This is a genomic window from Curvibacter sp. Hmag1.1 (assembly GCF_059769165.1).
In genome coordinates this window covers 3,087,010-3,202,352 of sequence record NZ_JBMBGX010000002.1, presented here as the reverse complement: position 1 = coordinate 3,202,352, position 115,343 = coordinate 3,087,010, and the positions used below count along the sequence as shown (strand labels likewise).

At 55.6% G+C, this 115,343-nt stretch carries 54 protein-coding genes and 9 pseudogenes (2 of these 63 only partly in view); 38 read left to right on the top strand and 25 right to left on the bottom strand.

The features are described from left to right. From ACOAP0_RS15570 to ACOAP0_RS15560, 3 genes are all read left to right on the top strand, one after another. On the top strand, positions 1-371 hold the final stretch of the coding sequence (locus ACOAP0_RS15570; protein WP_498377107.1) for an IS3 family transposase. 1,177 nt of this gene lie to the left of the window's left edge; the window shows 371 of its 1,548 coding nt (coding positions 1,178-1,548); its start codon lies off the left edge, out of view; the stop codon is at positions 369-371. Positions 372-705: 334 nt separating this feature from the next. Next, on the top strand, positions 706-1,848 hold the full coding sequence (locus tag ACOAP0_RS15565) for an ImmA/IrrE family metallo-endopeptidase (protein WP_498377143.1): 1,143 nt from the start codon (positions 706-708) through the stop codon (positions 1,846-1,848). Continuing rightward, positions 1,838-2,413 (top strand): hypothetical protein, encoded by a 576-nt coding sequence (locus ACOAP0_RS15560; RefSeq protein ID WP_498377142.1) that lies wholly within the window; start codon positions 1,838-1,840, stop codon positions 2,411-2,413. The genes ACOAP0_RS15565 and ACOAP0_RS15560 overlap by 11 nt, the downstream gene beginning before the upstream one ends. A 769-nt stretch (positions 2,414-3,182) precedes the next feature. On the opposite strand, the pseudogene ACOAP0_RS15555 reads toward ACOAP0_RS15560, so the two are convergent. Beyond that, positions 3,183-4,275: pseudogene (locus ACOAP0_RS15555) on the bottom strand (IS3 family transposase). A gap of 153 nt (positions 4,276-4,428) precedes the next feature. Between ACOAP0_RS15555 and ACOAP0_RS15550 the strand changes: the two are divergent. After that, positions 4,429-4,827 (top strand): hypothetical protein, encoded by a 399-nt coding sequence (locus ACOAP0_RS15550; protein ID WP_498377141.1) that lies wholly within the window; start codon positions 4,429-4,431, stop codon positions 4,825-4,827. Between the two features lie 564 nt (positions 4,828-5,391). Here ACOAP0_RS15550 and ACOAP0_RS15545 read toward each other — a convergent pair. Continuing rightward, complete coding sequence (locus ACOAP0_RS15545; protein WP_498391464.1) at positions 5,392-5,661, bottom strand: hypothetical protein; 270 nt, start codon at positions 5,659-5,661, stop codon at positions 5,392-5,394. Between the two features lie 455 nt (positions 5,662-6,116). On the opposite strand from ACOAP0_RS15545, the gene ACOAP0_RS15540 reads away from it, so the two are divergent. Beyond that, positions 6,117-6,608 carry a PH domain-containing protein gene (locus tag ACOAP0_RS15540; protein WP_498377140.1) on the top strand — a complete coding sequence of 164 codons (492 nt, stop codon included), beginning with the start codon at positions 6,117-6,119 and terminating at the stop codon, positions 6,606-6,608. 71 nt (positions 6,609-6,679) lie between these two features. Then, positions 6,680-7,009, top strand: coding sequence for a J domain-containing protein (locus ACOAP0_RS15535; protein ID WP_498377139.1), 330 nt, complete (start codon positions 6,680-6,682; stop codon positions 7,007-7,009). A gap of 1,214 nt (positions 7,010-8,223) precedes the next feature. Here ACOAP0_RS15535 and ACOAP0_RS15530 read toward each other — a convergent pair. From ACOAP0_RS15530 to ACOAP0_RS15520, 3 genes and pseudogenes are all read right to left on the bottom strand, one after another. Then, positions 8,224-8,529, bottom strand: coding sequence for a hypothetical protein (locus tag ACOAP0_RS15530; protein WP_498377138.1), 306 nt, complete (start codon positions 8,527-8,529; stop codon positions 8,224-8,226). Positions 8,530-9,059: 530 nt separating this feature from the next. Then, complete coding sequence (locus ACOAP0_RS15525) at positions 9,060-9,305, bottom strand: hypothetical protein (RefSeq protein ID WP_498377137.1); 246 nt, start codon at positions 9,303-9,305, stop codon at positions 9,060-9,062. 319 nt (positions 9,306-9,624) lie between these two features. Next, a pseudogene (locus ACOAP0_RS15520) lies at positions 9,625-10,703 on the bottom strand (IS3 family transposase); the annotation flags it as partial. 225 nt (positions 10,704-10,928) lie between these two features. Between ACOAP0_RS15520 and ACOAP0_RS15515 the strand changes: the two are divergent. The 8 genes from ACOAP0_RS15515 to ACOAP0_RS15480 all read left to right on the top strand — a co-directional run bounded on the left by ACOAP0_RS15515 (position 10,929) and on the right by ACOAP0_RS15480 (position 16,378). Then, positions 10,929-11,303: a hypothetical protein gene (locus tag ACOAP0_RS15515; RefSeq protein WP_498377136.1), complete on the top strand. Its 375-nt coding sequence runs from the start codon at positions 10,929-10,931 to the stop codon at positions 11,301-11,303. Positions 11,304-11,407: 104 nt separating this feature from the next. Then, positions 11,408-12,061 carry a hypothetical protein gene (locus ACOAP0_RS15510; protein WP_498377135.1) on the top strand — a complete coding sequence of 218 codons (654 nt, stop codon included), beginning with the start codon at positions 11,408-11,410 and terminating at the stop codon, positions 12,059-12,061. Positions 12,062-12,719: 658 nt separating this feature from the next. Continuing rightward, positions 12,720-13,151, top strand: a complete 432-nt coding sequence (locus ACOAP0_RS15505; RefSeq protein ID WP_498377134.1) for an HAD domain-containing protein — start codon at positions 12,720-12,722, stop codon at positions 13,149-13,151. A gap of 315 nt (positions 13,152-13,466) precedes the next feature. Further along, the gene (locus tag ACOAP0_RS15500; protein ID WP_498391463.1) at positions 13,467-13,646 is read left to right on the top strand and encodes a hypothetical protein; all 180 of its coding nucleotides are present in this window, start codon (positions 13,467-13,469) and stop codon (positions 13,644-13,646) included. Continuing rightward, entirely contained in the window at positions 13,647-14,267 is a 621-nt protein-coding gene (locus ACOAP0_RS15495; RefSeq protein ID WP_498377132.1) for a metallophosphoesterase, read from the top strand. 1 nt (position 14,268) lies between these two features. After that, positions 14,269-14,427 carry a hypothetical protein gene (locus ACOAP0_RS15490; protein ID WP_498391462.1) on the top strand — a complete coding sequence of 53 codons (159 nt, stop codon included), beginning with the start codon at positions 14,269-14,271 and terminating at the stop codon, positions 14,425-14,427. 482 nt (positions 14,428-14,909) lie between these two features. Continuing rightward, positions 14,910-15,227, top strand: coding sequence for a hypothetical protein (locus tag ACOAP0_RS15485; protein WP_498377131.1), 318 nt, complete (start codon positions 14,910-14,912; stop codon positions 15,225-15,227). A 95-nt stretch (positions 15,228-15,322) separates the two neighbouring features. Then, positions 15,323-16,378 (top strand): agmatine deiminase family protein, encoded by a 1,056-nt coding sequence (locus tag ACOAP0_RS15480; protein WP_498377130.1) that lies wholly within the window; start codon positions 15,323-15,325, stop codon positions 16,376-16,378. 319 nt (positions 16,379-16,697) lie between these two features. Here ACOAP0_RS15480 and ACOAP0_RS15475 read toward each other — a convergent pair. Continuing rightward, positions 16,698-16,955, bottom strand: a pseudogene (locus ACOAP0_RS15475) (IS3 family transposase); the annotation flags it as partial. 499 nt (positions 16,956-17,454) lie between these two features. Here ACOAP0_RS15475 and ACOAP0_RS15470 point away from each other — a divergent pair. Then, a complete protein-coding gene (locus tag ACOAP0_RS15470; RefSeq protein ID WP_498377129.1) occupies positions 17,455-32,412 on the top strand; it encodes a VCBS domain-containing protein in 14,958 nt (4,985 codons plus the stop codon). Positions 32,413-32,906: 494 nt separating this feature from the next. Continuing rightward, a pseudogene (locus ACOAP0_RS15465) lies at positions 32,907-32,999 on the top strand (transposase); the annotation flags it as partial. A gap of 145 nt (positions 33,000-33,144) precedes the next feature. Here ACOAP0_RS15465 and ACOAP0_RS15460 read toward each other — a convergent pair. Continuing rightward, a pseudogene (locus ACOAP0_RS15460) lies at positions 33,145-33,450 on the bottom strand (ATP-binding protein); the annotation flags it as partial. 966 nt (positions 33,451-34,416) lie between these two features. After that, positions 34,417-34,683, bottom strand: a complete 267-nt coding sequence (locus ACOAP0_RS15455; protein ID WP_498377128.1) for a hypothetical protein — start codon at positions 34,681-34,683, stop codon at positions 34,417-34,419. Between ACOAP0_RS15455 and ACOAP0_RS15450 the strand changes: the two genes are divergently transcribed. From ACOAP0_RS15450 to istB, 16 genes and pseudogenes are all read left to right on the top strand, one after another. Next, a complete protein-coding gene (locus ACOAP0_RS15450) occupies positions 34,682-36,850 on the top strand; it encodes a type I secretion system permease/ATPase (RefSeq protein WP_498377127.1) in 2,169 nt (722 codons plus the stop codon). The two genes, ACOAP0_RS15455 and ACOAP0_RS15450, sit on opposite strands and share 2 nt — an antisense overlap. Before the next feature lie 23 nt (positions 36,851-36,873). Then, positions 36,874-38,367 (top strand): HlyD family type I secretion periplasmic adaptor subunit, encoded by a 1,494-nt coding sequence (locus ACOAP0_RS15445; RefSeq protein ID WP_498377126.1) that lies wholly within the window; start codon positions 36,874-36,876, stop codon positions 38,365-38,367. A gap of 520 nt (positions 38,368-38,887) precedes the next feature. Then, complete coding sequence (locus ACOAP0_RS15440; protein WP_498377125.1) at positions 38,888-39,370, top strand: hypothetical protein; 483 nt, start codon at positions 38,888-38,890, stop codon at positions 39,368-39,370. A gap of 826 nt (positions 39,371-40,196) precedes the next feature. After that, a complete protein-coding gene (locus tag ACOAP0_RS15435) occupies positions 40,197-44,687 on the top strand; it encodes a calcium-binding protein (RefSeq protein ID WP_498377124.1) in 4,491 nt (1,496 codons plus the stop codon). Positions 44,688-44,695: 8 nt separating this feature from the next. Next, positions 44,696-45,268, top strand: a complete 573-nt coding sequence (locus ACOAP0_RS15430) for a toxin-activating lysine-acyltransferase (protein ID WP_498377123.1) — start codon at positions 44,696-44,698, stop codon at positions 45,266-45,268. A gap of 112 nt (positions 45,269-45,380) precedes the next feature. Continuing rightward, positions 45,381-46,508: a beta-ketoacyl-[acyl-carrier-protein] synthase family protein gene (locus ACOAP0_RS15425; protein ID WP_498391460.1), complete on the top strand. Its 1,128-nt coding sequence runs from the start codon at positions 45,381-45,383 to the stop codon at positions 46,506-46,508. Further along, positions 46,501-46,803, top strand: coding sequence for a phosphopantetheine-binding protein (locus ACOAP0_RS15420; RefSeq protein WP_498377121.1), 303 nt, complete (start codon positions 46,501-46,503; stop codon positions 46,801-46,803). The genes ACOAP0_RS15425 and ACOAP0_RS15420 overlap by 8 nt, the downstream gene beginning before the upstream one ends. 198 nt (positions 46,804-47,001) lie before the next feature. After that, positions 47,002-47,604 (top strand): hypothetical protein, encoded by a 603-nt coding sequence (locus ACOAP0_RS15415; RefSeq protein WP_498377120.1) that lies wholly within the window; start codon positions 47,002-47,004, stop codon positions 47,602-47,604. Positions 47,605-47,609: 5 nt separating this feature from the next. Beyond that, positions 47,610-49,430: an alpha/beta hydrolase family protein gene (locus ACOAP0_RS15410; protein WP_498377119.1), complete on the top strand. Its 1,821-nt coding sequence runs from the start codon at positions 47,610-47,612 to the stop codon at positions 49,428-49,430. 94 nt (positions 49,431-49,524) lie between these two features. Beyond that, positions 49,525-49,812: an HU family DNA-binding protein gene (locus ACOAP0_RS15405; protein ID WP_498377794.1), complete on the top strand. Its 288-nt coding sequence runs from the start codon at positions 49,525-49,527 to the stop codon at positions 49,810-49,812. Positions 49,813-49,976: 164 nt separating this feature from the next. Next, a complete protein-coding gene (locus tag ACOAP0_RS15400) occupies positions 49,977-50,897 on the top strand; it encodes a zinc dependent phospholipase C family protein (protein WP_498377118.1) in 921 nt (306 codons plus the stop codon). Between the two features lie 2 nt (positions 50,898-50,899). Further along, positions 50,900-51,304 carry a hypothetical protein gene (locus ACOAP0_RS15395; protein WP_498377117.1) on the top strand — a complete coding sequence of 135 codons (405 nt, stop codon included), beginning with the start codon at positions 50,900-50,902 and terminating at the stop codon, positions 51,302-51,304. A 927-nt stretch (positions 51,305-52,231) separates the two neighbouring features. Continuing rightward, the gene (gene cas1f, locus ACOAP0_RS15390) at positions 52,232-52,990 is read left to right on the top strand and encodes a type I-F CRISPR-associated endonuclease Cas1f (RefSeq protein WP_498377116.1); all 759 of its coding nucleotides are present in this window, start codon (positions 52,232-52,234) and stop codon (positions 52,988-52,990) included. Further along, positions 52,983-54,776, top strand: coding sequence for an ATP-binding protein (locus ACOAP0_RS15385; RefSeq protein ID WP_498377115.1), 1,794 nt, complete (start codon positions 52,983-52,985; stop codon positions 54,774-54,776). The genes cas1f and ACOAP0_RS15385 overlap by 8 nt, the downstream gene beginning before the upstream one ends. 1,404 nt (positions 54,777-56,180) lie before the next feature. Further along, entirely contained in the window at positions 56,181-56,990 is an 810-nt protein-coding gene (locus ACOAP0_RS15380; RefSeq protein WP_498391459.1) for a Crp/Fnr family transcriptional regulator, read from the top strand. A gap of 485 nt (positions 56,991-57,475) precedes the next feature. Further along, positions 57,476-58,084, top strand: a pseudogene (gene istB / locus ACOAP0_RS15375) (IS21-like element helper ATPase IstB); the annotation flags it as partial. A gap of 470 nt (positions 58,085-58,554) precedes the next feature. On the opposite strand, the pseudogene ACOAP0_RS15370 reads toward istB, so the two are convergent. Next, positions 58,555-58,749, bottom strand: a pseudogene (locus ACOAP0_RS15370) (transposase); the annotation flags it as partial. A gap of 311 nt (positions 58,750-59,060) precedes the next feature. Between ACOAP0_RS15370 and ACOAP0_RS15365 the strand changes: the two are divergent. After that, complete coding sequence (locus tag ACOAP0_RS15365) at positions 59,061-60,671, top strand: SDR family NAD(P)-dependent oxidoreductase (protein ID WP_498377113.1); 1,611 nt, start codon at positions 59,061-59,063, stop codon at positions 60,669-60,671. 426 nt (positions 60,672-61,097) lie between these two features. On the opposite strand, the gene ACOAP0_RS15360 is transcribed toward ACOAP0_RS15365, so the two are convergent. Continuing rightward, positions 61,098-61,298, bottom strand: coding sequence for a hypothetical protein (locus ACOAP0_RS15360; RefSeq protein WP_498377112.1), 201 nt, complete (start codon positions 61,296-61,298; stop codon positions 61,098-61,100). Between the two features lie 124 nt (positions 61,299-61,422). On the opposite strand from ACOAP0_RS15360, the gene ACOAP0_RS15355 reads away from it, so the two are divergent. Both ACOAP0_RS15355 and ACOAP0_RS15350 read left to right on the top strand, forming a co-directional pair. Then, positions 61,423-62,457, top strand: coding sequence for an IS110 family RNA-guided transposase (locus ACOAP0_RS15355; RefSeq protein WP_498374862.1), 1,035 nt, complete (start codon positions 61,423-61,425; stop codon positions 62,455-62,457). A 282-nt stretch (positions 62,458-62,739) separates the two neighbouring features. Continuing rightward, on the top strand, positions 62,740-63,099 hold the full coding sequence (locus ACOAP0_RS15350) for a transposase (RefSeq protein WP_498377111.1): 360 nt from the start codon (positions 62,740-62,742) through the stop codon (positions 63,097-63,099). Positions 63,100-63,142: 43 nt separating this feature from the next. On the opposite strand, the gene ACOAP0_RS15345 is transcribed toward ACOAP0_RS15350, so the two are convergent. From ACOAP0_RS15345 to ACOAP0_RS15335, 3 genes are all read right to left on the bottom strand, one after another. Next, a protein-coding gene (locus ACOAP0_RS15345; protein WP_498377110.1) for an IS3 family transposase occupies positions 63,143-64,212 on the bottom strand; the annotation gives its coding sequence in 2 pieces (ribosomal slippage) (positions 63,143-63,963 and positions 63,963-64,212; 1,071 coding nt in all). Positions 64,213-64,440: 228 nt separating this feature from the next. Beyond that, positions 64,441-64,857: a hypothetical protein gene (locus tag ACOAP0_RS15340; protein ID WP_498377109.1), complete on the bottom strand. Its 417-nt coding sequence runs from the start codon at positions 64,855-64,857 to the stop codon at positions 64,441-64,443. 1,220 nt (positions 64,858-66,077) lie between these two features. Next, on the bottom strand, positions 66,078-67,811 hold the full coding sequence (locus ACOAP0_RS15335) for a methyl-accepting chemotaxis protein (RefSeq protein ID WP_498377108.1): 1,734 nt from the start codon (positions 67,809-67,811) through the stop codon (positions 66,078-66,080). Positions 67,812-68,175: 364 nt separating this feature from the next. Between ACOAP0_RS15335 and ACOAP0_RS15330 the strand changes: the two genes are divergently transcribed. After that, positions 68,176-69,723 (top strand): IS3 family transposase, encoded by a 1,548-nt coding sequence (locus ACOAP0_RS15330; RefSeq protein ID WP_498377107.1) that lies wholly within the window; start codon positions 68,176-68,178, stop codon positions 69,721-69,723. Positions 69,724-70,484: 761 nt separating this feature from the next. Next, positions 70,485-71,660, top strand: a complete 1,176-nt coding sequence (locus tag ACOAP0_RS15325) for an acyltransferase family protein (protein WP_498377106.1) — start codon at positions 70,485-70,487, stop codon at positions 71,658-71,660. A gap of 446 nt (positions 71,661-72,106) precedes the next feature. Here ACOAP0_RS15325 and ACOAP0_RS15320 read toward each other — a convergent pair whose 3' ends face one another. From ACOAP0_RS15320 to ACOAP0_RS15300, 5 genes and pseudogenes are all read right to left on the bottom strand, one after another. Then, positions 72,107-72,358 (bottom strand): DUF6904 family protein, encoded by a 252-nt coding sequence (locus tag ACOAP0_RS15320; protein ID WP_498377793.1) that lies wholly within the window; start codon positions 72,356-72,358, stop codon positions 72,107-72,109. 182 nt (positions 72,359-72,540) lie between these two features. Next, positions 72,541-73,688 (bottom strand): annotated as a pseudogene (locus tag ACOAP0_RS15315) (IS3 family transposase). A 201-nt stretch (positions 73,689-73,889) separates the two neighbouring features. Further along, positions 73,890-74,156: an HU family DNA-binding protein gene (locus ACOAP0_RS15310; protein ID WP_498377792.1), complete on the bottom strand. Its 267-nt coding sequence runs from the start codon at positions 74,154-74,156 to the stop codon at positions 73,890-73,892. 2,491 nt (positions 74,157-76,647) lie between these two features. Further along, the gene (locus ACOAP0_RS15305) at positions 76,648-77,253 is read right to left on the bottom strand and encodes a hypothetical protein (RefSeq protein ID WP_498377105.1); all 606 of its coding nucleotides are present in this window, start codon (positions 77,251-77,253) and stop codon (positions 76,648-76,650) included. A gap of 221 nt (positions 77,254-77,474) precedes the next feature. Further along, entirely contained in the window at positions 77,475-77,846 is a 372-nt protein-coding gene (locus ACOAP0_RS15300) for a hypothetical protein (protein ID WP_498377104.1), read from the bottom strand. A 465-nt stretch (positions 77,847-78,311) separates the two neighbouring features. On the opposite strand from ACOAP0_RS15300, the pseudogene ACOAP0_RS15295 reads away from it, so the two are divergent. After that, positions 78,312-78,431 (top strand): annotated as a pseudogene (locus tag ACOAP0_RS15295) (IS3 family transposase); the annotation flags it as partial. A gap of 395 nt (positions 78,432-78,826) precedes the next feature. On the opposite strand, the gene cysC reads toward ACOAP0_RS15295, so the two are convergent. The 7 genes from cysC to ACOAP0_RS15260 all read right to left on the bottom strand — a co-directional run. Beyond that, on the bottom strand, positions 78,827-79,351 hold the full coding sequence (gene cysC, locus ACOAP0_RS15290; protein WP_498377103.1) for an adenylyl-sulfate kinase: 525 nt from the start codon (positions 79,349-79,351) through the stop codon (positions 78,827-78,829). Continuing rightward, on the bottom strand, positions 79,348-80,154 hold the full coding sequence (locus ACOAP0_RS15285; protein ID WP_498377102.1) for a sulfotransferase family protein: 807 nt from the start codon (positions 80,152-80,154) through the stop codon (positions 79,348-79,350). Before ACOAP0_RS15285 ends, cysC begins: the two co-directional genes overlap by 4 nt. A 94-nt stretch (positions 80,155-80,248) precedes the next feature. Next, positions 80,249-81,283, bottom strand: coding sequence for a nucleotidyl transferase AbiEii/AbiGii toxin family protein (locus ACOAP0_RS15280; RefSeq protein WP_498377101.1), 1,035 nt, complete (start codon positions 81,281-81,283; stop codon positions 80,249-80,251). After that, positions 81,276-81,869: a DUF6088 family protein gene (locus ACOAP0_RS15275; protein WP_498377100.1), complete on the bottom strand. Its 594-nt coding sequence runs from the start codon at positions 81,867-81,869 to the stop codon at positions 81,276-81,278. The genes ACOAP0_RS15280 and ACOAP0_RS15275 overlap by 8 nt, the downstream gene beginning before the upstream one ends. Positions 81,870-81,893: 24 nt before the next feature. Then, on the bottom strand, positions 81,894-90,398 hold the full coding sequence (locus ACOAP0_RS15270; protein ID WP_498391519.1) for an Ig-like domain-containing protein: 8,505 nt from the start codon (positions 90,396-90,398) through the stop codon (positions 81,894-81,896). 21 nt (positions 90,399-90,419) lie between these two features. Then, on the bottom strand, positions 90,420-108,881 hold the full coding sequence (locus tag ACOAP0_RS15265; RefSeq protein WP_498377099.1) for an Ig-like domain-containing protein: 18,462 nt from the start codon (positions 108,879-108,881) through the stop codon (positions 90,420-90,422). Positions 108,882-108,918: 37 nt separating this feature from the next. Further along, positions 108,919-115,343: the 3' portion of a beta strand repeat-containing protein gene (locus ACOAP0_RS15260; RefSeq protein ID WP_498391458.1), read on the bottom strand. It continues 3,724 nt past the right edge of the window; the window shows 6,425 of its 10,149 coding nt (coding positions 3,725-10,149); its start codon lies off the right edge, out of view; the stop codon is at positions 108,919-108,921.

Genomic DNA, 115,343 nt, shown 5'->3' with positions numbered 1-115,343 from the left:
CAGACTTGGTAAACACGATGCTCGACGCTGCTATTGAGAGAGTCGCCTGCAGCGCAAACAGGCCAGTCATCCATTCCGATCGAGGTGCCCATTACCGTTGGCCAGGCTGGCTTACGCGGGTGGACAATGCAAAGCTGATTCGCTCAATGTCGCGCAAGGGTTGTTCACCGGACAATGCCGCCTGTGAAGGATTCTTTGGTCGATTGAAGACGGAGATGTTTTATCCGCGGAACTGGCAAGATGTTTCTGTTGACCAATTCATGCAGACGGTGGACGCCTATATCCGCTGGTACAACGAGAAGAGGATCAAGATATCCTTAGGATCACTTAGCCCAGTTGAGTACCGGGCGAGCCTTGGAATTAACGTTTAACCGGTCCAAGATTTTGTCCGCACCCCCTTTGGCCCAGTCTTCAATTGGAATCAACACTGAAGGTTACGGTAGACGGATTCGTCAAGGCAGTCCTCTTTGGCGATACCACCTTTGCGCCGGCCCCCAAGTTTGCAGAAGCGTTGGTCCACTTTGGACTTGATGCGTCGCACATCGTTGCCCGTTACACCGTAGCGCCGACCTGATCTGCCTGTCACGTGGGAAAAATGACTTTTACTGCGTTTGGCGGTTTCAGGCTGGTTGCTGCCGGTCAACTTCGGCGAGCAAGTGACCGCTGAGGCCGACATCGGCACCAGTCCGCCTATGATGGAGAGCCATGGCCATCGACCTGAAAACCCTAGGCTCCAAACTCGCCAAATACCGAGGGCAGCTCAAAGAGTCCGTCATTGAGGTTGCGTCTGCGACCGGCATTGACGCCGCGCGTCTGACAGCCATCGAGGCAGGCCAAGTCGAGCCAACGGGCGACGATGTGCTGATCTTGGCCGACCACTATCGCTGCGACTTCAAGTTCTTCATATCGAACGAACTAGTGGCGCCGTTCGAGCAAACCGAGACGCTCTACCGCGCCCATGGTAACGACTTCACGAAGGAAGACCGCCGGGCCGTCCAAGAATTCCTCTACCTGTGCGAGACTGAAGACTTCTTGATGCGGGAGCTGGGGCGTCCACCCAAGGACTTTTCTTTTTCCCCCAGCGGCGACTTCTTCAAAGGCCACGGAGAGGCAGCAGCCGCGCGACTGCGCGAAGCACTGGGACATGACGACCGCGCGGTTCCGCGCGATGTCTACGCGGAATTTCGCAGTGTCGGCGTCCACGTCTTCCGCCGCAAGCTGGGCAACTCGAACATCTCCGGCCTCTTCATCACGCATCCGGTCGCCGGCAAATGCACCCTGGTCAATCACAGCGAGGACATCTACCGCCAGCGTTTCAGCGCTACTCACGAAGTGGCTCACGCCATCTTCGACTCCGCGCAAGGCGCCAGCGTCAGCTTTGATGGCCCCAGTTGGTCGGACTATTTGGAGCTTCGCGCCAATCGCTTCGCATCGTGCTTTCTGATGCCACCGGCCTTCTTGAAGAAGCTGCCGCCGCCAAACCAATGGAGCGACGCGGATGCCCTGCGATGGGCCAACGATTTGCGAGTGAGCTGCGTCGCGCTCGCCATCGCTCTCAAAGAGGCCAAGCTCATCGACCAAGCCAACTACGACCGCATCCGCCGATTGCGCGTGCCGCGTGAAGCGAAGCGCGACCCGGAGCTGCCCGATAGCCTCAATGCCACGCAGCGCCAGCGCAAGGCCCACCTCCTGGAACTCGGCCTCTCCGACTTCTACGTCGGCCTGTGCTTCGAAGGTTTCAGCGCTGGTGTGATCAGCATCGGTCGTTTGGCCGAGGCCCTGCTGTGCAGCCACGGCGAGCTCGCCGACCTGGCGAACCTCTATGGCCGGACGCTCCATGGCCATTGACCCGTCGAAGTTTCACCTGATCAATGTCGCCGACACCTGTTCGGTGTGGAACGTGTTGTCGTCGGCTCGGCTGCACTCCGCAGCCAAAGAGGCTCATTGCGAGTTCTGCGTCACCAGCTTCGTGCGCTACGAGTGCCTGACCAAGCCGCGAAAGACCTCGACCCAAGCGGAGACAGAGCTCATGCGGCGCTTGACCCAAGAGCAGGCCCGAGGCGGCTTCGCCGCCCACTCATGCTACATCGGCGACCTACAGGCCATCAAACTCCTTGAAAGCAGGAAAAAGCTGGGCAAGGGTGAGCTGTCCTCCATCGCCTTCGCCATGAAGATTGGCCAAGCCGTCATCACCGACGACATGAAGGCGCGCAAGCTGGCTGAAGATTCAGGCCATGCCCTCGCGCAAACCACTTCGCATCTGTTTTCATGGCTGATCTTCAAAGGCCGCCTTGGTGACTCGGACAAGGCGACCGTCATTGCACAACACCAGTCGATGGAGCGCCCGCTCGCTCCGCATTTCGAGAAAGCCTACGAAATGGCGCTGCAATGCAGGCTCAATTCGATGCCGTGACCCATTACCCCCACACTGCGCAAGAAGGGGGAGAAATTGGCGCTTACAGTTCTCGCATGCTTGTCAGGTTCGACACCGTTGCCCCTGCGTACTTGCTCTTCCGAGGCGAAATACCTCTGCGCGCCGATACCCAATTTGTGGAATACCTCAACGATCGGCATGCCGGTCTAGACTTCCCTCGGTATTTCCACTATCTGCCTCACCGAATATTTTCTCTTTCTCATCGGCCCATTCTTTTTGGGATGGGGGACTCTCTAATATCTGCTGCTTACTTGGTAGGGGAACTTACGAATGATGGAGCAATAGCATCACTCTATAGCAATCGAGAAAAGTATTCAGGATTTTTTGGCTAAATATACACACATTCGCAGGCCTGCGACTTTCATCAACAAAACATTGGTCTGTTGGAAAAAGAAGAATTAAATTCGCTTAATTTTTTAGTCAAAAAAGCAGTTCACAACTGAAACTCTCGACGAATTAACAAGATACATGAATTAATAATTGCCAAGTCGAAATTTTTATCATTTTTTCGCGCCATCTCAACTTCCTCGCTGAGCACTCGAAGAAATAGAACAGCGAATTCTGCATCTTGTTTTAGATTAATTAATGCACCCATATAAACCTCTACCTCTAATATTAAAAAGATAGTATTGATTTTTCACAGAGGAAGTTATGGCAAGAGTGTATACTGGGAGACAATTTAAGCCAAAGAGTCCTGAATAGCCCGGTAACCCCTTCCCTTATTCCACTGGACCTAAGAGTAGAACGGTTATGCGGCCATGACCAGACGCTGCTTTAAGGTGAAAGCGCCCACGGCCATTTTCGGGCGGTCATGATTGTAGGACCATATACATTGCGTGGCGAAGTCCTGAACCTCTTCAATGCTGGACCAGTAATGCTGGGATAACCATTCGTAGAGAGCTGTCCGATTGAACCGTTCTACATAGGCGATCTGCTGTGGTTTGCCTAGCTTGATGTATTCGATCCTAACGCCCCATTCTTTGGCCCAGTTCTGGATGGTGCCGCTGATGTTCTCCGGCCCATTGTCGCAGCGAATCACCTGCGGTTTGCCGCACCAGGAGATGATCTGCTTCAATGCCCAGATCACCTGCTCCGAGGGCAGCGAGAATTCAACCTCAATGCCCAGCGCCTCACAGTTGAAGTCGTCGATGACATTGAACAAGCACAGGTTACGGCCGTCCTCCAACTTGTCGTGCATGAAGTCCATCGACCAGACCAGATTGATGACCTCTGGCACCTTCAGCGGCTCAGGTTTCTCACTCACCAGGCGCTTCCTAGGCGTGATGCGCAGGTTCAGCTCCAGCGCACAGTTGATGCGGTACACGCGCAAATGGTTCCACCCAAAGCTCTCCACGTTGCGCAGGTACAAGTAGCACAGGCCACATCCCCAGTTGCGGTGGTTGTCCGTCAGAAGGACCAACCAATCGGCGATCAGCGCGTTCTCAGCGTTCTGCTTGGGTTCATAGCGGTAGCAGGACTCGCTGATCGAAAACACCGCGCGGCCCAGGCCACCCGTATGGTCAGGCGACGCTGCTCAACAACTTCCTTGGCCATCTCGCGCCGGCGAGACGGCCGGGTTATTTTTATGCGAAGTACTCGTTGGCGATCTCAGCCTTGAGCTTCTCTTCGAGGTACATCTTGCGCAGGCTCCGGTTCTCGTCGTCGAGCTCCTTCATGCGAGACATCATAGAGGTGTCCATGCCGCCGAACTTGGCGTGCCACTTGTAGAACGTGGCGGTACTGCTGCCCAGTTCCCGACAAATCTCCGGCACCGGCAGACCGGTTTCAACACGTTTGATGGCAGCAATGATCTGGCTGTCGGTAAATTTCGACTTCTTCACCTAGAACTTCTTGGGAAATCCCACTTCTCGGTCCTTTGGTTTATCGGGGGATTGCCCAATACAGAATTCCAACCATTGTTTCCCGGAGAACAGTCTTTAAAGACAATAATTACCACTTCGTTATAGTGAATGTAATTTAAATAAATTGCATTCATGCGAGTCCATATAGTTTATTTTTTAATGACTTTTGCCTGTTGTCCAGCTTTTGCAGGAATCACCATCGGCACCCATTTGCAAACTGTGCATTCGACTCCAGGCTATAACGACAACAACCCTGGGTTGTACATTCAACTCGAAGGCGGTTTTACTGCGGGTAGTTACTTCAACAGCGCGCGTAGGCAGTCAAACTATGTTGGTTTAACTATGCCAGTTTTTGGTGGTATGTTTGATGTGTCGACGGTGGTACTAACGGGCTACCGTATTGACCCCCTGCCCGCAATTATTCCCTCCATAAGAGTAAATCTTCCGAACGGATTTGGAGCACGCATTTCTTTGCTGCTACCACCAAACTCTGCATCGGCAATTCATCTCTCGCTTGAGCACACTTTTTGATAGGAATACAGGCTCTGTATTTCAGTTTGCAGGGACAACTACGGCAAGATTTTCCTTCCCCTCCAATAAATCATAGAAAATACAGCATTTCAACAGATGCCCCTACCCAGTTCAATAGCACTGGGTTGTAGTAACTGGTGTAATTATTTACTGCACTTTGAATCAATTTTTCGCATGGGCATATGGTGTAAGGCCACCTAGTGATCTCCTGAATCTTTATTCGTTGTATTCCCCCCCCCGAATTACACTGACCTGTTGCAAGATGGTAAATCGATATTCTTTCAGGTTTTCGTCCCAAAACTGACCGGCGAACTATTCGATTTATGCTTTCTAATTGGGCTGGCCTGGCCCAAACAGGTACGATTCACAACGCGTGCATGGGCCCAAGTAAATATTGCACAACTGCAGAACTCTTTGCAGTTGCCTATCCGGATAGCTTTGGTCAGCACCTATGGTGCAGGCAAGTTGTCTCAGGATCCAAACCAGTTGATTTCGGCCAAATGCACGCTCCGGCACAAACGCGTATCAATTGGCATGAATAGCCTTCAACTACCGTCAGGCTATTCATGCTGCGACCTTCATCCTTGCAATCAGACATGAAGTCCATAAATCAACCAGATTGGCAAATGTTAGACGCTCCAAGTGATGCCTGTCGCTCAGGCAAATCTTCTTGCGTCTACGCTTCTTGACTTGCAGGCCCGGCCCTGCATACAACTGGTCTAGTCGCTTTTGATTGAAGATCACGCCTTGTTGGCGCACCTTCAATAAATCGCGCCTGCGCCTTAGTGTCAATGTCACCGAACCAGGGCAAAGATCGTGACTTTGAGTGCGCATTTACTATCTTAAGTTGGCCCTTACGGTTTGCACTTGCGCAAGGCAATAGCAGGCCTATGGGTTGCCGTACCTGCAACACAGCCCAGCACCTCGCCCAGCGCACCACAACTGCACGCTGGGAACAAACGATTTATGCCTCATTAAATCTCCTTCCGAAGCCCGATCCAATCTTTCAGTCGGATTGGACTCCTAGCCTTGGCGCCGCACAAATCCAGAGAAACTTGGCACTAGCTTAGCAAAACAAATAAAAACGTCACCGATACACATTCCTCCCAACCGAATCGCTTTCAGTTGGAATTTCAAGCACTAGACATGTCTTTAATTGTCTCTCAGTAGTCAATTGCCAATGATTCACAGGGGGCAAAGACGCGAAAATATCAAAGATATTAGTACTCTATCAGCTTCAGTGGAGATTTAACTCATCTTTTTGACTTCGAACGAATACAAATTGCCTTATGAATTACGTTCAGTCCAGTTTAATGCCGGGCGAAAAAATAATTTCAATTGCCAAAATTCACTGGATAGATTTCTTTTCCCTAACAATTTCAGTATTTGGAATGCTATTGTCTCTCTTGATTAGCGTTAGTCTTTGGCCTGTGTTCATTACTGGAATATTCCTGCTGATTCAAAATTGGTTAAATACTAGCTCAACAGAGTTAGCAATAACCAACAAGAGAATTATTGCGAAAATCGGCTGCCTTCACCGAAAAACCGCCGAGGTAACATTAAATAGAGTTGAATGCATTCATATATTTCAGAGCAGACTCGGAAGAGTTTTTAATTTTGGAACAGTCCTAATTGAGGGGAGAGAGTCTGAAAATATTGTAATTTCAAAAGTATGTACACCATTTCAGTTTAAGAATTTTGTCTCTGAAGCGATCACATTGCACAGCACTATTTCTAAACTCCAAATGGGTAATGCTCTCAATCCCCCACATGAAAATTAAATATATTCTTGCTCTGCAATTAAAATTAAATCGGAATTTCCATTTTTTCCGTCGCATGTGATGTTAGATATATGCAGACACTTTACGAAATACTTGAAGTCAACACTAACGCTAGTGGGGAAGTCATCCGAGCTGCTTATCGCTGTCTTGCCCAAAAACACCATCCCGACAAATCACTGCCTACCGAATCTGGCGACAGAGAAGGAAAAATGTCCGAACTAAATTATGCATATTCAGTATTATCTGACCCTGAAAAAAGAAACAGATATGATTTACAAATCGGATTAGAAAAAACTATAGGCGACCGACGTAAAGTGGATGGAGCATTTTGGAGTAAGAGACCGTCTAGTCGTGATGAAAAAACATCAGTAAGGCCCTTTGGCTTTAGGCCCCTAGCATAACTACAAATTAGACCTATTGCGAAACTTGAGTAGAATTCAATTCAATTACGTAAAGCATTTATCTCCGCCATAGAAGCAGAGCAAATAGTTTAATAACCCAGAAACTCAAATTCAGCATTAGACAAATAATTAACTTCAGCTCGGAAACGAGAACGCAACAAGTACTCTTAATCTATAACAAAAATCAATTTATTAAAGGAGAATAACTTGCCAGGATTTTTTATTGCTGCACTTTCAGCTGCATGCATGATTTCTTTTTTTCTTTTAGGTTTCCCAAAAATCTATTGCGCCATCTATGGAATATTTGCCGGAAACTTTATCTATCTATTTAAAGCAGCCTATAACTACTACTCAGAGCGAGAATAAATATTTACCTTTCGAAAGTCATTAAATCATGTCGAAGAGAATGAAGTATGAGTTGCTTTCTTAACAGTTGCTTGACCTCAGGGATGAGTTAAATCAGTTATTACGCTCACTTCGCGACTTGAGTTTTAATTTATCCAGATCAGAAAACGGCGATGAGAAAACAGTCTTGATAGAAATTTTTGAACGTCGGAACTAAGTAGCCCTTAAATGAGCTGCAACCGATTTTGGCGATTAATTTGTCTGGAATAAATAAACCCAACGTCACAGTGCACTTCTTATGTCTGAACGAGCGATTTTGTATAAAGCGTAAAGTGGTTAAGGAAAAAATCCTGTTCTTGGTCTACATTAAATTCAATCCGTCCGTCTACTAGGTCTTCGGGCATACACTACTTCCCCCCTAGGTTGAACAGTTGATCAATGAAGGTAAGCCAAACTAAACATCGAGAATGCACCGCGGCTTCAACCAGTTAAGGTGAGTAGCTATGCAAACGCCAGATCGATGATCTGCAGTGGGTCTTCGACGGAGCGATTTTGAATCTAAATTCCAGAATTGAGGCCCCCATTGCTGGTATACCCGAACGAATAGTGATCCTCAGGCCTTTGCGGGGATTGGTCAAAGAAGACATAGAGGTGAGCCTAGTCAAGCCGTAACCCTGGTTCCATATTTCCAAGTGCATATCGAGTGACTTTGGCACAAAATTAACTCCCCGTGTTTATAAACAGTTTGTCCAACTCATCAAGGGCATAAACGTTGAGAGTCAGGTATTGAGTTCCTCCTAAGCAACTGACTCTCCTGACAGCCAAGACGGGCGAATGGCGAGAGTCACTGGCCGAACAGCCTATCAAATCTATAGACATGACACGAAATTAAGCAGCGAAGAAAGCCTCAGGAGGCTTATCAGCATGCGGATGTTGTGCCCGGAGTCGAACAGCACTGCAATCAGGACATCACCCAGAGAGCCCCTGAATGGATTGCAATAGAGCTCGCCGTCGCTCTTTATGCGTCTGATGATCGAATCATTGGCGCGGCGCAGTTTAATCATCGCTTTCTTCGTGCGAGTCACACTTTGCCGGTGGTTCGACCGGAGGATATGCAGGTCCTCGACATTTTTGACCTTGACCACCAACATCATGTGCGGATGCTGGTTGGCCAAGATGCCCACCTGCTAGACGTTTTCCTCAAGTGTATGTCCGTCGATCGGATTGCAAGGCATCAAGTACATACCCACTACCAAGCCTAGCTTGGTCACTGGAACCATATCTGGGCCGCTTCTGTCCACATTACTTCCATTGGTGGCCAGAACACAAATGCTTCCATGCAAAGTTTTCAATTGCTTCCAATTTCTGGTGTGAAATTGGTAGGTGTTTGACGAAACATGCGTAGCTTACACAGATTCATCAAAAAGTGTCTTTTTAAAACGGAATTATTATTGTTCAGTGTGGAACAGATATGACTCAATCGCCTGTTACCAAAGTTATCTGCATTTAACCAAGCGATCATTTGTTGGTCCAAGCTACTTCTGTGTTGAGGCCCTGCTGGGTTCTTTAGGGCTTAGAGGATGCAAAGTTCGGTCAGAACCTTCTCATACGCCTGAAGCCCCAAAACATATCGAAGTGCCGCGTCAGATTCAACGATTGACCCCTGTGCATTTGAGCTAAGACGGGATGAAGTTTGGGATGCAATCTAACAGTTGACGAGTCTTGGAGCCAGCTCGCCAGAGAGATCTGACGCAGTGACTTTTTTGGCCTCATAACTTAAGTTTTTAGGATGAAACATCCTTGTCGCGAGCTTGGGGTTGCTCAAAGTGAACAGTTCAGTATTTCCTTTCGGAGTGCCTATATCGCTGAACTGATATGGAAATTCACTGACCAGCAGTTGGCCGACAACTTGAATCAGCCTTTGACAGCCAAAGGTCGGGAAACGCTGCATTCCGACCTTTCATCGTGCCCGCCAGTCAATTGTTGCTCGAACGTCAGTTTCTTGAACATGAATTCAGATTGATCGGGGACCGCTTTGGGTCGACAGCGTTGATTGTTTCTACGCCATCTGATGGCGTTTCACCGAGGGTCCACTGTTCTAATTCCCGAAGAATAGCGGCTCAATAGGACCTTGAAGAAACACACATCACAGGTGGAAATCGTGCATTGAATCCGTCTGAGATTCGAAATGTCGTACCGATCCGAACAAAAGCGACGTCCCCCCATTTTCAGTAGCACTTGGGTTTGGAGTCCGGGGTTAATTTAACTGGTTTCTGAATCAGTGTTTTTGCATAGTCGGCCGGTGTCAGTCCGCCCAGTGATCTCTTCGGTCTTTCCTCGTTGTATTCCTTCCTCCATGCTTCAACGATCACGCGGGCATGCGGCAGACTGGTGAACCAGTGCTCATTCAGGCATTCATCGCGGAATCGCCCGTTGAATGATTCGATACAGGCGTTCTGGTTGGGCTTGCCGGGTTCGATCAGAAATAACTGAACACCCCGTGCATGGGCCCATGTCAGCATGGCCCGGCTGCAGAACTCTTTCCCGTTGTCGGTCCTGATCGCTCTGGGTAAGCCTCGCGTGGTGCTCAGTTGTTCCAGGATGCGTACGAGCTGATTCCCGCCCAATGCACGCTCCGGCACGATCGCCACGGCCTCATGGGTTGCGTCATCCACCACCGTCAGGTTCTTGATGCTGCGTCCCTCGGCCGTGCGGTCGAATACGAAGTCCATAGTCCATACCTGGTTGGCTGCGTTTGGCCGTTCCAAGGGATGCCGGTCGGCAATCGGGATCTTCTTGCGCCTGCGCTTCTTCACCTGCAGGCCTGCTTCGGCATACAGACGGTCTACGCGCTTGTGGTTGACGAGTTCACCGGCTTGGCGAAGCTTCAGATAGATCATGCCAGCGCCGTAGCGGCGATGGCGCTGTGCCAAGGCGATGATCTTTTCCTTGAGTGCGCAATTGCGGTCCTGGGCAGGTTCATAGCGGTAGGCGCTGGCACTCATGCCGACAACACGTAAGCAACGGCGTTCGCTCAACCCATGACTGACCATATGGCGCACCAGTTCGCGTCTGGCCGGTGCGCTCACCACTTTTTTCTCAAGGCTTCTTTCGTCACCTCGTTCTTTAACCTCGCCTAGGCCAGCAATCGCTTGAGTCGCCCGTTCTCCGTTTCCAGCTCCTTCAAGCGCTTGGCGTCAGACACGTTCATGCCGCCAAACTTGCCGCGCCAAAGGTAATAGCTGGCCTCTGAGAAGCCGTGTCTGCGGCACAGCTCGGCGACCGCCAGGCCCGCTTCCGCTTCCCGCAGGAAGCCAATGATTTGTTCTTCGGTAAATCTCTTCTTCACGTCCAATCTCCTGTCATATGGGATTGGACTCCAACATCATTTGCTACTCAAATCCGGGGGGACGTCGAAAGGTACCCATTTATGGTACCGATGCGATTTGCTCAGGTTCTATTGGTATCCGTTTGTGGGATGTGCGCCTTGGGAAGGATTATTGGGATCCGCGAAACGCAATTCCGCGTTTGGTGATCCGATGGATTTTTTCATCGCAAATTTTGGGATACCAACATGCCTGAACCCTTCAAGTCCGACATCTCCCCGTCACATGAGCTCTCATCAAGGGCGGCAGTACCAGGCGACTTTCCCCGCTATCCCCTTCCCACTGCGCCTGCAGGCACTCAGACCAAGCTTCCCGCTCGCCTGATCAACGGCAAGTATGTCGTCAGGCTTACCCCCCTGGAACAGTTTGAACACCACTATGTATACCTGGATTTCATGAACCAACTCATTGCATACGCACATGCAAAGCGAGACCAGAGGCCCAAAGTGCCACTTGTGGAGATCGTGGATGAGATCGTCAATCACATGTCCTTGCATGGCTGGAATCTCAGCAAAGAGGGACAGGCGTGGGTAGCAAAGCAACTCATACAGAGTTTTGAATGAAGATACTCGTCTGCAGGAAACGAAGTTGTATCCGTCTTCCTGTTGCAACAACATTGGTCCGTTTTTCCTGTCGGGTTCAGTCTTAGCGTTTTATGGAGTCCTCAATGAAGATTGAAGCCGTTCGTTCACAACCCTATACCCAAAAGTTCATTTGTGATCGCTGTGGTCGTCAAGCCGAACGAGATGACATGGACTGTGAATTCCATGAGTTCATGTCTATTCAAAATCGAGCCGGATACGGTTCCATCTTCGGTGACGGAAATCGGGTTGATGTTGACCTTTGCCAACATTGCGTCAAAGATACCTTAGGTGCTTGGATTCGAATCACTGACCCTCTCGATGGCTACAGCCAAGATGAACATGGGGGGGATTTCCCGGACGAGTCTGAACGGTCTTTTAGGGCACGTGCAAAAGCAAACATCGCCAAGTCAATCGTAAATGATGATGGTGTACCTGCAGACCACGTCATCGCAAATTTGGCAGAACGCCTCGACCAAGTAAGGAGTGAGAAGCGCCAACGCCAACTTATCGAACAATCCGGTCGACCCTCGTCATCCAATTTCTTCGGAATTGGAACTCCGGTATTCACCAATAAGTCAATTCCGGACTTGGACTTAGAGGCTGGTGCTTACGGCTCGGTCATCCACGTTCATGACACCACCGACCTGGTTGACGTCGAGTTTTTCAATGACGCTGACGAGTCAACAAGTGTCAGAACAGTTGAGGTCCAGTACCTGAACGCATGGAAGTTGAAATGAGAATCCCCAGTCTTGAGGCCATGCGCCGATTACAACGGGAGTACCAGCGCTCCCACCCAAGGCGACTGTCTGCAGGCGGACTTTATTTTCCCCACAGCTATGCTGACATGACACCAGAGAGCCTAAGCAGCTGGGATGACGTAGGCTTAATTTGGAATAAACGCCGAGTGATAGTTTGGTGGCAGCATCCCAGACATGTCTATTACGAGGCTCTGTGGGATGAAGTCTACAAAGTGGTGGGTGACGGCCCCTCCGACAGTTGGTTAACAGAGGGTGGTACCAAGAACTACAAGCGGGTTGGTCGTTCCAGAAAGAAACTGGTATCCACCACACTGCGGGAGCCATCGCCTGATAAGCGGGCCTACTATGACCTTCTCAAGACGACGTTCGAAAGTATCAGTAGCGTAGGCATCGAGCACACCGTACCTGTCAATTGGAAACCACGGCGACTTAGGTGGGCCATGGGTGTCAACATCATTGCGCCTTTGGAAGTCCGCAACGAAACGGACTTGGCTGAGCTTGCAAGCTTGGCCAAGAGGCTGATCAAGGGACAGACTGACCTGAGCTGTCTATCGCTACTCCAGCCAAGACTGGCTCCGAGAGCGCGCTCTGCAATCAGGAAAAACGACCTAGGTGCTTGACCAAGGATTGCACACCCATGACATCCCCATTCATCTTGTTCCTCGACTTCGATGGAGTGCTGCACCCGGATCCGCCAACTGGCGAAGCTTCGTTTTTCTGTCGAGCGTTCTTGCTACAGGAATGGTTAGAAGCGCATCCGCATGTGGATGTTGTGATCTCCTCCACCTGGAGACTCAAGCGTTCTCACCCAGAACTTCAAGCCCTGTTTCCCCAATGGGGTGATCGGATCGTTGGCGTCACGCCTGACGTCCCTCAGGAAAGCTATCAAAGACAGCACGAGTGCGAAACCTGGATGCGAGATCACTCGGATCCCTGGATTCCATGGCTTGCTCTGGACGACCGTTCATGGAATTTCCGGCCTTTTGAAAAGCGGCTCGTACTAACCGACCGAAAAATCGGACTGACTGAAACAGATCTCGTTTGCTTGACGAAGGCCATGGGCACTTAAATGACTTCTTTACTACCTATCGTTTGCATTGATCCGGACTTCAAAAGACTACCGGCCCTAAGCAGCGCACGAATAGAAGCTTTGCAGCGAAACGGATATCCGCTCTCTGTAGCACGCTTGGATTTGGCTTACACTCCGACCCGAAGCGCCGAACGGCATTACCCATTTGGGCGCCCCGGTGTAGAGAGTGAAGGCCTCCCTTGTGGAGGCTTTTCGCTTTGTCGGCCTGGAACAGTGGCTTCTGGAAATGCCTCAAGATACTCGAGCAAAGTACCTTGAAGGTTTTGCAACAGCCCAGTTCAACGGACCTCGCTTATGAAAATCCAGATCGCTTCTGATCTTCATCTTGATCTCCTACCGAGACCAGATGGAACTCCCCCAACCATCATTGAACGCACAGACGCTGATGTGGTGATTCTTGCTGGTGACATTCACGATGGATCTGAAGGCATTGAGCGCTTCCAACCGTGGACTTCAAATGCCGATGTCATCTAAGTGGCGGGTAACCATGAGTACTACGGTCATGGCTATCGAAGCAAACAGGCTCAGATTCGGGCGCGAGCGAAGGACTTGGGCATTCATTTCCTGGAATGCAGTTCTGATGTACTCAAAGGTGTGAGATTCCTGGGTGCAACACTTTGGACGGATTACAGGCTGTTTGAACCACACTACTCGCAACCTCTAGCCATGCATGAGGCCAAAGAGAAGCTGAACGATCATCGGTTGATCCGGATGGAAAGAGGCGCCTTCTCTCCTGCTGATGCGTTGGCCATTCATGCGCAATCGCGTCAATGGCTCAAGGATGAACTTGCGAAACCTTTTGATGGTAAGACCGTAGTCGTGACGCATCACGGTTCACATCCAAATTCAGTCCATGAGAAATACACAGACGACCTTTTGAGTGCAGCCTTTGTCAGTGACTTAGGTGACCTTCTGCAGGGTGCAGACCTCTGGATTCACGGCCATGTCCACGACAGTTTTGATTACCAGATTGGCCGATGCAGAGTCATAGCAAATCCGGCTGGATACGTGTTAAACCGGCGCTCAATAAACAGCATAAATGAAGCGCAGTTTGAAAATTCTGAATTCAATCCGCGACTCATTGTAGAGATATGAAATGACGAATACAAAATGCATAAGGTCTTGGAGCACCGAGCTCGAAACTGATCCGGAAACTGGTGAAATGATCCTGAAGTTCAGTGAAATTTTTCTTCAGCAAGAAGACTGGCGTATGGGTGATCACATCGACTTCAAAAAAGTAAAAAGGGGGGTATGAAACTTGTGAATGTCTCCAATCTGGACCGCGATAAGCCAATTTAGGATGCAGGATGAAGTTTGCTTCCTTCAGCCGAAGCTTGACAGTTACGCGCAGGCCGCAGCGTAAGCGCCTTGAGAATTTTGGAGTGAGGAAAGACCGCTACATTGCATATGTTGATTACCGTAGCCCGGTCCCTGCATATTCCGGCTGAACTGACCGCCTGTGCCGGGTAGGTTTGAAAAGCCTACTTGCACCGAATGTCAGCGTTGGGCTAGTAACGGACTCCAATGATTGACTGCTTTGTAGCGGTGTTACTGGACCGGTAGCTTCGCTATGCCAATCCAGTGTCAGAGTTGGGCAGGTAGAGGTGTCAGCTCCAGCAAACGTAACTTCCTTGAACTCCTCCAACTCACCCGTCCTACCCATTCCGCCGAATCGGGGACCTGTCGCGAGAATCAGAAGGCACAATGAAAAGACCAACATTCTGTTCAGCACGACTCATGAGCTCACCCGCCTTCGAACTAAAAGACTACCGCCAGCCTGTGGTGACTTCGCTTGGTGTGATCCTCGGTTTTCTCATCGGATTTCTGGGGCAGTGGGTGACAGAGGACAACTTCGCGCTGCGCTCGCTGTCGGACGGCGTGGTACTGCTGGCCTGTTGTATTGGGGCACTGCTGTTGTTTAGCGCCTTGTTTCGCATGCTTCAGCCGTGCGTAGCGTCCGAGGAGGCTCTCGCCCATTACCGGGTCACGCTCAAGCTGTATATGGCTGGGCTCAGCGCTGCGTTCGGCGGCATCCTTGTGTCGGCCTTTATTTGATGCCTCGGGCCAAGGCCGTTTGGCCTTCAAAAAAAGCAAATGACAAATTTATGATGAATCGTCGCCACTCACTTCTTTCTCTCGCCGCAATTCCTATGACCCTGACCCAGGCGAAGCCAAGCCTCGCCGCCACACCGTCGCCAGCAGCATGGCGAATGCCAGATGAGGCCGAGCCGCATGCGCGCACTTGGATGGCGTTTGGGGCGCACCTAGACATTTGGGGCAGGAAGCTGCTGCCGGCGGTGCAGCAAGGCCTGGCAAATATAGCCATGTCGATTGCCCGCTTCGAGCCCGTGTCGATGCTTGTGCGTCCGAACGACATGGCCCGGGCTTCCGAGCTGCTTAAGGGGTCAAGGGTAGAGCTAATCGATCAGATGGTGGACGACTTCTGGGTACGTGACTCAGGCCCGGTTTTCGTGACCAATCACCAAGGACAGAAGGCAGCAGTTGACTTCAATTTCAATGGCTGGGGCAAGAAGCAGAAGCATCCGCATGATGCCAAAGTGGCAGCCTTCGTCGCTGATCGTGCTGGCGTGGCGAGGCTGAAAACGTCGTTAGTACTGGAGGGAGGCGGTATAGAAGTGGACGGCCACGGCACGGCCATCATCACCGAGAGCTGCGTGCTCAATGCCAACCGAAACCCGGGCGTATCGAAGACCGACTGTGAAGCAGAACTCAAGCGCCTTCTGGGGTTGGAAAAGATCCTCTGGCTGCCAGGCATCAAGGGCAAGGACATCACTGATGGCCATACCGATTTCTACGCACGCTTCGCTGCCCCAGGGGTGGTGGTGGCGGGCTACGACACGGATCCCGCTTCGTATGACCACGCCGTTACCAAGCGGCACTTGAACCTTTTGCGCGAGATGACCGACACCCGCGGCAACAAGCTGGATGTGGTGGTGATAGAGGGGCCCGAAACAGTGCGAGAACGCTACGCGGGCAAGGACTTCGCCGCCGGATATATCAATTTCTATGTGTGCAACGGCGCAGTGATTGCGCCTGAGTTCGGTGACAAAAAAGCTGACGCCAATGCTCGCGACACGCTTAAGGACCTGTTTCCGAAACGTGAGACTGTGCAGCTCAACATCGATGGCGTGGCCGCCGGCGGTGGCGGGATTCACTGCACCACACAGCAGGAACCTGCGGTTTGAGGCAAGCCGTGATCGAGCACTTTTGGCGGCAGAGTTGACGGCATGCAAACCCTAGCTTGGTTATCTCGATTTCCGTGCAAATACTAACGCTAGTAGGCACGGGTTTTCCCCTAATTCTTTGAGCTTACAGGCAGTTGTGCTGGAGAGTTGTCACGCGCAGTCTGGAAATGAGGCCCGGGGAGGGGCGGAAATTACGAGCGGCATTGACACGAGTTCCCGGTAGAGCTCCGCCTGGGCGAAAAAAGCGCTGGCCAGTTCCAGGATTTCATAGGTGTCAATGCCGCTCCCCCATTGACCCATTATTCAAGCGGCAGCCATAATTGGCACGGCGCAGTTCCTTGACCTCGCGTTTAAGGGCCTTTATGCGCTCACGCTCATCGCTGGTGTCGCCTTCGCGCGCACCTGAATCACTAGCACTTTTCTTAACCAATTCATTCAAGGTCTGGGGCACTCAACCTATCTTGTCTGATATGGACTCAATCGCGGCCCATAGGTAAGGATATTCGCCACGATGTTGCTGCGCCATGCGCACTGTGCGTTCGCGAACTTCGGGGCAAAACTTCCTTGACCTTCTCATGGCTCCAACTTCTGCGGGTCAGTTCAAACCCGGGGCGATTCACTACCTGATTGCGGGCGAACCTAAGAGTACGAACGCGCCCGACAAGCCATTTTCATAAACATTGTTTATTTAGGGTCATTTGCGATGACTATTTTTGCTCCTAATTGATAAAACCTGTCGAAGCCTGCATGGTTGGAATCAGTTTTTTAATAAAAGAGCTTGTGTAACAAAAGCCCGCGCATTTACCAAGGGGGAATACATGAAGTCACTGGAACGGATGGATAGTTAGCCCAATGCACCTTCTGGAGCGATTTCGCCCTCAGATGGAGTGGGGTTGATGTCATTGATAACCGATCTGAAAACATCCTTCCATGAACTCAATATCTAGTTGATTTCCAAGTGCAAATGGACCATGGCTACCTCCCCCAATGAGCGAGCGTGAGTCATTTCAATCCCCGTTTAACTATTCACTAGCCCGTGCTGAGAGCACATTGCGTCCTATTCAATTGGAGTAAGCATGACCTTTTTTTCCGCATCTAAAGCAAGTACATCCAGCCAAATTACCCAAACCATTGAACTGCTCAGTCGCGGAAACGGAGTCCGAAAAATTGCAGTCCAGCCGGGCCAAGCCTTCAAAATCATAGTGGATGGACAGGTGTATGCGGGTCAAAAGCAGATTAAGGGCATAGCTCTCAGTCTCAAGCGTAAAGGTGATGCCCTCTTGTTGTTAGCAGATGACCATTTGGAGCCCCTGCTCGAAGTTAGAGGTTTTTACCACCCCAATGTGGCGGATGGAGATGCAATAGTCAACACCGAGGCCACTCCGATTGATACTTATGCACTGCTTCAAGATGGCGCAAGCGCCCAATTGGCTGCAGCTGATCTGAGTGATGCCCCCTTGGGCGCCAACACTCCGTCGTGGGGTACGCTTATCGCACAAGCCAGTAGTACTGCTGCAACTACGGTCACTGAGGCTACAACAGCCGCAACCGCTGCAACAGGCACGGCCATTGGTGTGACAACTGCATCTGCTGGTGCTGTTGCCGCCGCCATAGCGGTTAGTGCTATTGTTGTCAGTGCTGCTAGTGGTAGTGGTTCCGGCAACAGCGGAAGTACGAATGGCGGAGGCGGGAACGGAGAAATTGGTTTAATGGAATTCGGTGGCAGCCTCAGTGCGGGTAAGGCCATGGCAGGCATAACCATCATTGCTTACAACAAAGCAGGGGAAGAGGTCAGCAGAACCGTCACGGATTTAGAAGGCAAATACGCATTCAAAATTGACGCCAAATACGCTGGACAAGTCCTGTTGCTCAAAGCCACAGACGTGACGGCCGACGGTAAGGGCTATACCGACGAAGCCACGGGCGAAAGCAAAGACTTTTCAATCAACTTACGCGCCATGGTGCAAGTGGGAACCGACACCACCCAAACACAAAAAGCTCAAATTTCAACGGCTACTGAATTAGCTACCCGTGTACTTGGTATCGGTAGTGATAGCAATAGCTTGGCTAATACCTCGGCCACAAACATTCAAGCAGCCAATAAGGCGATCGCTGACTTTTTGGGCGTTTCAGATATCGTCAACACAGATGCGCCCGATATCGTTGGAAAAGGCGACAGCAACAACACCAACGATAAATATGGAAAAGGACTGGCCTTACTCTCGGGCATGGATGCCGTGGCCGAACGTGGCGGTGCCTTGAACGCCACAGGTTCTTCTTTGGATAAACTGGCCAACGCTTTCACGCTTGTCTCAGGTAAAGTCGAGACCGACTTCAACGACCCTGAGCTGCTGGACTTGTTGTCGCAAGCAGTGACCGAAGTGGCGCAAACCCAGGGAAGTGACCTGTCCAAAGACCTTGCGGGCATTGCCCTCAAAGCGGTGACATCACAAACATCCAACGCGGGCAACACCACGCTGGCCTTCTTCATGACCAGCAGCCGCAACCTGATTGGCGACGACAAAACAGCCGAGGTGCAATTTCGCTTTGACAAAGTGCCGACAACAGACCAATTGATCAAGCTGACCACCGCCCTGAGCGTTACAGGTGGCAGCTTGGGTGGGTTGACTGTAGACACCTCTGACACCACGGGCCTGACCTACAAAGCCAGCTTCACCCAAGCGGGCACCGACGCGCCGCAAATCAGCGTCACTGGCACAGACTATTTTGCCAACGACGTGAGCATGGTGCTCGATAACACACATCCCAGCCTGAGCGTGAGCCGCATCGAGGGCCTGGACAGTGCAGGCGCAGCCAAAACCATCCTCAAAGCGGGCGACACGCTGAGCGTGACCTTGAGCGCCAGCGAAGCCGTGCGCGTGACCGAGGGCGGCACTTTGCAACTGAATATTGGCGGCCAGACCGTCAACGCCAACTACAACGCCGACAAGAGCGGCACCCGCAGTCTGGTGTTTGAATACACCGTGGGCAACAACCTCAACGACACGCAAGGCGTGAGCGTGGTGGGACTGACAGGCGCCACCATCAAAGACATGGCCGACAACGCCGCCGACCAGAGCCTGAACGGCTACAACGGCCTGCCCGTCTTTGTAGACACTACCGCCCCCGTGGTGTTGGCCCAAGTGCCCATTGACAACAGCATCGTGGGCAATGCGGGCGTGCGTAGCGTCAGCCTGAGCTTTGGCGAAGCCATCAACAAAGGCAGCACAGGCGGATTGACACTCAAAGACGCCAATGGGAACACCATCGCCAGCTGGGCAGCCGCCGACGGCACCGTGTCCAGCGACGAACTCTCCATGAGCTACGCTCTGCCCACCAGCTTAACCACCTTGACCGCCGGCAACTATACCATCGTGGCCACAGGAAGCCCCGTGATCGACAAAGCGGGCAACGCCATCAGCACCAGCGCACTCGCCAGTGACGGCATCTGGTCGTTCACCGTGGGCGCTGTGTCCATCGGCATCGACAAAGTGGGCGGCGACAACCTGCTCAATGGCGAAGACATCAAGTCAGACATCACCCTCTCGGGCAGCTTGAGTGGTGAGGGCAGCACCAGCGTCACAGCGGCGGATATGCAGGTCTGGCTCAGGCACATCAATGGCAGTACAGCGGTGCAGGCCAAAGTGACCAGCTTGAACAACGGCAGCTGGAATGCCACGCTAGCCGCCGCTGACGCTGCTAACCTCAAAGGCGGTTATGTGGTTAAGGTCAACATCGATGCTGCTGACGTACAAGCCAGCGCTACCAGCGCCTTGTTGGTAGACACCCAAGCCCAAGTCACCTTGGGCGCTGTGGCAGGCGACAACAAAATCAGCCTGACCGAGCAATCCATCATCAACAGCGGCAAGAGCTTGAGCTACAGCTTTGTCGCAGAAAAAGGTAGCAGCGGCAGCATCACGTTCACGAACGGCTCGGATGCCGCCAAGACCGTCACCAAAACCTTCACCAGCGCAGCAGGCAACAGCCCCGACAGCGTCACCCTGAGTAAAGCCGACCTGATCAAACTGGGCACAGGCAACTTCACCGTCACAGCCACAGTCACCGACGTGGCGGGCAACACCAACGACAAAGTCACCCAAGCCTTCAGCATCGAAGCGCCACCTGCCGCAGCCAAAATCGACAGCATCACGCTTCAAGGCAACCGCAGCGGCACCTTGATCCAAGGCGACACACTCACCGCCGTCGTCAACTTTGACAAAGCAGTGACGGTGAACAACACCACCTCTTTGAAACTCGCCATTGATGTAGACGGTACAACGCGTCAAGCCGACTTTGCAAGCATTTCAGCCGACCGCAAGCAACTGATCTTCAGCTACAAAGTGGTGGCTGAGGATCAGGACGGCGATGGCGTGGCTTTGAATGCCAACGCCTTGCAATTGGGCACAGGCACCAACAAAGCCGTTATCAAAGATGTCGCTTTAGGCACCGCTGCCATCGTCACTTCGCCCCAAGTGGCTGCCGTCTCCACCCTCAAGTTAGACGGCAGCATCAAAGACACCCCTGCCGACCTGGCGCTCAATGTGATCGAAGCGGGCTTGACCAGTGCGAACACACCCTCAGCAGGCAAAGCCTCCGCCAGCGGTAAGCTGCTCAAGGGAGGCGAGATCACCGACAGCAAAACCATCAGCAAAGTGCAGTTTGGCACGAATGCCGAAGTCACCCTGAGCGGCAACACAGACACCGAAGTCGTGGGCAGCTACGGCAAATGGACGATCAACTCCGACGGCAGCTACACCTACACACTCAACAACGAGGCCGCCAACAGTCTCAAGGCGGATGACAAGCCCACCGAATCCTTGAAGTTCTGGGTTTCTGGTGCTACAGACCCCGTCTCAGCTACCATCACCATCAAGGGTAGCAACGACGCGCCTACGGTCAGCACCACAGCCATTACCCAAGTCGTCACCGAATCCAACACCAGGACTGACCCCGTCAGCGTCAATCTGCTGCAAGGCGCCAGTGACGTGGACATGGGTGAGACTGCCACCCTGAGCGTGACGAACCTCACCTACAAAGTAGGCACAGGCGCCGCCAGCACAACGCTGCCCGCTGGTTTGACCCTGAGCGTTGACGGCAAAACCCTGAGCATTGACCCCGCTCACGCCGCCTTCAACAGTCTGGCCCAAGGTGCCAAGCTCGACATTGTGGTCAGCTACCTCGTCAAAGACGCCCAAGGCGCCACCGTCAAACAAAGCGCCACCCTTACCATCACGGGTACCAACGACGCGCCCACACTCACCGTCAACACCGCCACCAACAGCACAGCCCTCGCACAAAACGCCAGCGAAAGTACGGGCCTGTCCAGTATCAACCTACTGCAAGGCGCCAAAGATGCAGACCCAGGCGACACCCTCAGCGTGTCTAACGTCACTTACACCGTCGCTGGCTCAGTCACAGGCAACAACGGCGCAGACCTGCCCGCAGGCATCAGCCTGGGGTTAGACGGTCTCTTGCGCTTAGACACGCGCCACCCCGACTACAACAACATGAAATCGGGCGATACCAAAGCCATCGTGGCTAGCTATACCATCAGCGACGGCAAGGGCGGCAGCGTGGCGCAAACCGCCACCTTCAACCTCACAGGCAGCAACGATGCGCCGCAAGTCAACACCACCAAAGCCCTGCTCGGTGCCACCGCCACTGCGGGCGGCAGTTTCAACTACAGCTTCGATGCCAACGCCTTCACCGACCCCGAAGGCGATACCCTCAGCTATAGCGCCACCTTGGTCGACGGCGAGGCACTTCCCACTTGGTTGAGCTTTACCCCAAGCACCCGCAGCTTCAGCGGCACAGCCCCTGCCTCTAGCACCGCCAGCCAGTTGAGCATCAAAGTCACGGCCAGCGACGGCACGGCATCCACGTCTTTGTCCACCTCACAAACATTCACCCTAGCCATCAACCCCACAGGCGCAACCGTGGCAGTTGTTGACCAATCCAGCGTCACAGAAAGCGGCATCGACTCATCTGGGAACGTCTTCGCAGGTACAGCGATTGCCTCTGGCAATGTTACGAACAACGACGAGACCGACACCGACAAAGCTATGTTGAGCGTCACTGCGCTCGACGGGGGGACGGCCATGCTTGTCTTTCCCATCAAAGCTCAAAGTGGTAGCAGTTCATCCAGAAGTAACGTCACCACGCTGAAAGGCATCTATGGCAGCCTCCAACTCGGTGCCGACGGCTCATATACATACACTCTAGACAACGCTGCCACCGCCACTCAGCGTCTCAAATCAGACCAGGTGGTGAGCGATGTGTTCACCTATCAGCTCAAAGACAGCACGGGTCAAACGGCTCAAAGCCAGTTGGTCGTGCAAGTCACCGGCAGCAACGACGCGCCGGTGCTCAGCACCAGCGTCACAGTGCCCACCAGTTTCACCTTGGCAACGGGCAAGGCGTTTACCTGGACCGTGCCCACGGGCCTGTTCACCGACCCAGATGCCGACACCTTCAGCTTGAGCGCCCTGCAAGTCACAGGCAACGACAGCAGCTCCACCACAGACACCTTGCCCACTTGGCTCAAGTTTGACCCTGTCAACCGCACCGTCAGCGGAACCCCACCCGAGGGGATCACGGGCACCACCACCGTGCGCATCAGCGCCAGCGATGGCAAAGGCGGCACTGTCAGTCAAGACATCACGCTCAATTTGTCACTGCCCGCCGCCCCAGTCTCAACCGCAGATACCAACCAGGTGGTGGAAGCAGGCATCAGCCCCACAGGGATAGCCGTGGGCCAAGCCATTGCCTCGGGAAATGTGCTGGGCAACGACAGCCGCAGCGCCAGCAGCTTCAGCGTCACATCGGCTGACGTGGGCACAGTGACAGGTACCAGCACACTCAAAGCTGTCAGCACCAGCAGCACAGCCAGTAGCGGCGCGGCCACACTCACAAGCACCTTTGGCAGCCTCAAGCTCGGCGCTGATGGCAGCTACATCTACACGCTAAAAAACGATGCCAGCGCCGTGCAAGCCCTCAAGGCCAATGAAAAAGCGACCGACACTTTCACCTACGAGCTGACCGACAGCACGGGCCAAAAAGCCCGCACACAGTTGACCATCAACTTGACAGGCAGCAACGACGCGCCCGTCCTCACCGCCAGCAACGACAGCACGGCCATCACCCAAACCGCGACCGAATCCAACACCTCCACCGCGCCCATTAGCATCAATTTGCTACAAGGCGCCAGAGATATCGATGGCGTTGGCACAGCCTCAGAAACCGCCACCTTGAAGGTGACGGACATAACCTACAAAGTGGGCACAGGCAACGTGAGCACCATACTGCCCGCTGGTTTGACTCTCGGCACCGACGGCAAAACACTCAACATTGACCCTGCCAGCGCCGCATTCAACAGCTTGGCCCAAGGCGTCAAGCGCGACATCCTGGTCAGCTACCTCATCCAAGACGACCAAAAAGCCACTGTGGCCCAAAAAGCCACCATCATCGTCACTGGCACCAACGACGCGCCCACTGTCAGCGCAGCCATTACCCAGGCCGTGACTGAATCCAACACTAACAACACGCCCGTCAGCATCAACCTGCTGCATGGCGCCAGCGACGTGGACACAGGCGATATCCTGAGCGTGACAGGCATCACGTACAAAGTAAGCAATGCAGCCACAGGCAACAACGGCGCAGACCTGCCCTCAGGCGTCACCTTGAGCGCCGATGGCAAAACCCTCAGCGTTGACACCGCCCATGCAGCCTTCGACAGCCTCAAATCGGGGGCCACACAAACCATCACTGCCAGTTACAGCGTGAACGATGGCAAAGGCGGCAGCGTGCCACAAATCACGACCCTCACAGTCACAGGCACCAACGACGCGCCCACGGTAGTGGGCACATTGAATGCGCAAACTGCCGTCAAAAATGTGAATTTCAGGCTTGACGTGTCCAGCGCCTTCAACGATGCCGATGCAGGTGACACGGCCACCTACAACCTGAGTGGCACAGGCGCTATGGGCCTGAGCATTGATGCCAATGGAGTCATCACGGGCACTTACACCAACACCCGAGACGCCCAAGACGTCACCGTCACCCGCACCGATGGCAGCAACGCCAAAGCCACACAAACCTTCAGCTTGCGCGTGGTGGACAAACCCGTGATTGCTTTGATAGCGCCATTCAATGTGGCGTCCAAATCTGTTGGCAAATCAGGCGATGTTCTTGACTTGGAAGTTCAGTTCACCGAGCCCGTCACCATCACAGGCAATCCCACGCTCACCCTGAACATCAACGGCGCAGATGTGACCGCCACATTCAAGAACATGGTCCAAGGCAACAATGCTGTGGCGATTTTCACAGCCATTGTGCCTGCCAACAACAATGGCAATGCCATCAGCATTAAATCCATTGTTTTACCCACCGATGCCAGCATCAAAGGCAACACCAGCGGCTTGGACTTGTTGCAAACAGCCGTAGGCCAAAGCACCAGCGACTACTTGGTGGACAACGCCAATCCCGAGATTTCCTCTAGCCCCCTCAGCCTCGCAGAACTCTCCACCAAAGGTGTTCAACTGACTGCCACCGACGCCAGCCGCCTCACATGGAGTTTGGTGGACGGCGGCACCGACAACCCACTGTTCACTCCAAGCACAACGGAGGACGACTTGGCACTGGCATGGCAGGGACTACTCAAACCCAAACGTACCTTGGATTACGAAACAGACAAGAAAACCTACACAGTCAAAGTCAAAGCCACCGATGCAGTGGGCAACTTTACTACGAAAGAAGTCACCATCAACCTGACTGACGTGAATGAAGCGCCCACATCATTGGATCTGAACAACACCGTGACCTCTTTGCAGGAAAACACAAGCACCACGTCACGCGTCAAAGTGGCCGACATCGCCATCACGGACGATGCACAGGGCGGCAACACCCTCACGCTTGATGGTGCTGACAAAGCTTCCTTTGAAATCGATGCAAACGCCCTCTACCTCAAAGCAGGCACCGTGCTGAACTATGAGTCAGGCAAAACCCAATACGCCGTCACCGTCAAAGCACAGGACAACACGCTCACCTTCAGTACGGCATTGAGTCAAGACTTCAGCCTGAGTGTCACCAATGTGAACGAAGCGCCCGTTGCCAGCGCTTTGAGCACGCAAACCATCGGCATTGGCCAAAACTGGAGCGGTTACATCGTGCCCGCCTTCTCCGATGCAGAAAACGACACGCTCAGCTACACCGCTACGCTGGCCGATGGGTCAACTCTGCCAAGTTGGCTGAGTTTTGACAGCAATACCCGCAGTTTCAGCATCAAAGACGGCAGCAGCACCAGCAGCCTGAGCGCCACCAATTTGATCGTCAGGGTATCAGCCTATGACGGCAACCTCAGCACTTCGACCACTTTCAACCTGAATGTGACGGCAGACACCACACCGCCGACAGCAAGTTCATTGCAAGCCGAGGCGCCCAAGAGCTACGACCGAGGTGTGCTGCATGGCACACTGGCAGACACGGTGATGTTGCGTTTCAGCGAATCGGTCAAGGTGGACGATATCAAAACCGCCATGACCCAAGGCCAAATCAAGATGCAAGACAGTACTGGTACCTTGCACAGCCTGGGCAATGGGGCCGTACTCGATGCCTACACCCCCAACAGCCTATTGGTCAGCGGTTTAAGTTCAGGCGCTGACGGCACTTACACCAGCACCTACAACACTGCCACGGGCACCAGCCCGGCGGTCAACTTTGCGAACGGTTTTGGCCTGAGCAGCCCCAACAACTTCACCGTCAACACCAGCAGCACCATCTACACCCGCACCGCCAGCGATGGCACGCAGTGGTACATCTGGCAACAAAACGGCTGGGCAAGCTGGATCGTCTCGCAAAGCAGCCCCGTGGATGGCAATGGCAACGCCTTGCCTTGGTTCTTGGCGGGTACCAGCAGCAGCACAGACCCGTCCAGCCGCAATGCGGTGCTGGGTGTGAGCGCTTGGTACAGCAAAGCTGGTGCATTGACCGATGGCACTGATCCATGGGCCAATGCCCCGAAATTGAGCAATGCCAACATCGAGACGCAAGGCTATGGCCGCACCTTCTTACTGGCCTTGGGTACTGGCAGCACCGCCCAAGCAGGCGATGTACTGGTCATTGACAAAGGCTCGGTCAAAGACGTGGCCGGTAATGCTGCCAGCACCGATGTGCAGTTCACTTTGCCTGCCGACATAACGCGCCCCACAGTGTCTGCCAACACACCTGCCACCTTGGTGGGCATGGACGCACAAGGCAATGCCAAATCCGGTGCATTGGTGATCGGCGACAAGATTCGCGTAACCCTGGCCATGGCCGAGGCGGTGAGTGTGTCTGCCAACACCGATCCAAGTGTGAGTCTATTGCTCGACACTTTGATTCGCCAAGCCACCATCAACCGTGCTGAAAGCTTCAAAAATAGCGCTACCACCAGCAGCACCTTGGTGTTCGACTACATCGTCAAAGATGGCGATGTGGACGTTAGCGGCGGCATTCAACTGGGAGCCTACAACCGCAACAACAGCAATCTGACTGACGCAGCCGGAAACAGGTTCACCCCACCCATTGATTTGGCAGAAGTCACCAACAGCATCATCATCGCCGCAGACCAAACACCACCCACCATCGCCAAAATCTACAGCGATGACCGTGGTGTTCTGGCCACATCGCTCATCGCCGACACCATCAGCTTCAAGTTCAACGAAGCCATACGAGTCGATCAACTGGAGCAAGCCTTTACTCATGGCTTGGTCAAAGTCACCAGTGCAGACGGCACCGTCACTCGCAACCTGGGCGCCGGGGCTACCGTCGAGGCCACTTATCCCAGCGAAATTGCGGTCACTGGTTTCAGCGCACAAGCCAATGGCACATACAAAACCTTATGGAGCAGCAGCCAGGGTCAGAACGTAGGACTGCCCATGTTCAGCGGGTTTTCATATGTCAGCGGCGTGAGCTTGACGCCAGATGCCAATTACGCCGCTTACAAACATACCGACAGCGCCACTGGGCAGGAGTTTTATTTCTGGCGACCCAGCGGCTATGCCAGCTATGTGTTGACCCCGGTCAACAGCGTGACGGGCTCTGACCCTCAAACTTGGTGGAGTGCAAGCACCAACCAAACCACAGTGAGTCAAGCCGTGCCCCGCGAAGGCGTGTTGTTGGCCGCAGATTGGTACAGCCGTTCAGGCACCTCCATCAGTGGGACCCAGGTCAGCACACTGCCCACATTCGAAGCTAGTGGCGGCGCTTTCACATTCAGCCTGTCATTGGGCACGGGCAGCAATGTGCAGCAAGGTGACAAGCTGGTGTTTGACAAATCGGGCGTGGCCGACCTAGCGGGCAACAGCCCGAGTGCCGATCTGAGCATTGATCTGCCTGCCGACATCACCCGGCCCACATTTGGCACAGCCACGGTCACAGGATTCAAAAAAACTTGGAGCAGCAGCACAAATACCAGCACCTACACCGAAACCAGCCATCCTTTGGTGGAGCATGACCGTATTCGGGTTGAAATACCGATGACTGACACGATCAAGGTCTATCAATCTGGTGTTTCCAACGGTTATGTGACTTTGGATATCGGCGGTAAAACCCGTTACGCTTACCTCAATCTCCAGGCCAGCTCTAGCAATGGCTCGACGACATCGGGCTTCAGCAGCAACAAACTGGTGTATGACTACTACATCCAGGCTGACGATTCCGACACCCAAGGTGGCATCACCGTGGGGACCATGAACCGTGGCTCAGTGGGAATGTTTGATGCCGCAAACAACCGTCCCGTTGTCATTAGCGATGTGATAGAAAACTCCAACACCATCACCGTGGGGGATACTTTACCGCCTTCGCTCGGGACGAGTTATGCCAGTGGCAACACCGTGGTTTTGCAGGCCAGCGAAGCACTGGATGCCGCCAATTTGCCGTCGACAGAGGCTTTCAAAGTGATGGTGAACGGCAGTAGCTCGGTGGTCCAAGGCGTGGCCGTCTCCACCACCAACGCCAGTGCCTTGGTACTCACTTTGGGCACTGCTGCCAAACAAGGTCAAAGTGTTCAAGTCACTTACACCGACCCCAGCAGCAATGACGATGCCAAGGCCGTACAAGATTTGGCAGGCAATGACTTGAATGGCGTGGGGACTTACGCCATAAATGCCATCGATGCGCCCACCATCGACTACACCGCCACCAGCTTTGACAAAATAGAGTTGGCGGGTAATACCGATATGCGTTTCACTATCAAATACACAGACAACGTTCGCATTACCGGCACGCCCCGCTTGACGCTGACTCTGGGCGATGGCAGCGCGACCAGCACGGTGTACGCCAACTACGAGGCCATCAGTAACCAAATAGGTGGTCAACAGGTTTTGGAGTTTGTTTACCGTCCATCAGCGGGTGTCAAAGGTCAAATCAGCGTCACGGCACTCGACCTCAATGGTGGCACCATCACCGCCTATGACAGCGCCGGTGTAGTGGCCGCCAACACCACCCTTAGCAACTCAAGCTTCTTCACGCCATTCACTTGGATTTATCCAGAAGGCCTGATCGCGAGCACGGGCGACGCAGGGAACAACCTGTTGACCCCTTGGTTCAAAACGCCTGAAAACACCCCACACCAGTTGACCGGCATCTCGGCCACTGGTGGCGAAGGCGATCGCGACATCTTGGCAATGACCGTGTTACTGCCCAGCAGCGTCACCAGCAGCAGCGCAGCGCAGGCCTATAGCCTGAGCTACAACGTCACCGAAGCGGGGGTGCGCCAGGTCTTGCTCAAAAACGGCAGCGCCACGGTGGACACCTACACCGTACCTGCCGACAACAATTGGCCGACAGGTGTCGAGCAGTTGCTCTTCCATGCGGTTTATAAAGACAGCGCAGGTCAAGTGCAGTTTGCTGATCGCGATATGGTTCTTCTCACTCTTGGCGCGCACGAATACATTGAACCAGGCAACCTCAACCAACGTTGGCTTCAGGGTAGCCTAGGAGACGACACCCTCAATGTGTCCGGCCGCGATGTGGCGCAACGCATCTTCATTGAAGGCGAACAGGGCAACGACATCATCGTCGGCCATGATGGCATTGACCTGATTCGCGGTGGTGGGGGCGACAACCTCATCAGCGCAGGTAAAGGCGATGACCAAGTGGTCATCCGTGGCGGTAACGACGCCATTGACGGTGGCGAGGGCACCGACACCCTGCGCTTTGACCTGCCCGGGCAAGAGAAAAAAATTACAGTCGATGCATCAGGCGTCATCCACGTCTACTCTGCCAGTGGCAGCTGGAACACGGGAAGCTTTGTGCCCGATACCAACGGCTGGGTGGAGCGCTATCGTCTTGCCAGCGATTACGGCACAGATGGCAGCAACCGCATCGCCGTGTTCGATCTGGCGCTGGGGCGCAACGTCGCCATGGCCAAAAACATGGAACGCTTGCAGTGGCGTCTGGACGACAACAGCAGCGGGCGTAACACCAACACCTTCAAGGTCGGCACAGCAGGCGACGATGCCCTGAGTGCCGCCGATGTTGTGTTGGCGGGCACTGGCAACGACACCATCACTCTGAGCAGTGGCTGGTTGCACACCAATGACTGGCGCTATGAAAACAGAGCGCTTCTGATTGACGGTGGATCAGGCCGCGATGTGTTGGAGCTGAGCACCTATGTGAGCGGTCAACTCAGTCAGGCCTTCGAGTCGAACAGCAACAGCATCAACCCCTCGCGTGTGCTCCAAAACATCGAAGGCCTGAATTTGAGCCAGGGTGGCTACGTGCAACTGGCCGCATCCGATATCTCCAAGCTGGTGGGCAGCAACACCAACGCTTGGGGCAGCGCTATCAGCAGCCTGGATGCCAGCAAGCAACAATTCTTGTTGACCGCCACGTCAGGCAACACGACTGTGAACCTGACCGATACTAGTGGCTGGACACAAAAAACCAGCACCGTCAGCTACAACAACCAGACCTACAAGCTGCTGGAACACACCAACGGTGTGCAGTTGTTGCTCGATTCGCGCGCCAGCGCTGTGGGCAATATCACCTACGAAGGAGGATCTGGCGGTGGAATCATCGAACAACCCATCAATCTCCCCGCCCCTGTGGTTATGCGGGTTCGTTCTCAGAACAACCAGTTCATCATCCCAGGCGATGGTGGTGCTCGCTTCACTGTCGAGATGTCCGATGCGGTGCGCATCACCGGCACACCGCAGTTGCAGCTCACGCTCATCAGCCCTGACGGCACTCAGAGCCGCACGGTCATGGCAAGTTTCCAACGTTCTGGCAGCACAGTTGATATGGTGCAAACCACTTTGGAATTTGTTTTTGATTACACCGCTCAAGATGCTTCAGACGCCGGTTGGCGTATCCACGTCGACAGCCTGCAGCTGAATAATGGTGCCATTACCCACAACGCCAGCAGTTCTGTCAACGCCAACCTGCAACTCCATCGGGTGGACATCACTGCAGGCGACTGGCTGCTGGGCAAGAACGCGGTGGTCAAAAACAGCGCCACTGGCACCTCCTACAACGACGTCATTTTGCCTTGGGCGAGCGATCCAGCCTCAGCGCCCACTAGCCTTTCGGCCAACTCTACCTTCAATAACGTGACCATCCACGGCGGTACAGGTGACCGAGATGTCCTCGGCATTCCCTTCATGCTGCCCACAGATGTGACCACGCAAGAGCAGGCGAACCAGTATTTCCTGTCGTATGCGTCAAACACGGATGGCACTGTGCGCACGATCAGCCTTTACAAAGCGGGCGTGAGCGAAGCGGTCAAAGTGTTCACGGTGCCCAATTTCAGCAACAGTCAAAACATCAATGACTGGCCCGCCGAAATCGAGGCAATGGCGTTTTACATTCAGTATCGCAATGTCGCGAACGAATACCAAGGTGTGAAAAGTCCCGGCAGTTTCATTGAACTTTGGAAAAACGGTTACACAAGCACCGACGCGGTCAATGGCGATGTGTACAAACAAGGCTCCTTCCGCAGCGATACCTTTGACGTATCTAACGTCGCGGTGGACAAGCGAGTGCTCGTCAAGGCGGGTTATGGCAGTGACACCATCACAGGCCATGCCGGTTCTGATGAGATTTTTGGCGAAGGTGGCAGCGACAGCATCAACGCCGGCGCTGGTGACGACCTGATTTGGCTCAGCGGCGGTAACGACATCCTCAACGGTGGTGACGGCACCGATGCCCTTGGCGCGCACCTGCATGGCGCAGATGCCCGAGGCTGGGTGGACGCCAGCCATCGCCTGCACATCCAAAGTGCCAATGGCAGCTGGACCAATGGCCGATTTGTAGCCGATGCTGACGGTTATGCGAGCGACTGGGTTTTCAGTTTTGACCAAAGCACGGGCGACATTACCGCCAAGCGCTTTGCCGGTGGTATGGAGACTAGTGAAACCAGCACCGCCACTGGCATCGAATCCATGTACTTCACCTTCCAAAACAACAACCAAACCAGCGGTGAGCGCCTACTGCGCGGAACAGTCGGTGCCGACACGCTGTACGCGAGCCAATCACAAGAAGCTTGGCTGCTGGGTCTGGGCGGCAATGACACCTTTGTGCTGGACAGCAGTCTGCGCCCCTTCATGATGGGCGGCGCAGGCGATGACACATTCCGCTTGATGAAAACTGGCATGACCGGCAGTGAGGGCCTGCAAATCCATGGTGGTTCTGGCACTGACACGCTGGCACTGGGTGCGGATGTCGATGGCGTTACTCTTTACAAACCCAGCAACGTCGACGCTCAGTTCAGCAGCCTTGAGGTGGTCGATCTGACCGGCAGCACCACCAATGGGGCACTTGGCAACACCCTGCAAATGACCGCCGCCTGGCTGCGTGAAGTCACAGACATGGCCAGCACCCGCACCTTTACCGTCAATGGCGATGCCAATGACCGCGTGAATCTGCTTTCAACTGACAACTGGGCTTTGCAGCAAAGCAGTGATCAGGCGGGTTATGCCTTGTACCAAATCATCAGCAATAACGAAACCCTGAAGCTGTATGTGGCGAACGGCATGGCGAGTGCTGTGCTCGCATAAGCCTTGCCAATGTGCCGGCATTCAAGCTTGAGCCGTCTTGCGTCGCAGGCTTGAAGGCCGGCACATTTGGTGAAACGTTTATCACGCGATCAGTCTAAATTCCACCGTTGCTTTCCTTTAGTCCGAACCGGTCCTCAATGGCCTGCACCTTGCCTTGTCAATGCAGGTCTCTTTAACCAACTCGATAGTGATTCCCGTTGGGGCTTCGTCCGTCTCGGCCACAGCCGTCTTAGCGCCATACCTGTAAGTCACCTTGTACCCTGTAATGTTCTCGGTCCTGATAACTGACGAAACGCCCCCCAAGCATTGACCGCTTGAACAGTCCTGGGGAGTCTAGATAGACGGTGCCTGCTGCTTGGTGATTGGCTCCAGCTTCACAAATTTCCCCATATACGGTCTGTCGCTTGCAAACTTCCTCTGCGTAGAATCTATGTCCCCCGTATTTGAGTAGCAAATGATGTTGGAGTCCAATACCATACGACAGGAGATTGGATGTGAAGAAGAGATTTACCGAAGAACAAATCATTGGCTTCTTGCAGGAAGCGGAAGCGGGCCTTGCGGTCGCCGAGCTGTGCTGCAGGCATGGCGTCAAACACAGTTTCGATTTGATACAGTTGTGGAACGCAAACGCGGCGTGGATTTGATGCACCGTTGTGTGGGGCGATTTGCTGTTTTGTCTTTGTCTGTCTTGTTTCAAGCAGGCAGTGGCGAGCCACTGAATGCTTGGCGCCTTTAGGCTGTTTGCTCCTCCTGTGTATCAAGGTGACTGCGTTTTCGTTTGAGTAGGGCTTTGCTACTGGCGGCAATCGCACCGGCACGCCGCTTATCTTTCAGGCGATAGGAGTCTCCTGAGATCGGGACCACATGGGCGTGGTGGAGCAGTCGGTCAAGTAGCGCCGCTGTCAGCGTTGCATCGTCTGCAAACGTCTGGTCCCATTGCCCAAACGGCAGATTGGAGGTCAAGATGAGACTTCCCACTTCATAGCGTTTGGCAATGACTTGGAACAGAAGATTGGCCTGTTCCCGATTCATGGGCAAGGTCACCTAGAAGGCGACGCTGATTAGCCGGGTCTCTTCTGGCGCCACCGACTTTGAAACTGTGGCCAGCATCGGGCACACAACCACTTGGTTGAAGATACAGCCACACCCCCTTCTTCAGGCCGGTTGGCTTTGCAACTGCCATCGCAAAACCGGTAATCACCGGGCATCTGCCCCTCTACCAATGGGACATTGAAAGAGGGACTCACGACAGAACCTTTGAGTGCAGGTGGTTTTGACATGGCCTGAACTTAACAGGATAGTGCTGTTGACTCTGTCACCGTCAGCAGGTCGCGCAATCTCTGAGGGCTGTATCAACTTGCGATGCATGCGTCGGCGACTGTTGCAGTTGGAGCGGCTTGTTTCTGAGTTAGGGACATACTGTTTTAGTACTCTGCACCGCATTCATGGACCGTCCGGCAAGGGTGCTTAGCTGCTAGGCCCTGCTTGCGTGTCACTTGCCACTATGGATCCAGCAACCATCTTCGGCTTCATCATCGAGTCTAAAGAAACTTGACTGATTGCATGCGCCCAACGCAGTGAAAGCAGCTTTTGCGAGCAACGTCGGCGATTCGGTTCGCTGTTTGGAACAAATTTCTTCTGACCGCAAGTTCAAGCGTCTGGAAAGCGATGTGTCCCCAAAGGAATTCGCAAGCAAAAGTTCATAGGAAGCCGGGAATCAAAAGACGTTTGCCGCACTTCAAAAGAACTCATGCGAGATGTGACAGATGATGAGCATGCATGAAAGCTCATAACCAATCGTCACCTCTTTTAAAGAGATTCGAGTTCAAGCAATCGACCCTCGTCTTTAAGAGGATTGTTTTCCAGTGGACAGTGTTGCTTATCTTTAAGTCGCTTTTTCACTAAGGTGCGTGGCTGTAGTTTGAAGTGCGCATCGGCAATCGTTGCATCCACCAAGCGCAGCGTTGGAAGTGAAGACTAGTAAAACTCTCGAAACAGAGAGTGCTAGGCGGTTAGATCGCAGTCCATAAATGGGGAGAGTATGTTCATTTCAGGTTCGAGTGCGCGCTCTGTCGCACCAATCATTTCGTCGGGTCGGGTCGCCTTTGGCATTGTTTCTGCAAAGCCAATATGTTTTTGACGAACCCTAGGCACGCGCCACACACTCATTCCTTGCTGATCAGCCGTTAAATTGACGGGAGCAGCTTTGGGTTCAATCGCAGACTCAGTAGTCATGGGTTCGGCGCGCCAGCCGATGGAACTTCTGTGCATGGTCGCGCGCCTGCACGGTGTTGCTGTGGACGCGGCCTCCCTCTCTCACCAATTGGCACTGACAGAAGACACCCAAGCAGACTTTCATTTGCTGCGTCTGGCAGCACAAAAGCTCAATCTCAAGGCGCGGGTGGAGTCTGTTGCTCTCAACCGGTTGCGTTACACACCGCTCCCTGCTCTTGTCCAAATGGCGGATGGCTCTTGGGTCATGGTGGCCGCTGCGAATGAAAACCAAGTCCTGGTCCAACATTCCGCCCCTAAAGCCATGGGTGCTGGAACTGTTACTGGTGCTGCCCCTGCAGATGACCTGCCAGTGCGCATGACGCATGCTGAGTTCGCACAAGCCTGGCTGGGAGAAGCAGCGCAATCCCCAGAGAAACCCAGCGGCTCCATGCTGCTCATTGCCAGTCGGGCGTCCTTGGTGGGCGATATAGCACGCTTCGATTTCAGCTGGTTCATTCCCAGTCTGGTCCGCTATCGCCGTCTTTTGGGTGAAGTGTTGGGTGCGTCGGTTGTGTTGCAGCTGTTTTCCCTGGTCACGCCCTTGTTCTTTCAGGTGGTGATGGACAAGGTGCTGGTGCACCAAGGCCTGTCCACCTTGCATGTGCTTGTCATTGGTTTGGTCGTCATCTCTTTGTTTGAGAGTGCACTGAACTTCATGCGCAGCTATGTATTCGCCCACACCACCAGCCGCATCGATGTGGAGTTGGGTTCCAGACTGTTCCGTCATTTGCTACGCCTTCCCTTGGCTTGGTTTCAGGCGCGGCGGGTGGGTGATTCGGTCGCCCGTATCCGTGAGCTGGAAAGCATCCGAAGCTTTCTGACAGGGCAGGCCTTGACCGTGGTCTTGGACGTGGTGTTCTCAGTCGTATTCATCGCCGTCATGCTCTGGTACAGCGTGCAGCTCACCACCATCGTCCTGCTGAGCATCCCGTGCTATGTGGCGCTGACGGTCCTGATCGTCCCCCCGCTGCGTCGCCGTCTCGATGAGAAGTTCGCCCGCGGAGCCGAGAACCAAGCCCTTCTGGTGGAAACCATTACCGGTGTTCAAACCGTCAAGGCCTCTGCCTTGGAGCCCATGGTGGCCAAGCGCTGGGATGACCAACTGGCCGCCTACGTGTCCGCCTCATTCCGTACCCAGACTTTGGCAAGTGCAGGTCAAGAGGGCATCAGTGTCATCGGCAAGTTGGTGACTGCTTCGACCTTGTTCTTCGGGGCACAACTGGTCATGGCCGGTGAGCTCACCATGGGGATGTTCATCGCCTTCAACATGTTTGCCGGCCGGGTGGCACAACCCATCATGCGCATGGCCCAGCTCTGGGCGGATTTTCAGCAAGTGGGGATTTCCATGCAGCGGTTGGGAGACATCCTGAATGCTCCTGCAGAAGTACCGCCCAGTGTGGCGGCTCAGTTACCCAAGCTGAACGGGCGCATCACCTTCGATCAAGTGAGTTTCAGGTACCACGCGGATTCCAGCCCGGTACTGCGGGATGTGAGGTTGGACATCGCCCCCGGTCAGGTCATCGGCATTGTGGGCCGCTCAGGTTCCGGTAAATCCACCCTGACCAAACTGGTGCAACGCCTGTATGTGCCAGAGCATGGGCGCGTCTTGATCGACAACGTCGACATTGCCCAGGTGGATGCCGCCCAGATTCGACGCCAGATCGGTGTGGTTCTCCAAGACAACTGGCTCTTCAACCGCTCAGTCCGAGAAAACATCGCCATCAGCCAACCCGCTGCCTCTATGGACCAGATCGTCTATGCGGCTAAGCTGGCAGGGGCCCATGGATTCATCAGTGAGCTACCCCAAGGCTATGACACTTTGGTCGGTGAGCAAGGCAGCAGCCTCTCCGGCGGGCAAAAGCAACGCTTGGCTATTGCCCGCGCCTTGTTCTCCAATCCCCGCATTCTGATATTTGATGAAGCTACTAGTGCGCTGGACTATGAGAGCGAGCAGATCCTGCAGCGCAATATGTCCGCCATCTGCAAGGGCCGCACTGTCCTCATTATTGCCCACCGTCTGAGTGCTGTACGCCATGCCAACGCCATCGTGGTGCTGGACAAAGGACGCGTCGTAGAAGGCGGAACCCACGACGAGCTGCTGGCCAAGCCGTCACTGTATGCCCGACTGTGGGGAATGCAATCCGGTCAGGAGGTGCAGGCATGAGGACTCCTGGTTGGATGCAGGGAATGACAGACCAACTGTCTGTTCTCAAAGCCTTGATGAAACGCTACCAGCAGGTGCTTCAACTGGCATGGGCCGCCCGCCACGAGATAGCAGGGCCAGACCGACTGGCAAGTGAGCGCGCCTTCATGCCAGCGGCTCTCAGCTTGCAGGAAACCCCGCCCCATCCGGCACCCCGGCGCATCATGGCCATCATCTGCACCTGCGTGGTCGCAGCGCTGATCTGGGCAGCGTTCGGCAAGATTGACGTGGTGGCTCTGGCACCCGGGCGTGTCATCGTGAGTGAACGCAGCAAAGTCATACAACCCCTGGAGGCTGCCACCGTCCGGTCCATTCATGTCCAGGATGGCCAAGAAGTGCAAGAAGGCCAGCTCTTGATTGAGCTCGACAGTACCCAAGTCGGAGCTGAGCATTCACAGAACAAGCAACAGTGGCTGGCGGCGAACTCCGAGAAGCTACGCAGTCATAGCTTGCAACTGGCATTGAACTCAGGCGTTCAGCCTGCAATAGCCGAGCAGCAAAGCTCTCTGTGGTGCGCAGCCACCAACATCGAAAGCTGCGCGCCATGGCAGACCTTGCGCCAGCAGTTGCAAACCGAATGGCAGGACATTCGCAGCAAGCGGGAAAGACTCGCTGCCACCGTCCAAACGCGCGACAACCAAATCCAGGTCAGCAAAGCTGCGATCAACCGTTTGCAATCATTGCTAGTCACCCTGAATCAGCGGGAAGTGGACTACGCAGCACTGGCCCAACAAGGATTTGTGAGCCAACACGGCCTGCAAGACAAAACCCGGGATCGCCAGGATATTGACAACGAACTGCTGAGGGTTCGTGCTGAGCTGACAACCGCCATGTCAGCGCACCAGGAAGCGCTCAAAGAACAGAACGCCTACCTGGCAGAGATTCAGAAGAGCCTGGCGCAACGGCAATTCACTGCTCAGCAAGAAATTGAGCGATTGGCCCAGGAACAGGTGAAGTCCCAACAGCGCCTAGAACTGCTCCAACTGCGCTCGCCAGTGAAAGGAACCGTCCAGCAACTGGCAGTCTTTACCGCGGGTGGCGTAGTCACCCCTGCACAAGCCCTGATGGTGATCGTCCCTGCTGCGCACGACATCAGCGCAGAAGTCATGGTGGCGAATAAAGACATCGGATTCATCCATACAGGCCAAAAGGTGCGCATCAAGCTGGAAACCTTCAACTTCACCCGATACGGAACGATTGATGGGGAAGTCACTTGGGTGAGTGCAGACGCGTTAACCCGTGACCCACAAAACTCTAATTCGGCGAATAACCCGGCGAGTAATGGACAGGCACCGCTGGCTTATTTTCCGGCGCACGTGAAATTGAATAAGCAAACCATTGATATCGAAGGGAAAACCATGCCGGTGACACCAGGGCTAAACATTACTGCAGAGATCAAGACAGGGCGTCGGACGGTATTGGATTACTTGTTAAGTCCGATTCAGAAAACGATTGATGAGAGTGCGGGGGAGCGGTAATTTCAAATTCAAAAATATAGCAATTTATATCGTGAATTTTTTTCAGTTATTGAGTTCAAGAAATTATAAACAAACTAATTGCCAGTGCAGTGATTTTCGAATTAAGTGCTTGCAACTTCAATTTGGAAAAGTCTCCTCAATTGGGCGCTGTTATTGAAGATGTGAACCTGGTCCTTTATTTCAGTGATGGCGATTTCGATTGGAAGGGAGTCGGTGACTGGGTATTAATCGATAGTGGTGAAACCCTACAAATTGACCGAAAAAAATTAGCCCACTGCAAGAATTAACAACGGATAACTGGAATGACATATTTCTCACTGCAAAAAAGAATCGTCATTTGAGCAAAGGCGAAAAAATGCAATTAGACAGGATTAATGGGGTTGCCTGCCTTAAAGAGCGATGTGCTTTTCTATATGCTATTTGCCCAAAGCATGAGCTAGTAGCACGCGGTGAAAAGTGCACTACCTATTCGTTTGAAACGTAAATCAAGTTCGCTAAGAATGAAAGGCTGAAATTAGTCATGAAAACAATAAAACTTCATCAATATCTTTTGATTCTTTTTTTGTTTATATTCATTTTTACAACTTCAGGTCTAAGAGCAGAAGAGAATGAAAACAAAGGATCAGAGAAACGTAGTCGTGTTTCTGATGAGCTAAATAATTACAACATCTTTCCGTGGGAACTACTAAAGAAGAAAGATTTTCGCGGTAAGTGGATTCAATTTTCACGAGAGAAAAATCTTCCAACTTGGATAAGGTCAATGAGTTTTGCATCTTCAAAAGACGCAAATTACTTTTGCTTTTCAAAAATAGGTAATGGGGTGGTTTACACAGGAAATAAAGTGCATGATGGAAGCGAGAGTGTGAAAATTGCCTATTTCCCCCAAAGGAACATTATTCTACTTATTGTGGAGAAGGATTATGAATTAAAGGCGAAATTTAGTAGCGAAAAGAATATACCCCCAGTAGAAGATTTTAATAACAAATTGTGTGAGGAGATCTAAGATGGAAGCGCCTGTAAGCAAAGATTATTATGACGCCATTGCTCGACGAGAGTCGGGGCTTAGGGCACCTCTTGATTCGCCGGATCGGTATTCGACTGAAAATCAGTTTGGATATTTAGGTAAATATCAGCTAGGCACTGCTGCATTAAAAGAGGCAGGTTTTTATTTGGGAAAGGTTGATAAACAGTATCAAAATTGGAGTGATGATTCATGGTCCTTCAAGGCGGAGGTATTCGGCGTAACGAATAAAGAAGAATTTCTCAGAAGCGCGCCAGCCCAAGAGGCAGCAGTTCGTTCGTACACGGATAAAAACTGGACGTACATTCAAAAATATGGTCTAGACAAATTCATTGGTTCAGAAGTTGAAGGTGTACAAATCACTGCCGAAGGACTTCTGGCAGGAACTCATTTGGTGGGGATAGGAGCAACAATAGATTTTGTAAAGAATAAAAATGAGAAGAAAGACGCGAATGGAACCAGCGTCAAGTCTTATATGAAAATGTTCCCACCTCCTTCGCCCTATTTGGCAGAAGAGCAGAAACTACGAAGACAAAACTCGGAAATAGATAGCGCTTTGATAGCGTCGCTTTCCTTTAGTCAACAGCAAGAATCTGGAACAAACACTTCCAATCAGGCCCAGAGTGAGATCAGTCGCCTAGCACGCGCACAGCAAGCTGCTGCTGATGCAGCAGCACAGTCTGCCCGCGAAGCATTCCGTGCCAGCGAAACCACGTATACAAATTCCTCTTCGCCCAATTACAGCCAATGGTCCTCTTCAGACTACAGCGGCAATAGCAAGAGCGAGATGGGCCGCGAAATCTCTAGCTTGACGAATCGTTATGGATCATCAAGTACCGGTGACCCTATCGTCATCGACCTCGATGGCAACGGCATAGAGCTCTACTCCCGCAACAACAGCCCGGCACAGTTCGACTTCGATGACGATGGCTATGCTGAGACCACCGCGTGGGCAGGTCCCCAGGACGGCATTCTGGTCATCGACGAAGGCAACGACAACCAGATCACCCAAAGCAAAGAGATCGCCTTTGCCAAGTGGACAGCCGCAGAAGGCGACACCGACCTCAAAGGGCTGGCTGCCACCTTTGACAGCAACCACGACGGCGTACTGGATGCCCGGGATCAACGCTTTGCCGACTTCAAGGTCTGGAAAGACGCCAACTCCAACGGAGTGGTGGACGCCGGAGAAATGCAGACCCTTGCCCAAGCCGGCATCAAAAGCTTCAACCTCAAGGTCAAAGACGGCACCAATCTGAGCCTGGATGACGGCAGCGTGATCCACGGCCTGTTCGACATCCAGCGTGCTGACGGAAAAGTCATCCAAGGTGCAGACGTATCTCTTGCTTACAACGACCTGGGCTACCGCACCCGCACCGATGCAAATGGCAATACCGTCGTCGAGTTCGAAAGCGGCAGCGCACTGCACTACCGCAACATCGGTGCTTCAGAAGGCAATGCCAACTTCAACCTGGGCACTGACACCGACACCACTCTATGGGTAGGTGCCAGCGGTAACGCCGGCGCCAACATTTTGAGCGCCAGCAGCAAAACTACCGAAGTCTTGTTGGATGGCGGAGCTGGCGATGACATCCTGCTGGGCGGATCGGGTGACGACATCTTGCTTGACGGTGAAGGTGCAGACCAACTCCAAGGCGGTGCGGGCAACGACCAGCTGTTTGTAGACGGGGCGGACCTTGCGGCTCTATCTGCCCTCACAGGCTCCGCCAAAGCCACCCGCATCAATGGCGGTGACGGATACGACAGCCTGGTGGTGCTGGACAACAGCCAGTTGAACTTGGTCGCCGACGACATCAATGTCGAATCAGTATTGGCAGGCAGTGCCAACGACAGCATCACGGGCAAGAACAATGCCGTCAACTACGTGTTTGACGGTGGTACAGGCAATGACAACTTGACCACTGCGGGTGGTGAAGACGTGCTGTTGGGTGGTGCCGGGAACGATACCCTCAAGTCCGGCGCAGGCGCTGACGTGTTGTCCGGTGGCGAGGGTACCGACCGTCTGGAGGGCGGAGCCGGTGACGACGTGTACGTACTCAACCGTGGCGATGGCGCAGACCGCATCCTCGATTACGCAGAAGACTGGTACAAGCAAAAGTACAGCTACCAGGAGCAAGTCTCCTACAGCGAGCAGTACAACTATTACGAAAGCGTCTACCACACCGACGGCAAGAGCGGCAGCTACGTCAACGAGCTGCGCAGTGGATATCGAGCTGCTACGCGCATGGAAGATCGCAATGGTTACCGCGACGTCTTTGGTGAAATCGATGGTGGCATTGACACCCTGCAGTTTGGGCTGGGCATTTCGGTGCAAGACTTGGTTCTGTCCCGCGTGGGCGAGGACATGGTGGTCTCCTTGCGTGCCAGCGACAACGAGAACGCCCTTTCCGCTGACAGCGTGACTGTCGAAGGCTGGGCTGACACCAAGAACCGCATTGAGAACTTTGCTTTCACCGACGGCAACTTGCTGGACTTCAGCCAAATCGTCAATGCCCAAAGCGGCATGGGTGCCAATGACACCTTGAGCGGTACAGCGGAAGGCGACTTCATGTCCGGTGGTGGTGGCAACGACACCCTGTCCGGCGCTGCTGGCAAAGACATCCTCGTGGGTGGCACCGGAGATGACAGTCTGGACGGCGGCGCAGACAAAGACTTCCTGTTTGCCGGTGCAGGCAATGACACCCTGATCGGAGGCGATGGCAATGACTACCTGATTGCCGAAGCGGGTGACGATGTGCTGGAAGGTGGCGACGGTGACGACGTGCTGGTCGGTATGGATGGCAACGACACCCTGCGCGGCGGGGCAGGCAAAGACATGTTGCTGGGCGGTGTCGGGGTTGACATCCTCCAAGGCGGTGGCGGTGACGACACCTATTTCTACTTCCGTGGAGACGGTAAAGACCAGATCTTTGACAACCTCGAACATCAGGAAACCTACCAGGAGCAGGTGTACACCGGTCAGGTCTATGAAGACTACGGCAAGGGCGGTAACTGGGTAAACCAGTACCGCACAGAGACCCGGGTGCGCACCGTACAGGACGACGGTGGCAAAGACAGCCTGCAGTTCGGTCAAGGCATCGTGCTGGACGATCTGTTCTTCGCGATGTCGGGCTCTGACCTGGTAGTGGGTTTGCGCGAAGAGGCAAACACCTTGCTCGCTGACATGGACGACCAAGTCACCATCAAGCAGTGGAACAACGTCAAGAACCGGATTGAGACATTCGGGTTTGCTGATGGCTTGAGCCTGAACATGGGCAACATCGACCAGGTTGCCAGTGGCTATGGAGCTGATGACACCCTGACCGGACATGCCGGCGGTGACCTGCTCTCCGGTGGCGCCGGCAATGACGCCCTCAATGGGTTGGGCGGCAATGACTATCTGATCGGTGGCGCTGGCAATGACCAGTTGAACGGGGGTGACGGCAACGATGACCTGTTTGGTGGTGCTGGCGACGACACTCTGGAAGGTGGCGAAGGCGTGGACTACCTGATCGGTGGCTCCGGTGCTGACACCATAAATGGTGGCAACGGCAACGACGTGATCACCGGTGGTGCCGGCAACGACATCTTGAACGGTGGCCGGGGCAACGATGTGTACCACTTCAACCGGGGAGACGGGCAAGACACCATCAACGAGGCTGCGCTGGGTACAGAGACGATCCAAGAGTCCTATACCTACACCGAGCAAGTCTTGCAGACCCAGTCGGACGGGAAGAGCAGCTACCAGGTCTGGGTGAACGAAACCCGCACCGGCTACCGCTCGGTGCTGCGCGCCGTGGAAGGCGGTGAAGACACTCTCCAGTTCGGACGCAACATTGACATCTCCGACATCATGCTGGAGCGAAACGGAAGCGACATGGTGATCTCTCTGCTTCCGCTCACAGGTACGGAGGTGACCGACAGCATCACCATCAAGGGTTGGGACACTCCTGAGTATCGGATTGAGAACCTGCGTTTCATCAATGACTTCGCTGTAGACATCGGCGATATTGCTGATGCCCGTAAAGGCACTACTGGCAACGACGTCTTGACTGCAGATACCAACGTGGCCACTTGGCTGGGCGGCGGCGCCGGCAACGACACTCTGACCGGTTCGTCCGCAGCTGATATCTTGCATGGCGCTGCCGGTGCGGACACTTTGAACGGTGGCACTGGTGACGACGTGTACATCTTCGGTCGTGGGGATGGTAAAGACATCCTGAATGACAGCGGAAGTGCGGGGGTTGGAACCGACAAGTCCCGCCCGGGTGGCGACAAGCTGCTTTTCGGCACCAACATCACTATGGAAGACCTGGTGCTCCAACGCTCCGGCGAAGACATGGTGGTTTACCTGCGTGATCGTAACAATCCTGAAGGCGCCTTGTCGGCATTGACCGACTCCGTAACCATCACAAACTGGTCGAACACCAACAACCGGGTGGAAGTGTTCCAGTTTTTTGATGGCAAAGACTTTGATGTCTCGGGAATCACCAACACCTATTTGGGCCAGGGCGGTGCGGACATCGCTGACACCTTGACCGGCTCCGCGGGTGCTGACTGGATGGATGGCTTTGCAGGCAATGACACCCTGCGCGCCGGTGCCGGTAAAGACTTCGTGCAAGGCGGCTCCGGTAACGACACCATTTACGGTGAAGCGGATGACGACTTGCTTTCCGGCGGTCTGGGCAATGACACCGTCTATGGTGGAACAGGCAACGACATCGTGGTCGGTGATGCTGGCAACGATTCCCTGTTTGGCGATGAAGGCAATGATGTGCTGGCTGGCGGTAAAGGAGACGACATCCTCAACGGCGGCGCGGGCGATGACTTCATCATGGGTGATGCGGGCAATGACACCTACCAAGCCAGCACCGGGTTTGATACCTATCGCTTCGGCTTTGGGGATGGTAACGACACCTACATCGGTAGCGAGCAGGCAGACATCAATGGAACCGACGTGATCCAGTTGGAATCCGGCGTGACCAAGGAGTCTCTCTGGTTCGAGCGGGTCGGCAATGACCTGACCATGCGCTTGCTGGGTGCCACAGACACCATGACCTTCAAGGATTGGTACTACAGCGACGACGCGATCAAGCGTGCACAAACAGACACTGCCCAGCGCTATGTGTACGGCTTTGAGGTGAACGGTGAACTGCTGACCTACAACAAGGTGCAAACCTTGGTCAATGCAATGAACGGCTTCACGCCCAATGACGGTCAGTCCGTCTATGGCGTGAATGCGGTTGAGTTGCCGGGAAGCGTGCGTTCCGCCGTGAACTCGGCCTGGGTCTCTGTGGCTTAAGGGTGCCCATGTCTCAAAACACCGCGACAAGCGCGGGCGCAGCTGCGCCTGCTGTTCGGGCCGACTCCCCCAACATGACCATGCTGGGGGAGATCGTGTGGCTCATGGCGCACTCTCCACTGCACAAGGGTTGGCCCATGGCCAGCATCTTCCAATGGGTGGTGCCGGCCTTGATGCACAAGCAGTGCCGTTTGTATAAGCGCGACGGACGGCCCGTGGCTTACGTGGCCTGGGCCCGTATGTCAAAGGAGGTGGAAGAAGGCTATGTGCTCAATCCCCGCAGCCTGAACCCCAAGGACTGGACCAGTGGAGAGCGTGGCTGGATCGTGGATTGGATCGCCCCCTTCGGGGACAGCGCATTGGTCATGAAAGACCTCCGCGAAGGCTTGTTCAAAGACGAGGTCGGACGCGCGCTGCGCGTCAAGCCCGGCTCAGATGAGATGCAGATCATCTACATCCACGGCGCCAATGCTGCAGCCAAAGCCCAGGATCCGAACCTCAATCCCCCCGTGGACCTGGAGGGAGCCTCAAAGCGCGCAGAGCATCGAGCGCAGTTGAATACACCCGCAGCGGCAGCCTAGTTCAGTGAGCACCATGTTAGATCGCTCAGTCGTCGTTACCGGTTGGGGAGCAGTGTCCGCCTATGGATGGGGCGTCCAACATCTAGCACCTGTGTTTGCAGGAAAAACTGCTGTGGCCCGTCACCGCCTGAGTGAACTCCCGGGCGCTACTGATCTTTGGGCCGCAAAGCTCACACAAACTCTTCCCGAAGGAATGTTTGACCGACGGGTTGAGGATGCAGACCGGGTTACCCAAATGTCCGTGTTCGCCGCAAATCAGGCGATGCAAATAGCGAGACTTGATCCGGTCCATGTAGGCATGCTTGGTTGGGGTACCGGTTTCGGAGGTGCTGCCACTCTGGACGGAGCCTATCAACGTTTGTACCTTGGGCAACATGACCTCTCCGGCAGGGTTTCGCCATTGACGATTCCAAAAGCCATGAACCACGCCAGTGCAGCGAGCATTGCGGCTTGGGCAAGGTTGGATTGTCCGGTCATGACCTATTCCAATGCCTGCGCTTCTTCAGCGGTGGCCATTGGCGAGGCCATCTTGGCCATTGCCCAAGGTAGGTGTGACGTTGCCATCGTCGGAGGATCTGAAGCCTTGATAGTGCCAGGTGTCGTCAAAGCCTGGGAGTCATTGGGCGCTTTGGCAAAGTCAGTGTCTAACCAATCCCACATGGATTGGCATGGCCCTTTTGATCAGTTTCGCAACGGCTTTGTGTTGGGTGAAGGCGCAGCGTGTTTGGTACTGGAAAGCGGGAGTCATGCGCAAGCGCGGGGAGCTCAGGTCCTTGCGCATTGCCTTGGATATGCCCAGGTCAATGATCCTGCTTGTGTGACGCACCCCCATGCGGAGCCGCAATTGCGCTCCATGTACGCCGCACTCCAGCAAGCGGGTATCAAAACCCATCAAGTCGCTTATGTGAATGCGCACGCCACCGGAACGCTTGCTGGTGACGCCTCAGAAATCGATGCCCTGAATGCTTTGTTTCAAACATCGGACGCATTGGTGAGTTCCACCAAGGGCGCGACAGGACATCTGATGGGTGCTGCAGGAGCGATGGAGGCAATTCTTTCCATCAATGCCCTGCGACTCAAGAAATGTCCGCCGAACACTGGGGTTCGCAGGCTTGATTCGCGAATTCGTTTCAAGGTCCCACTTAAATCTAAACCATTACAACCACTAGGTGTTTGCCTCTCCAACAGCTTTGCCTTTGGGGGAACGAATGTCTCACTTGTCTTCAAAAGCCATGAATGAATTGACCCTCACCACTCCCACTGCTCGTGACGCACTTGCCAAGTTGATTTTCGAAACCCTGGCCAAGCGAATGAGGAGGCCAGTCGAAGAGCTCAACTTGCAAACCAGCTTTGAGTCTTTGCAGATGGATTCGCTGGACCTCGCGGAGATGCTCTTTCTGCTGGAAGAAGAACTCAAAACGACCATACCCTTGGATCAAGGGGTGAAGCTGCAAAGTATTGGTGACGTTCTGGAACTGGTGACGAATACCCTGCAAGAGGCGTCGCTGAAAACAGTGACTAGCCCTCAACAGTGATGTGGACCATATGCATTTGGACTGAACTATGACGGAGATGATCCCAACTAGCTTCACAACGTCGAGCAGAACTCAATGCCGAGGTGTGCGTAAGTGGGAGGCTGCGTTTGAACTTCTGCTCGTAGGTGTCCCGAAGGCCCAGGGGTGCATTCATCACTCGGTACCACCCGAAATGACCTCTCTTAGTGGGGCGTCGAAATGACAGATTTCAGTGATGCACCAAGCACCTTGAATCTTTCCGGTGCATCTGGTGGTTTCCGAAAATCCAAGCGCAGTCGACCCTTGAGGAAGATCAAGGAGAAGTACTTTCGTGCGCCGTTGGAGGTACGTCTGCAGCGTTCCATCATGACGGTCGCCTTAACTCCCAAAGCGCTGAAAGCGTTCACCATATCGGGCCCCACATTTGTGGTAATCGGGATTGTCCGATGGGAACTGGAGTTCGGACTCTTAACGATCGATCCAAACGGAGACTATGTGCGAGTCAATGGCTCTTACAAAGAGCTACTGGACTCCGCAGACGTGAGAGCGGCGATCTTCCGAGCCAGTCAAAACTGGAATGCACCTACAGATAGTGAATTTCATTTGAACGTAACTCCGCCAGTCTCCGATGACGAAAGTCTGAGCAAGGAAGCGCCATCAGACACTGCGAAGCAGAAAGTCTTTATTGATTCCTTGAGTCTTGTGTTCACTTCGCCCGATGCATCTCCCACAAAGCATCTACTGAAACCATCTGTTGTCGGTACATCCGAACCCCAAATAAGACCCTTAACCGGTACGTTTGTTTTCAACCTGACCGAATGACCATCATGCAATCTATCAAGCTGATAACTCAAGCCATTGCTTTATCGACAATCACTGCTGCTCTTCTGGCTGCATGTAGCGGTGGCGGCAGCTCCACCCCAAGCGCCCTATCCGGCACGGTAATCGATGGCTACATTGAGGGCGCCAAGGTTTGTCTGGATGTCAATTCCAACGGAGCTTGCGATACAGGTGAACCCTCAGCTACTTCGGACAGTGGAGGCAAGTACAAACTGGATACGGGAAGCATAGACACCAGCGGACTGAATGTCATCGCGGAGATTCCTGAAACGGCCAGAGATTCTGATGACGGTGGCTTGACCTTGCTCGCAGCAGGAAAATCTGCCTACACCATGGCAACATCAGCGGCGAAGCCATCCGTCGTGACCCCCATTACTACGATGATCGTGGGCAAGGTCAAAACAGACAACATTTCCTCTGCCTTTGCCAGAACACGGGTGTTGGAAGAATTGGGTCTGCCTTCTGACACCAATCCACATGATGACCATATCGCCTCGGGCAATGGCGTCGTCCACGGAGCCGCACGACAACTGGCAGCGCAACTTCAACAGGCGCAAAAGGATTTGCCAATTGGCACAACGGCACAACAACGTCTGACAAAACTCCAAGAAACCATCAAGACGGCCCAAGACGCAGCCGGGTCCATTGCTTTGGAGTCCTCGGACGTCAATCCCTTGAACATGCCGGCGACTCTCTCCAGTGTGGCAACCGGCAGGCTCTTCGCTTACAAAATGCCAAGCGCATTGGGTAAGCAGATCCATGCCACAGCCATGCTGTTCACTCCAAATACTACGATGCCGCAGGGTGGTTGGCCTCTGGTCGTCTTCGGTCACGGGACCGCAGGTGTAGGACAAAACTGTGCGCCGAGTGTGACCATAAAAGCCACCGGCACATGGGGATATGCGGACCTCGTGGCGTTGCTGGTTTCAAGAGGTATTGTGGTTGTAGCTCCAGACTATGAGGGACTGGGTAGCACCACCATGGGGGTAACGGCTGGTCACCCCTATCTTGACCTTGGCAGTGCCGGGCGCTCCATGGCACTGGCAGCTGTTGGCGCCAAGAAGCTACTGACCACACAGCTCTCAGGCGCGTGGGCGACGATGGGTCACTCCCAGGGTGGGCATGCCGCCTTGGCAGGTGCCCAATTCGCTGGACTGGCCAAGAAACAAGAGTCAAGCTTAAGCTACAAAGGCGCCATCGCCATTGCCCCGGCATCTAACTTGAAATCGTCGCTGAACATCATGTGGGCAGGTATTCAAAACAGCTCGGCCAATCCTGCAAACTACACAGCAGGCTATGAAGCGGCGGGAATCAGCAATCTTTACGCGGCGTACTTGGTCAAGGGAACCGAAAGCACGCCAACACCGGTATCCAAAAATAGCGTGTTCGGCTCAAGAATGCTGGCTGTCTATGACGACAAGGTAGCGACGCAGTGCCTAGTTGAATTCACCACGTCCATCACCAATGATGTCACTCAATACGCGGCAATTAGCGGTGCAACACCAGCTGGCTATTCCGGTGTCATCAATTCTGCGATCAATACGCCGGCCGTCATTCGGGTATTGAATATGAATGAGCCGGGCCAAGTGAAGCTGCCCGGTAACACCTTGATTGTTCAAGGATCTGCAGACACCACGGTGCTTCCTTCCAGCACTCTAACCTTGCTGACCACTATGCAGTCCAAGGGGTCGCAGGTGTCATTGAGCTATCACGAAAGTAACTCTGCCACCCATGGTGGCGTACTCAGCATCCCTGCAGCTCAGACCGCGGTCACCAACCATCTTACTAACCTGTTCACAGCCCACTAGTTGAACTGCCAGACAGTACATCCAGCACAAGTAGTTGGTTGTACTGCACTAGCTCTCAAATTCACCCTTCGACCTAGCGTAAATCTAGACTGGAATAACTGATGAATCGCTCAGATCTCATCCAACAACTTACAAATGCTTTGATGAAAGCGACAAGAATGACACCGAACTTGCAGTGAGTCTGATCTTTGAAGAAATGGCCAATGCGCTAACAAAGGGTCGCAGGATTGAGATCAGTAACTTCGGCGTACTTCAGACACGTACTCGCCCCGATACAACATGCCGCAATCCCCGAACCGGCGAAAAGCTGAATAGGCGTTCCACACGAAGTATCCGATTCAATGAAAGAAAGAAAGAACCTCCGAATTCGACTCTCGGGTAGCAATTTGCAGCAGGTTGTATGTCTAGAGACTTAGTGGTGGCTATTCAAGATCTGCAGCCGTCACCTTTGAAAAGGGTTCCGTTATAGGCGACGGCCTTAACGGCGTTCAGTTCACTTTGTACCCAATGACCCATGAGATTTAGAACTAGAAGGAGAAATTGAAAATGCCCGGTGCATATGCCCATATCACTGCTGTTAACAAAGCAAAAAGTCTTGCCAGAGAAAAGCTAAGTAAAGAAAGCCTCTACGCTCTTGGCACTTGGTTCCCCTTTGCTGAACTCGGTTGCGTGAGTCCGGACTATCCCTATTTGGGAGGTCCAGGGCAAGGGTATTGGGCGGACCAGATGCACTACAAGAACACGGCTAACTTGCTTCGAAATGGTATTGATGCCGTGCAGAAGCTGCATGGCGTCGAAAGAGAGAAGGCAACCAGTTGGCTACTTGGGGTGGCGTGTCACATGACTGCCGATATGACCATCCATCCCATCGTTGAGGGTATTGTTGGCCCCTATGAGCACAACAAGGCAGCACACCGCCTATGCGAGATGCACCAAGATGCACTCATCTTCAGCACGCTGGACCTAGGCGACGTCGGACTCACAAAACACCTGAACTCTGGCATCGCGAGTTGCTGCGCTCTGGATAAAGGACTCATGCTGGACCTGACGATCAATCAAGTGTGGCTCCAGATGCTCAATGCGACTTACTCTAACCCAGAAAAAGAGGGTGGCCCACAGGCAAGGCCCGACCGGTGGCATGCGGGTTTTTGCACGGTTCTCAAAGGTGTCGGCGCCACTACGAAGCTATTTCCATTCGCCAGGCACGTAGCCGCAAATGAAGGTTTGATGTATCCGGAGCTCTCACAACTGAACAAGGTTTACACAGAAAACCTCAAGACTCCGGAGGGAGTGATGAATTACGAGGATGTCTTCAATCAGGCCTTGGCCAACATCATCCTTGTGTGGGCTGGAATCGACCACGCATTGACCAGCACGAACATGTCATTCTTGGATGGCCTGGAAGACTGGAACCTTGACACAGGGAGATCTGTGTCGACAGGCAAGTATGTGTTTTGGAGGAATTAACAATGAGAAAGAAATACTGGCTGGTTGCAGCCACTTCGACAGTCTACCTAGCGTGTTCGAGTGCTCAAGAGCCGCAGCAGATGTTTGACAAAGCCTCTGCGCTCACAAAACTGACGGCGCACGTAGATGCCGCTGTGCTCTACAGCCCTACAGGTAAGTCCGAGAGTGACAAAACGCTTCTCGATAAAGCCTTTGCAGACAACCCTACTCTCAAGCAACAGTTAGGCATTGACATGCTTCTTTTGCAGCGCGGAGAGAAAGGCGTCGTGGTCTTGTTGTGCACCGAGGGCGGGGCAAAGGCCCTACTTGAAGACCTATCCTGCACGTCAGGAATGGACAAACATCATTGGAGGGATGAACCTGACCGCATCTGCGCATTTTCGTTGAATCCTGCAGGCTGTCCATAGCTGATTTACGTTACACAGCAGTTTCCACAGAAGCCTGCTGCGGTAATGGTGCCTGTGGAAGCTTGACAGTAGGAAGGTGCTGCGTTTGCGCTACTTTTTGGGCGAATGCAATGTTGGAAGACCGCTCCCGTACAAAGCGCAGGTCGACGCTTGAGCAGAGCAGTCACATTTAACTGCTCATAGGTTTCTTTTGAATTGGAAGGCTACTTCCGAGAGTTAGAGGCCTCAATAAACGATGCAGATCAATAACGATGGATTTAGAGATTTACCGCCAGCAAAATTGAGTATTTGTCCCTTGGTAGACAAAGTCACATGTTGAATTGACGTGCAATGTTTAACTTACCACCCTAAACGGGAGACTTTAAGTGGACGATATCAAACCAATTGCATTGCACAAACGACAGGGTAAACACCCGCTTGTTGTTTCTTTACGGCCACTGAGTCTGCAAAGTATCCTTGTAAATCCTCAAGGGTACAGAGTCATTGGAACCGTCCGGCGCGGCATGAATCTAGGCTTGTTGGCTATTGCCCCGGATGGAGTGTTTGTGCGCGTAAATGGATGGTATGTAGAACACTTGGTTCAACGCGCAGTACGCGAAGCAATTTGCAAGTGCCAAGACCCGCACCCAATCAGAACTCGGTTGATTGCAGCCTCAAGACGAAACAGAATGCCGATGGCAATGCCACGCGTTTCGATTCGTAAGCGAAGGTCTTTTCAGTTGCCTGACTCAAGAGCAAATCTACAGCGCAGTGATATGCATCTTCCCGTGATATCAGCTTTGTTTCAGACTTGAATAAATCGAAAGCTGCGATTTAGCGAGCCATCAGTAGATTGATTACTTCTTTATTGAGCCTGTTTTTGCTATTTCCATTTCTCATCTTTAGGAATTAGGCAACCTGAACGCGAATCTATTGTCGCTCCTCAGTATGATTACTAAATCTGCGTTTATTCGGGCAACGAACGTAAAGTCAATCTTAGTTTCTAAGAGAGCCAGTATTTATTGGCTGGAGTACTCGCGTCTGCTGGTCAATGGTGGACGTGCGGAATACATCACCGACACTTGCAAACGCCAGTTGTACTGGAACATTCCTATCACAAATACCACCAACATTTTGTTGGGTACGGGAAACTCTATGATCCAAGCGGCTAGGAGCGAGCTGGCAAAGGCAGGTGTACTAGTGGGCTTTTGCGGTGGCGGCGACACGCCACTGTTTGCCGCCAACGAGATGAATGTGGAAGTTGCCTGGCTCTCCCTCCAAAGCGAATACCGACCTAGCTTATACCTACAAAGTTGGGGGCGCTTCTGCATTGACGATGATCTGCAGATGGCGGCGGCCAAGCAACTGCATCGGCTGAACTGGCTGCCTGCCCAATGGACGACCCGAGCACTACGCGATGCTGGTTTTGATGTGCCCATGGATGCAGTGCAGGCGCTGGTGGCCCAGTTCAAACCCTTGATTGCCCACGCGCCAAGCATTACTACATTGCTCTCATATGAAGCCCGCCTGACCAAGGCGCTTTACAAGCTTGCGGAGCAGACTTGCGGCTATGGCGACATTACCGAAGCCAAATGGGACAGCGGCACAGATATCTCCAACCTGTTTAGGGATCATGGCAACTACTTGGCAACTGTGCTCGCCAAAGTCGCTGTTTCAGCATCCTCTAATCAAACCCAACATGCCTGACTTGCCAAATCAGATTGGTCGCGATTCTCTACGAGCGCCGCAAATGATCGACGAGGAGCAAATTGCAAATGAGCGCTACTTTGGTCTCGGTTTGATTGCGGCCTTGATCGCCAATGTTCTTTTCGGTGCTCAACGCCTCGTCACTGAATTGCTTACGAACCAGGTAACCGGTTGGTGGATTAATGTGTTCGGTGCTGTGGCATTGAGCATGCTCTATTTCTACTTTCGAATGGACCAGACCAAGCGCTTCAGGCTCTGCGCCCACATCGGAATTGCTCTTTGCGCGCTTGGCCTGGTGGTCCCTGTGCTTTATGGCATGACTTCTTCGTCATGGTGGCTCGTGATTCTTCCGCTGGCAGCTGTACTTCTCATGGGGGTGCGGCATGGGGTGCCTTGGGCTGGTATCTGCGCGTTAACGATGGTTGCGATACATCTTTTTGGCGAGAGTCTTCTCATCGCTAACGCCGCGGGGGAGACTACCGTTGAGTCCTCAGGTAGTCGGGTCATGCTGGTGCTGATTCTCTTTGGAATTGCAGCACGCTCTAGGTGGGTAGCGGAGCGTCAAACTGATGAATTGCGCCAAGCCCGTGACGCAGCCGAACAGGCGAATCAAGCGAAGAGTGATTTTTTGGCCAACATGTCCCATGAAATTCGTACGCCGATGAATGGCGTACTTGGCATGACAGGGTTGCTTTTGGAAAGTAATCTCAATAAAGAGCAGAGGGATTACGCAACCAGTATTTGCCATTCAGGTGAGGCATTGCTTGCAATCATCAACGACATACTTGACCTCTCCAAGATTGAGGCCGGGCGAATGGAGTTTGAGTCGAATCCCTTTTCGCTGGATGTACTCGTGGACTCGGTGGTTTCTGTTCTGCGAATTCGCGCCGAAGACAAGGGCGTTTTCTTTAGCGTCGGTCTTCCCGAAGGCGACGGAATGGATTACGTCGGTGACAGCCTTCGTATCCGACAAGTGCTGTTCAACCTCCTGGGCAATGCCGTTAAATTTACGATGCAGGGCGAGGTTCGGCTCGAGATCAAAGTCATTACAAACGGACTTCGCTTTGAAGTTCGTGATTCCGGAATTGGCATCTCGCAAGAAGGTCTGGCCAGAATATTTTCAAATTTTGTTCAAGTCGACTCATCAACTTCACGCAAGTTCGGAGGTACCGGCCTCGGACTGGTGATTTCCAGAAAGTTGGTCGAAGGCATGAACGGATCCATGGGGGTTGAGAGTGAACTGGGGCAAGGTAGTTGCTTCTCGTTCGAATTGCCACTAAAGCAATCTGAACGCAGCATATGGAATGCCCCGGTTGATGCTCTGTCGAAAATGACCGAGGTTTTGCCTGTATCGACAGCTCACCCGGCGCATCCAGGTGCTGAGCAAGCCCTATCAAAATCTACTGATTTAGCGAAACCTTCAGTTCCTCCCGTACTTCTGGTGGAGGATCACCCGATCAATCAAAAGGTTGCAACCGTTTTGCTCCAGCGCATGGGTTACGAAGTCGACCTCGCAGAAGATGGTGAAAAGGCAGTCAGCGCAGCCAACAAAAAGCTTTACGCCGTTATCTTGATGGACGTCCAGATGCCAAATATGAACGGCTTTGATGCTACGCGAGCCATACGTTCGGGTGGCGGGCTCAATGCAGACACCAAGATCATCGCCCTCACCGCCAACGCAATGCAGTCAGATAAAGACGCATGCTTGAGTGCAGGCATGAACGATTTTTTGACCAAACCGTTTAGCAAAGAAGCCTTAACTGCTTGTATCCAAAGCAATCTTTAGGGCCGCAGCGCGGGGGGCAAATCCATTGCTTTGCCGCATCCAACAGCTTTTTCTTGGTGAGTGAATCGTCGACGGCAACCAGCTTGGAGATCCAAGTCGAAATGTGGCAATAACTTGCTCTCTGGTCTCCACGCACTGCATCAGTGAATTTGCCAACTCAATACCAAAAAGAGTCATCCTCCGGAGACTGCATCTGGCCCGCAGCGACTGTGGCCCCAAAACAGACCTCAAGGTTTTGAAAAGCGGACATTCAACGTCCGGGGTAAGGCGGGGATTGTGCCTCATCGACGCTCGGCCAACTTGTGGAAGAGATGACTAGCGAGCACTAGATGATGACAGGCACGCTCTGCAGAGATTTCAATGTTGCCTTGAGCCTTTGGATTGCGGATGCCGGCCATTGACCCCGCGAACAAATCCAAGTATCTCTGGTGAGATGTTCCGCCCGGACTCGGTGGACAGATCATCGAGCGTGATCACGGGCTTCGATGGAGCGAAAGCTCTGCGCATTTGCGGTTCGCCATCCAATGCCTCCCTGGTGGCGGAACGGAAAATTGTCTTCACGTCTGAGTTCGACTCTTTGAAGACAGCTTCAACTGCATCGGCATATTGACCAGCTTCAAACCTTGGGCGAGCAAGCTCCACTGGGCGTGTATGAACAAGCGCCCAAAGTCCAGTTGCTTAACCCTTCTGACTTCTCTGTTCATCAATGGCATTCGCTTGCCGCAACTTCGACAGTAGTTCAGTCCCATTGGTAGCGCGACAGGGTTGCCGTTGGTGAGGTAGACACTTTAGCCAAAGACGTTCTCTAGCTGAGCCACACAGCCCGGACATTCAACCAAGTAGGCTTCACCGCAGCGTTCGCATCGGGGCCGCGAAGGTGGCCCATCTGCTAGATACAAAATGTGGCGAGAACGCAGGGGGTGGACTAACGTGTGCCAATGCTGGCTGCGCAATCTCTTATAGGACATGTATTCATCCAGGGGAAAAGGGTTTAAGCAAAACCTGATTTGAGTAAGTTGTGGGAGTTTGTGGAAGTGGGCTCCAGACCGGGCTCTGATAAAACATCTCAATGTGGCGGGTTTCCAAGGCACAGCTGAAATGTATCAATGAGTGCACCATCAACTTCAAGTGTGTTTGCAATAATCTTTCGCGCTAGACGACACGAATAGGCTTAACATCAAGAAAAAATTCGATCCGATATTGTTCACCAAATCAAAAAAGCAATTGCTACTAATGAATGTGCGCCTTTTTGAAGATGCTTTGGAGAGCACTTCCAATATATCGGTTGATAATTGACAAATAGAGACCACTGATACACCTGACTACTGTGGGGAGCTTCGTGAATGATGTTTACGACGATGAGTCGTCTGCTTATTCGTAAAAGTTTCTTATACTTTTGCGAAGATGGCTGATATGCACAACACAGGGACATTTAGCGGTGGATATGCCTACCAAAAATTGCGGTCACTGGGATGTACTGAAGTAGCTGCGAAATCTTTTGCAACAAAAACTTCCATTAAATCATTTGAAATGGGGGAATTAATCTGGCGCAAGGGGCAGACGATATCGCATTGGTGCATGATCATCAATGGAGTTGTATCCTGCTCATTCATTGATGAAGAAAAAAGGGATATCCACATCGCACTTTTCAATGAAAACTCCTGGTTCGGCGAGCACGCGATATTGTCTGAGAAGCCGAGTTTTGGGAACTATCGCTGTCAGGTTTCTGTAGATACGCTGCGGATTGAGGCAGCCTCCATGCTTGAGATGCTGGATACAGAACTTGCATTTGCATCCAAACTTGCAAAAGTGGTGGCGTCGCGGATGCAACGAACCTCAGAAATGCTGATGCTATTCCGGATGGGAAATCCGGCATTACGTTCTGTCCTTGGTATCAGCCAATTTGCCGAAGCTCTGGCCTACAAATCCGACAGACCACCCACCATGGGAATAGGCTCCCAAGTATCCATACCCATCAATCAATCAGTTTTAGCCTCACTCTGCGGGGTGTCTCGAAGTCGGCTTTCGATCGTCCTACATTCTTTAGAAAACAAAGGATGGCTGCGTTTGGAGTACGGAACGATTGAGGTTTTGAACTTACCTACCTGGCATGCATTTGCAGCCTCAAAGAGGTCTTTGCGCTTGATCAATTATGAACCCACCATCGACGAATTGCTCAACGATCTGAGTGTGTGCCTGTTTCGTCTAAGCTGAGCGAGCATCAGAAATTTGGAATGACGATATGCACTAACGACTTTTGCGTATCAGATATATTCGGTATTGCGGAACTTTAACTAAAATACTGAGCTTACCTTGACTCGTTTGGTCTGATCACAAATACATTTTATGTTCCCATCGATGATTCACCAAGGGTGATGGCGTTGTAGTTCTTTGTAGCTGGTTTTTCATCCTATGTGTCGCTGAATATGGCCCATCGGTGCGTACGACAGTACGAATGGTGGGGCTTCTATGGTCAGCTGCGTCGGTGACGATGGGCAGTAATTCTGGTACATGCGCTTCGTAGGCATGCTCTCAGAATTGCTGCCGTTTGTCTTCGGTTGTGGGGATGCAGAATGACTCTTTACCCAACCTAGCAGCACTAGGAAGTAGAAAATTCTGGATCCAACAATATCGTATTCGTAGTAAATTGCTAACCACGGACTCCAAAGCCCAGTGCTACTGAAAATGGGGGGACGTCGAGCTTCCAGCCCAGTCTGGATAAGAACAGGATTCTGGCGTTAGCAGAACTGGGGTTTGTGGAGCGGCGCCAATGCGTGCACTTCCTGGGGCCACCGGGCACCGGCAAGAGCCATCTGGCGATTGCCTTAGGGGTGGAAGCAGTCAAGGCCGGTAAAAGCGTGTACTTCTCGACCCTGGCAGAGTTGGTCGATTCCCTGCGCAAGGCCGAACGGGAGGGACGTCTGCGCGAGCGGGTGAAGTTCCTGAGCCGCTACAGCGTTCTGATCGTCGATGAAATCGGCTATCTGCCAGTGGGCTCGGGTGGCGGAAATCTGTTCTTCCAGCTGGTTAATGCTTGCTACGAGCGCAGCGCCATGATCATGACAGGCAACCTTGGCTTCGGGGAGTGGGCAGACATCTTTGGAGACCCGGTGGTGGCCACAGCATTATTGGACCGGCTACTGCATCACGCAGTGGTAATTCCAATTGAAGGCAATTCCTACCGTCTCAGAGAACATGCCGGTCTGATTCCGGACCATCTGCGCAATCGACCGTTACTCCATGGCGAGCAACCGGCAGAAATTAAACGCCGGCCTGGCAGACCCAGAATGGAGTTCCCGCCGTCGTAACCGGGCTGACTGCCCGAAACTCCCAGGGGTGGAGGAAAATTCGACCGGCCAAAGGGGGGCGCGGACAAAGTCGAAGCACCACACCAAATTGCCCCCCAGTGGTGACATTGGCCATGGGCTGGTTCTGGCAACGTCGCGCCCGCGCTTTTTGCGTGGCGGCACCTGAAGACCCGCTGCGCTCCATACGCGGTCCTTGCTGATCTTCATGCCCTGGCGCGACAGAAAGACATTGATCCGCCGAGCGCCAAAGCGCGGGAATTGCCACGATAGATCTATCATGGCTTCAACCACTGGTACGTCTTTAACCGGCATGCGCAGGTCGTAATACAAGCCCGAGCGGGCTGCTCTCATTAGCGCACACGCCCGCTGCTGGCTCAGTCCATGCTGTACTGCGTAGCGGGCCTGCTCCAGCCGGGCCTGTGCGTTCACCATTTTTTGTGTTGTTTTCCATCATGACCTCGATTTCCAGGTCACGCTGCAACAAGCAACTTCTTCAATCGGACGTTCTCCGCCTCCAGCGCCTTGAGGCGCTTGACCTCGTCGGTATCGAGTTGGCCGAACTTCTTGCGCCAGATGTAAATCGTCGCATCACTGACGCCATGGCGCTTGGCAACCTCCGCCACACTGTCCTGGTCCGTCTCGCGCTCTATCCGAACTATCTGCTCGTTGCTAAATCGTCACTGCTTCATTCCCGTCGCTCCTTGCAGCAGAGACCATTCTCTCAAGCTTCAATTAGTTCGAAATTCACCCGGCAGGACAGTATTAGATTCAATATACCTCTCAAAAGTAGACAATAAAAAAACGCTTCCATAAAAAGCAACATCAATGATGAACAGAGGATTGTGTTATCAAATGCTCCTCACGGGACAATTGATGGAGAGGGGAGTCTTATTAGAGTAAAAAATGGTGTCGCAATTATGATCGCCCTCATTCACTTAACCAATCAAAAGACTATTTGATTTATTGGATATTCGCCATGAATAAACAATTTGTAGATGAAAAACTATTGATGAAACTCGGAATGCGTAAGGATTGCATGTCCGATAAGGTAGCATTAATTACTGGCTCAGCCAGAGGTATCGGCGAACACACTGCTTATGCTCTTGCTTACTTGGGAGTAAATGTGGCTATTGCAGATATCTCAGAACATGGCCAATCGGTTGCAAACCGTATTTCAAATATTGGAGGTAAAGCGGAATTTTTTAATTCTGATTTGGGGCGTGAAGAATCTAGATCAATACTCCTTCAAGCGATAAACGAGAAATTTGGGAATATTGACATATTGATTAATAATGCAGCACAAATACAGATTGGCCATACATTAAATAAATCCATTTCGGAATGGAATAGTGATTACTCTATAAATCTTGTTGCGCCGCTTAATTTAATGCAGAAAATTATTCCGAAAATGTTGAAATCAGCGTCCGGTACAGTAATCTCGCTCATATCCCTTGAGGGTATGCCATTTATGGGAAGTTACTGCTCCAGCAAAATGGCACTCAGATCATTAATGATTTCACTGGCTAAAGAGATTCCCCCAGAATCTGGAGTTTCCGTCTTTTCGGTTATGCCGGGTGCAGTTGATACGCTAACAATAGCAAACATGGTTAATTCATTTTCAAAATTGATTGGAGTAGATGAATCCGAAATTAGAAAAATGATGTCCAACAATCCAGGTTATGAAGGACTGGTTCCTGTAACTCATGCTGCTGCTTCATTAGCTTGGTTTTGTTGCAACTCACCTCAGTTTCACGGGCAATTTGTTGATGGGTTTTTGCCGCTTAGCCAACATGGTGTTATTGATGTGCAAAGAAAGAGCGAAAATCAATCCCCGGATCACCAAAATCCGAACATCCCTAATTTTGAAAGAGATATGAATGAACTGATTGGAATTAATAGAAGCTTGGAAAATAGAATTATTGAAAGAACCCGTGAACTTGAGGTGGCAAATAGAAAATTACTGGAATCAAGCATGACAGATCCACTGACTGGACTATGGAATCGTCGCTATGCGGACCTTGCTATACGAGAGGAAATTGCGCTCTCTATGCGAAACAGTGATGATGCTCCGCAAGGAATTCACTTGGTGCTACTGGATATTGACCATTTCAAGAGTATCAATGATCAATTCGGTCATTCATATGGCGATCATGTATTAAAAGAGATTTCGATAATTTTGAAAAATCAATGCCGATCTACAGATAAAATAATTCGATGGGGAGGGGAGGAGTTTTTAATAATTGCCAAAGATATTAAGGATTATAGTATCGAATTTTTGGTTGAGCGAATTCGCACATCGGTTGAAAATCATTCATTCATAAGTGAAGATGGAAAAAAAATAAAATGTACTTGCTCCATGGGTTTTGCAGCATTCCCACTCTCGAGTCAATCATTTTTTCCTTCATGGGAGACTGTAGTTTCAATGGCTGATTCTTGTATGTATGCAGCGAAGAATAATGGAAGAAACCAGTGGTTTGGTATAGATGCAGATATGGATACACTCCAGAATATAGGTATGTCTCCAAAAAATTTGAACGTAAATGAACTACGTGGTTATGGATTAATAAAGGCGATGAAGCCGATGTAGCGGAAGATTCGCTTGTTAATGCTGATGAAGCTAAATACCTTGCAATGTATCAAAATAGTAAATACAACAACAGCCATTTCTATCCAATTGTTTAGACGAGGTTAAGTGTTTTTGCTTTTTGTAGTGCATTTCTACATAATTATTTGGTAGTGTGTTTGCTCTTAAAGTTCATGCCTATAGAGATTCTTCAGCACTCTAGTGGTTTTGACCATTTAGCCCAGCACCTCCGGTACATTGGAATTGCCACTCATATTGTTTCCTGAACAGCTCAGCCGGAAGGTCGCCCAAGGTAAAGTGTGTGCGGTAAGAGTTGTAGGCATCAAACCATTACTACAGTTGAGCCATCACCGTTTTTAGGTCCGGGCGTTCAGCCAACTTGGAGTAGTCCCGATAAAAGGTTTTCACGAAACTCTCCAGCATCCCATCCTATTGCTTTGAATGGCGTGGCCCGAACGTGAAGTCATGCTGGTGTGTAATCGCTGGAAGCAGAACAATGCCAAACGGTTCCATCGCATCAACCGAGAAGTAGGTCTGACGCTGCTCCTCAAACGGCCTCGGCGTAACAAAGCGGCGCAGCTGCGTCAACCCAAACGCCGAGCCCATGAAATAAACGAGATCATGAAGCATGGACTTTCAATCGGACGCCTTGTTAATCGGTAAGCAATGGGATGGACGCTCCCACCTTTCGCGGCATCGTAGTGTGCCAAAGTGGAGATGCGAAACAACCACTTGAACAGAAGGAGCGTCTGATATGAAGGTTACTACTGTAGGTATTGATCTGGCAAAGAATCTCTTCCAGGTGCACGGCGTGAATGAGTACGGGAAGGTCGTCATCAAGAAGCAAATGCGCCGCGACCAACTGGCGGAATTTTTCGTGAATCTCCCTGCTTGTCTTATCGGTATGGAGGCCTGTGGCGGTGCCCACCATTGGGCCCGCAAACTGCAAGGGTTCGGTCACACGGTCAAATTGATGGCTCCGCAATTTGTCAAACCGTACGTCAAGACCAACAAGAACGATGCGGCAGATGCTGAAGCAATCTGTGAGGCGGTAGCCAGGCCCAACATGCGATTTGTGCCAATCAAAAATGTCGAGCAGCAAGCAGTGTTGGCATTGCACCGCGTTCGACAGGGCTTTGTCAGGGCGCGCACGGCACAGGCCAACCAAATTCGGGGCTTGATGTCGGAATTTGGATTGGTCATTCCCCAGGGGATTGGCTATATCGCGGGCCGAGTGCCTGAACTCATTGAAGATGCCGGCAACGATTTGCCGGGTTCATTCCGGGTTCTCGTGCAGCGGTTGCTGGATCACCTGAAGGAGCTCGACCGGCAAGTCGACGAACTGGAGTCGCAGATCGTGAAGTGGCACCGCCAAAGTGATGCCAGTAGCAAACTGGCACAAGTGCCAGGCATCGGACCTATCACTGCCAGCGCGCTGGTTGCCTCACTGGGAGATGCGAAGAACTTTGACGGAGGCCGTCAGGTCGCAGCTTGGCTGGGCCTGGTACCAAAGCAGCATTCCAGTGGTGGGAAGCAGAACCTGCTGAGTATCAGCAAACGCGGTGACACATATCTGCGCACCCTATTGATTCACGGTGCACGTTCGGTCATTTACCGCGCGCAGCAGAAACCGGATTCCTGTAGTTGGATTAACGGGGTCGTTAATCGCCGGAACAAGAATGTGGCGGCCGTGGCGCTGGCCAATAAAAATGCGCGCATCGTCTGGGCATTGTTAGCCCATGAGCGAGAGTTCCGGCCTGACTACACGCCCGCCACGGCGGCCACGTAGCCAAGCCGGCCGAGTGAAGTAATGCAATAAGAAAGCCAGACAGGGAGAACAGAACCACCGATTGCTCAGGCAATCATGAAGTGATGGCAAGATAGGTCAGACCGTGGTTGACAAAGCCCGTGCCGGACGAGGCACCTAGAGTGCGTGTAAGCGATCGAGGCGTCAACCAGCGAATCCCATCAGGGACAGTGATCCAAAGTCACAACTAAAGTCCGAATGTACGGGTGCAATCTTTACCTTCGAGTCGTCATGAATTGAAAGCTTGGCAAACCGGGAGCGTCCATGTACGTCCGGCCATCCCATCTGGCAATAACGTCTCCAATCTACGAGCATCATGTCCACATAAGTGATCGTGGACGAATGTACACAAACAGCCAACACTCCCAGACTGGCCGCAGCCGCCGCACCTACAGTCCAGAATTCAAGGCCCAACTAATTGCCGCTTGCTGCATTCCCGGCATGTCGGTCGCTTCCGTGGCCCAAAACCACGGCATCAATCACAACATCCTGCACCGCTGGTTGCGTGAGCTGCCTGACAGCGGCCAGCCTCGGGTGAATTCAGCCGCTGATTTGACGCCTCCTGGCTTCATTGAGTTACCCATGCCACCGGCCTTGCCTGCGACGTCCCCCCATTTTCAGTAGCACTGGGCTTTGGAGTCCGTGGTTAATTTAACTGGTTTTTGAATCAATGTTTTTCATAGGCTGTTGGTGTCAAGCCACCCAGTGATTTCTTCGGCCTTTCCTTGTTGTATTCCCGACGCCATGCTTCAACGATCATGCGGGCATGCTGCAGGCTTGTAAACCAGTGCTCGTTTAAGCATTCATCCCGGAAGCGTCCGTTGAAGGATTCGATATAGGCGTTCTGATTTGGTTTGCCCGGTTCGATCAGGAATAGCTGAACACCTCTTGCATGAGCCCAAGTCAGCATGGCGCGGCTGCAGAACTCTTTGCCGTTGTCTGTCCGTATCGCTTTGGGTAGCCCTCTGGTGCTGGCCAGTTGCTCCAGGATTCGCACCAGTTGGTTTCCGCCTAATGCACGCTCTGGCACGATCGCTACCGCCTCATGGGTTGCGTCATCCACCACCGTCAGGCTCTTGATGCTGCGCCCCTCGGCCGTTCGATCAAACACGAAGTCCATGGCCCACACCTGGTTGGCGGCCGTTGGGCGCTCCAAGGGATGTCTGTCGCTCAGAGGAATCTTCTTGCGCTTGCGCTTCTTCACCTGCAAACCTGCTTCAGCGTACAGGCGATCCACGCGCTTGTGGTTGATGAGTTCACCGGCCTGGCGCAGCTTCAGATAAATCATGCCTGCGCCGTAGCGTCGATGCCGCTGTGCCAGGGCAATGATCTTCTCCTTGAGCACACAGTTGCGGTCCTGAGCTGGCTCGTAGCGATAGGCGCTGGCGCTCATGCCCATGATGCGCAACGAGCGACGTTCGCTTAGTCCATGGCTGATCATGTCGCGCACCAGTTCGCGTCTGGCCGGTGCGCTCACCAATTTTTTCTCAAGGCTTCTTTCGTTACCTCGTTTTCCAGCATCGCCTCTGCCAGCAGCCGCTTGAGGCGCCCGTTCTCCGCCTCCAGCTCCTTGAGGCGCTTGGCGTCAGATACGTTCATGCCGCCGAATTTGCTGCGCCAGAGGTAATAGCTGGCTTCTGAGAAGCCATGCCGCCTGCACAACTCGGCTACTGCCAGGCCCGCTTCGGCTTCACGCAGAAAGCCAATGATCTGTTCTTCTGTAAATCGCTTTTTCACGTCCAATCTCCTGTCTCTGGGATTGGACTCCAAGCTTAGGCGCTACTCAATACCGGGGGGACATCGCCCGCATAGAGATGGAAGCGATGAACTTCGGACGGATGACTGTTTCTTGAAACTTTGGCAAGCGCGTGATTTACCCCTATTCGGGTGTTTTTTTGAAGGTCCGCTTCCGCCGCGCAGCAGCATCTTTCTGCATATCCGCGGCGAAAACCTCATTGGTTGTATTCAACGAGGAAGCTCAAGTAGCTGGTGTAACGACTCGATGTCAACTTGAGTAAACGATTGCAGTGCGCAAGGTTGTTCGCTCAGGTTGCTTCCGCTCAAGCGGTTCGCCATCAGTGTTGTCTGCGAACTATGGAACTTCAATTGCGAGATAGAGCTTGAGCTGCCATTGGCATGTTTCAGGGAAATGTTAAGCGTTGAACCTGATGGAGAAATGAAACAGCGCCCCCAATTCGAACTGTTTTGCGCAAGCCACAAAGAAAGGCCTTGCAACTGCTGTTGCGACAAGGTCTTTTCGATCCACACATCACCTTGAGTGGCGTAGCTGACGGATCCAGCGACGAGTGGCGACATTTCCTCGCGGCATGCAGAGAGAAATAGAACCACAAGCATTGCGACGATGGTACGTTTGAGCTTCATTCGGCGAGATTCCTAACGCTCCAAGTAAGCAGCGCTTAGATTATGTCAATCCAGCTTTGCTTTAAACATCCCCCTTTTGGGTGAATATCTGAGAGTCCGCTTCCACTGCATAGGCGAACTCGGCAAGGCCCCCTCATTTGCATAAGGTCGGATGTCCGCTTTCGGGCAGGTATTCCAGGAGTTCGGAGGACCGCTTTGGGTCGACTCCTGCTTTACCCAGGCTCGCATGTCTGAATGAATACGCGCCCCGCAAGAAAAAGTTTTCAACACGGGCTCTTGCCTCCACCCATGGACGCTAATCCGTGCCGCAATTTTCGAAAGCGTGCCATATCAAAAACTGCATTTAGAAAAATCTTAGGCCGAACCGCCAGTTTAAGTAGACTACTGCCCCGATTGCCGACGAATCAAAGAAAAATTCGCTGCTGGGCTCGTGAAACATGTGCGTGCCGCCCAATTCTCGAAGTAATTGCGTGCCGAAGCGGCACGGTTATGGTTGCAGGGGCACACCGGATGTCAACAAATTTGTGGATGCTGCCATTGGCAACACAGAAGTTAAGTAAAGCTAGTCTTTGATTTACAAAGCTGTCGTCATTTGCCACTAAAGAGCGCTCGGTTTCCTGCTTTACTTCTTTCTCCTTATGTTCCGGCTAAAACATTTGTGTACTCGCTGACCTACTCCTAAGCACAAAAGATCGGTCTGGTTTGTCTAGCGCGCAGGAGTCAGTCAAAAACCCGAAGTTAAATGCAGCTCACAACAATTTTAAGTATCAATGCCAACGACTAGAAGTGGCCGGTAAATGTACCCCCCAAGTCTATCCGAGACATAGAGAAATGGGGAGAAGTCCTGAGACTGCCTGTTGCACTTGACGAATGGTCACTATTGCAGAAAAGAAAAAACAGCGTTTCAATGAAATTTATCTATCGAAATAGAAAATATGTATTTTAAATTTCAGTGCCTTTATTTGACACCTGCAAACGAGAAATAAGCCGATCAACCTCCTGACAAACTTCTTCATATTCGGGAGATCTCTGTTCAACCAATTGATCCTTAAGAAGTAAGGAAAGGCTGATCCAAGCATCCCGCAATTGAAACAATGACTCAACCAGATCTTGTTTCCGATTATTCATAAAAAAATATGGGAATGATGCATAACGCAACTCAATTTTTGTGGTGTTTAAATCAGGTGCTTGTATGCACTCAGGCAATTTCAGAAAAGAGATTAGAAAGTTTCCCAATCTTTGTCCCCATTTGCATTGGACTTGGTGCTCACTAATGAAGCCATCGGCGTTATGGTTTTCTCCGCTTTAAAAACAGGCAACTGATTCCTTATCGCGAATTTTTTCCCGGTTAAGTCTGTGGGCTTGGCATCTTGAACTGCGGAACTACTGGCGACCAAAGGTGTGTCGCTACTTAGCTTGAACTGTGAGACAACCCTCACCAAATCAGAAGCTTGCGTACTTAAGCTACTTGCGGCTGCGGCCATTTGCTCTACGAGTGCTGCATTTTGTTGGGTGACTTGGTCCATGTTTTGGACAGCCTCCCCGACTTGGGCAACTCCAGATGCCTGCTCACTACTAGCAGCGCTAATCTCAGCCATGAGGTCCGTCGTACGTTTGATGGAACTTACGACTTCAGTCATTGTGTTACCAGCCCGGTCTACCAAGACAGTGCCCTGCTCAACACGTTCTACACTTGTATTGATCAGTGCCTTGATTTCCTTGGCTGCTTCAGCCGAGCGCCCCGCCAAAGATCGCACTTCAGACGCAACTACTGCAAAACCGCGACCTTGCTCCCCGGCGCGGGCTGCTTCCACTGCAGCGTTCAACGCCAAGATGTTCGTTTGGAATGCTATTCCATCAATAACGCTTATGATGTCCGCAATCTTCCGGCTTGACTCGCTGATCCCAATCATGGTTTCCACTACTAATTCAACTACTTGTCTTCCTTGCACCGCAATGTCAGAAGCGCTCATCGCCAATTGATTCGCTTGGCGGGCGCTGTCTGCATTTTGTTTGACTGTTGCCGATAATTCTTCCATGCTGGCGGCAGTTTCTTCAAGTGAACTAGCTTGACTCTCAGTGCGAGCTGACAAATCTTGGTTACCTTGTGCAATTTCAGAAGACGCTGTCGCAACTCCTTCAGAACCTCTTCGCACGTTGGAAACAACTTTGATCAGGTTTTCCTGCATACTTCTTAGTGACTTCAAAAGAAGCGCAAGTTCACTTTCGCCAGTCACCTCGATCCTCATACTCAAGTCACCGTCACCTATTTTTTCAGTTAATTGCACCGCCTCCTGCAGTGGTTTAAGAATGCTATTTGCTATGGATAAAGCGAGAGCAACGGTTATTGCAAGTGTCACGAACAAAATGATCAGCATCAGTGAAGTGGCGCTGTCAATACTTGACTTTCCAATTGCCTCATCTTCTTCAGCGAGCCTGCTGGCAATCTCCACGGCTTTATCGATTGCAGCGCGATGTGTTTCAAAAAGTGACGTAATTTCCTTTATAGCGGCTTGAACGGCATCTTTGTTGTTTTGATTCACCGCTGGGATCAATTCAATACTGATGACCTTGAAAATCTCCTGTGCGGGGACATCCGCTTGTTTCAAGATCAACTCGGAGAGCTGAGGAGACAGAGATGCTTTTGCCCAATAGCCGTGCCGCTTCTCATAATCGGCTTTGAGATGCGCCATACGTTCTGTCAACTTTGCCTGTTCAGCTTTGTCGTTGACCGAGGCTAGCTGAAGGGACACCAGATATGTTTCGAGTAGGTATGCAGGCGGCGGCAAAATATCAGCTACCAAATCCTTGGTCTTGATTATGTGCACGTAGAGTGGACCGTTTACCTTGAGGTCATTAAGGGTTCTAAACGACCATGCACCATAGATCATCAAGCCGGCTACAAAGATTCCAACCAGCAATAGGAAACGGGTGCGGATTTTTAAGTTGCTCATACGGACTCATTTAAAGATGAATCCGGCAAGATTACAAAAAGTTGAAGATATGAGTTGCCAGCTTTGTTCCCCAGGGAGCAATTCGTGACTCCTTCGGAAACTCTGGAAAATCCAGCACTTTCAGTGATTCGCAAGGTAAAACTTGAAGATCTTGACCTCAATCCAAAGCTTGACGTTCACACCATGACTTGCAAGCTAGACCGACTTGACTTGCCAGGTTTCTTCGGACCCATCTCAACTTGACTTCTTGGTCTCGGTTGCTAAATCGTTTTTCAAGCCCGCAATGAACTCAGCCTGTTGATTTCCGTTGAAAACTGACCCGTCGGGGGTGCGGCGTAAAACTTGGACTACCAGGAGGTAGTTCATGTATTCATATGAAGAGCGAATTCGCGCAGTCAAGCTTTACATAAAGCTCGGAGGGCGTCTTGGTGCAACCATTCGCAAATTGGGTTATCCGACTAAGAATTCCCTCATTAGCTGGTATCGAGAGTACGAGCGAGAGCAAGACTTGCAGGTAGGCTATTCCCGTGCACCCAGCAAATACTCTGCTGAACAGAAGCAGCGTGCAGTCCAGCACTACCTCGATCACGATCAATGCATTGCCGCCACCCTCAGGGCACTGGGATACCCCTGCAGGGAATTACTCACCAGGTGGATCGATGAGCTGCATCCACAGCTGCGCCTTCGTATGGTGGGTCGAGCACCGAATGTTCAGCACCCGCCGGAAACAAAGAATGCTGCAGTAGTGGAGCTGTGCACTAGGACGACCAACGCGCTGACTATTGCCGAATCCGTAGGCGTTTTCAGGCCGACATTGTACAACTGGAAGAATCAACTACTGGGCCGAGAGGCCTCAGCATCCATGAAGCGACGACAAACATCGCAGACGGCACCAAAACCCAAAGACCTGACGGAGTTAGAGCAACAAGTTTTACTGCTTGAACGCGATATCCGGCGTTTGCAGCTTGAACATGACCTCTTGAAGAAGGCCAATGAACTCCTAAAAAAAGGCCTGGGCGTCGCCCCGCAGCTCCTGAGCAATCGGGAGAAGACTCTGCTGGTTGACGCCCTGAAGAATACCTACACACTGGCCGAGTTGCTCTGCGAGCTGGACTTGGCGCGTAGCTCTTACTTCTATCACTGCGCTCGGCTCAGGAATCCAGACAAATACGCCGAAGCCCGTATTGCCATCGCCGAAGTGTTCCAAAGCAATCACCGTTGCTATGGTTACAGGCGCATGCGGGCTGCGCTTGGCAGACGGCATGTGCACATCTCGGAGAAAGTCGTGCAGCGCCTGATGAAGCAGGAGTGTTTGGTTGTTGCCGCCAACAAAAGATGCCGTTACGGTTCATACCTTGGAGAAATCAGCCCAGCACCGGAGAACCTGATTAACCGTGACTTCCAAGCTGAATCACCGAATGAAAAGTGGCTGACAGACATCACAGAATTCCAGATTCCAGCGGGGAAGGTATACCTCTCGCCCATGATCGACTGCTTCGACGGCATGGTGGTGAGTTGGACTATCGGCACCCGCCCGGATTCAGACTTGGTAAACACGATGCTCGACGCTGCTATTGAGAGAGTCGCCTGCAGCGCAAACAGGCCAGTCATCCATTCCGATCGAGGTGCCCATTACCGTTGGCCAGGCTGGCTTACGCGGGTGGACAATGCAAAGCTGATTCGCTCAATGTCGCGCAAGGGTTGTTCACCGGACAATGCCGCCTGTGAAGGATTCTTTGGTCGATTGAAGACGGAGATGTTTTATCCGCGGAACTGGCAGGACGTTTCTGTTGACCAATTCATGCAGACAGTGGACGCCTATATCCGCTGGTACAACGAGAAGAGGATCAAGATATCCTTAGGATCACTTAGCCCAGTTGAGTACCGGGCGAGCCTTGGAATTAACGTTTAACCAGTCCAAGTTTTACGCCGCACCCCGGTCGGTCAGAGTTCAGCGGAATTCAACACACGGAGATATTTTTACCTAAAATAGATTCATCATTCTTTAACCGATTAATCCATTTCTTATTTTGTATTACTATGCAATACCGCCAAACATTCCAAGTCACACTAACCACTCAATGTTTTTAGAACGTGTCCCGTCGATCTAATTGCGTCAACCTCAATTGACACGTGAATGGTGTACTCTAAACTGTGAATTGGGTCCAGAGTTTGAATGTTACAGATGAGCTAAAAGCCTACTTTCATGTCACCGCCATTAATGACGGCTTCCTTGGAGATCACTCCTGAGCACCAAAACAAAGTTATGAATCTGGTAGGTTTAGCGGTATGCATGTGCTTCAGGCGGATTTAGAATACGTCCATAGTTCGATACTCGATCTTATATTAGTGAAGTTCCACCCTCTACTAGTTTTCTTCCATAAAATCTGTGGTCAGGCCCAAAGGTTACGCCTTCTCTGTGCGCCACACACTTAGTTACTGCAGGTGTAGCTTGATAAAAAGTCGGTGTAATTGGCGAAGCCCTGACCATGTTCTCGCGCATGGTGAGTCGAAGAAGCCTAGTGCGTGAATGACTTGGCCAGCACCTAGGATTTGCTCCCAGTGGAGCTCCAGTGTAAATGGCGGGCCAAAGTAGGAGCCAAGGGGAAGGGTGAGATTGAAATTTATTTTGTGGCGGGTGCCATCACCTAAATATGTCCTAAATATCGAACAATGAGTGAACGCCCACCAACCGCAACTGCAAGAGTACGCCTGCATGCTTTGGACAACCTTCGTGCCATCCTAATGTGGTTGGGCATCGTGCTGCATGTCTCAGCGATCTACGGCTTTGAGCAGACGCCGATCATCTGGCGAGATGAGCAGCGCACGATTCTTGCGGACCTACTGATGACTTCTATCCATGCGTTCCGCATGCCTGTTTTTTTCATCCTCGCCGGTTTTTTTGCCATGCTACTGGCCCAGTCGCGTGGTCCGAGCGGCTTGTTGCGCCACCGGCTGGCACGACTCGCGCTGCCGTTCGTGTTGTTCTGGCCTTTTTTATGGGTGGCGTCGGGTCTCGCCGCGCTGACCTTCCTGAATCGTATCGCGTTGGGCCGATGGGGGCTAGATGAGACCGTGATCTCGAATCTGCCGGTCCCCCAAGGACCCAACACCGTGCACATGTGGTTTCTCTGGATGCTGCTGTGGTTCTGCGTGGCCACTTCGGTACTACTACGTCTGCCGCGCGCCTGCTTCACACCGGCAGCATCCGTGCTCGCATCGCTGGCCCGCCAGCCGTGGGGATTTGCGGTGCTCGCACTTCCCCTGCTGGCTGCGGGTGCGAGTTACCCGCGCGGGCTCCTGGTGTCTTCGGGCGCATTTCTGCCTCCTTGGAACGAGTGGTTGCACAACGGGTTGTTCTTCGTTTTTGGTCTGATGCTTCATGGCCACAAGACAGAGCTGTTCGCGCAGTTCCAACGTCGCTGTGGGCTATATGCCGCTGCAGGACTGGTGTTTTTCGTTGGTACTGGTGTGCTTGCGCATCGGCACTGGCCGGACCTGTTGGGTGCTTACAGCTATCACTGCGCGGGCTGGCTGTGGAGCTTTGCTTGCATCGGTCTAGCACTCAAGTTCTTGCATTCACGCAATGTGGTGCTGGGCTATTTGTCAGATAGCGCCTATTGGGTCTATCTGCTGCATTTCCCATTCACCATTATTTTTGGTGCCTTGCTGTACCAAATGCCACTGCCCGCACTATTAAAAATTACCGTCAACGTAGTTGCGACCACGCTGGTCTGCATGGGCAGTTACCATCGGTTGGTGCGTCATACATGGGTCAGCTCACTGTTGAATGGTAAACGCCACCTTCGGTCGCCGCAGGTGACGCCTGCCGGGGCTGACTTGACCTGAAACGGGCACCGCTGCGAGAAGGGCTGAAGCTATAGCCTTGCAGGCAGAGCGCTTTTGGGATTTTCTGCGTAGTGTCACCGTGGCCATTTCTTTTCACTGCGAACACGCCGGCATGCTCTTCCACCTTTGTTCAGCGACAGCATAAGCCCCTGCGCGAAACTGCAAAGTTTGGGACCGTTGTGGCGGTATTGCGCGATTGTGTCTTCATTTTGGAGGCTCTAAAACGCTGGAAGACCGCTAACGGGGCCATGCTGCCATAAACCGCGCTGTTATGAGTGCGGAAGATCGATAAGGCTCTGCATTGTCAACTGCTTGGTAGCTTATGCGCGACTCGTGCACGAATTTTTGACCGTACCATATTTCAGTGTTTAGTTCACCCTCTGATACAAAACAATATCGCAAAGTCAATAAGCCAATGCGATATTCACTGATATCTACTTACATGCCTACCATTTAAATTCGGGCCACTCAGCCACATCACGGAGATCATCAGGACGGCATTTCTCCTTTTCAGCTATTAAATGTACTTCCTTCTCGTATGCCCTGTACGCCGGCGAGTATGGTGAAAGGCTATCCATAATTATGGGAAGTGCTTTAACTCGGCTTTTACGAGTTGTATTGGTGTACAAGAATGAACGTGTTTGATAGGACACGAATTCCATGAGAAAGTTACTAGGGAATGTGGTGCACTGATTAATCCACTCACCAAGCTTCGATGCGATATTTTCATCCAGCTCTTAAGTGCACTTTCTGCACAAGCTTCAAGCCGGTAGAGATTTGCTTGAAGAACCCTTTGCGTTGGAACGTTTGCTGCAGCTCCACGTAGCATAGCAAGCTGAACTATGAAAATTGGGCTGCTGCCGGTCCCGTGGACACCGACCTAAGCATTTAAAGCTTCCTCAAACTGTATCGGACTTACGTACCTCAATGTGGAATGCCGACGCGTAGAGTTGTAGAACCGTTCAATGTAATTAAACACATCGGCGCGTGCCTGCTCTCGGGTTCGATAGACCTTCCCGGCTGTGCGTTCGGTCTTGAGCGAACTGAAGAAGCTCTCCATGGCCGAGTTTTCCCAGACCTCGCCAGCGCGGCTCATGCTGCATGTGATGCCTTATTCCTTGAGCAGTTGCTGGAAGTGCTCGCTGGTGTACGGGCTACCCTGTTCCGAGTGGTGCAGCAGCGCCACCGGTTTACCCCGACGCCACAACGCCATCATCAAGGCTTCGGCCAACAGTTGCTAGGTCATGCTGTCGTGCATTGACCAGCCCACGATTCTCCGTGAGTAAAGGTCCAGAACCGCAGCTGCGTAGAGCCAACTCTCAGCCGTCCAGATGTAGGTGAAGTCAACAACCCATTTCTGGTTGGGCGCTTCAACCTGGAACTGCCGGTCCAGAATGTTGTCAGCAATCGAGCTGCGCTGGCCTCGGTCTTGTGGAAGTCCATGGCGCCCGTGGTGTGCCCGCAAAGCCTGCTCACGCATGAGACGTTCAATCCGATGCAGGCCACAGTTGTGAGCCAAGGTCAGGACGTCATGTCACACACGTCGTGCTCCATAGGTCTTGTCGCTGCCAAGGAAGCTTTGAAGCACCAGCGTGCACTTAACCTCATCGGGTTGGCTGCATAGGCTTCTGGGCCTGCTCAACCATGCGTAAAAGCCGCTGCGTGAGACACCGAGCGACTCGCATATCAAACCCACTGGCCAAGCCACTCGGTGCTTCGCCACAAATTCGAATCTCACATCGATGCCCTGGCGAAGTAGGCTGCGGCTTTTTTTAGTATGTCGCGACTCATATTGAGCTTGGCGACTTCCTTGCGCAGCCTGTCAATCTCGGCTTGTTCGGGCTTCATGACACATTTGCCAGGAAATTCCTGCTGCGGGTCTTGCGTCAGCTCCCACATCCAACGGCGTAGAACCGTATCCCCCACATCCAAATCCCGTGCTGCTTGGCTCACGCCAACCCCGCGTTCAGTTACAAGCTTTACAGCTTCAACCTTGAATTCCCGGCTGAATTGCCTTCTCGTTGCCATTTGCAATCTCCAGTTTCATCGACAACCTTAACAAAGTGTCTTTGATACCGGCAGCAGCCCAAAGCAACTTCGGCCTTGCAAGCCGGGCACGCACGGCGTAGTCCTATATCCGGCCAAAATAGTTCTCGTTAACCAGGTAGGGAATAAGCTCGGAGTCTGCCTTTATCTCAGCATTCTTCATTTGTGGCGGCACTACTGGTATCACAAATTGCTACAACTGATCAACAACTGCATGCGTAGATTTTTCCCTTCCTTAAAATGAACTACCTTCGATTGGCGTTTTTGCAGCTTTTCACCAGTACGGGAATTGCGATAAACAACTGCACTTCGTACTTTCGTTTGCAAGATACCGAATTTTCGAACTTCAATGCGACGTCCCTTTTTAAGCGCATCAGTCATAGCTTCCCAATTCAATCGGACTGCCAATTCAGCACCCTGTTCATCAACATAAATTAATCTGGCAGCAATTTCGGGAATTAAAATTGAAGATTAATTGGAATATCTTTTTCATTGGTCTTTAGCGCACTTCGCACAGTCAAAATATATTTAAAATAACCTGATAGACAGGCCGGGCCTCAGAATTCAACAAGAAGATAAGTGTATATACGAGTAATAAATAAATTTATTACTTGACATGATTTAAGGATAGTTCTTTGCATGGCGACTAATTATTGATAAAAATTTTAACGAAAGAAATTTTTCAAAGAAAAGTTCATCTTCAATTCCTGATATTTAATTAAAAATCAATCAATAGAAATAGAAGTAAATTAATCTATTCACACTACTAATAATATTCAAAAAGAACGCTCAGGCACCTCCTACGTTTAATAATCACAACTAGAGGCTGTACGGGCAAATTTAATAAAACTCGACGTGATGCCATGAGACGTGTCTAAACAGGATGATGATCCTTGGATTCACAAATATCTGTAAACACTGCTCGCTGGGTCAGGCGTTCTATATGACTGCCATTCACCCTTAAAAATTCATCATTCGGAGATAATGCGAGCAAGCCCATATTCAATCCTCGTCTTTTCTCCAGTCACCCGATAGCCCTATGAATGTATACAGTTGCTACTAAGTGAAAGGGGACGTAGAGAAACTATCAGAGGTTGCTTTTACCGCTTCTTTCTAAATGAAAATGGGGTAAGGTCAAACGTGAATAAATCACAGGCTCAAAGTTTTTCATTCATAAATATCGAACTTGGTTCTGACATCAAATCAAACTTGGCTAACTCTCAATTTGCACAAATCTTAGTTATACCATCTTCACTAATTCAGCCAGCGGACGGCGTAAGCACCTAAAGAAACGGATTGAATTCAAACACTTGCTTCTGGTTAATGAATTCACGGACAACGTTTTCATTTCCTTCAACTAAAATCAGGGGCCTAGAGAGCTCGATACCATGGCTTAGTAACTTCGCCATCCAACGATAATTTCTTCCTATAGTTGGTGAAAAAAAATGAACATCGGTTTACTGCAATAGGCCCATGTATTTCGAAGGGTTGATGTGAAAAACATCGACTTTCTCCTTCCACAACTAAGATTCGGCACTATGCAATTTCATCGTTTCCTTCAAGGATCTCCATAAAGGCAGCTGCAACTTCTGGGCTTGGCAAGCTTCAGACTTATCAGTTGATCGCCGATTAAGTGCTAGATTTTCAGCAGGCTTTTTCATGAATTGCCTTTTAAACAAGCTCCGTTGTCCAACGATGATCATTTTTATGAGAACTTAATGAATTAATAGATTTTAATTGCCAAATAGTTGCATACAAGTGCTTGCATCAACAAATCTATTGTCTTTTTGATCTATATTGCTTACTTGGAAGTGCCGTCTATTTTTTCGACAATAATTGATCGCACAGCAGTTAGGAAAAATTTGCAAATGATGACGAGTCCAATTAAATTTTATTTTTACCATATGCGAAAATACACCTTCAACAGATTGGAATCACATTTAAAAGGTATCGGCCGGCTTTAATCGTTAAAATATTGCTTTTTGATAAACTACCAAGGTGCACTTTCTGATTCAAACAAATTAAGGCGCGTAGGATTGTCCGATTTGTACAGGCGAATACATTTCTATTGAAAATAAGGGTTTGTTCCGATACGGTTTAGATGTTTTTGAGTAGACCGTATTGGCTTATGAGAGGGAAGTCTCGTTCCAGGAAGTCAAGCTCTATTACAAATCTGTTCGTTGAATTTGCGAATCTCTAAGTTGCCAGTGTTGGTTTGCAAAGAAGTAAGGGCAAGCACCTTCAGTAGACGCGGACAGGAATAGTGGCAAGCAAATGATCATTGCTGGATAATCCCCCGCAAAAATCAATAGACTAGAAAGTTGAGTTTTTTATGAGAAGAAGTCGAAATTTGCCGGCAGCCAATTCTTTGATTTAATCAAACGTGTCTAAGTCGGCCTTCCTGAGTCTGAGATTTATCGGGGATTGAGTATCAGCACCACCACCTGTTACATGTGATATGCCAAGTTCGGCGGTATGAACAACTCCATGTTGGCGCGCAAGATGGGAAACGAAGACGAGTTCCGGCTCCTAAAAAACTTGTATTTCGAAGAGAAACTCAAGTCCGAGATCGTTAGCCAGGCTCTCACAAGAATGAATCGAAGCCGACTCGCCGACGCGAAATGGCACAACATGCAGCTCAGACGCACAACTGCCCCCATACGAATGGCCTCCTCGGCGTTTATGGTTAATGAGTATGAGAATGGCTGAATTTCTGTGTGTGAGGCGCGCTTGCTTAGTTTTGCCTCTCAGCAAACGGGAGCAAGCCTTATGAGACCGGCCAGAAACTTAGGAACACCACATTTAATGCAAGCAGCCAGGCATGAAGCCACAAGAAATCGCGTCACTTGACGTCCGTTTTACATTTACAGACAAAGCTAGCAGCTGCCACATTTCTTTGATGCCCCAAGTAGGGCTGTTATGCCCATTGTGCTGCCAACAATCAGAGGGCGCATGTCAGCGGGTTCCAGACTTTCTTGCTCGGGTACCAGAACTGCGAACCTTCGCTACCTTGACCATAGACAATCCACACCCAGTAGGTCGACGAGAGTTGCTGATTAAAAATCGAGTTGAAGCGCGCGCGCACCAGTAGGGATTTGTACCGAATTCGACTCGCGCCAATGTTTGATTGCAAAGAATTATTGGTGAACCTATCTGTGCCAGGTGCATCTAAAGTCACCGCAGCATCAAATGCACACAAGCCCGTACCAGGAGAGTGGCGATCAATAATCTCGTCGAGGAACGCAACTGGCAGAGCCGTTTTCCCACCGGCCGCCAAGCTGAACTTGTTCGAACCAGCTTCGCGATAAACCTGACTACGCGTGAACGGGATCGGCTTGAGCATCGGAATGCTTACGCCGCTTTTTGGATCGAGGAAGTCGATTTCGATTTCAGGGATCGGAATGGAGCGCGGATTCTCGAATTCCAGCGTCAGGCTCACTCGTTCTCTGTCAGATAGCCAGCTTTGCAAATAGGCGTTGGTGATGCGTAATTCCGTCGGATTCTGGGCCAGCAGTAGCCGCTCCTGCGAAATCTCCAGCGAGGTCATACGCGTACTCGGCCTCGAGGAAACGGACTCCCAGCAAAATAACGATATCTGAATGTGGCCAGAGTTTCCAATGATATTTGGACTACAGCGACCAGATGACGACTGCTGTATTTGGGCCTCCACCACCTTCGCTGCCTTTTGGGACGCGGTTACCCCGCTCAACGCATAAGCCGGCAGCGCAACGACCAGCGACAGCGCCGTAATGATGACGTTACGCGATCTCATATACCGTCACCGGATTTATCTACCTGCAAGATCGCTGATCCACTATTGATAATGTTGGGACTGCCTTTGCCAGTAGAGGACTGGCTCACATTCAGTAATGGCGCGAGCGGTGCGAAACTGGAAGCAGCCTGCCGCTCCTGCGACTGACGGGCTTGGGCTGCACCTTCGATCTTCTCGTCAAACGAAATACAAATATAGGAGAGCAGAACGCCGACAACGAGTGTAGCTAAGCCCAGCGAAGTGGTTGAGAGTTCTCCAATACCTGTGATTTTAATGGTGGTCTTACTCATTCCACCTTTTACGAGCAGGTGAAATCCAAGCACGATGACCGAGATGGCCACGACGAAAAGCAGCGTACTCAATGACATTCGATAGTTCTCCTTGTCCTTCCGGACGCTCTGCAAAACTCATAGCCAACGGTTGTCGATAGTAGGTGGCGGATGGTACTTGGGAACGTAGAATTGTGTATAACAAGACAATGTAACAATACTTAATCGAGTGCAAGTTCCGAACAGATTGCTGGTTGGAATTTTTTTGGAAAATATGTAGAGGAAGCAATCCCCCTTGAAACTCAAGCTGACTGGTAAAGAGACGTGCAAGCAAGGGCCCCTGGTTGTCCCCTAAATATCGAGTTCTTTGCTTTTGAATAACAATCATGTGATATGCACACGATGGTATTCAAGCCAGAGGCTGTTTGCCAGGTCAAGTCCGGCACGGCAATTTCGGTGGTGGTTAAAGTATTGAATATCCCTAAGGCAAGCCAGAGCAATTAGACACGCCAAGATCGTGTCAAACTGCGTAGAGTTGAAGCGAAAGCGGGACCTACAGTGAATACCCCAGAGCAGATGGCGCTTGCCCGGCAGTGGGTAGATGCTGCTCAGTTGCGAATGAAGCGCGACATAGCAAAAAATCGAGGCATACTTCGCTCAGGACAGGCTGCGGGGTACGCTTGGTGACATTTCCCTTGAATCTTGTAGCGCTCAGCTCAGCGAATTCGCAGCCTTTTTCCGCTTTGCCTCGTACCAGCGTTGTTCGAATTGCATTGGACTGAGATTCCACAGGTTCGAATGGAGCCTAGAGTTATAGTTGAATTCGATCCAGTTCAGCATCGCATTCTTTGCCTGCCAAACCAAAGCGAGTTATTGACCATGAATGCATGCTGTCATCAGGCGACCCCAGAGGGTTTAGAACGGCGCTTTGTCCCAGCATTTGCCTGTGCGGCTCGTGGATGAACGGATTTTCCATCGATCCAATTCGTCCTGGAATTCGTATCTGCAATGTTGACTTCCCTTATCGCAGTGGAATATCAGGCCCGATTCGCGGCGAGGGCGCCGCTGCCACAACAGAATTAATTGAGATCTAACCCCAATTTATCCAGCAGCAATGACACCGCCTCGTGGATATCGCCCTCGCCCAGCACACGGATATCAGGTGTCAGGGGTTCTTCGTAGTCAGCGCCCACCCCCGTCAAGTTGCCAAGACTGCCCTCTCGGGCTTTGCGGTACAGGCCTTTCACGTCGCGGGCCATGCACGTCTGCAAAGGCGTGGCCACATGCACCTCCCAAAAAGTGCCTTCCACAAAAGCACTTCGCGCACTCTCACGCGCAGCGCGGTACGGCGAAATCGCGCTCACCACCACCACCAAACCGGCGTCCACCAACAACCGGGCCATGGCGGCCAATCGGCGGCTGTTCTCCTGCCGGTCTGCCGCGCTGAAGCCCAAGTCCTTGCACAAACTGGCCCGCACCTCGTCGCCATCCAGCACCACCAGACGCACCACGCCATCGGCATTGACGCGCTCGCGCATCGCGTGGGCCAAAGTGGTCTTGCCTGCGCCCGACAGGCCCGTCATCCAAAAACAGCACGGCTTCATAACACCAACACCCCTTGCGGATTTTGGTTTTCTGTCTTCCAGAATTGAGACCCTGCATACTTGTTGAACAGGTCGGGCGGAATGCCCGGCACATCGCGGGGCGCACGCAATTGTTTGCCCACCCTGTGCAAGCCCGGCATGTTCAGGGCGGCATCGCGCTCGGGGGCATCAAACTCCAGGGCATTGAAATCATGCTCGTACCACGGCTCATCCAGCACCTCATACAAAGCCTTGAGCGTGCGTACAGGGTGCAGCGTCAAATGGTCATAAGGCACGACCACCAGCTTGTGCGCAAAGTTGGAAAACCACCCCTCACGCAAACTGGTCAGCGGCTTGCCCACCAAACCCGTGGCCAGGTTCATCATGTGCTCCACGCGTTGGTACACCGACTCCAACCGTTGGTGCGCAAAAATCGCCGACATCTGCATCGGGTTCTTGGCCAGCATCTGCTCCACACTGTCCAGCACCCAACCCAGATCGCGCACACAGCACACCACCCGCGCATCCGGAAACAACTCATCCAGCAAGGGCAAATGGCTCGTCCACATGCGCTGGGTATCAAAGACCACCTGGTCATGGCGCTCCGGATAAAACGAATCAAACAGGCCCAGCAGCACACGCCGGCGCAAAGCATTGTCTGTGGTCGAAGCCAACTCCTCCAGACTCAACAAAGGCAAAGCGGCGTTCAGCACACCATGCAAACCGCTGGAAATGTCTGCCTTGAAGCGCGGGTTCTGCCGCAACACCGCGCTGAGCAAAGTCGAGCCCGAACGGGGCAAGCCCGAAATGAAATGCATCGTCATTCAAAAACCTCCTTTAAATTTATTCGCCCCGAGTGGGAGCGGTGCCTTGTGGGAGCGGCGCCCACAGAAGACAGGGCTCTCTCACAAACACCCATCAGTTGGGAACCAATGGAGCGTGCTGGTTCATTTGGTCTTGCAACCGCTTGCAAATGGACATGACTTCCTGGAAGCTGGGCTGATGTGTGGAAAGCAAGCCATCCTCCAACATGGCCGCATAGTCTGATTCAAGCGCCTGCAGCGCAGTGCCTTCAGGAATGATCTGAATTTCACTGCCTACGGCTGCTTTGTAGTCAATCGGATTTTTGTGGGCATCTTTTTCAGCAAAAAACATGGCCTTGTGCTCGGCCACGGCGCGGGCAAGTTCAAGGTCATTCATCGCCGATTGGGCATGCCCTGAGTTGACCATCGCGGCCAGGTCATACCAATGCCGCGAGTAGCGCTCACCACGCAGCCGACCTTGTCGGCAATACACATGCGCTGCCGTGGCTTTCTCCCAAAAAGTTCGCTCGGCGGCCATCACCAACGGCTGAGCTACCGGGAACACCAGGCCAGGTATGGCCAATGCCATGTCGCATGTGACGCCATGACACTGGTGTGGCTCACCTGTGGCCCGCCCACCAAACTCCAGTTGAATGGTGGATGCCGCATAGCCAGTACCGACCTTGATGGGCTCGTAGGCCAAGATCAGCTTTTCTTTCTCATGACCACCCCATGACAGATGGGCCTGCAGACCATCGCGTTGCAAGACGGTCTGCAGAATGGGCAGTACTTCACCTTCAATCCACTGCGGCAATCGGTCGCGGACATGGGCTGTGATTTTTTTGGCTTGACTCGGGGACGCAGGAATCGGATTGCCGTCGCGCAGCAAATCTGGAACAAGCTCTCGAATATCGAAGGTCAGGTCAATGTCTTCAGAAAACCGGTCAATGATCTTGTAAACCTTGGACAGCGAGGTCCCACCTTTGAACGTCAATTTGTTCGCCAGCGCTGACTCGTAAAGAGCCGACAACGTCCATACCACCCAGATGTCTTTTTCCAGAAGGTGCGGCGGGCGGCCCGTCTGTGCGGCAGCCACTTCGAGCGCTTCGGCCTGATCTTCGCGGCTCAGGGTGCCCCATGCATCAGCCAATGTTCACCTCACTGACCGCTTTGGCCATCCAGCTCGGCAAGCCCGCTCGTGCCTGATGCAAGGCACCCCACTCCAGACTGGGCAGATTGTTTTTGAGAACCCTCAGAGCCACGGGAGCCTGCTCAGAGCCAAGCCAAATGAGCGCACGAATCGCTTTGCCAGCTGGGCGTTTGCCCAGCAGCATTTGCCAGCGATTGCCGTGCTTGAGTTCAACCTCCCGATTTCCCAGTTTCAACCGCCGGGAAGGCCCCGAAGTCAGGTAAACCTCACGAGTGGGAACCTGTGTGGTCAATCCCAAAGCATTGGCCTCTGCCGCCCCGCTGGCCACCACAGTCTCGCCACTGGCGCACTCAATCGCTTCAACCACGGACTCGGCAGAAGGGGGACGCACACCAAAACGCCCCTGAACAGGCAGGGCGTAGACACCGCGCCCCACCCTGAGCAGCTTTCCTTCACGAGCCAGACGAGAAAGCGCCTGATCAATGGCCGCCCGCGAACCCAGATGCAAAAACTCCTTGGGCGAAAGCAGTCCCCCCTCAGGGAGAGATTGCGCTTGGGAAAGGATGGACAAAACAATTTGGCTCATGGTCAGGCTCCGATTGTCAGAAGTTTAAATTATTTTCTGACAAAAGACCACTACCCCTTCCCGAAGGAGGGAGGGAGGCATCCATACCATCTCCAACAGCACAACGCACTTCACCCCAACACCGCACCCATGCCGCTGCCGTAGGTCAGGGTGCGCAGGGTGATGTCGGTGGTTTGGGTGTAGACGTTGTCCAGCAGCACGGTGAAGGCGCTGGTGGCAAAGGCTTTTTGGCCGGACAGGTCGAAGGCCAGCACGGCGTCGTTGTTCTGGCGGCTGATCTGCACGCAGTCTTCTACAAACTGGGTGTGGGCTATGGTTTGCAGCAGCGCGTCCAGGTCCAGGCGGTCGCCTTGTGCCAAGCTGAAGTCGCTCACCTGCAGGCGGCCGCTGGCGCTGCCGCTGCCTGCACTGCCCCCCCCCCACACTGCCGCTGCCCACATTGCCAATGCCCATATCCAGGCGGAACACATCTGCGCCCTGCCCGCCTATCATGCGCACCTGCACATTGGCCGCTGTCAGGCCCGCAGCCACCAGCAGGTCGGCGCCTGCGCCGCCCGTGAGCACATCGCTGCCGCCCTGCCCAAACACCGCCACGGCCGCGCTCTGGCCCGACGCATCGACTGTGTCGGCCCCCGCGCTGCCCACATAGATTTTTTGATAGCCCAACTTCACGCCCAATGTGGAATACAGCTGCGAGTCCGACGTGTCGAGCACATACACACCTGTGCCAGTGCCCACGCCGCTGTACCCCAAGCTCAAACTGCCCCCCGTCAGCGTGGCCGCCGCAGGCGCCACGCCATTGAGCTTCCAGCCGGCATAACTGCCCACCGTGCTGCCCGTGGGGTGCAATGGGCTCTGGTCCCAGGTCAGCGTCAAGGTCGGGGCCGACGCGCTGCCCGACACCGCCACGCCCAGCACATCGGGGGCATCCGACTGCGCCAACTGGCTGCGCAAGGTCTGCAACACGCTGGCGTTGCTCACCGCCGCCCAGCCCGACAAATTGCCCGACGCATCAAACTGCGCCAGCTTGAAGTTGCCCGCCGTGTTGTACACCATCAAACTGTCTTGCGTCGCGTCAAAGTCGCTCATGCGCGCACGCACCGCCGCCGTGCTGGTCAGCGTGCCCTCGCCCTGGAACACCACAAAGCGGTCATTGCCCTGCCCGCCGGTGGCGCTGGTGTTGCCACCCAGCCACAGCCAGTCGTCGGCGTTGCCGCCATCCAGCGTGCTGCCCGAACCATAGGCCAGCAGCAAATCGTTGCCCTCGTTGCCGCGCAAAATGCTCTTGGCATTTGGCAGGCCCACCAGCACATCGCTGCCATCGCCGCCAAACGCGTTCTCGATCCGCGTGCCCGGGGCCATCAGCACCTTGTAGCTGGGCGAGGTCAACCAACCGTGCCGCCCCAAATGCACCTGCACATCGGTGTTCATGGCCGACAACATCAGGCTGTCATTGCCACCGTTCAGGTCACTCAACCAGCCCATCTGGGCCCGGGTGCGCGTATCGGCCAATTGCCAGTGCAGGCCAAACTGGTCGGTGTACACGTACTTGTCATTCACCTCGTTCACAACGCCAAACAGCTGCAGATACAAATTGCTCACAGCCCCCGCCGAAGTGGCATCGGCATTGAACTCAAAGCTCACCTTCCAGGTGCCCCTGCTCGACTCACCAAAAAACGCGTTGCTCGTCATCAGCAACATGTCATTGAAGCTCGCTGCTGAGGTGCCATTGGCCAACACGCTCTGGGTGCCCGAGGGTGAAGTCACCACCATGCGCATCTTGTCAAACGAGTCACTGTTGATGTTGCACATGATCTGCAGCGCTTCCAGCTTCACATCGTCCGTCACCACCACACTCACCGTGGTGACGGTGTTCGCCGTCTTGGCCACGCTCACCGGCGTGGTGGCCACCGTGGCCGAATTGGTTTGCCAATTCGTCATCACCTTGGGCGCGCTGCCGTCGGCCAGCCAGTCGGCGGCCAAGCGCACCGCGTTGAACACATTGCTCACGCCAAACCCCACATAGGTCGAGTAATGCAGGCCTGCCCCGTTCAGGCTGCGGGCACCGTTCAGCGCAAACGAATCCAGCGGCGTGGCCGTGGTGTAGTAGGTGGCGGCCAGGGCCAAGATGTTCTTCACATCCCGCGTGCCCAAGCCAGGGTTGGCTTGCAGCATCATCGCTGCCTGCCCCGACACACTGGGTGTGGCCTCACTGGTGCTCCAGGCCGGATGCGCCACCCACAAACCTGGCCCCGTACTGAGGCCACCCCACCCGCCCGACACAGGGTCAGTTGCCGTCACGGTGATGCCTGTCACACCTTTGGTGCTTCTCATCAGTGCGGTCATATACCCATCGTAGTTCGAGCCCGCAACGGCCCACACATTCCCCAAGCCATTGCGTTGCGTCACATCCACATCGTTCCAAGCCCAACGGTCGAGAGCACCCGTGCTCACACTCCAGTTGGTCACGTCCATGCCCAAAGGCGCGTCATACCACCTGATGTTGGCCCCGTAGGCAATGCCCACAAACGGCCCATCAAAGTTGCCCACGGCACGCTGACCCACACGATGCCCGTGATAGTAGCCGTTGGTGGTGTAGGTGCCCGCCAACACATTGCCCAGTTCAAAGTTGTTGACATTGTTGATGTCGATAGACGTGCCTTCATGGATGCCAATGGTGATGCCCGCACCGTTCAGACCTTTCAAGCCCAAGTTCCACACCTGCTGCACCTGCGTGAAGCCTTGCGCGTCCACGGTCGGCACACCTGCCGCAATTTGCACCCACGGCACCACCGACAAGCCCACACTCGCTTGCCGCTGCGTCACCCAGGTGGCGGTCGGCCCACTGCCCTGCTTTTGCTGGTAACTCAGCGTCAGCACCCGGTCCTCTTGCACCGTGTTCGTCGTGGTGTTGACGCGCAAGTCGGCCCAGTCGCTGGCGTCCACCGTCCACACGCCTGCGCTGTCGCGGCTGCCACGGTTCAGCGTGTGGTACGCCGCCAGGCCCGCCACCCGCACCTGCCAGGTGCCTGCCGGCATGTCTTGGGTCGCGTCGCGCACATCCAGCGCCACACTGCGCCCGGCGCGCACCGCTAGCTGCACACTCAGCGGGCGCGCCGTGGCCCCTGCGGGCAAGGCCATGGCGGTGGCTTGCGGCGTGCTCTCCACCCGCGCCGTTTGCGACCACAGCGTGGTCGTGCTGGTGTCGGCGTTCACCTGCAGCAGGCTCATCGTCTGGTCGGTGCCCAGCTGCGGCACCTTGCGCCCAAAATAAGACTCGTTTTTGTAGAAGCTGTACGACCAATAGCCCTGCGCATCGGCAGTGAAGGCAGCCGTCACCTGCCCACCCCAGTTCAGCTTCAGGCTTGCGCTGGGCGTGGCCCAGCCCTGCACCAGCGTGCCCGCGTCCTGCACATCGGCCATGCTCACCTGCCAGGAGGGCGCTTGTTTGGCCTGCACCTGCGCGGTCAGTGCCGTCAAACTGCCTGCCCCCACATTGACCGTGCCCGCGTTGCCCACGGCATCGCTCACACCCGTCAACGCCCAGGCCTGGGCCAGTGCTGAGCCAGTCACACCCGCCGCCGCGCCGCCCAGCGTCTGGCCCGTGCCCAGTTTCACATCCCAAAACCGGCTTTTGCCTGCCACAGGCTCCACCGCCGCCACCAGCGCCCCGGTGCCCAACACCGCCGTGGGCAAGCTGGCCGTCGTCAGCGCCACCGCCTGGTCAAAAGTCAGCCGCAGCACATCGCCTGCGTCCAGCGTGCCCTTGCTGGCCAGGTCCATGCGCCAGTCTGCGGCCTGCAACTGCGCGTTCATCACGTTGTCGTACAGCACATGCTGCACCGCCGCTGCAGCGGCCGTGTTGCCCGCCACATCGGTGGCCGTGGCAAACAGCGTGTACGCCTTGCCCTGCACCAGGGCCTGGCTGCCCTGCACAGCGCCGATGTCCACCGACCAGGTGCCATCGGCCTTGACCCGCGCCGTGAAGGTCTGCACCGCTGTGCCGTCTGCCGGTGTGGCCGTGAGCGTGATGGTGGCCCCCGCCTCGCCCGTGCCCGTGACGACCGGGGCCGAAGCGCTGTCGGCCACCGCATTGATCACAGGCACCGTGCACACCGTGTCAATGTTCAGAGCCAATGCGTTGGAGGTTTTACCCGCTGCCACGTCTGTGACGGTGATGCTGTGCACGCCGCTGGCCAAAGGATTTCCCGGCGTCAAACTCCAGGTCTTGTCGCTCTCGATGGTGGCGTTGCCCAGCAACTTGCCGTTGTCCCACACCTGCACCGCATTGCTGCCATCGCCCACGCTCAAGGCTATGCCCTTGAAGGTCGGCAAAGTCAAGTTGGTGGTGTAGTCGCCCAGGGTGCCACGGTCGCTGGCGGCATCCAGCGTGGGCATGCCCATGAGCATGCTGTCCACCGTAAAGTTGTAGGCACTGCTGACAGGTGACTTGTTGCCTGCCACATCGATCTGCTGCACGCTGATGGTGTGGCTGCCGCTGACGATGCCGCTGGCCTGCCAGCGCCAATTGCCATCGGCCTGCACCGTGGTGCTGCCCAGGCTGGACCGGATGCCCGCCACCGTGTCAAACACTTCCACCTTTGCACCCGCCTCGCCCGAACCCTGCAAAACAGGGGCAGGTGCTACGCCTTGTGCGCCACTTTGCAATGGCGTCACATTCAACACCCCCAGGGTTTGCAAAGTTTGGTCAAACACCACGGTTTGCCCGGGCGTGCTGGCATTGACTGTGCCCAGGTACTTGAGCCGTGCATCTGCCGATGGCGGGTTCGATGCACTGTAGTTGATGCCGCCGCCAGTGCCTGTGTCAAAACTGGAGCCGTAAACCTGGTAATTGTTTGACCTGGTCGGGTTGTCGCTGGCCACCGTGACCTCAATGCGGGACACACGGTAAAAGCCCGTCAAATCAATGCGCACCCACGACAAAGACGATCCCGGGTTGTCGATTGTCACATCGCCCCCTGCCCCGTCAATCAAGCCCGGCACACTGCCGTAATTGCTCAAGGCAGTGCCCCCCAGCGCCCTCAAGTCCAGCTTCTTGCCGTTGTCGGTGTACACCGCAATCTCTTGAAGCCGTTGATAGAACCCCAGGTTCCCACTCACTTTGGCCAGGGTCAGATAACGAACCGTGTTGCTCACATCCGTGTCGACCGACAAGTTCAGCACCGTGCTGGCCGCACCCTCGTTGCCTGCGGCGTCCAGTTGCCTGGCCGTGAAACCGATGGTGCCGTCGGCCAGCACCGTGCCCACCGTGTAGCGCCACACCCCGCTGCCATTGGCCTGCGCCGTGCCCAGCAAGGTGCTGCCGCCCCGGTACACATTGACCCAAGCGTTGGCGTCTACCGTGCCGGTGAGCGTGGGCAGCACCACGTTGGTGACGCTGTCGCCCACCGCACCGCTGTCGCTGCTGCTGGTCAGGCCCATGGTGGGTACGCCCAGCGGCGTGGTGTCGATGGTCAGCGCCGCCGCGTCCGATGTGCGGCGTACCGTCACACCGTCTGCGGCCAGCTCCTTGGCCACCAGGCTGTGTTTGCCTTCGCCCAGCGTGCTGGTGGTGGCGCCCAGCGTCCACACACCGCTGGCATTGGCCGTGGCGCTGCCCACTTTGCTGCTCACCCCATTGAAGCTGTCCCACACCTCCACAGTGGCACCGGCTGCCGCCTGCCCGCTCCAGCTCGGTGTGGTGACCTTGGTGATGCCATCACCCAAAACGCCGCTGTCGCTGGCCAAGGTCAGCATGGGCGCGCTCAAGGCGCTGGTGCTCACGGTCACGTCCGTGGTCCCCGCACTGCTCAGCGCGGTGGTCTGCCCACTCCGGTTGCCTGCCAGGTCGGTCTGCTCGGCCCGGAAGCTGTGTGCCCCTGCGGCCAAGCCTTGGGCCAACAAGGCCCAGCTGCCATTGGCCTGCACCGTGGCCGTGCCCAGGGTGTTCGTGCTGCCCCCCTGCGCGTCGTACACCCGCACCGTGGCACCCGCCTCGCCCGTGCCCGAGAGCGTGAACATGCTGGCCACACTGGCGGGCACAGGGTTGATGGTTGGGGCCAACGCCAGGGTGTCGTAGTTCACCGCCTGCGCGCTGCTCAGCGCGCTGGTGTTGCCTGCCACGTCGGTCTGGCTGGCCCGCAGCGTGTAGAGCTGGTTGGGCACCAAGGCGGTGTTGAGGGCGGTGTTGAGGCCGTTGCTGCCCGTGTTGATGCCCGTGTCCACACGCCACGCCCCGCTGGCATCGGCCACCGTGTTGATGCCCGTGTCCAAACGCCACGCCCCGCTGGCATCGGCCACCGTGATGAAGGTCTGGGCCGCCGCACCGCTGCTGGGCGTGGCCATGAGCGTGACGGTGGCAAATGCTTCGGCACCGGTGCCGCTGATGACCGGTGCCACATTCGTGATGCTGGCTGCGGGCGCGGTGATGCTGGGCGCTGCCGCGCTGGTGTCGATGTTCAGGGCCAACGCCGCCGATGTCTTGCCCGTGCCCACGTCTTTGGCCGTGATGCTGTGCACACCGCTGGCCAGGCTGCTGGCGGGCGTGTAGGTCCAGCGCGGGCCGCTGGGGCTGACCGTGGCGGTCACGGTGGCGACCTTGCTGCCGTTGTCATAAATCTCGACACTGCCGCCGCTGCTCACGCCCATGCCCACCAAGGTGGGTGCAGTCACATTGGTGGTGGTGTCGCCCAGCGTGCCGCTGTCGCTGGCGGCATCCAGCGCGGGCGTGCCCATGAGCGTGCCATTCACCGTGAAGCTGTAGCCGCTGCTGAGCGCTGACTTGTTGCCCGCCCGGTCGGTCTGCTGCGTGGTGATGGTGTGGCTGCCGCTGACGATGCTGCTGGCCTGCCAGCGCCAAGACCCATCGCTCTGGACCACGGCGCTGCCAATCTGACCGCTGGTGTTGCTGACGCTGACGGCTGCCGTGTCAAAAATGTCCACCGTGGCACCCACCTCGCCCGTGCCGCTGAGCATGGGCTGCGCTGCAACCCCCAGACCCGACCAGGTGGACGTGAGGCCCATCAAATTGGCCACATCAAAACTTTTCACATTCGCGTTGCTGGCCAACTGGCTGTAAGTCTGGCCCGCCATGCTGCTGGCCGATGCGTAAACACGGATATTGGTCGCCTTGGTGAACACATCGGCCACACTGCTCAGCACGATCGTGTCCACGTTCTGCAAAGCCCCCAGATCCAGCTCCATGTAGGGCTTGGTGCTGCCACCCGCCACGGTGATGTTGGAGCCAGCGCCAGATGCACCGTTCCACCAGCCATCTGCCCCGCCATCCGTCAGGGCCGCCGTGTTGTTGGCCCCGTGGGTCGCATACCCGCTGTCGGCGCTCAAGGTGGCGGTTTTGCCCGCCGCCAGGTTGGTGCTGCCGGACATGACCTTCAGCTCGGACAACGCCAAAGGGGTCTGCGCATCGCTGTGGTAGACCCGGATGTACCTCAGCTGCTGGGTCGCGACGACGGGCGCCGCCACCTGCGAGTCCAACACAAAGGCCAGCGACTGCGTGGCCGACTCGCCCTGCGCATTGCGCTGGCGCACCTGCACCGTGTAGGCCCCATCGGCTTTGCCGTCGGTGGCGGGTGGGGTGTAGCTGCTGCGCCAGTCGCTCCAGTTGCCGCCGTCCTTTTGCCAGCGGTAGTCCACGCTCACGCCCCAGGCCACATTGGCAGGCGCGGTCAAGGCCGGGTTGCGGGTGATGCCATCGCCCTGCACGCCCGAGTCTTGCACCAGCCGCACATCCGACACCGCCACCGCCCCCGTGACCACCCAGGTGGCCGAGTTCAGCAACTCGCCAAAGGCCGTGCCCACCCCGGTTTGCGCAGGGGCCGTGACCAACAGGCCGTTGCTGGCCTTCTGGCCCGCAGCGTCCAGCCCGCTCCAGGCCCTGAAACTCAGCGCCTGCGCCAAACCACTGACTGCCGTGGTGTAGCCATTGGCCGCAGCCACGGCGATGCGGGTCGCGCCGTCGTCCTGCAACAGCAAAGCGCGGCCCGCCAGATCAGTGGCCTGCACCTGCTGCCAAGTGGCCCCGTTGTCGGTGCTCCACCACAGTAGCGCATGGCTGTCCAGCCCGGTGATGGCCACGCCCTTGGGTACAGCGCCGTCGCTGCCGTGCAGCGTGGCCGTGAGCGTGCCCAGCGACACCCCGGCGGCCGCACCATTGGGGGCGGCTGCCGGGCTGGTGTCCGTCCACGTCCACGCAGGCAACTGGGCTGTGACGGTGCTGCCCAGCAGCACCGTGTAACCATCGCCCCGGGGGCGGGGCTCCCACAACACATCCGAGCCTTGCGGCTGGCTGGTCTGGGCGGCCATCTGCACCGTGATGCGCTTGACCACCCCTTGCGGCGTGGTCAGGCTCAGGCTGTCGGTGTAACGCTGGCCCGGCACCCAGGTGGTCAGGGCCGCAGGCAAAGGCGTGTAAGACCACTCCCCCGTGGGGGAGAGGCTGAACTCACCGTAACCATTGCTGCCAGTCCACCGGGCTGTCCGGGCCAGGCCCGCCGCGTCGGTGGCGGGCAGCTGGCCGCTGTCCCCAAGCAGTCAGGCGATGATCACCCCGCTGGTCTTGAGCGCATTCACATCCGTCGTGGACAAGGTGGTGCCCGCCAAGAAGATGTATTGCGTGGCCGAGCCCGCGCCGATGCCGTCCACATCGATCGTGATCAGCGTGCCGGTCTGGCTGGCATCCCAACTGCCAGCCACCACGCCCTGAGACGTGAGTGACGAACCTGCCACCCCGGTCGAGATGGACTTGACCCAGTCCGTCAGCGTGCTGCCGCCCGAGGTGTAACCCTCCAGCAACTGCGTGAGGTTGAGCTTGTCGCCTACCGAGCCGTTCCAGGCCGTGAAGTCGCGGACGATGTCGAGCGCCGTGCTGGTGTTGGTCGGGCCTGCATCGCCACGCTGCCAGACAAAGGTGTCGTTGTCGGTGCCCGACAAGGCACCGCCGCCACGGCCATACATGATGTCGTTGCCCTGGCCGCCAGTGATCACGTCGTCGCCGTTGCCGCCCATGATGTAGTCGTTGCCCGAGCCGCCATAAAGGATGTCATTACCCGTGCCCATGGTCTGGGTGAACAAGCGGTCTTCTAAGTTGGTCCCGCCAGGGCCGTCCAGGAACGCCGCACGGGCATTAATCACTGCCCCCGACACCGTGCCACCGGCGTTGTTGAACTGGCCAGCCGTGCTGTCGGCACCGCTGTCGAGCTCGGCCACGTAGTTGATGCTTGCCGTGGCATCGCTATCGGCTGAGACACCAGCACCCTGTCCGCCTGATGGGTTATTCGCCTTGGAGGTGCCCGACGGGGCTGTACCGGTTGCAAGATAGCCCAATGTGGAAGAACCACCAGACTGACTGGGAGGTGTGTTTGCAGTAGTGCTACCACCCGCACCAGCCCCCACGCCACCAGTACCACCAACCCCAGCAGCAGCGGCGTACAAGGACGCGGAACCGCCACCGCCGCCGCCGTAACCCCCATTCGCACCGGAGGTGCTTCCACCGGTCACAGAGTTGCCGGCAAAACCATCGCCAAACAAAATGTCATCGCCTGCACCGGCAAACAAATTATCAAAACCAGAGCCTGCACCACCACCCGACAAACTGCCACTGAGAACGGCACCGCCCGCGCCACCACCTGAACCATCGCCAAACAAAATGTCGGCTTGTGTGGTGCCCAGCAGGGTGTCGATACCGCCAGCGCCCGCTCCAACGGTGGTAGATAAATTGGCACGCCCCCCATAGCCACTCTCATCACCCCAAGCCGCCACACCTGTGGCGGTGCTGATCACGATGTCCAGCGCCGCATCGTACGTGCTGCCGCTGGTGGGCGTGACCGTGAAGGCACCGGCCGCCAAGCGGCCTGCGGTGGCTTCGTCGCTCTGGCTGTACTTGATCAGGTACTTGCCCGAGATCAGGTCGGCCAGACTCAAGATGGTGGTGGCCAATGACGACGTCACATTGGTGGCCAAGCCGGTGGGATCGCCCGCCGTGGCCAGGCTGAACAGCTGCAGGTTGGTCAAACTCGTGAACTTGATGCTCTGCAGCGCGCCCAGCTGGCTGGGGCTCAGGCCCAGTTGAGACAACTGCACCAGGCTGCCCAAGCCGCCGTCGGACAGCACATTGTCAGTGGCCGTGTCGGTGGCACCCGTAGCGGCCAGCACCAAGGGGGTGTTGAGCACAGCGGGCACGGCGCTGGTGAAGCTGGTGCCGTTCACCGTGCCGTCGCCCGTGGCAGTGACCACCACCCTGAAGAACTGACCCAACTGGCTCTGGTCGGCCGCCAGGGTGTAGGTGCTGCTGGTGCCATTGGTCGCCACATTGGTGTACAGGCCGTTGTAGGTGTTCGACACCTGCCACTGGTAGGCAAAGCTCAGCGTGTCGTTATCGGGGTCTGTCACCGCGCTGGTCACGGCGGTGAGTGTGGCGCCCTGCGCGGGCGTGCCGCTGACGCTCACGGCACCCGTGGCGGCACGGCTGGCCACGAACACCCCATTGTCCTTGAGCTGCTGGATGGTCTGCCCCGTCAAGTCCACATTCGTGAAGGTGAGCGTCTGAACAGGGGCAGAGCCCGCCGTGCTGTCCGGATCAATGGTGATCACCGTGTCCGCACCCACTTTCTGCATGCTGGTCACCCAATCGGTGATGGGGTTGGCAGAGTTGTAGTTGGTGAGCAAGCTGGTCAGGTTGAGTTTGTCTCCGCTTGTGCCGTTCCAAGCCACGAAGTTGCGCACCGTATGCGTGGTGTTGGCTGTGCTGACCTCCACCACATCGTTCGTGCTGTTGCTGAGCTCAAGCGGCACTGGCCCTCTGGTGGCGCTGGTGCGGTTTTCCACACCGCCTTTCACGTCGGTGTAGCTCACGTTCACGGCAATGGCCTTGTCAGCCAGGGCCGACGTCACGGTCAAGGTGGCGCCGGTCTGCCCGCTGATGACCGAGCCATTGGCCAGCCACTGGTAAGTGATGCTGCCGGGCACCCCATCGTCGTCGCTGACTTGGGCATTCAAGACTTGACCGATGTCTGGCGTGCCACTGATGGACACCTGCGCAGGCGTGTTGACAAAGGCCACCGTGCCCGTGGCCAGGCTGGTGAACTTCTGGGTGGCGTCTGTGGCCGAACTCACCACCACCGTGATGGTCTTGCCCACCTCGTTTTGGGTCAGGGTGTAGCTGCTGTTTGTGGCGTTGGCGATGTCCACCCCATTGGCTTGCCACTGGTAGTTGGTGCCGCCCTGCAGCGCATAGTTCACAGTCAAAGTGACAAGTTTTGCGGCCGCGCCGGTGATGGTGGGGTACACCAGGTCTTGCACCTTGAACGAGTCGTTCACCGCACTGGCGCTGTTGCCAGCGGCCACATAGGCCGCCTGCACCTTCGCATTCACGGTATCGAGATTGAGGGTGCTCACGCCGCTCACACCAGCATTGACGTAATCGCTCACGCCCAAGGTGCCAGTGCCCGCGGCATAAGCCGTGATTTTGGCCATGGCTGTGGTCTGCGCGGTCAGCTGCTGGCTGGAGAGCACCAGTTGGTCGTGCGCCACCAGGCTGTCGCGCAGCGCGTCAAAGCTGGCCATGCCCGTGCTGGCCAGGGTCACGCCGGTCAGGTTCATGACCATGTAGGGCATGAAGCTTGAGCCGTCGGCCTTGCCGTTGTAGTCCACCTGCACTTGGGCCACGCCCGAGCCGTTGTTCACCACGCGCACAAAGTCATTGACGCTGCTCGTGCCTGGCACATAGCCCTGCAGCAGGTCGGCCACGTTGATGGTGTCGGCGGCGGTGCTGGCGGCGGTGCCATTGCCCACGGTGTAGACGGCAAAGTCGGTGATGGTGTCCCGACCCACATTGCCCTTGCGGTAGACAAAGGTGTCGCGCCCGCCGTTGCCGGTGATGGTGTCGCCCGTGGCGCTGCTGGTGCTCGCATTGATCACTGGCCCGCCGTAGCCCACGATGGTGTCGTTGCCCGAGGTGCCCGCCAGGTTGGTGTCGACAGCGTTGGTGCCCGACACCACCGATTTGCCCGCCACCGTGCTGGTGTTGGCCTGCGGGGTCACGGTCAGCTGGCCCACCATCTTGGCGGTGGTTTCGCCGTCGCTCACTTGCAGCGTCAGGTCGCGGTAGAAGTCGGGCGGGGTGTTGCCGTTGTTTTGGTACTGCACCGCTCGCGCCACCGCCTGCACGGCCACAGCCTGCTCGGCTTTGCTCAGGCTGGTGCCCGCAAACGCCAAGTTCACCTGCAAGGCCTGGCCCGCAGTGCCATTGAGCGTGCTGTCCACCGTGCCGATCACCACGCCGTTGTAGCTCACGTTGCTGCCCGAGACGGAGACCAGGCCGGTGGTCACCAGGCTGAGCCTGTCTTCGGCATAGGCGTCGCCCAGGGTGACCTTGAGGCTGCCTTTGCTGAAGTCCTGGCTGAAGGTGCCCCCGTCGGCCAGCACCGTGAGGTCGCTGTACAGCGCCTGGAGGCTATTGGCTTGGGTCTCTGACCAGGTGATGCCGGGCGTGGTGCCGCCCAGACTCAACTGGCCCAACTGCAGGTTGCCGTTGGCCATCAGGGCGGACAGGTAGTTCCCATTGCTGGGCGTGAGCGTGTTGGCCAGCTCCACACCGCCCGCACCCTTGATCAGCGCCACGTTTTGCCATGCGCCCGAGCTGTTTTTGGTTTGCAGCATCAGGTGTGTGGCTGCACCGCTGCTGCTGACCGTGTAACCGTCGCTGCTGAGGTCGCGGGAGGCGACCACTTGCAGCACGCTGGCCACGCTGGCTGCGTCACGCGCACCGGTGTAGCCCAGCGCCGTGAGCAGGCCAGACACATTGATGGTGTCGCCATTGCCCCCGGCCTGCGTGAACGAGCCGTTCGAGAAGCCGCTGATGTTCGCTGGCGTGTAGGTGTTGAGCACGGTGTTGAACACCACTTTGTCGTGGCCACCGTTGCTGAGGTCGATGGTGTCACCGGCCTCGCCCACATTGCCGCCGTTGGGGGTGAAGGTGTCGTCGCCCTTGTCGCCCACCATGTAGTCTGCGTAGCGGGTGCCCACCCAGTTGCCGCCGTCGGTGGCGGTGCTGCGGTTTTCTGGGGCGACGGTGATCACGTCTTTGCCGCCCGGTGACACGGCCGTGAGCTGGCTGTCGACGATCTCGCGCAGCACGCTGCCCGCAATGCCCGTGGTGCCCAGGCCGCTCTTGCCGCTGACCACGGTGACACCCTGGTCGTTACCGGGGTAGCGCACCACCACGTCGTAGGTCTTGGCCGGGTCCAGGCCAAAGAACTCGGCATACGGTGCGCCTGCACGGGAAGCCCTGTAACCTAGCACGTTGTTGCCCACCAGTTGGGTGGCCACCAAATTGCCGGTACTGCTGTCGTACAGCGTCACCTGGGCACCCGTGCTCAGGGTGGTGTTGCCCGTGCTGTTGGCCACCTCGATGCGCAGGTAGGTGTTTTCTGCCACGGCCGTGGCGTTGTAGCTCACGATGCCTGCGCCAGAGTTGCTCAGCGCCAAGTCCAGGCTGCGGTCACCGTTGATGTCCATGGCCGAAACGGCTGCAACACCCACGCCACCGTCCAGCACCAAAGACCCGCTCAGGTCAAACACCTTGTTGGTGGTCTGCAATTGGAAGGTGCCCCCCACGTTGAGCCACACCTCGAAGTTGTAGGTTTGCGACCATACCAGCAAGTCTTGCCAACCATCGGCATTGACATCGGCCACCATCGCGTTGGTGTTGCTGGCGCTTGAGCCTGTGCTGAGGAAACCCACCTGGACGGTCACGTTGGTGTACACGCCATTACCCAAACCTTGGGTCACCCGAGAGCCACTGAAGATGTCCAACACACCGTCGTTGTTGTAGTCAATCGTGGTGATGTGGCCTTGGACACCTGCCCCGGCATTGTTTAGGAGACCTGTTGCAGTAAAAGCTGTACCGTCGCCTTTGTTGATCCAGAGACCCGAAACACCAGAGTTGCTGGCGTACATCACGTCCAGGTACCCGTCGCCATTGGCGTCGTAGGCAGCACTCTGCCGGTCACTGTTGCTGTTACCCGCCACACCCACCATCTTGCCATTGGCCACCGCCGTGGCCAGTTGGCCGTTGAGCGAAGCACCCAAATTGCCATTGCCCAGCCAATTGGCAAAATAACCAGAGGCTTGGTTGACAGAGCCAACACCTGCAGAGATGCTGACTGTACTCTGCGAGGAGTTCCAGAAATAGACCCTCATGCCTACCGTCGCGCCGTTCGCCAAGGGGTCGGCGACCTCCATGATGCCGTCGTTGTTGAGGTCGACCAAGCTGGACAAACTGGGTGCGAAACCAGCAGGTAAAGAGGGGCCTTGCACATAATCCAGGCCAGTCGGGGTTTTCAGATACACCGATTGCGCCGCGACGGTGGTGTACTTCATCACGTCCACCAAACCGTCGTTGTTCAAGTCCACCAACTGTCCGCCACCGATTCCCCCGGTTTTGAGGATGTCTGTGTTCACGGTGGTGCTTGGCAAAATCAGGAGCGAGTAAGCCGCAGACAGCACCGAGGTGTTACCCGCCACGTCGGTCTGGCGCGTCAGCAGGCGGTAGGTGCCTTGGGTCAGGTCGGCGCCGGGGGTCCAGCTGAAGGCGCCGGCACTGTCAGCCACCACGGTGGCCAGCAGGGTGGTGGTGCCATTGCCGGCGTCGAGCAGCACCTGCACGGTGGCACCGGCTTCGGCCGTGCCCTTGAGCACAGGGCGGGTGTTTTGGGTGCGGCCGTCACCCAGGGTGCCGGTGTCGTTGGTGGCGCTGGAGCTGTCGAGCGCGATGGTGGGTGCTGCGGCGGCGTTGTCCACCACCAGGGCCAGCGCAGTGCTGGCGGCACTGATGTTGCCTGCGGCGTCCAGCTGGCGGGCCGTCAGGCTGTAAGCGGTGCCGGTGGCGCTGCCGGGCAGGCCGGTGAGCGCGGCGCTCCACTTGCCGTCTGCACCCGCTTGCACGCGGGCGAGCTGCGTGGTCACGCCATTGGCGGTGTTGAACACGCTGACCCAGGCGTTGGCCTCGGCCCCCTGCCCGCTCACGGTCAGGCTGCTTTGGCTGGTGCGGTTGTCCAGGATGCCGGTGTCGTCTGCGGCGTTGAGCACCGGGGCACTCAGGGCGGCGGCGGCGGTGTCCACCGTGACCACCAGCGCGTTGGAAGCACCAGACACGTTGCCTGCGGCGTCCACCTGCACGGCGGTGAGGGTGTGGGCACCCGCGCTCAGGGTGGCGCTTTGCACGCGCCAGTTGCCTGCGCCGTCGGCCACGCCCTGGCCCAGCAAGGTGCTGCCTTCAAGCAGGCGCACGGTGGCGCCTGCGGTGGCACCGCCACCGGCAATGACCGGGCTGCTCAGGTTGGTGAGGTTGTCACCCAGGGTGCCGGTGTCGCTGTCGGCAGCCAAAGCGAGGCCCGTGGGAGCGGCGTCGGGCTGGCTGTCGATCTTGAGGCCGAGGGTGCCCAGGGTGGTGCCGCCGTTGTAGGCACCCACTTTGGCGATCAGGCTGTAAGTGTTGTCGACCAAGGCCGAGGTGAGGGTGATGGCCCAGTTGCCATTGGCGTCGGCCACGCCGCTGCCCAGCACGGCGCCGGTGGTGTCGTTGTACAGGTTAACGGTGTCGCCCGCTGTGGCCGTACCCTGACCCGCCTTGTTGACCACGGTGGGGGTGCTTCGGGCGGTGATGCCGTCGTCCAGCGTGCCGGTGTCGCTGCTGGTTTGCAGGCTGAGGGTGGGGGCCGTGGCACCCGTCTCAACCCGAAGGGTCAGCGGAGCCGTGGCGGTACTGGTGTTGCCCGCCCGGTCAACCTGCTGCGCGGTCAGGGTGTAGGTGGTGTTGTCTGTCAAGGCAGACGAAGGTGCGACGGTCCATTTGCCATCGGTGCCGACTGTGGCGGTGCCCACCGTGTTGCTGCCGTTGAAAACGGTAACGGTGGCCCCGGCTTCGCCGAAGCCCTGCAGAGTGGGGCTGGTGCTGGTGGTGGTGATCACGCCACCGCTGCTGAAAAGCACGTTGGCACTGGGCAAGCCAAAGAAGCTGATGGGGCTGATGGTGCTGTCCACCGTAATGGCTGTCGCCGGGCTGGCTGCGCTGCGGTTGCCCGCGGCGTCCACCACCTGCACGGTGAGGCTGTGCGCGCCTTGCGCCAGAGGGGCGCTGGGGCTGATGCTGTAGCTGCCAGTTGCGGTCAGCAGTGAACCCACCAGGTTGCCGTTGTCGTACAGCTCCACCGTGGTGTCGGCTTCGACCGTGCCGGTGAGCACCGGCTGGGTGATGCGGGTGATGCCGTCGCCGGTGGTGCCCGTGGTGCCGCTGCCTGCGGTGTCTTGGTCTGTGCCCAAGGTGGGCGCTGCCGGTGTGCTCGGGGCGGTGGTGTCGACCGTGAGCGTGGTCACGGGGGTGGCACTGCTCAGGTTGCCCGAGAGGTCTTTGGCCCGTGCGGTGATGGTGTGGGTGCTGCCCGTGGCCAGGGTGGCGGTGTAGACCCAAGCGCCGGTGTTGTCGGCCGTGGCGGTGCCCAGCAAGGTGGTTGTAGGTGTGCCGTTGACGGTGACGGTGTCATAAATGTTGACGGTGGGGGCGTCTTGCCCGGCCGTCACGCTCACGGTGCCTTTGAAGGTCTGGCTGGTGACGTTGGTCACGCCGTCGCTGCTGCTGCGGCCCGAGTCACCCCCGGAGAGCACCTGCACGGTGGGCGTGCTGGGGGTGGCGGTCAGGGTTTTGAACACATAGGCCGCCGACTTGTTCAAGGTAACCTGGTTGCCCGCCAAATCGGTCACCAAGGTGGTGATGCTGTGGTTGCCGCTGGCCAGGCTGGTGAAAGCATAAGTCCAGACGCCGCTGGCGTTGGCGGTGACGGTGGCCACGGGAGCGCCGTTGTCGAGCACTTGCACGCGGGCTCCGGCCTCGGTGGTGCCGGTCAGTGTGGGGGTCAGGCCCGAGGCCACGCTGGCGCTGTAGATGTTGCCGTAGCTGTCGGTGCTGCTGCTGGTCAGGACCGGGGTGGAGGGAGCGATGAAGTTGTCCACCGTCCAGGTGTAGCTGGCCGATGGGGTGGAGCTGACGCCATTCACCACTTGCACCACGCGCAACTGGTTGACGTTGGTCAGGGCCGTGGTGTAGCTGGCTGGTGTGAAGGCGTAGTCAAAAGTTCCGCCAACATTGGCGGTGCTACTGGCCGTGGTGCTGGCCACCAGCAAGCCGTTGGCCCACAGTTGCAAGGTGGCGCCAGCGGTGGTGCTGGTGCCGTTGAAGCTGGGTTTGCTGACCGTGCTGATTTGGTCAGTGGTCGTGCCGGTGGTGTCCGCGCCTGCCGTGTCTTGGTTGGCAGCCAAGGTGGGGAAGGTCGGGGCAGTGGTGGCAGTGCCGCTCAGAGTCAAATTCACAGCCGTGGTGCCCGCACTGGCAACGTTGCCCGCCACGTCGGTTTGTGTGGCGATGATGTTGTGGGAGCCCGCATCAAGGGTACTCTGGAATGACCAGGTCCCGTCTGCTCTGACCTGGGTGGTGCCAAATGGCGTCACGCTGCCGTTATCGAACAACTGGATGGTGGCCCTGCCCTCGCCAGTACCGGAGAGGATGGGGTTGATCGTTGTGGTGTTGGCGCTTGTGTTGTTGACGACCGGTTTGCCCGATGCAAGATCGACGGCCATGGAGAGCGCGGTGCTGGCGGTGCTGGCCACGTTGTTGTTGGCTGCGTCGGCGTACTTGGCGGTGATGCTGTAGGTGGTGCCTGCGCCCGTTGTTGCAGCCACCCCGCCTGTCAAGGCTGCAGGAGCGCTGCTCAGACCTGCACCGTAGGCAATGGTGTACACCCCATTGGTGTCGGCAACACCGGTGCCGATCAGATTGGTGCCCCCGTAGTACAGGTTGACCCTGCTGCCCGCCACCGCTGTGCCGGTGAAGGTGGGGGTGGTGATGTTGGTGACGTTGTCGTTGAGGTTACCGCTGTTGCTGGCCGGGGCCAGGGTCGGCCCGCCCGGTGCCCCCACCGGCACCGTGGTGCCGATGGTGAGGTCACGCGTGGCGCTGACGCTGTCTGCGCTGGTGGTCTGGGTGACCTTGACGTTGAAGTTGCCCAGTTGGCTGTCGCCGCCGAGGTTGTAGGTGTTGACGGTGGCCGTGTTGAGCGAGTACGACCAAGTGCTTGAGCTCACGGTGGTGGGGTTGACCGTGAAGCTGGCCCCGGTGACTTTGTTGGTCAGGGTCAGGCTGACCTGGCTCGTGCTCGTGGCGGTGGTGGCACCGCTGAGGGTCACGCCAGCGTTCAACTCAGTGGCATTGATCTTGTCATCGGTGGCGATGTTCGCGGTGATGGTGATGGCGTTGCTTGCTGTGGGCGTGTTGATCGTCACGCTGTAGGACGTGCTGGCGCTGACGCTCTGCCCCGCCAGTTGTTGGGTGGCGGTGAGGCTGTTAGAACCTGTGGTGAGGTCTACCGTGGGGGTTATGGTCCATGTGCCGTCGCCATTGACCACGCCGCTGCCGATCAAGCTGCCGCTCTTGAACACCTGTACAACAGCCGCAGGCACAGCGCCGGTGCCGGTCAGGCGCGGGCGGGCCAGCACGGTGGCGTTGTCGCCCGGGGTGCCGGTGTCGTCGGCAGCGAGCAGGGTGATGTTGGGCAGCGCTGTGGTCGTGGGGGCCACGATGGGGGTGTTGTCTGCCACCGTGAGGGTGGATGTGGCGGTGCCTGTGGTTTGCAGGTTGCCAGCCGCGTCGCGTGTTTTAGCGGTGATGGCGTAGCTGCCAGCTTTGTCGAGGCTGGTCAGTTGCAAGGACCATGCGCCTGCGCTGTTGGCCTGTGTGCGGCCCAGCAGGTCGTTGTTGCTGGAGTAGATCTCGACAAAGGCCCCTACTCCGTTGACCACCTCGGCCCCGGTGCCTGCCACGCTGGGCAGCAAAGAGGTGCTGATATTGGCACCGCCAGTGATGATCAATTGGCTGGTGGGGGCTGTGTTGTCAAAGATGACGGCATAGCTGGTGCCTGTTCCTGTGTTGGCCACACCTGTGGCGGTGCCTGTGCTGCTGACGTTGCCTGCCTTGTCGGTGGCGGTGACCACATAGGTGGTGCTGGCCGAAATGTTGGGTACGTCTTTGCTCCAGTTGCCTTGGCTGTCGGCATAGACCACTGTGCCAGAGTTGACTTCGGCACTGCCGGTGTAGACCCTGATGAGCGCACCCGCTTCGGCGGTGCCGGTGAGGGTGATGGTGGCGCTGTTGGTGCGGTTGTCGCCTTGCACGCCGCTGTCAGAAGCGGCGGCCAAGCCCACGGTGGGCACTGTGGGGGCCAGGCTGTCGTGGGTGATGGTCAGTGCGTTGGCTGAAAAGTCCGAGCTGCCCATCGGGTTGCTGGCCCGGGCTTTGAGCGTGGTGGTGGCGTTGGTGTTGAGGTTGACCGTGGTCGACCAAGCCCCAGCAGTGACTGTGATGGGGGTGCCCACAGCCACATAGGTGCTGCCGTCGCTTTGGAGCTGGAAGAGCTGGATGGCGTCGCCGTTGTTGGCCCACGAGCCGCTGACGGTGACGGTGGTATTTTTGGTGGTGTTGTCTGTGCCGTAGTTCACGACTTGGCTGTTAACCGTTTGTGAGCCAGTGATGCTGAACGTGTCGTCGCTTGTCGACAAGTTGTTCAGTACCGGTGCTGTGGCGGGCGCGGGGTTGACGGCGTAGACAACGGAGCCGGTGGACAGGGCGTCCGCCCCTCCCACCAACTTGGTGTTGCCCGCCAAGTCGGTTTGGCGCAGGGTCAGGGTGTGTGTGCCTACACCTGGCAAGGTGACGGGCACTGTGGTGCCCGCTGTGGAGGTGAGCGTGATGCGACCCACGGTGGAGCTGACCGTGGTGGTGCCGTTGTTGTAACTGTCGATCACTTCGATGATGCCCCCCGCTTCACCCGTGACGGTGACGCTGGTGTTGGTGCCCACCACGGCTGCGGTGGTGGTGATGAGCACGGGCGCTGCAGAGGCGGTGTCTACCGTGACGGCCAGGTTGGGGCTGACCGCAGAAGTCGTGCTGCCCACGGTTTGGGTGACGTTGAAGCTGTAGTTGGCAGCTGCCAATGGTGTGGTGGGGGTGAACTCCCACACGCCTGCGCCAGTGCCAGCGGAGAAGGTGCCTGGGACTTCGACCAAGCCGTTGTAGGCCTTCAACTGAGTGCCTGCGGTAACGCTGCTGCTCACCCCGCTGATGACCAGCACGGGCTGGGTGGCGTTGGTGATGCCGTCGTTGTTGAAGGCTCCGCTGTCAGAACTGGCCTTGAGCACAGGCGCGGCCAGTTGGGGCACCACTGTGGTGTTGGCGGTGACGCCAGCACTGGTGGCGCTGATCGTGACCGATGAGGCCAATGCCTGCAGGTCGCTGGCGTTGCCAGCCAGGTCTTTTTGGCGAGCCTTGAAGCTGATGATTTGGTCCGAACCGGTGGCTTGGTTGGGCAGCTGGACAGACCATGTACCCGAAGTGCTGGTGTAGCCACTGGCCAAGACGGTGGTACCGTCTGCGGCGCTGACCAGTTCGATGATGGCGTTGGCTTCGGCACCGCTGCCGGTGATGGTGGGTTGGGCGGCCCCGCTGGTTGGTGGGGTGTTGATGGTCAAGGCGCTGGGGGCGGCTTGGTCGACTGTGACGGCCAAGGCGACGGTGCTGCGCGAGCCCACGTTGCCTGCGGTGTCGACTTCGGCGGCACGCAGGCTGTAGGTGAAGCCTGCGGGCAAGGTGACTTGGCCGCTGAAGGTGCCCGGTATGCTGGTTTCTGTCAGTGTGGCCAGTGCCGTGGTGCTGGTGCCGTTGAAGATTTGCACCCTGGAACCCGGTGTGGCCCCGCTGACTGTGAGGGTTTGTGTGCTCTCGTTGGTCACGCCGTCTGTGCTGTTGCGGCCGCTGTCTACGGACAGCCCTCCCACGAACGTGAGGTTGGTGACAGGCGCGGTGCGGTCGATGGTCAGGCTGAGTGTGTCTGTGCCACTGATGCCTGTGGTGAATGCACTGGCGTTGCCTTGGGCGTCGAGCACGCGGGCTTTGATGACGTAGGCGCTTGAGCTTTCTGGCAGTACGCTGGCGTTGCTGGTGATGACGCCGGTGGTCCAGGTGCCACTGGTGGTGGTGGACGAGGTGCCCAGTCGGTTCAAGGCGGTGGTGCCTGTGGGGTCGAATTGCCAGACCTCCACCGTGCCGCCTGCCACCGCGCCGCTGCCGGTGAAGGTGAGCGAGGTGGCGCTGGTGATGTTGTCGGTTTGGCTGAAACCTGTGTCCACCGCTGTGGTGCCGGTGAGTTTGAAGCCGGTGGGTGCGTTCACGGTCACTGGCGCTGCAATGGTCAGGCTCAGCGGCGCAGATGCGTTGCTGGTGTTGCCTGCCAAGTCGGTTTGCTTGACGGTGAGGACTTGCACGCCGGTGGTCAGGGCGCTGGCCCAGCCACCCGATGCGCTGGTGAGCCCAGGCAAGATGGCCCAGGTGCCGTCGGCGTTGACAGTGCCAGTGGCCACGGGCGTGGTGCTGGTGCCGGCATAGACCTGGATGGTGGCCCCGGCTTCGCCGCCTGAGCCACTGAGTCTGGGCGTGGTGACGGTGGTCGTGCCGTCGCCTTTGGTGCCGGTGTCGCTGCCGGGGTCGAGCACGGCAGCGGTGGGGGCATTGGCGGTGAGGTCGACCACCACCAAGGTGGCGGTGCTGTCTGTGCCGCTGATGTTGCCTGCCGCGTCGTATTGACGTGCGGTGTAGTTGTGCCGGGCCTCGCTCACGTTGGTGAGGGTGGTGGTCCAGCTGGTGCCGGTGGCTTGCACGGTGGCGACTTTGATGCCGTTGTCCATGACGTCCACATAGCCATCGCTGTTGTTGGCGGCCACCGTGCCGCTGAGCTTGAGGGTGCGGCTGTTGGTGATGCGGTCGGCATTGGTGCCGGTGCTGTTGAGGCTGCTGCTGGTATCAGAGCTGGCGTCAAGCGCCACCGCGCCAGGCGCTGTGCCTGGATCGGTGCTCACAGAACCACCGGGTTTGATGTTGTCAAACACGACGGTGTAAGCCGACGAGGCGGGGCTCCAGGTGCCGGTGAGGCTGCTGGCTTGCTTGACGGTGAAGGTGGTGTTGGCACTCAGCACATCCCCGCCACTCAGGGTGTATTGCCAGACGCCGTTGGCATCGGCCTGAACGGGGGTGCTGGCGTTGAGCGCAGTGGGAGACCCGTTTTTGAAGATCTGGATGTAGGCGCTGCCCAAGGCACCGCTGCCGGTCAGGGTAGCGGCAGCGACGTTGGTGATGCCGTCAGATTGGCTCACGCCGCTGTCGGTGGCGGCCGTCAGGCCCAGGCTGGTGAGCTGGGCGGGGGCCACGGCTTGTACGGCGCTTTGCCAGTCGACGTTGGTTGTCGCGCTAGGCGTGCTGGTGTTGCCCGCTTTGTCGGTGTATTGGAGGCTGAAGGCCTTGGTGCCGGCACTCGCTGGCGCAGCCAGTGTGAAGTTGAAGCTGCCGTCATTGCCTGCGGTGGTTTGGCCCACAGGCGTGCCGTCAGACAAGAGCTGCACCGTGGCACCGGCTTCTGCGCCCGTGCCAGAGATGATGGTGTTGGGATAGACGGTGCCGCTCAAACCACTGAAGCTGAGGGTGTTGGTGGCCTGGGTGTCGAGCGTGAAGTTGAGGGTTTGCACGCTGGCGTTGCCCGCCTTGTCGGTCTGACGCACGTCGACTTGGTAGGTGCCGTCGCTCTGTGGAACGGTGTAGGTTTCGCTCCAGTTGGCAACGGTTGCGCCGGTGGTTTTGTTGGTGACGCGGTATTCGACTTTGTCGCCTGCCTCGCGGGTGGGCGCGGTGATGTCGCCACGGCTGGTGATGCCGTCGTTGTTGACCACCGCACTGGCCGTGGTGATATTGAAGCCAGGGGCTGTGTCGTAGCTCAGCTTGGCGTTGGGCACGGCGGGTGCGGTGCTGTCGAGCGTGAAGGTGCGGGTTTGCACGTCGCTGACGTTGCCCGCCCGGTCGGTCTGGCGCACTTCGACTTGGTAGGCACCATCGGCTGTGCCGTTGGCCGCTGGGGCGGCGTAGCTGGTGCTCCAGTCGCTGACCACGCTGGTGGCCGTGAATGTGCTGCCGCTCAGGGTGCCTTTGCTGAGCCTGTATTCGACTTTGGCACCTGTCTCTGCGTAGCCAGGCGCTCCCACGGCGAGGCTGTTGGTGATGTTGTCGGCATCGTTGCCGCTGACGCCGTTGGTGCTGTCGGTGAAGGTGGCCGTGGGCGTGGCGGGCTTCGTGCTGTCAAGCGTGAAGGTGATGCTTTGCATCGCGGCCACGTTGCCCACTGCGCTGGTGCCGTTGACGTTGCCCGCCAGATCGGTCTGGCGGATGTCGACTTTGTAGACGCCTTCGTTCGCGCCATTGGCAACGGGGGCGGTGTAGGTGGTGCTCCAGCCGCCGTTGGTGCCGCTGTTGAGCACATTGCCGTCTTTGGTGACGCGGTATTCGACTTTGGCGCCGGTTTCGGTGTTGTTGGCGGCCACGATGGCACCGCTGTTGGTGATGCCGTCGATGTTGTTGCCCGCCAGGCCGTTGGTGCTGTCGAGCGCGAGTTTGGCGTTGGGGGTGGCCAGTTGGGTGTCGACCACCAGGGGCTGCACGGTGGATTCGGAGTAGCTGGCACCACCGACGGCGAACAACCGCGCCTTGACTGAATAGGGGGTGGTGGAATCTGCACCCAATGCCGACCGTGCCACGGTGACGGTGATGGCGGTGCTGGGGCTTGGAACGGTGTAGCCAGCGCCGCTGGCCGTGACGGGGATACCGTTCACACTGAAGGCGATGGAGGTGTTGCCGCTGAGCAGCTTGAGGGTTTGGTTTGCGGTGAATGTGCCGCCAATGACGAGGTCAACCGTGTTTTCGTTGGCGTTGAGGTAGCTGTCGGCCGAGGCGTTGTTCGTGGTGTCGACCATCAAGGTCATGGACACGCCCGTGAAGGCGCGAATGATCGCACTGCCTTGTGCCGTCAGCAGTTGTGCGCCTTGGCCACCAAAGCCCACGGCCGCCGCGCCAATGCCCTGTTTGATGGCGGTCTGCAAATTGCTGGTTTGGGCGGAGGTATTGGTCAGCGAACCTGCTGTCGTATCTAACGCGCCAGCAATGGTGAGCGCGATGTCTGCGGCGGTGAAGTTGCTGAGGTCTTGGGCTTTGGCGTAAGCGCTTTGCGCATTGGCAATCACGGCCAAGGCGCGGCCGTAGGCGTTGGCGATTTTGGTGGCGGTGTCGGCTGTGCCGTTGTTATCGGTGACCACGCTCGCGACCACGTTCCCGGATGTGTTGACCGTGGTGTTCACACTCTGGGTGGCGATGTCAATGCCGTTGCCACTGTCGTCCACAATGCTGAAGGCCTTGGCCACGGCTTTGTTGGCGGTGAGTACGTCGGATTGGATATCAGCCAACGTTTTGCTGCCCCAGGTGCTGGGCAGCGTGGGCGCGCCGCTGGCCGCCGGTGCGCTCACGCCCAGTTTGTTGGCCGCAGCGGTGGTCAGTGGGGTGACGCTGAGGGTGACGGATTGGCCTGCTTTGCTGCTGTCAATGGCGGCCACCGTGGTGAGCACGGTGCCCACGCCCAGGTCGGTGGGCAAGCCTGTGGCTTCGCTCACGTAGTTGGGGGCGCTGCTGTTGTCTACAAATTTGGCAATCACCACTTTGCCGGCATAGCTGTTGTCGAGCACGCCGGTGTATTTGACGTTGCCGGTGTCAAAGCTCATGTTGGTCAACAAGCTGCCTGTTTGGCCGTCGTACAAGGCCATGGTGGAGCTGGTGTCTGTGCTCAGTTGCGGGCCGTTCGTGACCACGCCGTTGGTCCGGATGCCCGAGCCGTTGATGGTGACCGTCACGGTGCTGGTGCTGCTGGCTGTGGCAGCTTGACCGCTGTTGTCGGTGGCTTTGAGGGTGTAGGTCAGTGTGTAGGTCTCGCCCGTGGCCAGCCAGCTGAAGGCTTTGCTGAGTGCGGTGCTGTCACCGCTGTCGAACGACCAGCTGAGGTTGTTGCTTTGCGTGCTGTCGGCGGTGTTGTTGGTGCCCGTGCCGCCGGTGAGGGTGAGCAGCGCTTTGAGCGCATCGTTGGTCAGTGTGCTTGGTTTGTATGACGCGCCATTGCCGCCTTCTGCCACGCTTTCTACCGTCACGTTGACGGTGTCGCTGGTGTCTGCGTCACGCAAGGTCAGGGTGCCGGTGGTGCTGATGGCGTTGCCACGGTTGCTGCCGTAGTTGATGGTGAGGCTCGGCGTGGCGCTGTCTGTGCCTGTGACGGTGATGGCAGGGGTGTCGTTGGCGCCGGTGATGGCGAACACGGCATCGGTGCTGACCGTGTTGCCCGCATTGTCAATGACGGAGATGGTGAAGGTTTCTTTGATGCCAGTGCTGGCAGCGGTCAGGTTTTGGGTGTCTGTATCGCTGTTGTCGAGCGCGTAGCTGACTTTGCCTGTGGACTTGTCAAACGTGGCTGTACCGTAAGTGCCTACTTTGGTGAACTGGTTGGCATTGCCTGTGGCCAACCAGCCGCCGGTCGAGGTCATGGTGGCGGTGTCAAAGTTGGCCGTGCCACTGTTGTCGCTCTTGGTAACGGTGATCTCGGACGAGTCTTGGCCTTTGGTGATGTTGCCGACACCACCGTCTTCCGCCAAAGTGAATGTTGCGGTGCCTGGGGTGGCTGTGGGGGCCACGTTGTCGACCTTGTAGCTGGCGTTGTCGGCCACCAGGGCGTGGGTGAGTTTGGCGTCTGTGGTGCCATCGGCATGCAGCTTGATGCTGCCACTGGCTCCGCCGTTTGTGAATGTGATCGCGTTGGCTGTGATGCTGAAGCCATCCGAGTCATACAAGGCCTTGGTACCACCAGCAGGCACGGTGTATTTGAATTTGAGGGTTGTGAGGCCCTGTGCGTTGGCACCGGTGAGTATTGCATCGTAATTGGCATATTCAGTGACCGAGCCGACCTGGATGGCCAGCTTGGGCGTGCCTGCGACATCCACCGGTTTTTTCATGACCACGCTGACGACGACGGTGTCGCCTTCGTTGAGGTAGCTGTTGGTGGTGGCGCTGGTGGCGGTGGTGTCGATGGTGACCGACTGGATGTCAGACAGGCCGGGGGTGGTGGCAGAAGTATCCAGCCATGCAGACTGAATTTTCTGAAATGGTTCGGGCAAATTGCCGTCGTACAGTCGAGCATCCGTCTCGGCGTTCAGAGTGATGCGCCCGTCTGCGAAATACAACACATCGTTTTCGTTGCTCACCGTGATGGTGACGACTTCCACCGCACCAACTGGCAAACCGGCTGTCCGCGTCAGGGTGTATACCCCGGTTTCTTGATTGATGCTTTGCGCGTAATCGGCAAAGTTGCCTGTCAGATAGATTTTGTCGTCGCCTGGTCCCAAGTCAGTGGCATCCACCGATGTGCCAGCTCTCACATAAACCGAATCCGCGCCACCCGCTCCGACCACCTTCATCACCTGCCCCACTTGCGGTGCCTGCGGTATCGCTACGCCTTCAGAATCAAAAACAAACACCTTGACTGGCGTCGTTGAGGTGGTGCTTGCACCCAACTCTGACAAGACTGCTGGCGTGCCCCCGTTAGTTAACCAAGTTGGATCGATTGTTTGGAACGGCGTGGCCGAGTTGGCGTCGTACAGCCGGGCATCTGTCTCGGCGTTGAGGGTGATATGACCATCGGCGAAATAGAGCACATCACTCTCATTGCTGACCGTGACCTTGACCACCTCGCTTTGCCCGACGGGCAGTCCGACTGTCCGGGTAAAGGTGTACACGCCTGTATCTTGGTCAATGCTCTGACTGTAGTGGGCCAGATTACCCGTCAAATAAACGACATCATTACCCGTACTCAGATCTGTCAGGTCAGCAGAGGCACCCGCCTGTACAAACACCGTATCGACACCGCCGCCGCCGACGATTTGCGCCTCCTTCCCCAAAATGCTGAGTTCGGTAATTCGCTGCGCCCAGTCGATGAAGTTGCCATTGGGGTCGCCAATGAAGTATTTAATTGCAATGGTCATGGTGTATTTCCTTTTATTTTTCGAAAGGGAGGATTTGTTATCCGAAGATCACGACATTGGCGTTGTAACGTGTGGCGGCTTCCAGCGCGTTGTCGCCACCATTCAGACTGGTCACCGCTGTATAGCCCGTGCTTGCATAGTCGGCAAACACCACATCGACACTCGTACCACCGTCGCTATTGGCCAGTGATCGTTTCAAGCTATTTCCTGAGCCGGTATAGACAGCCGTCTGGACGCCCGATGTGGTGAGCATCGACATCTGCCCCCAGTTGTCCATGTAGAGGACGTCGTCAGCGCTGAAACCCGAGAGCAACACACGACCAGTCGTCGTTGTCGTCTTGGTGTTGCCGCCATCGACAAGTTGAACCAGCGCGTGCGAGCCAACGCTGAAATTCATCGCTATTTCACCAGCTCCGGTTGCATCACCAATATGTCCGTGGTGCCAGATAAAGCCTGAAGCTAACGAGCCATCGGCCTGCATGATCTGAGAGCTTGCACCCACAGCGTTTCCAGCCGGGGTGACCGTGGTGAAGTTGAGCGTGGTGTTACTGGTCAAAGCAGCGTTGGTCTGGCTAGCGTTGGTTTGATTCGCGACGACGCCCGCATCAAATTCAACATGGTAGTTGGCACCAAAATCCCAGTCGAAGTTCCAGTCTGTGTTAGCAGTACCAAAGGTCGTTTTATCGGTGCCGCCAATATTGATGATGAGTTTGTCACCGCTCACCTTCACTGAATCGGCCAGCCTCTGTGCGCTCAGACCAACAGTACCCAGTTGGGTGTAGGGGATACCGCCAACCGTCAGGTCCGTGACTTGCCCATTGGTCAAAGTAATGACCACGTCGTTGTCCTTGTTGTCCTGCTTGGTTTCACCTGAGGTGGTATTGGTCAATAGCCAGCCAGTAGTACCCATGTCGTCAGAGATCCTGATCTGCCCGTTGCCCAACGCAATGTTCTGGTCAAACGCAATCACCAGGGCCGAGCGAACGTCCAGATTGCTGACGTTGTCCAGCGCTTGTGTGCTCATCAGTGCGGGACCTGCTGCCTGCTGTGCCGCCACATCGATGTTGAACGTTTTGCTGACGGTGTTGAGTCCGTCAAAAGCGTTCACTGTGACTGGCAAGTCTTGCACGGGTGTAGCAGGCGCTGTGCCGTACAGCTTGCCCGTAGAACCGTCTATCTGCAACCAACTCGGCGCACCGCTGCCCAGCGTGTAGGTCAGTGTATTGAAGGCGCCGGTCGTGTCTGGGTCGGTGAAGTAGCTGCTGATGTGGCTGCTGGTGCCGTTCAGGAACAGCGGGTTGCCGATGGTGTACGCCGTACCAGCGCTGGCCTGCACGTCAGCAATGGCCGTGCCGGTGACGACGGGCGCTTCGTTCACGTCCTTGAGGTTGACGGTGATGGCCTTCTCATCGAGCAAGTTACCTGCAGCATCGGTGATGTCCACCGTGAGGTTGTAGGTGTTGCTGTGCGTGCCCGTGTCCTCGAAGCTCTTGCCATCCTTGAGTTTGAGCACACCATTCACCAGAGTGAACAGGGTGTTGTCCACCCCCGTGGAGCCCAGTGTGTAGGTCATGCTGGTTGCATCCGACCCGGCGAGTGTGGCCACGCTCACATTAGCAGCGGGCAGTGTGGTGCTTTCATTCACGTCGTAGCTGGTGGTGGCCAGCGTAGGCGCGGTGTTGTCCACCCTGTAGTCAGCGTGCGTGATGGTGCCGGCCGAGACCGCTTGCATAGGCTGGTTGCTGAGGTTGCCGGTGATGACACCACTGCTTGCCACCAGGCTCTTCAAGCTGATGGCAGTGCCGTCGCCCGTCGAGGGCACGCTGCCACCGGTGAAGGTGATGGTGCTGCTGTTGGTCACAGCCGATGCGGTGGCAGACACGTCTTGCCCGTTGACAGTGAAGACCGCCGTCAAGCCGGCAGTGCTGGTCACTGGTTCGGACAGGGTCACCACAAAGGTCAGTGCTTCGCCCGATTTGCCCAGTTGGGTGCCGTTGCCTGCGGTGCTGTCGGTGACCGTGAAGCTTTGGACCGTGGGCACTGAAACCACCAGGACGCCAGCACCGGCCAATGCTTGCGCACTTGTGCTGCTCAGGGTGGTGCCCGCCAAGAAGATGCGTTGCGTGGCCGTGCCCGACCCACCTGTGCCGTCCACGTCGATGGTGATCAGCGTGCCGGTCTGGCCAGCATCCCAGCTGCCGGAAATCACGCCGTTGCCCACCAAGGAGGCCCCTGTCACCCCCGTCTGGACGGTGACCCAGTTGGACAAGGTGCTGGTGCCCGGGGTGTAGCCCTCCAGCAGTTGGGTGAGGTCGAGCTTGTCGCCCGTCGTGCTGTTCCACTCGGTGAAGTCACGGACGATGTCAAACGAGCCTGCACTGCCCGCATCGCCGCGCTGCCAGACATAGGTGTCGTTGTCGGTGCCCGACAAGGCACCGCCGCCACGGCCGTACATGATGTCGTTGCCCTGGCCGCCCGTGATCACGTCGTTGCCATTGCCCGCCATGATGTAGTCGGCACCCGAGCCACCCTGGATGACGTCATTGCCCGTGCCCATGGTCTGGGTGAACAAACGGTCTTCGGCGTTGCTGCCGCCAGGACCGTCCAGGAACGCTGCACGGGCCGCAGCCACCGCCGCCGACACCGTGCCGGTGTTGTTGAACTGCCCTGCCGCGCTGATGGCACCGCTGTCGAGCTCGGCCACGTAGGTGCTGGTCGCCGTGCTGTTGCCATCGGCGGAGACACCGGCACCGACACCCGATTGGGTGGCGTTGCCTGAGCCGCCGCCGGTCAGACCGGCCGTGGTGAATCCCAGTGTGGTGGACCCACCTGCGGTGACCGTTGCCGATGCACCGCTGCTGCCCGCGCCCACGCCACCAGCGCCACTGACGCCTCTGGCGGCACCGTACATGCCCGCAGAGCCGCCGCCGCCGCCGCCGTAGCCACCGGCACCGCCGTTGAGGCCCCATTGGCCCTCCGTGCCACCTGTGAAGCCATCGCCAAACAGGATGTCATCGCCAGCGCCGGCAAACAGGTTGTCGGCACCGCCGCCGCCAGCACCGCCCACAGAGGCGTTGCGGCTAGCAATGGTGTGATCGCTGCTGCCACCGCCGGAGCCGTCACCGAACATGATGTCTGACTGCGTGGTGCCCAGCAGCGTATCGGCACCAGCGCCACCAGCACCACCGCTGAGGCTACCGACGCCACCACCAAAACCACTCTCATCACCCCAAGCCGCCACGCCCGTGGCGGTGCTGATCACGAACTCCAGGGTTTTGTCGTATGCACCACCGCTGGATGGCGTGACCGTCAAAGCGGCCAGGGCGTTGCGACCTGCTGTCGCTTCGTCACTCTGGCTGTACTTGATCAGGTACTTGCCCGAAACAATGTCGGCATAAGTCAGATTGGTGGTGCTGAATGCCGTGATTTCAGTTTGTGTGCTGGCTGCATTGCCAGCGGTGGCCAGACTGTAGAGCTTCAAGTTGGTCAAGCTGGTGAACTTGACGCTGCCCCCCGAAAGCGCTGTCAGTTGGGCAGCGCTCAAGCCCAGATCGGCGCTTTGCAAAATGCTGCCTGTTGACCATCCGTCGTCGACCAAGCGGTTGCCAGAACCACCCAGGAAGATATACCCGTCCACTTTGGCGGTGACCTGAACAGCGCTGGTGCTGTAGAGGGAGCCATCAAAGGCCTTGACCGTGAATGCATTCACCGAGTCTCCGGAAGTCCCTGCAGCACTGGTCCAGCGAAGTTTCTCGCCAGAAGACAGTGTGGTGGTGCCGGGTGTTGCAGTGGCCCAAGTGCTGCCATTCCACTTTTCCAAGGTGCCCGTGCTGAGCGCTTCGATGCGGAAAGAGATCGCTGCGTTTTCTGCATCGGCTTCATTGGCAGCCGCCGCCAAATCGGCGTAGCTGATTTCTTTGGCGTCACCCGCCACAAAGCCGGTCAATGTGCTGACGGTTGTCAGCGTAGGCACGGTGTTGGTAGCAATGCCCGTAAAGGCCTTGCTGCCATTGAGCGTGTTGGTGCCATCGTTGACGTTGGTGGTGATGTTGAATGAGCCGACATAGTCGGTCGCTGGCGTGAAGGTCAGCGCTGCCAACAAGGTGTTCACATCCGCTATGGCCCCACTTGCCGTCCACACACCGCTTCCTGCGTTGTAGGTCGATGTCACTGTCCCCGATGTCCCGGTGTTCAAGCCGCCCGCAGCCACATTCGACAAGGTCAAGGTGACGGTGACCGTCGCGCTGTCCACGTCCGTGACCACAATGTCTGTCAGGTTAAGAGGCGTATTTTTGGTGTAGGTCTCAGCTTGGTTGAGGTTGATTGCCGTAGGCGCATCGTCCACGTTCACCACGTTGCCCGTCGGGGTCGAGGTCGCTGTCTTGTTCGGGCCCAAGGCGTCCGTGTAGGTCGCCACCACCGTGATGGCTTTGCCCACATCCGCCTGGGTCAGCGTGTAGGTGCTGCCCGTGCCGTTGGCCGCCACGTTGACGCCACCGGCCTTCCATTGGTACGTCACGCCCGTCACGCCACCGTCAGCGTCCACCGGGGTGCCCGCAGTGAGCACGTCGCCTTGTTGCAAGCTGGTCGTGCCGCGGGTGCCGTCTGTCGTGTTGGTCACGCTCACGGTGCCTGCATCGTCCACGTTCACCACGTTGCCCGTCGGGGTCGAGGTCGCTGTCTTGTTCGGGCCCAAGGCGTCCGTGTAGGTCGCCACCACCGTGATGGCTTTGCCCACATCCGCCTGGGTCAGCGTGTAGGTGCTGCCCGTGCCGTTGGCCGCCACGTTGACGCCACCGGCCTTCCATTGGTACGTCACGCCCGTCACGCCACCGTCAGCGTCCACCGGGGTGCCCGCAGTGAGCACGTCGCCTTGTTGCAAGCTGGTCGTGCCGCGGGTGCCGTCTGTCGTGTTGGTCACGCTCACGGTGCCTGCATCGTCCACGTTCACCACGTTGCCCGTCGGGGTCGAGGTCGCTGTCTTGTTCGGGCCCAAGGCGTCCGTGTAGGTCGCCACCACCGTGATGGCTTTGCCCACATCCGCCTGGGTCAGCGTGTAGGTGCTGCCCGTGCCGTTGGCCGCCACGTTGACGCCACCGGCCTTCCATTGGTACGTCACGCCCGTCACGCCACCGTCAGCGTCCACCGGGGTGCCCGCAGTGAGCACGTCGCCTTGTTGCAAGCTGGTCGTGCCGCGGGTGCCGTCTGTCGTGTTGGTCACGCTCACGGTGCCTGCATCGTCCACGTTCACCACGTTGCCCGTCGGGGTCGAGGTCGCTGTCTTGTTCGGGCCCAAGGCGTCCGTGTAGGTCGCCACCACCGTGATGGCTTTGCCCACATCCGCCTGGGTCAGCGTGTAGGTGCTGCCCGTGCCGTTGGCCGCCACGTTGACGCCACCGGCCTTCCATTGGTACGTCACGCCCGTCACGCCACCGTCAGCGTCCACCGGGGTGCCCGCAGTGAGCACGTCGCCTTGTTGCAAGCTGGTCGTGCCGCGGGTGCCGTCTGTCGTGTTGGTCACGCTCACGGTGCCTGCATCGTCCACGTTCACCACGTTGCCCGTCGGGGTCGAGGTCGCTGTCTTGTTCGGGCCCAAGGCGTCCGTGTAGGTCGCCACCACCGTGATGGCTTTGCCCACATCCGCCTGGGTCAGCGTGTAGGTGCTGCCCGTGCCGTTGGCCGCCACGTTGACGCCACCGGCCTTCCATTGGTACGTCACGCCCGTCACGCCACCGTCAGCGTCCACCGGGGTGCCCGCAGTGAGCACGTCGCCTTGTTGCAAGCTGGTCGTGCCGCGGGTGCCGTCTGTCGTGTTGGTCACGCTCACGGTGCCTGCATCGTCCACGTTCACCACGTTGCCCGTCGGGGTCGAGGTCGCTGTCTTGTTCGGGCCCAAGGCGTCCGTGTAGGTCGCCACCACCGTGATGGCTTTGCCCACATCCGCCTGGGTCAGCGTGTAGGTGCTGCCCGTGCCGTTGGCCGCCACGTTGACGCCACCGGCCTTCCATTGGTACGTCACGCCCGTCACGCCACCGTCAGCGTCCACCGGGGTGCCCGCAGTGAGCACGTCGCCTTGTTGCAAGCTGGTCGTGCCGCGGGTGCCGTCTGTCGTGTTGGTCACGCTCACGGTGCCTGCATCGTCCACGTTCACCACGTTGCCCGTCGGGGTCGAGGTCGCTGTCTTGTTCGGGCCCAAGGCGTCCGTGTAGGTCGCCACCACCGTGATGGCTTTGCCCACATCCGCCTGGGTCAGCGTGTAGGTGCTGCCCGTGCCGTTGGCCGCCACGTTGACGCCACCGGCCTTCCATTGGTACGTCACGCCCGTCACGCCACCGTCAGCGTCCACCGGGGTGCCCGCAGTGAGCACGTCGCCTTGTTGCAAGCTGGTCGTGCCGCGGGTGCCGTCTGTCGTGTTGGTCACGCTCACGGTGCCTGCATCGTCCACGTTCACCACGTTGCCCG

Bases quoted from the DNA above. Each gene is read 5' to 3' on its own strand.
- ACOAP0_RS15565 (WP_498377143.1), top strand. From the start codon at position 706: ATGGCCATCGACCTGAAAACCCTAGGCTCCAAACTCGCCAAATACCGA.
- ACOAP0_RS15560 (WP_498377142.1), top strand. From the start codon at position 1,838: ATGGCCATTGACCCGTCGAAGTTTCACCTGATCAATGTCGCCGACACC.
- ACOAP0_RS15550 (WP_498377141.1), top strand. From the start codon at position 4,429: ATGCGAGTCCATATAGTTTATTTTTTAATGACTTTTGCCTGTTGTCCA.
- ACOAP0_RS15545 (WP_498391464.1), bottom strand. From the start codon at position 5,661: ATGCGCACTCAAAGTCACGATCTTTGCCCTGGTTCGGTGACATTGACA.
- ACOAP0_RS15540 (WP_498377140.1), top strand. From the start codon at position 6,117: ATGAATTACGTTCAGTCCAGTTTAATGCCGGGCGAAAAAATAATTTCA.
- ACOAP0_RS15535 (WP_498377139.1), top strand. From the start codon at position 6,680: ATGCAGACACTTTACGAAATACTTGAAGTCAACACTAACGCTAGTGGG.
- ACOAP0_RS15525 (WP_498377137.1), bottom strand. From the start codon at position 9,305: ATGCAGCGTTTCCCGACCTTTGGCTGTCAAAGGCTGATTCAAGTTGTC.
- ACOAP0_RS15515 (WP_498377136.1), top strand. From the start codon at position 10,929: ATGCCTGAACCCTTCAAGTCCGACATCTCCCCGTCACATGAGCTCTCA.
- ACOAP0_RS15510 (WP_498377135.1), top strand. From the start codon at position 11,408: ATGAAGATTGAAGCCGTTCGTTCACAACCCTATACCCAAAAGTTCATT.
- ACOAP0_RS15505 (WP_498377134.1), top strand. From the start codon at position 12,720: ATGACATCCCCATTCATCTTGTTCCTCGACTTCGATGGAGTGCTGCAC.
- ACOAP0_RS15500 (WP_498391463.1), top strand. From the start codon at position 13,467: ATGAAAATCCAGATCGCTTCTGATCTTCATCTTGATCTCCTACCGAGA.
- ACOAP0_RS15490 (WP_498391462.1), top strand. From the start codon at position 14,269: ATGACGAATACAAAATGCATAAGGTCTTGGAGCACCGAGCTCGAAACT.
- ACOAP0_RS15485 (WP_498377131.1), top strand. From the start codon at position 14,910: ATGAGCTCACCCGCCTTCGAACTAAAAGACTACCGCCAGCCTGTGGTG.
- ACOAP0_RS15480 (WP_498377130.1), top strand. From the start codon at position 15,323: ATGACCCTGACCCAGGCGAAGCCAAGCCTCGCCGCCACACCGTCGCCA.
- ACOAP0_RS15470 (WP_498377129.1), top strand. From the start codon at position 17,455: ATGACCTTTTTTTCCGCATCTAAAGCAAGTACATCCAGCCAAATTACC.
- ACOAP0_RS15450 (WP_498377127.1), top strand. From the start codon at position 34,682: ATGGTCGCGCGCCTGCACGGTGTTGCTGTGGACGCGGCCTCCCTCTCT.
- ACOAP0_RS15455 (WP_498377128.1), bottom strand. From the start codon at position 34,683: ATGCACAGAAGTTCCATCGGCTGGCGCGCCGAACCCATGACTACTGAG.
- ACOAP0_RS15445 (WP_498377126.1), top strand. From the start codon at position 36,874: ATGACAGACCAACTGTCTGTTCTCAAAGCCTTGATGAAACGCTACCAG.
- ACOAP0_RS15440 (WP_498377125.1), top strand. From the start codon at position 38,888: ATGAAAACAATAAAACTTCATCAATATCTTTTGATTCTTTTTTTGTTT.
- ACOAP0_RS15430 (WP_498377123.1), top strand. From the start codon at position 44,696: ATGTCTCAAAACACCGCGACAAGCGCGGGCGCAGCTGCGCCTGCTGTT.
- ACOAP0_RS15420 (WP_498377121.1), top strand. From the start codon at position 46,501: ATGAATGAATTGACCCTCACCACTCCCACTGCTCGTGACGCACTTGCC.
- ACOAP0_RS15415 (WP_498377120.1), top strand. From the start codon at position 47,002: ATGACAGATTTCAGTGATGCACCAAGCACCTTGAATCTTTCCGGTGCA.
- ACOAP0_RS15410 (WP_498377119.1), top strand. From the start codon at position 47,610: ATGCAATCTATCAAGCTGATAACTCAAGCCATTGCTTTATCGACAATC.
- ACOAP0_RS15400 (WP_498377118.1), top strand. From the start codon at position 49,977: ATGCCCGGTGCATATGCCCATATCACTGCTGTTAACAAAGCAAAAAGT.
- ACOAP0_RS15395 (WP_498377117.1), top strand. From the start codon at position 50,900: ATGAGAAAGAAATACTGGCTGGTTGCAGCCACTTCGACAGTCTACCTA.
- cas1f (WP_498377116.1), top strand. From the start codon at position 52,232: ATGATTACTAAATCTGCGTTTATTCGGGCAACGAACGTAAAGTCAATC.
- ACOAP0_RS15385 (WP_498377115.1), top strand. From the start codon at position 52,983: ATGCCTGACTTGCCAAATCAGATTGGTCGCGATTCTCTACGAGCGCCG.
- ACOAP0_RS15380 (WP_498391459.1), top strand. From the start codon at position 56,181: ATGGCTGATATGCACAACACAGGGACATTTAGCGGTGGATATGCCTAC.
- ACOAP0_RS15365 (WP_498377113.1), top strand. From the start codon at position 59,061: ATGAATAAACAATTTGTAGATGAAAAACTATTGATGAAACTCGGAATG.
- ACOAP0_RS15360 (WP_498377112.1), bottom strand. From the start codon at position 61,298: ATGCTTCATGATCTCGTTTATTTCATGGGCTCGGCGTTTGGGTTGACG.
- ACOAP0_RS15355 (WP_498374862.1), top strand. From the start codon at position 61,423: ATGAAGGTTACTACTGTAGGTATTGATCTGGCAAAGAATCTCTTCCAG.
- ACOAP0_RS15350 (WP_498377111.1), top strand. From the start codon at position 62,740: ATGTACGTCCGGCCATCCCATCTGGCAATAACGTCTCCAATCTACGAG.
- ACOAP0_RS15340 (WP_498377109.1), bottom strand. From the start codon at position 64,857: ATGAAGCTCAAACGTACCATCGTCGCAATGCTTGTGGTTCTATTTCTC.
- ACOAP0_RS15335 (WP_498377108.1), bottom strand. From the start codon at position 67,811: ATGAGCAACTTAAAAATCCGCACCCGTTTCCTATTGCTGGTTGGAATC.
- ACOAP0_RS15330 (WP_498377107.1), top strand. From the start codon at position 68,176: ATGTATTCATATGAAGAGCGAATTCGCGCAGTCAAGCTTTACATAAAG.
- ACOAP0_RS15325 (WP_498377106.1), top strand. From the start codon at position 70,485: ATGAGTGAACGCCCACCAACCGCAACTGCAAGAGTACGCCTGCATGCT.
- ACOAP0_RS15305 (WP_498377105.1), bottom strand. From the start codon at position 77,253: ATGACCTCGCTGGAGATTTCGCAGGAGCGGCTACTGCTGGCCCAGAAT.
- ACOAP0_RS15300 (WP_498377104.1), bottom strand. From the start codon at position 77,846: ATGTCATTGAGTACGCTGCTTTTCGTCGTGGCCATCTCGGTCATCGTG.
- cysC (WP_498377103.1), bottom strand. From the start codon at position 79,351: ATGAAGCCGTGCTGTTTTTGGATGACGGGCCTGTCGGGCGCAGGCAAG.
- ACOAP0_RS15285 (WP_498377102.1), bottom strand. From the start codon at position 80,154: ATGACGATGCATTTCATTTCGGGCTTGCCCCGTTCGGGCTCGACTTTG.
- ACOAP0_RS15275 (WP_498377100.1), bottom strand. From the start codon at position 81,869: ATGAGCCAAATTGTTTTGTCCATCCTTTCCCAAGCGCAATCTCTCCCT.
- ACOAP0_RS15265 (WP_498377099.1), bottom strand. From the start codon at position 108,881: ATGACCATTGCAATTAAATACTTCATTGGCGACCCCAATGGCAACTTC.